This is a genomic window from Halotalea alkalilenta DSM 17697, assembly GCF_000621205.1.
GTDB lineage: Bacteria > Pseudomonadota > Gammaproteobacteria > Pseudomonadales > Halomonadaceae > Halotalea > Halotalea alkalilenta.
Window position 1 is genome coordinate 200,722 of record NZ_KK211226.1, and the last position, 111,647, is coordinate 312,368.

106 protein-coding genes (1 of these 106 running past the window's edge) are annotated in these 111,647 nt (G+C 65.1%); 47 read left to right on the forward strand and 59 right to left on the reverse strand.

Translation table 11 applies throughout. From position 1 onward, the window contains the following. Nucleotides 1–173: 173 nt before the first annotated feature. Nucleotides 174–557: an oxalurate catabolism protein HpxZ gene (gene hpxZ, locus Q376_RS0110165; RefSeq protein WP_027350217.1), complete on the reverse strand. Its 384-nt coding sequence runs from the start codon at nucleotides 555–557 to the stop codon at nucleotides 174–176. A 136-nt stretch (nucleotides 558–693) separates the two neighbouring features. Further along, the gene (gene pdxR, locus Q376_RS0110170; protein ID WP_027350218.1) at nucleotides 694–2,175 is read right to left on the reverse strand and encodes a MocR-like pyridoxine biosynthesis transcription factor PdxR; all 1,482 of its coding nucleotides are present in this window, start codon (nucleotides 2,173–2,175) and stop codon (nucleotides 694–696) included. 120 nt (nucleotides 2,176–2,295) lie between these two features. Here pdxR and gabT point away from each other — a divergent pair, with 120 nt between their 5' ends. The 5 genes from gabT (at nucleotide 2,296) to Q376_RS0110195 (ending at nucleotide 7,232) form a co-directional block, all read left to right on the forward strand. Beyond that, nucleotides 2,296–3,564 carry a 4-aminobutyrate--2-oxoglutarate transaminase gene (gene gabT / locus Q376_RS0110175; protein ID WP_027350219.1) on the forward strand — a complete coding sequence of 423 codons (1,269 nt, stop codon included), beginning with the start codon at nucleotides 2,296–2,298 and terminating at the stop codon, nucleotides 3,562–3,564. Nucleotides 3,565–3,588: 24 nt separating this feature from the next. Beyond that, a complete protein-coding gene (locus Q376_RS0110180) occupies nucleotides 3,589–4,962 on the forward strand; it encodes an NAD-dependent succinate-semialdehyde dehydrogenase (RefSeq protein ID WP_027350220.1) in 1,374 nt (457 codons plus the stop codon). A 93-nt stretch (nucleotides 4,963–5,055) separates the two neighbouring features. Beyond that, nucleotides 5,056–5,610 carry a flavin reductase family protein gene (locus Q376_RS0110185; RefSeq protein WP_027350221.1) on the forward strand — a complete coding sequence of 185 codons (555 nt, stop codon included), beginning with the start codon at nucleotides 5,056–5,058 and terminating at the stop codon, nucleotides 5,608–5,610. Nucleotides 5,611–5,626: 16 nt separating this feature from the next. Next, the gene (trxC, locus tag Q376_RS0110190; protein ID WP_027350222.1) at nucleotides 5,627–6,058 is read left to right on the forward strand and encodes a thioredoxin TrxC; all 432 of its coding nucleotides are present in this window, start codon (nucleotides 5,627–5,629) and stop codon (nucleotides 6,056–6,058) included. 136 nt (nucleotides 6,059–6,194) lie between these two features. After that, a complete protein-coding gene (locus Q376_RS0110195; RefSeq protein ID WP_027350223.1) occupies nucleotides 6,195–7,232 on the forward strand; it encodes a CobW family GTP-binding protein in 1,038 nt (345 codons plus the stop codon). A gap of 39 nt (nucleotides 7,233–7,271) precedes the next feature. Here the strand turns inward: Q376_RS0110195 and Q376_RS0110200 are convergent, their stop codons facing one another. From Q376_RS0110200 to Q376_RS0110220, 5 genes are all read right to left on the reverse strand, one after another. Next, nucleotides 7,272–8,249, reverse strand: coding sequence for an NADPH:quinone reductase (locus Q376_RS0110200; RefSeq protein WP_027350224.1), 978 nt, complete (start codon nucleotides 8,247–8,249; stop codon nucleotides 7,272–7,274). 46 nt (nucleotides 8,250–8,295) lie between these two features. Further along, the gene (locus Q376_RS0110205; RefSeq protein ID WP_211266644.1) at nucleotides 8,296–8,718 is read right to left on the reverse strand and encodes a DoxX family protein; all 423 of its coding nucleotides are present in this window, start codon (nucleotides 8,716–8,718) and stop codon (nucleotides 8,296–8,298) included. Between the two features lie 74 nt (nucleotides 8,719–8,792). Continuing rightward, nucleotides 8,793–9,524, reverse strand: a complete 732-nt coding sequence (locus Q376_RS0110210; protein ID WP_027350226.1) for a pirin family protein — start codon at nucleotides 9,522–9,524, stop codon at nucleotides 8,793–8,795. 68 nt (nucleotides 9,525–9,592) lie between these two features. Next, nucleotides 9,593–10,990 (reverse strand): hypothetical protein, encoded by a 1,398-nt coding sequence (locus tag Q376_RS0110215; protein ID WP_027350227.1) that lies wholly within the window; start codon nucleotides 10,988–10,990, stop codon nucleotides 9,593–9,595. A gap of 241 nt (nucleotides 10,991–11,231) precedes the next feature. After that, nucleotides 11,232–11,858 carry a superoxide dismutase gene (locus tag Q376_RS0110220; RefSeq protein WP_027350228.1) on the reverse strand — a complete coding sequence of 209 codons (627 nt, stop codon included), beginning with the start codon at nucleotides 11,856–11,858 and terminating at the stop codon, nucleotides 11,232–11,234. Between the two features lie 201 nt (nucleotides 11,859–12,059). On the opposite strand from Q376_RS0110220, the gene Q376_RS22210 reads away from it, so the two are divergent. Continuing rightward, complete coding sequence (locus Q376_RS22210) at nucleotides 12,060–12,719, forward strand: helix-turn-helix transcriptional regulator (protein WP_052365119.1); 660 nt, start codon at nucleotides 12,060–12,062, stop codon at nucleotides 12,717–12,719. Here the strand turns inward: Q376_RS22210 and Q376_RS22215 are convergent. The 4 genes from Q376_RS22215 to Q376_RS0110245 are packed head-to-tail and all read right to left on the reverse strand — an operon-like array spanning nucleotide 12,703 to nucleotide 17,522. Beyond that, nucleotides 12,703–13,806 carry an MBL fold metallo-hydrolase gene (locus Q376_RS22215; protein WP_081803501.1) on the reverse strand — a complete coding sequence of 368 codons (1,104 nt, stop codon included), beginning with the start codon at nucleotides 13,804–13,806 and terminating at the stop codon, nucleotides 12,703–12,705. The genes Q376_RS22210 and Q376_RS22215 overlap by 17 nt on opposite strands. Then, a complete protein-coding gene (locus Q376_RS0110235) occupies nucleotides 13,803–14,840 on the reverse strand; it encodes an ABC transporter ATP-binding protein (protein ID WP_027350229.1) in 1,038 nt (345 codons plus the stop codon). Before Q376_RS0110235 ends, Q376_RS22215 begins: the two co-directional genes overlap by 4 nt. After that, on the reverse strand, nucleotides 14,828–16,534 hold the full coding sequence (locus Q376_RS0110240; protein ID WP_052365120.1) for an ABC transporter permease: 1,707 nt from the start codon (nucleotides 16,532–16,534) through the stop codon (nucleotides 14,828–14,830). Before Q376_RS0110240 ends, Q376_RS0110235 begins: the two co-directional genes overlap by 13 nt. Before the next feature lies 1 nt (nucleotide 16,535). Beyond that, complete coding sequence (locus Q376_RS0110245) at nucleotides 16,536–17,522, reverse strand: ABC transporter substrate-binding protein (protein WP_027350231.1); 987 nt, start codon at nucleotides 17,520–17,522, stop codon at nucleotides 16,536–16,538. Between the two features lie 173 nt (nucleotides 17,523–17,695). Between Q376_RS0110245 and Q376_RS22220 the strand changes: the two genes are divergently transcribed. Further along, nucleotides 17,696–18,121 (forward strand): aldo/keto reductase, encoded by a 426-nt coding sequence (locus Q376_RS22220; RefSeq protein WP_027350232.1) that lies wholly within the window; start codon nucleotides 17,696–17,698, stop codon nucleotides 18,119–18,121. Nucleotides 18,122–18,161: 40 nt separating this feature from the next. Here Q376_RS22220 and Q376_RS0110255 read toward each other — a convergent pair whose 3' ends face one another. Continuing rightward, complete coding sequence (locus Q376_RS0110255; RefSeq protein WP_027350233.1) at nucleotides 18,162–18,515, reverse strand: hypothetical protein; 354 nt, start codon at nucleotides 18,513–18,515, stop codon at nucleotides 18,162–18,164. Nucleotides 18,516–18,617: 102 nt separating this feature from the next. On the opposite strand from Q376_RS0110255, the gene Q376_RS0110260 reads away from it, so the two are divergent. Next, a complete protein-coding gene (locus tag Q376_RS0110260; protein ID WP_027350234.1) occupies nucleotides 18,618–19,046 on the forward strand; it encodes a hotdog fold thioesterase in 429 nt (142 codons plus the stop codon). Between the two features lie 16 nt (nucleotides 19,047–19,062). Here the strand turns inward: Q376_RS0110260 and Q376_RS0110265 are convergent, their stop codons facing one another. From Q376_RS0110265 to Q376_RS0110275, 3 genes are all read right to left on the reverse strand, one after another. After that, nucleotides 19,063–20,319 (reverse strand): NAD(P)/FAD-dependent oxidoreductase, encoded by a 1,257-nt coding sequence (locus Q376_RS0110265; protein WP_027350235.1) that lies wholly within the window; start codon nucleotides 20,317–20,319, stop codon nucleotides 19,063–19,065. A 102-nt stretch (nucleotides 20,320–20,421) separates the two neighbouring features. Further along, nucleotides 20,422–21,936, reverse strand: a complete 1,515-nt coding sequence (gene betC / locus Q376_RS0110270) for a choline-sulfatase (RefSeq protein WP_027350236.1) — start codon at nucleotides 21,934–21,936, stop codon at nucleotides 20,422–20,424. A gap of 36 nt (nucleotides 21,937–21,972) precedes the next feature. Then, nucleotides 21,973–23,181 (reverse strand): MFS transporter, encoded by a 1,209-nt coding sequence (locus Q376_RS0110275; RefSeq protein ID WP_043447278.1) that lies wholly within the window; start codon nucleotides 23,179–23,181, stop codon nucleotides 21,973–21,975. Nucleotides 23,182–23,402: 221 nt separating this feature from the next. Here Q376_RS0110275 and Q376_RS0110280 point away from each other — a divergent pair, with 221 nt between their 5' ends. Next, on the forward strand, nucleotides 23,403–24,215 hold the full coding sequence (locus Q376_RS0110280; protein WP_043447461.1) for a mechanosensitive ion channel family protein: 813 nt from the start codon (nucleotides 23,403–23,405) through the stop codon (nucleotides 24,213–24,215). 103 nt (nucleotides 24,216–24,318) lie between these two features. Beyond that, on the forward strand, nucleotides 24,319–24,756 hold the full coding sequence (locus Q376_RS0110285) for a hypothetical protein (protein WP_027350239.1): 438 nt from the start codon (nucleotides 24,319–24,321) through the stop codon (nucleotides 24,754–24,756). On the opposite strand, the gene Q376_RS0110290 is transcribed toward Q376_RS0110285, so the two are convergent. From Q376_RS0110290 to Q376_RS0110300, 3 genes are all read right to left on the reverse strand, one after another. After that, entirely contained in the window at nucleotides 24,750–25,493 is a 744-nt protein-coding gene (locus Q376_RS0110290) for a TSUP family transporter (protein WP_027350240.1), read from the reverse strand. The two genes, Q376_RS0110285 and Q376_RS0110290, sit on opposite strands and share 7 nt — an antisense overlap. 99 nt (nucleotides 25,494–25,592) lie before the next feature. Next, nucleotides 25,593–26,117 (reverse strand): O-acetyl-ADP-ribose deacetylase, encoded by a 525-nt coding sequence (locus tag Q376_RS0110295; protein ID WP_027350241.1) that lies wholly within the window; start codon nucleotides 26,115–26,117, stop codon nucleotides 25,593–25,595. A 96-nt stretch (nucleotides 26,118–26,213) separates the two neighbouring features. Continuing rightward, a complete protein-coding gene (locus Q376_RS0110300; RefSeq protein WP_043447282.1) occupies nucleotides 26,214–26,531 on the reverse strand; it encodes a hypothetical protein in 318 nt (105 codons plus the stop codon). Nucleotides 26,532–26,825: 294 nt separating this feature from the next. Between Q376_RS0110300 and Q376_RS0110305 the strand changes: the two genes are divergently transcribed. Further along, a complete protein-coding gene (locus Q376_RS0110305; RefSeq protein WP_027350243.1) occupies nucleotides 26,826–27,830 on the forward strand; it encodes a nucleoid-associated protein in 1,005 nt (334 codons plus the stop codon). A gap of 165 nt (nucleotides 27,831–27,995) precedes the next feature. Beyond that, nucleotides 27,996–29,273 (forward strand): NAD(P)/FAD-dependent oxidoreductase, encoded by a 1,278-nt coding sequence (locus Q376_RS0110310; protein WP_027350244.1) that lies wholly within the window; start codon nucleotides 27,996–27,998, stop codon nucleotides 29,271–29,273. A 135-nt stretch (nucleotides 29,274–29,408) separates the two neighbouring features. On the opposite strand, the gene Q376_RS22225 is transcribed toward Q376_RS0110310, so the two are convergent. Together Q376_RS22225 and Q376_RS0110320 are read right to left on the reverse strand one after the other, a co-directional pair. After that, nucleotides 29,409–30,125 carry a type 1 glutamine amidotransferase gene (locus Q376_RS22225; protein ID WP_052365121.1) on the reverse strand — a complete coding sequence of 239 codons (717 nt, stop codon included), beginning with the start codon at nucleotides 30,123–30,125 and terminating at the stop codon, nucleotides 29,409–29,411. Further along, the gene (locus tag Q376_RS0110320) at nucleotides 30,122–31,453 is read right to left on the reverse strand and encodes an MFS transporter (protein ID WP_027350245.1); all 1,332 of its coding nucleotides are present in this window, start codon (nucleotides 31,451–31,453) and stop codon (nucleotides 30,122–30,124) included. The genes Q376_RS22225 and Q376_RS0110320 overlap by 4 nt, the downstream gene beginning before the upstream one ends. A 304-nt stretch (nucleotides 31,454–31,757) precedes the next feature. On the opposite strand from Q376_RS0110320, the gene Q376_RS0110325 reads away from it, so the two are divergent. The 4 genes from Q376_RS0110325 (at nucleotide 31,758) to Q376_RS0110340 (ending at nucleotide 36,717) form a co-directional block, all read left to right on the forward strand. Next, entirely contained in the window at nucleotides 31,758–32,522 is a 765-nt protein-coding gene (locus Q376_RS0110325) for a DeoR/GlpR family DNA-binding transcription regulator (RefSeq protein ID WP_027350246.1), read from the forward strand. Nucleotides 32,523–32,622: 100 nt separating this feature from the next. Continuing rightward, nucleotides 32,623–34,062, forward strand: a complete 1,440-nt coding sequence (locus Q376_RS22230) for an NAD(P)/FAD-dependent oxidoreductase (protein WP_052365122.1) — start codon at nucleotides 32,623–32,625, stop codon at nucleotides 34,060–34,062. Further along, complete coding sequence (locus tag Q376_RS0110335) at nucleotides 34,055–35,305, forward strand: NAD(P)/FAD-dependent oxidoreductase (protein WP_027350247.1); 1,251 nt, start codon at nucleotides 34,055–34,057, stop codon at nucleotides 35,303–35,305. Before Q376_RS22230 ends, Q376_RS0110335 begins: the two co-directional genes overlap by 8 nt. Beyond that, nucleotides 35,302–36,717, forward strand: a complete 1,416-nt coding sequence (locus Q376_RS0110340; protein ID WP_027350248.1) for an FGGY family carbohydrate kinase — start codon at nucleotides 35,302–35,304, stop codon at nucleotides 36,715–36,717. Before Q376_RS0110335 ends, Q376_RS0110340 begins: the two co-directional genes overlap by 4 nt. Here Q376_RS0110340 and soxR read toward each other — a convergent pair. After that, nucleotides 36,714–37,172 (reverse strand): redox-sensitive transcriptional activator SoxR, encoded by a 459-nt coding sequence (gene soxR, locus Q376_RS0110345; RefSeq protein ID WP_027350249.1) that lies wholly within the window; start codon nucleotides 37,170–37,172, stop codon nucleotides 36,714–36,716. The two genes, Q376_RS0110340 and soxR, sit on opposite strands and share 4 nt — an antisense overlap. Before the next feature lie 115 nt (nucleotides 37,173–37,287). Continuing rightward, entirely contained in the window at nucleotides 37,288–37,605 is a 318-nt protein-coding gene (locus tag Q376_RS0110350) for a hypothetical protein (RefSeq protein ID WP_027350250.1), read from the reverse strand. Nucleotides 37,606–37,835: 230 nt separating this feature from the next. Here Q376_RS0110350 and Q376_RS0110355 point away from each other — a divergent pair, with 230 nt between their 5' ends. The 4 genes from Q376_RS0110355 (at nucleotide 37,836) to Q376_RS0110370 (ending at nucleotide 41,947) form a co-directional block, all read left to right on the forward strand. Beyond that, nucleotides 37,836–39,332 carry a helix-turn-helix transcriptional regulator gene (locus Q376_RS0110355; protein ID WP_052365123.1) on the forward strand — a complete coding sequence of 499 codons (1,497 nt, stop codon included), beginning with the start codon at nucleotides 37,836–37,838 and terminating at the stop codon, nucleotides 39,330–39,332. 332 nt (nucleotides 39,333–39,664) lie between these two features. Next, on the forward strand, nucleotides 39,665–39,913 hold the full coding sequence (locus Q376_RS0110360; protein WP_027350252.1) for a CsbD family protein: 249 nt from the start codon (nucleotides 39,665–39,667) through the stop codon (nucleotides 39,911–39,913). Nucleotides 39,914–40,110: 197 nt separating this feature from the next. Continuing rightward, complete coding sequence (gene argC, locus Q376_RS0110365; protein WP_027350253.1) at nucleotides 40,111–41,058, forward strand: N-acetyl-gamma-glutamyl-phosphate reductase; 948 nt, start codon at nucleotides 40,111–40,113, stop codon at nucleotides 41,056–41,058. Nucleotides 41,059–41,686: 628 nt separating this feature from the next. Further along, nucleotides 41,687–41,947: a hypothetical protein gene (locus Q376_RS0110370; RefSeq protein ID WP_027350254.1), complete on the forward strand. Its 261-nt coding sequence runs from the start codon at nucleotides 41,687–41,689 to the stop codon at nucleotides 41,945–41,947. 15 nt (nucleotides 41,948–41,962) lie between these two features. Here the strand turns inward: Q376_RS0110370 and Q376_RS0110375 are convergent, their stop codons facing one another. Further along, nucleotides 41,963–42,847 (reverse strand): LysR family transcriptional regulator, encoded by an 885-nt coding sequence (locus tag Q376_RS0110375; protein WP_027350255.1) that lies wholly within the window; start codon nucleotides 42,845–42,847, stop codon nucleotides 41,963–41,965. A gap of 112 nt (nucleotides 42,848–42,959) precedes the next feature. On the opposite strand from Q376_RS0110375, the gene Q376_RS0110380 reads away from it, so the two are divergent. Next, nucleotides 42,960–43,385, forward strand: coding sequence for a VOC family protein (locus Q376_RS0110380; protein WP_027350256.1), 426 nt, complete (start codon nucleotides 42,960–42,962; stop codon nucleotides 43,383–43,385). A gap of 49 nt (nucleotides 43,386–43,434) precedes the next feature. On the opposite strand, the gene Q376_RS0110385 is transcribed toward Q376_RS0110380, so the two are convergent. From Q376_RS0110385 to Q376_RS0110430, 10 genes are all read right to left on the reverse strand, one after another. Beyond that, nucleotides 43,435–44,190: a gamma-glutamyl-gamma-aminobutyrate hydrolase family protein gene (locus tag Q376_RS0110385; RefSeq protein ID WP_043447476.1), complete on the reverse strand. Its 756-nt coding sequence runs from the start codon at nucleotides 44,188–44,190 to the stop codon at nucleotides 43,435–43,437. A gap of 179 nt (nucleotides 44,191–44,369) precedes the next feature. Then, nucleotides 44,370–44,528 (reverse strand): hypothetical protein, encoded by a 159-nt coding sequence (locus Q376_RS24810; protein ID WP_155834279.1) that lies wholly within the window; start codon nucleotides 44,526–44,528, stop codon nucleotides 44,370–44,372. A gap of 128 nt (nucleotides 44,529–44,656) precedes the next feature. Next, the gene (locus Q376_RS0110395; RefSeq protein WP_043447286.1) at nucleotides 44,657–46,924 is read right to left on the reverse strand and encodes an FdhF/YdeP family oxidoreductase; all 2,268 of its coding nucleotides are present in this window, start codon (nucleotides 46,922–46,924) and stop codon (nucleotides 44,657–44,659) included. A 115-nt stretch (nucleotides 46,925–47,039) separates the two neighbouring features. Then, nucleotides 47,040–47,948 (reverse strand): LysR family transcriptional regulator, encoded by a 909-nt coding sequence (locus tag Q376_RS22235; protein ID WP_052365124.1) that lies wholly within the window; start codon nucleotides 47,946–47,948, stop codon nucleotides 47,040–47,042. Between the two features lie 95 nt (nucleotides 47,949–48,043). Continuing rightward, nucleotides 48,044–48,976 carry a cupin domain-containing protein gene (locus tag Q376_RS0110405; RefSeq protein WP_027350259.1) on the reverse strand — a complete coding sequence of 311 codons (933 nt, stop codon included), beginning with the start codon at nucleotides 48,974–48,976 and terminating at the stop codon, nucleotides 48,044–48,046. Then, the gene (locus Q376_RS0110410; RefSeq protein WP_043447290.1) at nucleotides 48,966–50,228 is read right to left on the reverse strand and encodes a hydantoinase/carbamoylase family amidase; all 1,263 of its coding nucleotides are present in this window, start codon (nucleotides 50,226–50,228) and stop codon (nucleotides 48,966–48,968) included. Before Q376_RS0110410 ends, Q376_RS0110405 begins: the two co-directional genes overlap by 11 nt. A 2-nt stretch (nucleotides 50,229–50,230) precedes the next feature. Beyond that, nucleotides 50,231–51,118, reverse strand: coding sequence for an alpha/beta fold hydrolase (locus Q376_RS0110415; RefSeq protein ID WP_027350261.1), 888 nt, complete (start codon nucleotides 51,116–51,118; stop codon nucleotides 50,231–50,233). 14 nt (nucleotides 51,119–51,132) lie between these two features. Then, nucleotides 51,133–52,266, reverse strand: coding sequence for a pyridoxal phosphate-dependent aminotransferase (locus Q376_RS22240; protein ID WP_043447294.1), 1,134 nt, complete (start codon nucleotides 52,264–52,266; stop codon nucleotides 51,133–51,135). A gap of 45 nt (nucleotides 52,267–52,311) precedes the next feature. Continuing rightward, complete coding sequence (locus Q376_RS0110425) at nucleotides 52,312–53,091, reverse strand: SDR family oxidoreductase (protein WP_027350262.1); 780 nt, start codon at nucleotides 53,089–53,091, stop codon at nucleotides 52,312–52,314. Between the two features lie 66 nt (nucleotides 53,092–53,157). Continuing rightward, nucleotides 53,158–53,877: a GntR family transcriptional regulator gene (locus Q376_RS0110430; protein WP_155834281.1), complete on the reverse strand. Its 720-nt coding sequence runs from the start codon at nucleotides 53,875–53,877 to the stop codon at nucleotides 53,158–53,160. A 289-nt stretch (nucleotides 53,878–54,166) separates the two neighbouring features. On the opposite strand from Q376_RS0110430, the gene Q376_RS0110435 reads away from it, so the two are divergent. The 7 genes from Q376_RS0110435 (at nucleotide 54,167) to Q376_RS22250 (ending at nucleotide 60,772) form a co-directional block, all read left to right on the forward strand. After that, on the forward strand, nucleotides 54,167–54,961 hold the full coding sequence (locus tag Q376_RS0110435; RefSeq protein ID WP_027350264.1) for an ABC transporter ATP-binding protein: 795 nt from the start codon (nucleotides 54,167–54,169) through the stop codon (nucleotides 54,959–54,961). A gap of 52 nt (nucleotides 54,962–55,013) precedes the next feature. After that, a complete protein-coding gene (locus Q376_RS0110440; RefSeq protein ID WP_211266645.1) occupies nucleotides 55,014–55,796 on the forward strand; it encodes a class II aldolase/adducin family protein in 783 nt (260 codons plus the stop codon). Between the two features lie 29 nt (nucleotides 55,797–55,825). Beyond that, complete coding sequence (locus tag Q376_RS0110445; RefSeq protein WP_027350266.1) at nucleotides 55,826–56,671, forward strand: TauD/TfdA dioxygenase family protein; 846 nt, start codon at nucleotides 55,826–55,828, stop codon at nucleotides 56,669–56,671. Between the two features lie 89 nt (nucleotides 56,672–56,760). Next, nucleotides 56,761–57,792 (forward strand): ABC transporter substrate-binding protein, encoded by a 1,032-nt coding sequence (locus Q376_RS0110450; protein WP_027350267.1) that lies wholly within the window; start codon nucleotides 56,761–56,763, stop codon nucleotides 57,790–57,792. Continuing rightward, nucleotides 57,789–58,550 (forward strand): ABC transporter permease, encoded by a 762-nt coding sequence (locus Q376_RS22245; protein ID WP_211266646.1) that lies wholly within the window; start codon nucleotides 57,789–57,791, stop codon nucleotides 58,548–58,550. The genes Q376_RS0110450 and Q376_RS22245 overlap by 4 nt, the downstream gene beginning before the upstream one ends. Before the next feature lie 27 nt (nucleotides 58,551–58,577). Next, nucleotides 58,578–59,327, forward strand: coding sequence for an ABC transporter permease (locus tag Q376_RS0110460; RefSeq protein ID WP_052365126.1), 750 nt, complete (start codon nucleotides 58,578–58,580; stop codon nucleotides 59,325–59,327). Between the two features lie 35 nt (nucleotides 59,328–59,362). Beyond that, complete coding sequence (locus Q376_RS22250; RefSeq protein WP_245598939.1) at nucleotides 59,363–60,772, forward strand: amidase family protein; 1,410 nt, start codon at nucleotides 59,363–59,365, stop codon at nucleotides 60,770–60,772. Between the two features lie 230 nt (nucleotides 60,773–61,002). Here Q376_RS22250 and Q376_RS0110470 read toward each other — a convergent pair whose 3' ends face one another. Continuing rightward, entirely contained in the window at nucleotides 61,003–61,908 is a 906-nt protein-coding gene (locus tag Q376_RS0110470; protein WP_027350269.1) for a LysR family transcriptional regulator, read from the reverse strand. Between the two features lie 88 nt (nucleotides 61,909–61,996). Between Q376_RS0110470 and Q376_RS0110475 the strand changes: the two genes are divergently transcribed. Genes Q376_RS0110475 through Q376_RS0110490 form a run of 4 tightly spaced genes read left to right on the forward strand, consistent with a single transcriptional unit; the run spans nucleotide 61,997 to nucleotide 65,561 of the window. After that, entirely contained in the window at nucleotides 61,997–63,121 is a 1,125-nt protein-coding gene (locus tag Q376_RS0110475; protein WP_027350270.1) for a DSD1 family PLP-dependent enzyme, read from the forward strand. Nucleotides 63,122–63,179: 58 nt separating this feature from the next. Further along, a complete protein-coding gene (locus tag Q376_RS22255; protein ID WP_043447305.1) occupies nucleotides 63,180–64,472 on the forward strand; it encodes a dicarboxylate/amino acid:cation symporter in 1,293 nt (430 codons plus the stop codon). A 13-nt stretch (nucleotides 64,473–64,485) separates the two neighbouring features. Then, nucleotides 64,486–64,884 (forward strand): RidA family protein, encoded by a 399-nt coding sequence (locus Q376_RS22260; protein ID WP_043447308.1) that lies wholly within the window; start codon nucleotides 64,486–64,488, stop codon nucleotides 64,882–64,884. Then, entirely contained in the window at nucleotides 64,881–65,561 is a 681-nt protein-coding gene (locus Q376_RS0110490; protein WP_027350271.1) for an HAD family hydrolase, read from the forward strand. Before Q376_RS22260 ends, Q376_RS0110490 begins: the two co-directional genes overlap by 4 nt. Before the next feature lie 68 nt (nucleotides 65,562–65,629). On the opposite strand, the gene Q376_RS0110495 is transcribed toward Q376_RS0110490, so the two are convergent. From Q376_RS0110495 to Q376_RS0110510, 4 genes are read right to left on the reverse strand one after another with little or no spacing between them, the layout of a single operon-like run. Next, on the reverse strand, nucleotides 65,630–66,514 hold the full coding sequence (locus Q376_RS0110495) for an ABC transporter permease (protein WP_043447311.1): 885 nt from the start codon (nucleotides 66,512–66,514) through the stop codon (nucleotides 65,630–65,632). 13 nt (nucleotides 66,515–66,527) lie between these two features. Further along, complete coding sequence (locus Q376_RS0110500; protein WP_027350273.1) at nucleotides 66,528–67,478, reverse strand: ABC transporter permease; 951 nt, start codon at nucleotides 67,476–67,478, stop codon at nucleotides 66,528–66,530. A gap of 49 nt (nucleotides 67,479–67,527) precedes the next feature. Next, on the reverse strand, nucleotides 67,528–69,207 hold the full coding sequence (locus tag Q376_RS0110505; RefSeq protein WP_052365128.1) for a peptide ABC transporter substrate-binding protein: 1,680 nt from the start codon (nucleotides 69,205–69,207) through the stop codon (nucleotides 67,528–67,530). Nucleotides 69,208–69,254: 47 nt separating this feature from the next. Next, entirely contained in the window at nucleotides 69,255–70,589 is a 1,335-nt protein-coding gene (locus Q376_RS0110510; protein ID WP_027350275.1) for an NAD(P)/FAD-dependent oxidoreductase, read from the reverse strand. A 351-nt stretch (nucleotides 70,590–70,940) separates the two neighbouring features. Between Q376_RS0110510 and Q376_RS0110515 the strand changes: the two genes are divergently transcribed. Beyond that, on the forward strand, nucleotides 70,941–71,744 hold the full coding sequence (locus Q376_RS0110515) for an IclR family transcriptional regulator (protein ID WP_027350276.1): 804 nt from the start codon (nucleotides 70,941–70,943) through the stop codon (nucleotides 71,742–71,744). Here Q376_RS0110515 and Q376_RS0110520 read toward each other — a convergent pair. Together Q376_RS0110520 and Q376_RS0110525 are read right to left on the reverse strand one after the other, a co-directional pair. Next, a complete protein-coding gene (locus tag Q376_RS0110520) occupies nucleotides 71,734–73,059 on the reverse strand; it encodes an NAD(P)/FAD-dependent oxidoreductase (protein WP_211266647.1) in 1,326 nt (441 codons plus the stop codon). The two genes, Q376_RS0110515 and Q376_RS0110520, sit on opposite strands and share 11 nt — an antisense overlap. A 103-nt stretch (nucleotides 73,060–73,162) precedes the next feature. Next, the gene (locus tag Q376_RS0110525; protein WP_027350278.1) at nucleotides 73,163–74,242 is read right to left on the reverse strand and encodes a mandelate racemase/muconate lactonizing enzyme family protein; all 1,080 of its coding nucleotides are present in this window, start codon (nucleotides 74,240–74,242) and stop codon (nucleotides 73,163–73,165) included. Nucleotides 74,243–74,611: 369 nt separating this feature from the next. Between Q376_RS0110525 and Q376_RS0110535 the strand changes: the two genes are divergently transcribed. Further along, nucleotides 74,612–75,292, forward strand: coding sequence for a LexA family transcriptional regulator (locus tag Q376_RS0110535; protein ID WP_155834282.1), 681 nt, complete (start codon nucleotides 74,612–74,614; stop codon nucleotides 75,290–75,292). 40 nt (nucleotides 75,293–75,332) lie between these two features. On the opposite strand, the gene Q376_RS0110540 is transcribed toward Q376_RS0110535, so the two are convergent. Both Q376_RS0110540 and Q376_RS0110545 read right to left on the reverse strand, forming a co-directional pair. Next, nucleotides 75,333–76,406 (reverse strand): mandelate racemase/muconate lactonizing enzyme family protein, encoded by a 1,074-nt coding sequence (locus Q376_RS0110540; protein ID WP_027350280.1) that lies wholly within the window; start codon nucleotides 76,404–76,406, stop codon nucleotides 75,333–75,335. An 885-nt stretch (nucleotides 76,407–77,291) separates the two neighbouring features. Beyond that, entirely contained in the window at nucleotides 77,292–78,062 is a 771-nt protein-coding gene (locus Q376_RS0110545) for an IclR family transcriptional regulator (RefSeq protein WP_155834284.1), read from the reverse strand. 137 nt (nucleotides 78,063–78,199) lie between these two features. Here Q376_RS0110545 and Q376_RS22270 point away from each other — a divergent pair, with 137 nt between their 5' ends. From Q376_RS22270 to Q376_RS0110570, 5 genes are all read left to right on the forward strand, one after another. After that, nucleotides 78,200–79,006 (forward strand): ABC transporter substrate-binding protein, encoded by an 807-nt coding sequence (locus Q376_RS22270; RefSeq protein ID WP_211266648.1) that lies wholly within the window; start codon nucleotides 78,200–78,202, stop codon nucleotides 79,004–79,006. A gap of 37 nt (nucleotides 79,007–79,043) precedes the next feature. Next, nucleotides 79,044–79,700 carry an amino acid ABC transporter permease gene (locus Q376_RS0110555; RefSeq protein WP_027350282.1) on the forward strand — a complete coding sequence of 219 codons (657 nt, stop codon included), beginning with the start codon at nucleotides 79,044–79,046 and terminating at the stop codon, nucleotides 79,698–79,700. Beyond that, the gene (locus Q376_RS0110560) at nucleotides 79,697–80,437 is read left to right on the forward strand and encodes an amino acid ABC transporter ATP-binding protein (protein ID WP_027350283.1); all 741 of its coding nucleotides are present in this window, start codon (nucleotides 79,697–79,699) and stop codon (nucleotides 80,435–80,437) included. The genes Q376_RS0110555 and Q376_RS0110560 overlap by 4 nt, the downstream gene beginning before the upstream one ends. Further along, nucleotides 80,434–81,714: an NAD(P)/FAD-dependent oxidoreductase gene (locus Q376_RS0110565; protein ID WP_027350284.1), complete on the forward strand. Its 1,281-nt coding sequence runs from the start codon at nucleotides 80,434–80,436 to the stop codon at nucleotides 81,712–81,714. Before Q376_RS0110560 ends, Q376_RS0110565 begins: the two co-directional genes overlap by 4 nt. Nucleotides 81,715–81,797: 83 nt before the next feature. Further along, on the forward strand, nucleotides 81,798–82,586 hold the full coding sequence (locus Q376_RS0110570; protein WP_027350285.1) for an SDR family oxidoreductase: 789 nt from the start codon (nucleotides 81,798–81,800) through the stop codon (nucleotides 82,584–82,586). A gap of 491 nt (nucleotides 82,587–83,077) precedes the next feature. Here Q376_RS0110570 and Q376_RS0110575 read toward each other — a convergent pair whose 3' ends face one another. Then, nucleotides 83,078–83,674: a hypothetical protein gene (locus Q376_RS0110575; RefSeq protein ID WP_027350286.1), complete on the reverse strand. Its 597-nt coding sequence runs from the start codon at nucleotides 83,672–83,674 to the stop codon at nucleotides 83,078–83,080. A gap of 375 nt (nucleotides 83,675–84,049) precedes the next feature. Between Q376_RS0110575 and Q376_RS0110580 the strand changes: the two genes are divergently transcribed. The 4 genes from Q376_RS0110580 (at nucleotide 84,050) to Q376_RS0110600 (ending at nucleotide 89,231) form a co-directional block, all read left to right on the forward strand. After that, entirely contained in the window at nucleotides 84,050–85,423 is a 1,374-nt protein-coding gene (locus tag Q376_RS0110580; protein ID WP_027350287.1) for a GGDEF domain-containing protein, read from the forward strand. Nucleotides 85,424–85,504: 81 nt separating this feature from the next. Then, the gene (locus tag Q376_RS0110585; protein ID WP_027350288.1) at nucleotides 85,505–86,380 is read left to right on the forward strand and encodes an oxygenase MpaB family protein; all 876 of its coding nucleotides are present in this window, start codon (nucleotides 85,505–85,507) and stop codon (nucleotides 86,378–86,380) included. Nucleotides 86,381–86,994: 614 nt separating this feature from the next. Beyond that, entirely contained in the window at nucleotides 86,995–88,311 is a 1,317-nt protein-coding gene (locus Q376_RS0110595; RefSeq protein WP_052365129.1) for an MFS transporter, read from the forward strand. Continuing rightward, entirely contained in the window at nucleotides 88,308–89,231 is a 924-nt protein-coding gene (locus tag Q376_RS0110600) for an amidohydrolase family protein (RefSeq protein WP_027350291.1), read from the forward strand. The genes Q376_RS0110595 and Q376_RS0110600 overlap by 4 nt, the downstream gene beginning before the upstream one ends. A 29-nt stretch (nucleotides 89,232–89,260) precedes the next feature. On the opposite strand, the gene aldA is transcribed toward Q376_RS0110600, so the two are convergent. From aldA to Q376_RS0110640, 8 genes are read right to left on the reverse strand one after another with little or no spacing between them, the layout of a single operon-like run. Then, on the reverse strand, nucleotides 89,261–90,697 hold the full coding sequence (gene aldA / locus Q376_RS0110605; protein ID WP_027350292.1) for an aldehyde dehydrogenase: 1,437 nt from the start codon (nucleotides 90,695–90,697) through the stop codon (nucleotides 89,261–89,263). Nucleotides 90,698–90,724: 27 nt separating this feature from the next. Then, nucleotides 90,725–91,528, reverse strand: coding sequence for an HpcH/HpaI aldolase family protein (locus Q376_RS0110610; RefSeq protein WP_027350293.1), 804 nt, complete (start codon nucleotides 91,526–91,528; stop codon nucleotides 90,725–90,727). Nucleotides 91,529–91,547: 19 nt separating this feature from the next. Further along, entirely contained in the window at nucleotides 91,548–92,318 is a 771-nt protein-coding gene (gene lra1 / locus Q376_RS0110615) for an L-rhamnose 1-dehydrogenase Lra1 (RefSeq protein WP_027350294.1), read from the reverse strand. 41 nt (nucleotides 92,319–92,359) lie between these two features. Then, entirely contained in the window at nucleotides 92,360–93,418 is a 1,059-nt protein-coding gene (gene rhaT / locus Q376_RS0110620; protein WP_027350295.1) for an L-rhamnose/proton symporter RhaT, read from the reverse strand. A gap of 3 nt (nucleotides 93,419–93,421) precedes the next feature. Then, nucleotides 93,422–94,312, reverse strand: a complete 891-nt coding sequence (locus Q376_RS0110625; RefSeq protein ID WP_027350296.1) for an amidohydrolase family protein — start codon at nucleotides 94,310–94,312, stop codon at nucleotides 93,422–93,424. Next, nucleotides 94,303–94,668, reverse strand: coding sequence for an L-rhamnose mutarotase (gene rhaM, locus Q376_RS0110630; protein ID WP_052365130.1), 366 nt, complete (start codon nucleotides 94,666–94,668; stop codon nucleotides 94,303–94,305). The genes Q376_RS0110625 and rhaM overlap by 10 nt, the downstream gene beginning before the upstream one ends. Then, nucleotides 94,658–95,845, reverse strand: a complete 1,188-nt coding sequence (gene rhmD / locus Q376_RS0110635) for an L-rhamnonate dehydratase (protein ID WP_027350298.1) — start codon at nucleotides 95,843–95,845, stop codon at nucleotides 94,658–94,660. Before rhmD ends, rhaM begins: the two co-directional genes overlap by 11 nt. A 31-nt stretch (nucleotides 95,846–95,876) precedes the next feature. Beyond that, on the reverse strand, nucleotides 95,877–97,121 hold the full coding sequence (locus Q376_RS0110640) for an MFS transporter (RefSeq protein ID WP_211266649.1): 1,245 nt from the start codon (nucleotides 97,119–97,121) through the stop codon (nucleotides 95,877–95,879). Between the two features lie 369 nt (nucleotides 97,122–97,490). Between Q376_RS0110640 and Q376_RS22275 the strand changes: the two genes are divergently transcribed. Further along, complete coding sequence (locus tag Q376_RS22275; RefSeq protein ID WP_052365131.1) at nucleotides 97,491–98,465, forward strand: LysR family transcriptional regulator; 975 nt, start codon at nucleotides 97,491–97,493, stop codon at nucleotides 98,463–98,465. Nucleotides 98,466–98,568: 103 nt separating this feature from the next. Here the strand turns inward: Q376_RS22275 and gyrB are convergent, their stop codons facing one another. The 4 genes from gyrB to dnaA all read right to left on the reverse strand — a co-directional run bounded on the left by gyrB (nucleotide 98,569) and on the right by dnaA (nucleotide 104,907). Next, complete coding sequence (gene gyrB / locus Q376_RS0110650; RefSeq protein WP_027350300.1) at nucleotides 98,569–100,983, reverse strand: DNA topoisomerase (ATP-hydrolyzing) subunit B; 2,415 nt, start codon at nucleotides 100,981–100,983, stop codon at nucleotides 98,569–98,571. 121 nt (nucleotides 100,984–101,104) lie between these two features. After that, a complete protein-coding gene (recF, locus tag Q376_RS0110655; protein WP_342665968.1) occupies nucleotides 101,105–102,205 on the reverse strand; it encodes a DNA replication/repair protein RecF in 1,101 nt (366 codons plus the stop codon). A 37-nt stretch (nucleotides 102,206–102,242) separates the two neighbouring features. Then, nucleotides 102,243–103,370 carry a DNA polymerase III subunit beta gene (gene dnaN / locus Q376_RS0110660; RefSeq protein ID WP_027350302.1) on the reverse strand — a complete coding sequence of 376 codons (1,128 nt, stop codon included), beginning with the start codon at nucleotides 103,368–103,370 and terminating at the stop codon, nucleotides 102,243–102,245. 73 nt (nucleotides 103,371–103,443) lie between these two features. Next, nucleotides 103,444–104,907: a chromosomal replication initiator protein DnaA gene (dnaA, locus tag Q376_RS0110665; RefSeq protein ID WP_027350303.1), complete on the reverse strand. Its 1,464-nt coding sequence runs from the start codon at nucleotides 104,905–104,907 to the stop codon at nucleotides 103,444–103,446. Between the two features lie 428 nt (nucleotides 104,908–105,335). On the opposite strand from dnaA, the gene rpmH reads away from it, so the two are divergent. The 3 genes from rpmH to yidC all read left to right on the forward strand — a co-directional run bounded on the left by rpmH (nucleotide 105,336) and on the right by yidC (nucleotide 107,806). Beyond that, a complete protein-coding gene (gene rpmH / locus Q376_RS0110670) occupies nucleotides 105,336–105,470 on the forward strand; it encodes a 50S ribosomal protein L34 (protein ID WP_027350304.1) in 135 nt (44 codons plus the stop codon). 17 nt (nucleotides 105,471–105,487) lie between these two features. Further along, nucleotides 105,488–105,889 carry a ribonuclease P protein component gene (gene rnpA, locus Q376_RS0110675; protein ID WP_027350305.1) on the forward strand — a complete coding sequence of 134 codons (402 nt, stop codon included), beginning with the start codon at nucleotides 105,488–105,490 and terminating at the stop codon, nucleotides 105,887–105,889. 162 nt (nucleotides 105,890–106,051) lie between these two features. Next, a complete protein-coding gene (yidC, locus tag Q376_RS22280; protein WP_081803505.1) occupies nucleotides 106,052–107,806 on the forward strand; it encodes a membrane protein insertase YidC in 1,755 nt (584 codons plus the stop codon). Between the two features lie 86 nt (nucleotides 107,807–107,892). Here the strand turns inward: yidC and Q376_RS0110685 are convergent, their stop codons facing one another. From Q376_RS0110685 to Q376_RS0110700, 4 genes are all read right to left on the reverse strand, one after another. Continuing rightward, nucleotides 107,893–108,762: an urea carboxylase-associated family protein gene (locus tag Q376_RS0110685; RefSeq protein WP_027350306.1), complete on the reverse strand. Its 870-nt coding sequence runs from the start codon at nucleotides 108,760–108,762 to the stop codon at nucleotides 107,893–107,895. Between the two features lie 60 nt (nucleotides 108,763–108,822). Then, a complete protein-coding gene (locus tag Q376_RS0110690) occupies nucleotides 108,823–109,467 on the reverse strand; it encodes a GntR family transcriptional regulator (protein WP_027350307.1) in 645 nt (214 codons plus the stop codon). 11 nt (nucleotides 109,468–109,478) lie between these two features. Further along, a complete protein-coding gene (locus Q376_RS0110695; RefSeq protein WP_245598936.1) occupies nucleotides 109,479–111,011 on the reverse strand; it encodes an amino acid ABC transporter permease/ATP-binding protein in 1,533 nt (510 codons plus the stop codon). An 80-nt stretch (nucleotides 111,012–111,091) separates the two neighbouring features. Next, nucleotides 111,092–111,647, reverse strand: partial view of an ABC transporter substrate-binding protein gene (locus Q376_RS0110700; RefSeq protein ID WP_281173360.1) — the 3' portion only. Its footprint extends 245 nt past the window's final position; the window shows 556 of its 801 coding nt (coding positions 246–801); its start codon lies off the right edge, out of view; the stop codon is at nucleotides 111,092–111,094.

Consider the following 111,647-nt stretch of genomic DNA (forward strand, 5'->3'; position numbering starts at 1 on the left):
CCCGGTCCCTCGACTGGCGTCCTCCGGCCTTTGCTGACGCTTGCAGCCGGTGCGCATGGACGCCGCTCGGGACGAACGGAGGGGAGGTCGGCGCCGAGGCCCCGTTCCAAGCATGTGGTGAACGTGTCGAACCGCTTTCAAAACGAGCGGCGCTCCAAGGAACCGTCACGCTCTCAATGCGAGCTGCCAATCAGCGAGACATGGGCGGCAACGATTCGCCAGCCTTCGTCGGTACGCAGCCAGGTCTGACTCTGGCGACCGATCTTGTCGCTGCCTTCACGCTGGAACTCCAGGTTGGAGGTGGCGAAATCATCGCCGAAGCTCGACACCACCCGCTTCAGCACCCGGCGGCTCGGCGAACCGCCGGGGCGCGCAAGACGAAAAGCACGAATCTCATCGATCCCATAGAGATTCTCACCGACGCCGTAGCGCAACGTTTGCGGAGCATCGAAGAACAGGGCATCGAGGGTATCCAGATCGTTGCTCATCAGCGCTTCCTCATAACGATCGCAGGCCGCGTTCACTTCGCGCAGCACCTCGGGCTTATCGACTTCCATCGTATCTCCTCGCACCGGCTGGAATATGCGCCAGGATAAGCGCCGCCGCGCTGGATGTCTGCCGCGCGTCCCGCGTAATGCACAAGGACAGTTAGCGAAACGAGAGCGAGGGCCAACAGCCTTTGCACGCCCTCGTTCATTCAGCCATGGCGCGTTCGATGCAGGCGGCGAGTCGCTCGAAGGGAGCGCGCATCTCGCTTTCGTCGACGCTGGCGTAGCCGAGCATCAGCCCGCGTCGCACGGTCTGGCCTGTGTAGTAGCGCGACAGCGGACGGACCAGCACCCCCTGGGCCGCGGCTTCTCCAGCCAGTGCGACGTCGTCGACCGCGTCGGGCAGTTGCAGCACCAGGTGGAGGCCGGCGCGGTCGCGGGCGTCCGCGGGCAGCAGGCTGGCGCCGAAGCGTGCGTCGATCAGGCTGCTCAACTGCTCGCGGCGGCGGCCGTACACGCTGCGCATGCGCCTGACATGACGGGCGTACTCGCCGCTGTCGATGAACTCCGCCAGCGCCCGCTGGGTCAGTCCGTGGCCGCCGCGATGGAGATCCAGGTAAGCGCTGGAGAAGCCTTCGGCGAGCGCCTCGGGCAGCACCAGGTAGGCGATCCTCAGCCCCGGATAGATGGTCTTGCTGAAGGTGCCGGCGTAGATCACCGGCGCCCCGGGCTCGAGTCCTTGCAGCGAGGGAATCGGGCTGCCCGAGTAGCGGAACTCGCTGTCGTAGTCGTCCTCGACGATCAGCGCGTCGAAGCGCCGGGCCAGGTCGAGCAGCTGGCGGCGCCGCTGGATACTCATCACCGCACCGAGCGGATAGTGGTGCGACGGGGTGGTGAAGATCAGCCGGGGAGTGCGTCCGAACGGCTCCTCGGGGCGCATCCCCTCGTCGTCGACCGCCACCGGCTGGGTATCGAGCCCGTTGATCTCGAGCAGCCGTCGAATGCCCCAGTAGCCAGGCTCCTCGAGCCAGGCGAGGTCTCCGGGGTCGGCCAGCAGGCGGCTGATCAGGTCGATGCCCTGGTGCAGGCCCTCGGTAATCAGGATTCGCTCCGGCGCGCAGTGCACCCCACGCACCAGGGTAAGATGGTTGGCTAGCGCACGGCGCAGCTGCGGATCGCCCCCCTGCTCGGGATAGCTCAGCATCCCCGGTGCGGCAGTGGCGGAGAGCGTCGCCAGCCGACGCTGCAGTCGCGCGTGGGGGAAGAGCCGCACGTCGGGCACGCCCGGCATGAACGCTCCCCATTGGCGTACCGAGGCGCTGGCATGCTCGATCAGCGCGGCTCCGCGCCGCGACAGGCCGGTCGGCGCGTCGCTGCTGGCGTCGGGCAGGGCGCCGCCGGGCTGGCGCAGCGGGTAGGCACTATCGAGATCGGCGACGAAAGTACCGCTGCCGACCCGCGCGGTGAGGAAACCCTCGACCAGCAGCTGGTCGAACACCTTGGTCACCGTATTACGCGAAATGCCGAGCCCTTGAGCCAGCTCGCGCGAAGCCGGCAGCCGGCTGCCGGTCGCGAACACCCCATCGAGGATCGCTTGACGGATGCAGCCATAGAGCCGCTCGCCGAGCAGCGCATCAGGGCGCTGCGGCAAGCGCAGCTGGAGATGTTCGAGCCACAGGTCGCGCATGTTTCACCCTCGAAATGGCCCCTTCGGTTCACCATGATTGGATCTTTACCCAAGGACCAATAGACCTAACAATCTTCCCTACTATCGCCTATTCCCGCCAGCCCTTCCGAGGATCGAACAATGAACAACGAACAGCTCGTTCAGCTGCGCCACGACCACGTCTCCCGCGGCGTCGGGGTGATGTGCGACTTCCATGCCGCACGCGCCGAGAACGCTGAGATTTGGGACATCGACGGCAACCGCTACATCGACTTCGCCGCCGGCATCGCGGTGCTCAATACCGGCCACCGCCATCCTAAGCTGCTCGAGGCGATCCGCGCCCAGCTCGAGTGCTTCACCCATACCGCCTACCAGATCGTGCCCTACGCCGGCTACGCCGAGCTCGCGAGCAAGATCACCGCCCGTGCCCACGGCGATTTCGCCAAGAAGGCGGCATTCTTCACCACCGGCGCCGAGGCGGTCGAGAACGCGATCAAGGTCGCGCGCATCGCGACCAAGCGCTCGGCGGTGATCGCCTTCCGCGGCGCCTTCCACGGCCGCACCGCGCTGACCCTGGCACTGACCGGCAAGACCGCGCCCTACAAGATCGGCGCAGGCGCCCTGCCGGGAGACATCTATCGCGCACCGTTCCCCAACGCGCTCCACGGCGTCTCGGTCGACGACTCGATCAGCGCGCTCGAGCAGCTGTTCAAATGCGACGTCGAGCCGAGCCGGGTCGCGGCGATCATCTTCGAGCCAGTCCAGGGCGAAGGCGGCTTCTATGCCGCTCCCCCGGAATTCGTCGCGCGCATTCGTGCAATCTGCGACCAGCATGGCATCGTGATGATCGCCGATGAAGTGCAAAGCGGCTTCGCCCGCACCGGCAAGTTCTTCGCCATGCAGCACTTCGCGCAGGCCGCGGACATCACCACCTTCGCCAAGAGCCTGGCTGGCGGCATGCCGCTTTCCGGCATCGTCGGCCGCGCCGAGCTGATGGATGCGCCGATCCCCGGCGCGCTCGGCGGCACCTACGCCGGCAACCCGTTGGCGATCGCATCGGCCCAGGCGGTGATCGAGGTGATCGAGGAGGAGCAGCTGCTGGCGCGTGCGGACGCGCTCGGTAACGGGCTGCGCGAGCGGCTCACCACCATCCAGCACCGCCATCCCCAGCTCAAGGACGTACGCGGCCTCGGCAGCATGGTCGCGGCCGAGTTCTTCGATCTCGACGGCAAGCCGGATGCGGCGCTGGCAACGCGCATCCAGCAGACCGCGCTGTCCCGCGGCCTTTTGCTGCTGACCTGCGGTGTCCACGCCAATGTGATCCGCTTCCTTTATCCGCTGACCATCCAGGACGAGGTATTCAGCGAGGCGCTCGACCTGCTCGAAGCCTCGATCGACGCCTCGATCTGATCATATGCCTATCCGGAGCCTGAAATGACCGCCGCCGTCTCGATCGATCCCCATACCGGCCAGCCGATCGCCGATCATCCCTATCTCGACGACCGCGCCGCTCTGGCGCGCCTCGCCGCCGCCGACCGCGCCTTCGTCGCATGGCGCGAGACCCCGCTCGAGCGGCGAGTCACGGCGCTGACCAGCATGGCCGCCCAGCTGCGCCAGCGTGCCGACCGGCTAGCCGACACCATGGTCGCCGAGATGGGCAAGACCCTGCGCGAGGCGCACGCCGAGGTCGAAAAATGCGCCAGGCTCTGCGAATGGTATGCCGAGCATGGACCTGCGATGCTCGCTGATGAGCCGGCGCCGGGGCTCGAAGGCAAAGCATGGATCGCCTACCGCCCGCTGGGTACGGTGCTCGCGGTGATGCCGTGGAATTTCCCACTGTGGCAGGCGATGCGCAACGCCGTGCCGATCCTGCTCTCGGGCAACGCCTACCTGCTCAAGCCGGCGCCGAGCGTGGTCGGCTCGGCCACTGAACTGGCCGAAGCCTGGCGCGCGGCGGGGCTGCCCGAGGGGCTGTTCGAGCTGGTCAACGTCGAGCCCGGCCAGGTCGGCATGCTGATCGACGACCCGCGGGTGCGCGCCGTGGCGGTCACCGCCAGCGTACGCGCGGGATCGCAGATCGCCGCCCGCGCGGGCGCGGCGCTGAAGAAGAGCGTGCTCGAGCTCGGCGGATCGGACCCCTTCGTGGTACTCGCCGATGCCGATCTCGACGCCGCGGTCGAGGCCGCCGTCCAGGCACGCTTCGCCAACGCGGGGCAGGTCTGCGTCGCGGCCAAGCGGATCATCGTCGAGGCCGCGCTGATGCCGGCCTTCCGCGAGCGCTTCCTCGCTCGCGCTGGCGCGCTCAAGGTCGGTGACCCGCGCGATCCGGCGACCGACATCGGCCCGATGGCGCGCCGCGACCTGCGCGACGAGCTGCACGGCCAGGTCGAGAAGAGCGTCGCCCAGGGCGCCCGCCTGCTGCTCGGCGGCGAGCCGCTGCCAGGTCCGGGGAACCATTACCCGGTCACCGTGCTCGATGGCGTGACGCCGGCGATGACCGCCTTCGAGGAGGAGACCTTCGGCCCGCTCGCCGCGCTGATCGAGGCCCGCGACGCCGAACACGCGATCGAACTCGCCAATGACAGCCGCTTCGGGCTTTCAGGCGCGCTGTGGAGCGCGGACGTGGAGCGCGCCAAAAGGCTCGCGGCACGGTTCGAAAGCGGTGGCGTGTTCATCAACGGCTCGACCACCTCCGACCCGCGGGTACCGATCGGCGGAGTGAAAATGAGCGGTTATGGTCGCGAGCTCTCCCACTTCGGTATCCGCGAGTTCTGCAATCCACAGACCGTCTGGCTCGACCGCCGCTGAATCGAGCCAGATATCGCTTTGGACGAACACTTCGACTAGCAAGCCAGGCCGGCGCGGCCTAATCTCAAGTGAGGTTTTCCACTGGAGATCGCGATGGGCCGCCCGCGCAAACGCGCTTTTCCCGTCGAGAACGTACGCCGCTACCTCGAGCCCGGGCCGATCCTGCTGCTCACCAGCGCCTACGATGGCGAGCGCGATGTGATGACGCTCGGCTGGCACACGGTGATGGAGTTCTCTCCATCGCTGGTCGGCTGCGTGATCTCACGGGCCAATCACAGCCATCACCTGGTCCGCTCGAGTTCGCAGTGCGTACTCAACCTGCCAGGGGAGGCGCTGCTCGACACCGCGGTGCGAATCGGCAACTGCTCGGGCTCGGAGCGCGACAAGTTCGCCGAGTTCGGCCTCAGTGCGCGTGCCGGCAGCAAGGTTGCCGCACCGCGGCTGCTCGACTGCCACGCCTGCTTCGAGTGCCAATTGTTCGATGATGCGCTGGTCGAGCGCTACGATTTCTTCATCTTCGAAGTGGTGGCGGCCCAGGTGATTCCCGGTCCGCCTCCACGCACCTTTCACTACCGCGGCGAGGGCGAATTCATGCTCTCGGGCGAGAGCGTCGATCGCCGCGCACTGTTCGAACCCTGGATGCTCTGAATACGGAGCCGACCCCATGTCCACTATGATTTCCGTCTGTCCCTCCTGCGATGCGCGCAATCGCATCCATCCCGACCGCGGTACCGAGGCCCGCTGCGGGCGCTGTCACTCGGCGCTGTTCCCACACGAACCGTTCGTACTCACCGAGGCCAACGCAAGCGCCCAGTGCACAGGCGACGTGCCGCTGCTGATCGACGTCTGGGCCGACTGGTGCGGACCCTGCCGCGCCTTCGCGCCGGTCTTCGAGCAGGCCGCTCTTCGCCATGCGGGACGCTGCCGTTTCGCCAAGCTGGACAGCGAAGCACAGCCCAACCTCGCCGGTCGCTGGGGCATCCGCTCGATTCCCACCCTGCTGCTGTTTCGCGACGGCCGGGAGATCGCGCGCCAAAGCGGCGCTCTGCCCGCCCCTCAGCTCGAGGCATGGTTGAGCTCGCATGGCATCCATTGAAGCAGCGCGACGATGCGTTTCATGTGAAACATCAGGGCATGCGCGGCGAGCCGCGCACTGACGCAAAACACGATATATTGTAACGTTACAGCGGCAGCCCAGCTTCCATCCCTGCGTCCCTGGCCGAGGAGCCCGCATGGCCGGCGAACCCGAATCGCCCTCACCGATCCCGATCACCCTGCTGAGTGGCTTTCTCGGCAGCGGCAAGACCACCCTGCTCAACCGGCTGGTGCGCCAGCCGGCGATGGCGCGCGCCCTGGTGATCATCAACGAGTTCGGCGAGATCGGCCTCGATCATCGGCTGTTCACCGCCAGCCAGGAGAACGTCCAGGTCGAGCTGAGCAACGGCTGCCTGTGCTGCGCGGTACGTGGGGACCTGGTCAAGACCTTGAGCGATGCACCCTGGCGGTTCGCCCGCCAAGGCCAGCGCCAGTTCGACCGGGTGGTGATCGAGAGCAGCGGGCTGGCCGACCCGGCACCGGTGCTGCACACCCTGGCCAGGCACCCGCGCCTGATGCGCCGCTACCGCCTCGACGGCGTGGTGACCACGGTCGACGCGGTCAACGGTGCGTCGACCCTGGAACGCTTCGATGAAGCTCGCCGCCAGGTCACGCTGGCGGACCTGCTGCTGGTCACCAAGCGTGAAATGTCCGACCCCGACTCGCGCTCACGGCTCGATGCCCGATTGGACTCACTCAACCCCGCAGCCCCGAGGCTGGCGATCGAGCACGGCGAGCTGGACGCCGAGCGCCTGCTCGGCATCGGCGCACCGCGGGAGGGCGCAAGCCTCGCCGAAGCCTTCGTCTGGATCAACGCCGCGCCGAACGACGCCCTCGCCCCGCTCCAGGGCGCCGCGCCGGTCGCGATGCACGACCCCGAGGTGGAGAGCTTCTCGATCAGCTTCGACCAGCCCATTCCTCCCGCCCGGCTGGAGGCCTGGCTCGAGCTTTCGCAGACGCTGATGGGCGAACGGATGCTGCGCTTCAAGGGGCTGCTCGATCTCGAGGGCCGCACGCGGCCAACCGTGATCCACGGCGTACAGCACCTGATCCATCCGCCGGTGGAGCTCGACGCCTGGCCCGACGATGAACGCGGCTCGCGGCTGGTGTTCATCACCAAAGGCCTGCCGCGCGAAGAGCTGACACGGAGCCTGCGCAATTTCCTGGCCGGCTGACGCCATCGAACCAGCGCCGCCGGCCGGCTCGATCAAGGATCAGGGCACCAGGATCGTCGAGCCCACGGTGCGCCGTGCGAACAGCTCGGTTTGCGCGAGCGCCGCATCCTCGAGCGGATACTTTCGAATCTCATCGACCTTGATCTTGCCGCTGGCGATCATCCCGAACAGCTCGTCGGCCATGCTGCGCAGATGCTCGGCGCTATCGGCGTAGGAGGCCAGGGTCGGGCGAGTGACGTAGATCGATCCCTTCTGCGCCAGCACCCCCAGGTTGACCCCCGCCACCGGCCCGGATGCGTTGCCGAAGCTCACGATCAGCCCGCGCGGCGCCACGCTGTCCAGCGAGGTTTGCCAAGTGTCCCGGCCGACGCTGTCGTAGACCACCGGGCACTTCCTGCCGTCGGTCAGCTCCAGCACGCGCGCGGCTACGTCCTCCTTGGAGTAATCGATGGTTTCCCAAGCGCCGAGCGCCTTGGCGCGCGCGGCCTTCTCGGCCGAGCCGACCGTGCCGATCAGTTTCGCCCCCAGCGCACTGGCCCACTGGCAAGCGATCGAGCCGACCCCGCCGGCCGCGGCGTGAAACAGGATCGTCTCACCGCTTTGCACCACATAGGTCTGGCGCAGCAGGTACTGTACGGTCAGGCCCTTGAGCATCACCGCGGCGGCCTGTTCGAAGCTGATCGCATCCGGCAGCTTCACCAGATTCGCGGCCGGCAGCACATGCACTTCGCTGTAGCTGCCCAGTGGGCCGGTGCCGTAGGCCACCCGGTCACCCACGCGCAGGCCCTCGACCTCGTGCCCGACCGCCTCGACCACACCGGCGCCCTCGCTCCCCAGGCCCGAGGGCAGGGACGAAGGCGCATAGAGGCCGTTGCGGTAGTAGATTTCGACGAAATTGACCCCGATCGCGTGATTGCGAACCCGCACCTGCTGCGGGCCTGGCGCCGCGGGTTCGAAATCCACGTATTCGAGCACTTCAGGGCCGCCGGGGGTGCGGAACTGGATACGCTTCGCCATTCGTTCTCTCCATTGATGACGCTGATCGAGAAGCGCTCGCGGTTGGCTATCCGCGGCGGGCGTCGAGCGAGAAGCGCCCTGGGCCCGCGACATAAAGCGCGAGGAAGCCGCCAGCGATCGCCAGGTTCTTGTAGAAGTGGGTCAGCATATTGAGCCATTGGTCCGCCGGCACCGCCCAATAGGGATGGCCAAGCACTGCGGTCGCCACCGTATAGACCGCGAAGACCAGCGCCAGCGGGCGAGTCGCGAAGCCGAGCATCAAAAGGATCGCCAGCGGCAGCTCGACCAGTATCGCGATGATCGCGGCGAGCATCGGCAACGGTACCCCGCCGGCCGCCATTCCCGCGACGGTGGCGGAAAAACCGCTCACCTTGATCACACCGAAGATCAAAAACAAAAGCCCGGCCAGCAGCCGAGCGAGGAGCAGCGCAGCATCGGTGCCAGCGGGTCGGGTAGGTTCGAGCATCATCCGTTACTCCAGGTAGCCTTCATGAATTCGACAGCGTCTTCCAACGCGCCCTGTGTCGAGCCGGACCGTGGCGATCAGCCCGGCATGGCCGGCAGCTCGTTGGGCCGCAGGTCGAAGATCAGCACTTCGGCCTGCTCGCCGCGCTCGACGGTGATCTCGCCGACGCCGCGAAGCCTGGCACCATCGCCCGCCTCGAGCTGCTGGCCATTGACCACCAGGCGTCCACTGGCGAGGTGGACGTAGGCGAAGCGCTGCTCCGCCAGGGTGAGCGTCTCTCGCTCGTCCCCGTCGTAGAGCCCGGCGTAGACCCGCACGTCCTGGCGGATCGGCAGGGTCGCCTCTTCCCCTTCGCCTTCGGGCGCAAGCAGCATCCTGAGCCTGCCGCGCTTCTGCTCCGTGCTGAAGTGGCTTTGCAGGTAGCGGGGCGTGTAGCCCACGCGGTCCGGCACGATCCATATCTGCAGGAAGTGAACCGGATCCGTTTCCGACGGATTGAACTCGCTGTGCAGTACGCCTTGCCCCGCGCTCATCAGCTGCACGTCACCGGGTACGATCACCGAACCGTTGTCCATGCTGTCCCGGTGCTCGATTCGTCCCTCGAGCACGTAGGAGAATATCTCCATGTCGCGGTGCGGATGGCGGCCGAAGCCTCGGCCCGGGGCGACCCGGTCGTCATTGATTACCCGCAGGTCGGAGAAGCCGATCTGCTCGGGATCGAAGTAATCGGCGAAAGAGAAGGTGTGGTACGAATTCAGCCAGCCGTGATCGGCGTGGCCGCGCTGGGATGCGTGGCGAAGCTCAATCATCTGCGCTCTCCTCCATTATTGGGGCGTCACCCCTGGGCTTACGAAGATCGAAAGCGCTAGGTACGCGATTACTGAATCGACAGACGGTAGGCCCCGCCCTCGCCACCGTACGAGCTCGCCTCGATCAGGTAGTCGCCCGGAGAGAGCTCGACCTCCAGCCGCGCGTCGCTGTTGCCGCCGCTATCGTCGTCGGAGGCATCGACGTCGTTGCCCGAAAGCGCCAGCACCGAGTCGATACTGCTGGAACTCATCATCAGAGTGTAGCTGCCCGCGCGGGTGATGCTGAGGCGATACTCATCGGTCGCGCCAGGAGCGAGCTCGACCTCGACCGCCTCTCCGACGGCGATATCACCACCACCCGGCGGCAGCGCCTCGTCAACGGTGCTGGTGATGGTGAAGAGCCCGGTACCCGTACTGTAGGCGCGCGCCTGGAGCCGATAGTGACCCGGCTCCAGCGAGGCATCGATCCGCGCATCACCCTGCCCGTTACCGGTGTCCCCACTGTCATCGTCGCTGAGCTGTACGCCGTTGCCGCTCAGCTCGAGGAAGCTGTCGATGTCGCTCGAGCGCATATCGATGGTCACCCGCTGGCGCTGCTCGAGCGTGAACTCGTACTCCACGGGCCGGCCTGCGTAGTAGGAGGTCAGCGTGCCGCCCAGGGTGATCGGCCCGCCGCTATTGATCTCGCTGCCTTCAGGCAGCTGCTTCTGCTGGGCAACCAAGGAGTACAAGCCCTGATCGCCATCGATCGCACTCGCCACCAGCGCATACTCTCCGGGCTCGAGCAAAGAGACGATCCGGGCATCGCGCCCGCCGGCGCCGTCGTCGTCCTCGAGCGAGACACCGTTGCCCTCGAGCGCGAGGAAAGCGTCGAAATCGGTCGAACTGAGGGTGAACTCATAGATGCCCCGCTGTTCGATCGCGAAGCTGTAGCGATTCTCCGCCCCGCCCTCGTTCACGTCCTGACCTTTCCCGAGCCAGCCATCGACCGGCTGATCGAGCGTCAGCGCGCCGTCGTTGCGCGTGTCGACCGTCTTCGAGCTCAACCGGAACGGGCCATAGTCGTTCTGATCGACGCCGCTCACCGCCAGCTGATAGTCGCCAGCGCGGGCGCTGCGATAGGCCAACGACACCCCGGCCTCATCATCGCCGCAGCCGCAGCCGGTCTCGCTCGTCGCCAGCAGAGCGCCGTCCGGATCGAACAGCGCAAGCCTGCCCTTCAACGCTCCCGACAGCGCCACCTGCACCGTGGTGTCGGCATCGAGCTTGAGATCAGCGACGGCGTAGCGGCTGCCGTCGTTCAAGTTCTTCGGGCTCTGGGTGGTCATCTCGCCTTGCAGCGAACCACCGAGCTCGAGACGTTTAGCGGTGGTGGTAGAGGACGCACCTTGGTTACAACCCGACAGCAGCGCTACCACCGCGGCTGCCAAAAGCGCCGCGCGGTGGACGTTAGAATCGATCTTCATTCCCTGCTCCAAATTATTTCGCTGCACCCGCGGGGCCGCGAGCTCGTCCGAGTACCCTTTTGGGCGACTATGGATTCAATCCCAAATCAGCAAATAAGGAAAGGCATCAGCAGCGACACCGGCATCCACCAAAAGATGCAGGCGCGGGAGCGAGCGAAGCCAACGAGCGGATACGCAACGCCCGCGACCAGAAGGACGCGGGCGCAACGCGGTCACCGGGCGGATCGCCCAGGGGCGGGGATTACTTGGCGGCTTGGTAGCGTTTTTCTACTTCGGCCCAGTTGACCAGGTTCCAGAACGCCTTGATGTAGTCGGGGCGGCGGTTCTGGTAGTTCAGGTAGTAGGCATGTTCCCACACGTCCAGGCCAAGCACCGGGGTCGCCTCGAGCCCGCCCAGGGACTTCGGCGACAGCGGGCTGTCCTGGTTGGCGGTGGAGCCGATCGCGAGCTTGCCATCCTTGACCGTGAGCCATGCCCAGCCGGAGCCGAAGCGCCCCTTGGCGGCGGTCTCGAACTGCTCCTGGAACTGCTCGAAGCTGCCGAAGGTGCTGTCGATCGCAGCTTTCAGCTCACCCACCGGAGCGCCTTCGGAGTTCGGCGTGAGGATGGTCCAGAACAGCGAGTGGTTGGCGTGACCACCTGCGTTGTTGCGGATCGCAGTGCGGCTGGCTTCAGGCACGTCGTCGAGCTTGGCCACCAGCTCCTCGGCCGAGAGGCTGGCGAACTCGGGCAGCTTCTCGAGCGCGGCATTGGCATTGGTGACGTAGGTCTGATGGTGCTTGGTGTGGTGGATTTCCATCGTCGCCTTGTCGAAGTGCGGCTCTAGCGCATCGTAGGCGTAGGGGAGTTGCGGAAGTTCGTAGGCCATTACTGTGACTCCTCTGGAATCTATTATGTTCTGCCCGGCCGCATCGGCTCGGGTGGCGCGTCGAATAAAACAAGCGCGCGCTTGGATATTAGGAGCCCTGCGGGCGTCACGCAAACGAGAATGCGCTCGGCAACGCGATCGTTGCCTTATTCTCAACACGCCCTAGTATGCAACCATGTGTTGCATTCCGAGCCCGAGTCGATGACCCGCCATGATCCCCCCGCTGGCGTCGGTGCATCCGCCGAGACCCGCATCCTCGAGCTGCTCAAGCGCCGGGGCGCTTCGACGATCGCCGAGATCGCAGGCACCCTCGGGGTCAGCCACGAGGCCGCGCGACAGCGACTCAACAAGCTCGACGAAAATGGGCTGATCGAGAGCAGCGAGACCCGAGGCGCGGTAGGACGCCCGAAACGCCAGTGGCGGCTGACTTCACGCGGGCATGATCGCTTTCCCGATGCCCACGCCCAGCTCAGCGTACAGCTGCTCGACGCGGCGCTGTCGCTGCACGGCGAGAGCGGCGTCGAGCTGCTGCTCGGCCAGCGCGAGCAAGAGATGCGCAGCCGCTACCTTCGCCACTGCGCCGAGGCCTCGAGCACCGCCGAACGACTCGAACTGTTGGTCGAACTGCGCGACGCAGAGGGCTACATGGCGCGCTGCGAGCCGCTTGGCGATGGCGAAGGCTGGCGATTGATCGAGGATCACTGCCCGATCGGCACCGCGGCCGGGCGCTGCCAGGCCTTCTGCGCCAGCGAGCTGCGCCTGTTCCAAGCGGTGCTCGGCGAAGGGGTGGAGATCCAGCGCGAAGAGCACCTGCAGCGCGGCGGCGCACGCTGCGCCTATCGCATCATACCGCGAGGCTGAGTCGCCCCGGCGCCTGGGTCGCCGCCCGTTCACCCAGGACCTGCGCGGGCAGCACCAGGCTGACGCCGAGCGCCGCGCGCCAGGCATCCTCGTCCTCGATCGCAGTGAACAGCGGCACGCAGCGCGCCGCCTCGATGCGTTCGAGCAGCCAGCGCAGGTCCTCGAGCCGTGGATGGACGTTCCAGCGCAGACGCAGGTCCTGCGTTCGCATTCCCGGCGGGCCTCGTGGATCGAGATGGCCGGTGAAGATCGCCCGATGCCGGCGCCGAGGGTCGGCCAACAGCCGCGCCATGGTGCCGCCAAGGCCGTCGGGGTCGGCTGCCAGCAGCAGCCGGGCCCCGGGGTCGAAACCCTGGCGCCGCTCGAGCAGCCGGCCCAGCGCCGCAAGCGCGGACGGTCGAATCAGCTCCGCGGCCTGGGGATCCGCCAGCGCAGCCTCGAGCGCGGCCTGGCAGGCGTCGTCCATCGACCACTCCCCCGGCCAGCCCCGCTGCAACCACAGCGCCATCTCCAGCGCCCGGCCGGAGGGCGGCACCGGAAACAGCGTCGGCCCGGTCATCGCGGCGGCGATCCGCGCCTGGGCCTGGTCGAGGGCGCAATGATAGGCGCCATAGGAGGCATCGAGCAGCGCCACTGACGCGGGGGGAGGCACATCGAACGGCAGCAGCGCGGACTCGAGGCTGAAATCCCCGCTGTAGAGGATTCCGCCGCCGATGCCGAGATGCAGCCAGACGCCGCCCAACGCGTGCCCCGCCTGCCCACAGCGCACCTTCACACCCAAGATGTCCACCGCACCACGCAGCGGCAGCGCCCGCCAATCGCGCCCCGGCGGCAGCGACCGCGCGGTCTGGGCGGTGGCGTAGAGAGGAATTCGCGGGTCCAACCGGGCCACCGCGCCGATGTGATCGACATGATCGTGACCGATCACCACCGCATCGACCTCGAGCCCGCGCCACCAGGATTCAGGTCGCTCGGCGCAGAGCGAAGCGCCGGCGTCGAGCAGCAGCCGCACGCCCGCGGTCTCGACCAGGATCGCCGCCGGATGCTTGCCGCCCACGCCGCTCAGTATCTCGATCCGCGCGCTCATCGCTGGCGCTCCAGCCGCCAGCCCTGCTCGAGGGTGACGGTGATCCGCTCTCCGGGCCGCAGCGCAGTGGCGTGATAGCCCTTCAACGCCTGCCCATCTGGCAGCGCCAGGCTCAACGCATAGCGCTCGCCCTTGAACACGCACTCGCGCACCTCGACCTCCACGCCCGCCTCGCTCGGGCGCACGTGCTCGGGCCGAACCAGCACCGGATGATCACCCCGGCGGCCCAAGGCACGCATCAGCCGCGAGCCTTCGACTTTGCGTCCACCGGCGTCCAGCGCAAGCGACAGCACCTCGCCCTGGCCGATGAAGCCCGCCAGCCAGTCGGTACGCGGCTCGCGATAGAGCGTCTCGGGACTCGCCCACTGGACCAGCCGGCCGCCCTCGAGCACCGCGATCCGGTCGGCCAGCGCCATCGCTTCGGACTGGTCGTGAGTGACGTAGACGAAGGTGGCGCCGGTGCGGCGATGGAAATCGCGAAAGTGCGTTTCCATCTCGGCACGCAGGCTGCGGTCCAGATTCGCCAGCGGCTCGTCGAGCAGTACCACCTGCGGCTCGGCGGCCAGGCAGCGGGCCAGTGCGACCCGCTGGCGCTGGCCGCCGGAGAGCGATTGGACCCGCGCGCGCCCGTATTCGGCCAAGCGTACCGTCCCCAGCGCCTGCTCGACCCGCCGGCGCAGCTCGAGGCCACGCACACCGCGAAGCTTGAGCGCATAGCCAACGTTGTCGGCGACGTCGAGGTGCGGCCACAGCGCGTAGGACTGGAACACCATGCCGACGCTGCGCCGCTCGGGCGGCACCAGCACGCTGGTCCGCCCGTTCTCGGCCGCGGCGAGCAGCCGCTCGCCGAGCAGCAGCCGGCCCTCGTCGGGGGCCTCGAAACCCGCCAGCACCCGCAGGGTCGTGGTCTTGCCGCAGCCGCTGGGGCCCAGCAGGGCGACGAAGGCACCATCGTCGATATCGAGATCGAGGGCATCGACCACGCAACGCCCGGCGAAGCGCTTGGTCAGCGCTTGGAGACTCAGTCCCGCCATGGAATCACTCCTTGCGGCAAGCGCCGGCCCAGCCCACCGAGCACCAGCATCAGCCCGGCGACCAGCGCCATCACGATCACCGACAGCGCACAGGCCAGGGCGTTATCGCCGCTCTGGTCGAGGTTGAAGATCAGCACACCGAGGGTTTCAGAGCCTGGCCCCCAGAGCAGCGCCGAGACGGTGAGCTCGTTGACCGCGGTGAGAAACACCAGCAGGGCGCCGGCGAAGGCCGCCGGCGCGAGCAGCGGCAGCCACAGCTCGACCAAGCGGCGCAGCGGCCCGGCACCCGCAAGCTGCGCGGCCTCTTCCAGGGCGGGATCGCTGGCGGCCAGGCTCGCCCGCACCGGTTTGAGCGCGACGACCATGAAACGCGCGAGGTAGGCGATCAGGATGATCCACAGCGAGCCGTAGAGCCCGAAGCCGAGCAGCGGCAGCGGACGGGCGAAGGCGAGGATGCAGCCGACCGCCAGGACCACACCGGGCAGCGCGTAGGGAATCTCGATCGCGGCCTCGAACAGCGCCAGCGGCCGGCTCGGCCGGCGCACCAGCAGCCACGCCAGCGGCAGGCTCAACGCCATCAATATCGCCGCCGCGATCGATGCGAGCAAAAGGCTGTTGCTCATCGCCCGCCACGTCACCCCCTGGCGGCCAAGCATCTCCGCATAGGCCGAGAGCGTCACCGTATCGGTATCGAACGCCATGCCCTGGGCGGGAAGCAGCGAGGCCATCACCAATGCCAGACCCGGCACCACCAGAACCGAGGCGATCACCGCCGCCAGCAGCAGCGATAACGGCCAACGCCAGCGACCGAGCGGCAGACGAGCGCCGCCGCCCGCGCAGCTAAAATGCGCAAAGCGCCGGTGCAGGCGACGCTGCAGCGCGAGGCTCGCCAGCGCCACCACAGCGACCAGCATCGACAGCTGGGCGACCTCGGGCAGCACCATCGAGCCGAGGGCGCTGAGTTTCTGGTAGATCAGCGTCGGCAGCACGTAGTAGCCCACCGGGATACCGAGCATCGCGGGGATACCGAAGTTGCCCAGCGCCGAGACGAAGGCGATCGCGCCACCCGCGATCAGCCCCGGCGCGGCCAGCGGCAGCACCAGGTCGATCAGCACCCGGTGAGGCGCCGCGCCGGCCAGACGAGCGGCCTCGACAAGCTCACCCGGCAGCGTCACCAGGTTCGCGCGCAGGGCGAGGAACACCAGCGGCGCGTGCTGGACGCCGAGCAGCAGCGCGATGCCGTGGGCACCGTAAAGCGGCTGCGCGGAACCCAGCGCGGGTGCGATACCCAGCGTCACCAGCAGCGGGCTGGCCGGACCCGACAGCTGCAGCCAGGCGAGCGCGGTGACCTGGGGCGGAATCATCATCGGCAGCATGAAGGCGAATGCCCAGAGCCCCTTGCGCGACAGATCGGTAATGGTCAGCGCCACGGCGAACAGCGCCCCCAGCGCCATCGCCAGCATGGTGCCGAGAAGACTGACGTAGAGGCTATTGCCGAGCGCACGCCAAGTGGTTGAAGCGCGCGCCAGGGCAACCAGCGGCGCATCGGCGGACAAGCCGACGCCGTTCAACGCCTCCCAGCCGAGGCGCAGCACCGGCACGCTGCCGAGCAGCACGGCCAGCGCCAGCGGTAGCCAGAGCGGGGCGGTTCCTAGCACCTGGCCAAGGGCATGGGTACGAGCGCGCAGGCTCATCTCAATAGCCCGCGAAGAGGTCGGCGAAGCGTGCCTTATCGGCATCGAGGCGCCCGAGCGCCTCGACCGGATCGAACTCCAGATAGCGGATCGACTCCCGCGGCGGGAAGCCTTCGGGCGTCGGCATACCGCTCATCGCCGGTACGTAGCCTTGTGCGCGGACCAGCTCCTGGCCGGCTTCGGAAAGCAGGAAGTCGACGAACCGCCGCGCCGCCTCGGGGGCTTTCGCATCGCGGGTGATCGCCACCGGTTCGGTAACGTAGCTCACGCCCTCGGCGGGAAAGACGAACTCGATCGGCGCTCCCTTGGCGCGCTCGCGCAGCGCCATGAAGTCGACCAGCATGCCGTAGGGCTTGGCCCCGGAGGCGACCGCAGTGAGCACCCCGCCGTTGCCTCCCTGGGCCTGGGCACCATGCTCACGCAGTTGGGCGTAGTAGTCCCAGCCGAGCCCAGGCGCGGCGAGCAGGCTTTCCAGATGGATCATCGCCGCGCCCGAGTAGAGCGGGCTCGGCATGCTCAAAAGACCGGCAAGCTCCGGCTCGGCGAGATCCCGCCAGCGCTGCGGACGCCGTTCGGCGCGCTGGTGATAGGCGATGCCGGTGGTGATCAGCTTGGTGCCGTAGTAGCGGCCCTCGGGATCGTAGAAGGCCGGATCGAACCGCTCCTTGCCGGGCGCATCGTAGCGTTCGAGCCACCCCTCGGCGGCCAGCCCCTGCATGCTCAGGGCATCACTGATCAGCAGCACGTCGGGGGCGGGCGCGCCCGCCTCGCGCTCGGCGCGAAGCCTGGTCAGCAGCTGGCTGGTACCGTCTCGCACCCATTCGACCCGGATATCAGGATGAGCCCGCTGGAAGGCGTCCACGGTCGCCTGGGCGTCAGCGTTGGGCTGGCTGGTGTACAGACGCAGCAAAGTGTCCGCCTGTGCGGCGCAAAGCGTGGCGAAGCTCAGCGATATGCCGAGCAAAGCGTTCAGCAGCGGTTTGTGCATCGTCGGTCTTCTCGCGGGCCTAGAGGGCATGAACGAACAAGGGCTTGAACAAAGGCCCAGCCTAGGCGCGCGAGTTGACGATAGCGTGACGGTACGAGGCGAGCGGCAACGGGAAAGGGGAAGCGCGGGCGAAAAAAAACGCCTGCGAAAGCAGGCGCCAAGCGGGGGATGTCTTGCACTCTGAGCAAGGAGAAAGAATCCTCCTGCCATATCCGACCGGGCGGGATGGCGATGGTTCACCGCCGGGTGTTTTTTCTTTCAATCGCGCCCGCGCCTGCGACGCATCGCTCGCGCGCCTCGGCATCGACTGCATCGATCTCTACTACTGCCATCGCCGCGATCCGCAGGTGCCGATCGAGGACGTAATCGGCGCAATGGCGCGCCTGGTCGAGGCCGGCAAGGTCCGTGCGCTGGGGCTGTCGGAGGTGAGCGCCGAGACGCTCAAGCGCGCCCATGCGGTCCATCCCATCGCCTCGCTTCAAAGTGAGTACTCGCTATGGAGCCGTGAGGCGGAGCACGAGCTGCTCGCTCTCTGCGCTGAACAAGGGACCGCCTTCGTCGCCTACCCTAGCGCAGGTATGGCGGGGATAGGGGAGTGAGCAAGCGCTCACTGCCGAAGACGGACTCGGCAGCGGGCGCTCAGCCCGCGTAGCCGGGGGTGGGAGCGCGGAAGCCGAGCCGATGGCGACGCTGCAGAGCCCGTCCGGCGCATAGCGCAAAGGAGAAATGGACCAGTACCGGAGCGAGCAGCGCGAAGGGCAGCGACAGCGAGACGGCGGCGAACACGGCCAAGGAGTAAAGATACAGACAGCCGATGGCCGAGAGCTGGCCAAGAGCGACGAACCAGCCGCGTGCATTGGGAATGAAGGTATTCAACGACAGCCGGCCGATGACCCAGGCGGCGGTGAGGGTAGCGAGCGAGAGTGCGAAGGCGAGAAAACCGGAGAGCAGCACCCAACCGAGAAACGGATGCCAAGCCGAGCCAATCTCCATCGATCCATCCTATATGATGAGTACATACCGACTCTACTGCGCTCGCCGGACGAGGCCAACCCCTTGGACGGTCGACACGGCCCAAGGCCTAAGGAGAAGCACATGGGTTTCTGGCGTACTCGCCCCGATCTCGACCGGCTCAACGAGATGCAGCGCGGCAATCTCGGCGAGCAGCTCGATATTCGCTTCGAAGCGTTCGACGACGATTCGATCACCGCCAGCATGGTGGTCGACTCCCGCACCCACCAGCCGTTCGGGCTGCTCCACGGCGGCGCTTCGGTAGTGCTGGCCGAGACTCTCGGTTCATGCGCGAGCTACTACTGCATCGATCCCGACCGCGAAAGCTGCGTCGGCCTCGAGATCAACGCAAGCCACCTGCGCGCGGTACGCAGCGGCCGGGTCACTGCGGTGGCCCGGCCGCTGCGGATCGGGCACAGCATCCACGTCTGGGACATCCGGCTGCACGATGACAAGGGCCGCACCAACTGCGTGGTGCGGCTGAGCGTCGCGGTGATCGGCGCCAGGCGCTGATCCGGCGACTCATCCGTCATCGACGACGCTCGAACCGCGCGGGGGCATAGGGCGAAGGGTCGACCACCGGCGCGTGGGCGGTGATCAGCTCGGCGAGCAACCGACCGCTGACCGGGCCGAGGGTCAGGCCGTGGTGCGCATGGCCGAAGTTGAGCCACAGTCCGGGATAGCGGGTTACCGGACCGATCACCGGGCGCATGTCCGGCAGAGCCGGGCGCCTGCCCAGCCAGGGCTCGGCATCGAGCCGTACGCCGAGCGGCAGCACCCGGCGAGCGAGCGCCTCGGCGCGATCGAGCTGGATGGTGTTGGCCGGGGCATCGAAGGCGGCGAACTCGACCCCGGTGGTCAAGCGCATGCCCCGGGTCATCGGCGAGAGGATGTAGCCCCCAGGCTTGTCGAGCAGCGGGAGCCGCGGCGCCAACCGCTCGTCGATCGCGTAGTGCATATGGTAGCCACGCTTGACCGCGAGCGGGATCGAAAGCCCCAGCCGAGCGGTGAGCTCGGCGCTGTGCGGACCAAGCGCGATCACCGCATTGGCCCCGCGCAGCTCGCCGTGCAGTTCACTCGCCAAACCCCACTGATCGCCTGCCTGGCGCAGCGCCATCGCATCCGCACGCAGCAGGGCGCCACCGCGAGCGACGAACAGCGCCGCATAAGCCTTGGTCAAGGCCCCCGGGTCGCTCACCGAGTGCGGATCCCGCCAGTGCACCGCACCGACCACCGTGGGCTCGATCGCTGGTACCAGCGCGCGCAGCGCCTGGTCCTCGAGCACCTCGAAGTCGAGCGAGAACAGCGCGCCGACCGTCGCGGCCTGGGCCTGGGCGAGATCCAGCTCCCCGGCGTCTCGATAGACCTCGACCCAACCCCCCCGGCGTACCAATGCAGCGCAGCCCGCCTCGCGGGTCAGCTCGGCGTGTTCTTCCAGGCAGCGCTCGAGCAGCGGCAGCATCATCTGCGCCGCCGCCGCCAGCCTGGATGGCGAGGAGTGATACCAATAGCGTGCAAGCCAAGGCGCCAGACGCGGCAGCGCGCCTGGCGCGTAGCGTACGTCGGAGCGGCGGTTGGCGGCATAGCGCAAAAGCCTCCCCAGGCCGTGCGGAAAGGCATGGGGAATCACGCTCGCGCGTTCGATCAGCCCGGCGTTGCCGAAACTGGTGCCCTCACCCGCGCCGTCGCGGTCGATCAACGCGACCGACTGGCCGAGGCGCTGCAGATGCAAAGCGGTGCAGATACCGACGATACCGGCGCCGAGCACCAGCGTGTCGTAGTTCATATTGATGTCCTTGGAGGCAAACATCGTGCGGTGCCCAGTTTGCCCCAGCCGCAGCGCCATGTCCGGTCGCTATCCGTGTTCGAGGCGAACCGGCGCCTGAGCTCATTGCCCCCGCGGGAAGCGCTGGCTCTCTTCGAGCCGGTTGAGGTCCATGTGGTTGCGCATGTAGCGCTCGCTGGCCCGCGCCAGCGGCTGGTGGTCCCAAGGATAGTAGTGGCCGTGGCGCAGGGCATCGTAGACCACCAGGCGACGCGCCTGGCTATCGCGCACCTCGAGATCGAAGCGCTGCATGTCCCAGCGTTCTCGCACCCGCAGCATGAACTCATCGACCAGCGCCGCGTACTCGGCGGCCGACGCGAGGTTATCGAGCTCGTCGGGATCGGCCTCGAGGTCGAAGAGCTGCGGCGGGTCGAGCTCGCAGTGGGTGAACTTGTAGCGCCCATCGCGGATCGTCACCAGCGGCGCCTGGCTTCCCTCGGCGGCGTACTCCATCAGCACCGGGCCATGCTGGTCGCCGCCGCGCAGCAGCGGCAGCAGCGACTCGCCGTCGCTCCATGGCGCGACCTCGCTGAGGTCGATCCCGGCGAGATCGGCGAGCGTGGCGCTGAGGTCCAGGGTCGAGACCGGCGTATCGACCCGGCGCGGCCCGGCACCGGGGATCTCGATCGCCAGCGGCACCCTCGAGGAGCCGTCGAACGGACTCATCTTGAACCACAGCCCGCGCTCGCCAAGCATGTCGCCGTGGTCGGACAAAAACAGTATCACCGTGTCCTCGCGCATCCGGGTGCGCTCGAGCACGTCGAGCAGTCCGCCGATCTTGTCGTCGACGTAGGAAAGATTGGCGAAGTAGCCGCGCCGCGCGCGGGCGACGTCCGCGTCCCGGATCTCGAAGGATTCGAAGTCGCTGGCCTCGAGCAGCCGCCGCGAGTGGGCATCCTGTTCAAGGTAGGGAATCGGCGCGACGCTGGGGACGAGCGCATCGCAATCGGCATACAGATCCCAGAACCGCCGGCGCGCGACATAGGGGTCGTGGGGATGGGTGAAGCTCACCGTCAGACACCAAGGCCGCGGGTCGTGACCACGGGCGAGGTCGTAGAGCTTCTGCTCGGCGAGGAACGCCACCTCGTCGTCGTACTCGAGCTGGTTGGAGGTCTCGGCGATCCCGGCGCCGGTCACCGAGCCGAGGTTGTGGTACCACCAGTCGATCCGCTCGCCGGGCCGGCGGTAGTCGGGCGTCCAGCCGAAGTCGGCGGGGTAGACATCGGTGGTCAGCCGATGCTCGAAGCCGTGGAGCTGATCGGGACCGACGAAGTGCATCTTGCCCGAGAGGCAGGTCTGGTAGCCGACGCGACGCAGGTGATGGGCGAAGGTCGGCAGGTTGGAGGCGAACTCGGCGGCATTGTCGTACACCCCGGTCCCCGACGGCAGCCGACCGGTCATCAGCGAAGCGCGCGCCGGCGAGCACAGCGGGCTTGCGGTATAGCAGTGGGCGAAGTTCACGCCGCGCTGATACAGCCCGCGCAGGTGGGGAAGATGGAGAAAGGGGGCTGGACCATCCTCGAACAGACGACCATTGACCTGATCGGCGATCACGATCAGCAGGTTGGGGCGGGACATCTCATCTCCTCGGACGGTGGAGGGTGTGCGATCACGTTAGCCATGCTGACCTTTCGGTGTATCAGCTTCGACCCGGGTGCGGCAAGCCAGCCACACCGCGAGCCCCAGCGTGGAGAAGCCGATACCCAGCGCGCAGACCCCCAGCCAGCCCCAGTGGACGTAGAGCATCGCGGAGAACAGCGAACCGAGCGCGCCGCCGAGGAAGTAGCAAACCATGTAGGCGGCATTGAGCCGGTTGCGCGCATCCGGATCGATCCGATAGACCATGTTCATGTTGGTGATGTGCACCAGCTGCACGGCGAGGTCGAGGACCAGGATGCCGAGCAGCAGCGCGAGCAGCGACTGCCCGGCGAACAGCAGCGGCACCCAGCCGAGCAGCAGCAGCGCCAAACCCAGCGTGGTGGTCAGCTGCGCGCGGCCACGATCGACCTGGCGCCCGGTGATCGGCGCCACCAAGGCCCCGGCCGCGCCGACCAGGCCGAACAGCCCGATCACGCCATCGCTCAATCGATAGGGGGGTGCCGCGAGCAGGAAGGCGACCGGGGTCCAGAAAGCGGCGAAGGTGGCGAAGGTGAGCAGCCCGAGCAGCGCACGCAGCCGCAGCCGGGCGTGAACCAGCATCAAGCTGCCGACCGAGCGCATCAGCTCCGCGTAGCTCAGCCCCGCCGGCGTATACAGCGGCGGCAGCGCACGCCACAGCGCCAGGGTGGTCAGCGCCATCAGCCCACTCGCCACCCAATAGACCAGGCGCCAGTCGCCGAGCTCGGAGAGGGCGCCGGCGAAGCTGCGCGCCAGCAGGATGCCGAACAGCAGCCCGCTCATCACCGTACCCACCGCTCGTCCCCTGCGATCAGGCTCGGCGAGCGTGGCGGCGAACGGCACCAGCACTTGGGCCACCACCGAAAACAGAGCAGTGATCGCGGTCCCCAGCAGCAGCATCGGCAGCCCGTTGGCCGTGGCGCTAACCAGAAGCCCCAGGGTCGACAGCGACATCATCGTCACCACCAGCCGGCGCCGCTCGAGCATGTCGCCCAGCGGCACCAGGGCGAGCAGGCCGAGGGCGTAACCGAGCTGGGCGACGGTGACCACGATGCCCGCTCGGGAGTAGGAGAGATCGAGCCGCTCGGCGATGGTGTGCAGCAGCGGCTGGGCGTAGTAATTGCTCGCCACCGCTACCCCCGTGGCGACCGCCATCAGCAGCAGCAGCCAGGTGGGCAAAGCACGAGAGGTGGAAACGACGGGCATGAACGATGGCTCCTGGTTGATTTGCCGGGCAAGACTGGGCCAGCGGCCTGCGTGTTTCACATGAAACATGCCTGCCTTTCGCCGCGAGGGTATCGATCGCAGCTGATACGGATACCCACGTTAAGCCTCCATTAAACACTTCTCACCCATGTATCATGTCGATGGCGGCGCGCTTGGCCGTACCGTGAATCGAATGTTCCCAGCCAATGGAAGAGATGAACATGGAAGAAGAAATCAATCAGCTCTGGAGCCAAATGGGCGCCTGGATGCCGCTGCTGCTCAGCTATGCGGGCAACCTTGTGCTCGCACTGATCACCCTGGCGATCGGTTGGTGGGTCATCAGCCTGTTCACCGCTTCGCTGTCGCGCCTGATGAAGGCCCGCCATGTCGAGCCGACGCTGCAAAGCTTCGTGCTCAGCGTACTCGGCCTGCTGCTCAAGGCATTGCTGTTGATCAGTGTGGCTTCGATGGTGGGGATCGCCACCACCTCGTTCGTCGCGATCATCGGTGCCGCCGGCCTGGCGGTCGGCCTGGCGCTGCAAGGCAGCCTCTCGAACTTCGCCGGCGGCGTACTGATCCTGCTGTTCCGCCCGTTCAAGGTCGGCGACTACATCCTCTCCGGTGGCATCGAAGGCACGGTGACCTCGATCGAGATGTTCCGCACCATCCTGCGCACCGTGGACAACAAGGTCATCTACGTGCCCAACTCGAACCTTTCCAACAACGTGGTGACCAACACCTCGCAGGAAAGCACCCGGCGCGGCAGCGTCTCCCTGCTGATCGACTACGAAGACGACCCCGAGGAGGCACGCCGCCTGCTGCTGGCGATGATCGAGGGCGACGAGAAGATCAACACCACCCCGGCACCTGCGGTGAACTACGTGCCCAACGCCGGCAACATCGCGATCACGCTCTACTTCTGGAGCTCGGCCGGGGATAACGGCGGACTGGTGTCGCACTACTCCGAGGAGGCGATCAAAGTGCTCAAGCAGGCGGGCTTCCGCCTCGGCGTCAACTCCCGCGCCGGCAGCTGATCGATCCCGCCGCTCGCGGCCGCGGGCGGCGGCGTCACTCGGTTTCACCTCGCCAATTCGGCTCAGGCATACTGTCGCTCTACCCTCGCCAAGGCCAGAGCCGATGCGCCAAAAGCTGCCGATCTTCCTCGCCTGCGCCCTGATCGCCTTCTTTCTGGTGCTGGCCTGGCGTGTGCACTTCTCCCCTGATCCGGCCCGGGAGGGCTTCGCCCATTCGGTCGCCGCGCTGAATGCCGAACTGCCGGCGCGGATCGATGAGGAAACCCGGATCGATGCGGTCACCCTCGACTGGTCGAGCCGGGAAGTGCGCTATCGCTACACCATGCTCCAGCACACGGCAGGCGAGTTCGACCCGGATACCTTCACCACGCTGACCCTCGAGCAGCTTCGCCGCTCGCTCTGCCGGCAAAACCCTGGCGGACTGGCAAGCGCAGTGGCAAGCGGCCTGCGCATGCGGCACAGCTATGAGGGCGCGGACGGCGCCCCGATCGCATCGATACTGATCGACCCGAAGGATTGTCGACAACCAAGCCGCTACTGAGCCAGCAGCCAGATGCCCTTGGCCAGGTAGAAGCCCCCCACCGCGGTGACCAGCCACCTCGTCCAACGGCGGAAGTTGGCGTCGGTCAAACGTACCAGGATGAAGTTGCCGGCACGGGTGCCGAGCAGCGCGAAGGGTGCCGACACCAGCACCATCATCCATTCAGCGCTGCCGAGATGCAGCGTCGAACGCCAGTAGAACAGCACCTTGACCGCATGGGAGGCGACCTGGATCGCCGCCTTGGTCGCAATCACCGTGCGACGGTCCATCCGGGTACGAATGAAGAAGATATCGGTGGTGGGGCCGCTGACTCCGACCGCGAGATTCAATCCGCCGCTGAGCGCCCCGCTGATCAGCGCATGGGAGGGCCGGCTGGCGTCGAGCGCTAGCCACTGCCTGGGGATCCACACCATGATCGGCATCAGTCCGATCACCAAGGTCATGGTGACCAGGCTCGGGGTGTAGTCGACCAGCGCGAGCGCTCCCGCCGCCAGCCCAAGCCCCAGGCAGGAGATCGCCAGAATCCTCCAGTCGATGAAATCGCGCGAGAACCAGGCGCGCGAGGCATTGGCACAGATCTGCAGCACGCCCTGCACCGCGATCGCGGTGGCCGGCGGCAGGATCACCAGCAGCGCGCCGAGCAGCAGCAAGCCGCCGACCATGCCGAATACGCCGGAGAGCAGCGAGGTGAAGAACACCGCCACGATCAGCATCGATAGCAGCGGCCACCCGGTCATTGCGCGTTGGGTCCGAGCGGGCTTGGAGGAGGAATCGGCATGGCGACATCGTTCCACTGGCGAAATTGTCGACAATACTCCCGCTCGATACGCTCGTCACTACGACTCTCGTCGTTCTCCGGTCGCATCGGCCAGTACCCGCTCGAGCAGCGCACGCATCTGTGCGGAGAACGCGACCAGCACCGCCCGCTCGAGCGTGCCGTTCGGGCGCGGCTCGCACAGCACGCCTAGCGCGATCTTCGCCGCCGCCTCGTGGGGATAGCCGAAGATGCCGCAGCTGATCATCGGAAAGGCGATGCTCTCGAGCCCCTCCCGCTCGGCGAGCTCGAGCGCGCGCCGGTAGCAGCTGGCGAGCTGTCCGGCCTCGCCCCGCCCGCCGCCGTGCCACACGGGACCGACGGCGTGGATCACATAGCGCGCGGGCAGATCGAAGCCAGGAGACAGCTTGGCGTCACCGGTGGCGCAGCCGCCGAGCCCCCGACAGTAGTCGAGCAGCGCAGGCCCCGCGGCGCGATGGATCGCACCATCGACGCCACCGCCGCCGAGCAGGCTCTGGTTGGCCGCATTGACGATCGCATCGACCGCCAGTTGAGTGATGTCACCCTCGATCAGTTCGATCTTCATCGCTTTCACTCGTATCCGACCAGCGGCCGGAGCGTCGGGAGGCGCCGCTCGGTGAGTGACCGAACGCAGCGCCGCGCGCGAGCGACGTCGGCGCGCTCACTCGGCCGGCATGCCGGATTCAGCGTAGCCGCGGAAGCTCACGGCGCCATCGTTTTTGACCATGCAATCGAGATTGAAGAAGGTATTGCCATGTCCTTCCAGCGCGACCTTGAGCTCGAACGGCTGGCCCTCGACGTAGCGCTCGACGTTGTTGGAACGCACCAGATGGGTACCCAGGGAGGAGCCATCACGCGCCTCGGCGAGATCGACGCACTGCTGGACCAGTTCCTGCCCATGCGGCTGCTGCGCCTCGGCGTAGCCACCCAGGGCGGCGAGCAGGAAGCCGGCCGCAACCGCAATCTTGGTACTTTTCATCGAACTCTCCTGATTGGACATCCCATGGCTCCATCCACGGCGGTGCCGGCGTAACGATTGCCCGATATTCTCCCTGCCCAGCGGCAGCGGTGCTCGCGACATTCATTCGACAGGGCCTGGCGATGTCGTTAAGTTTGAATCAAGACTTCATTAGAGCACGGCTATGTATCGCTCGGCGAAGATTTCTCGCTCACCGCAACGATGGATCAAGCCCGCTCGGTCCGTCCGAAACTTTGACCCACGCCCAGCAAAGGTGATATCCAGCGCTCCCCCGATCGTCTCCCGAGGTACCGCATGTCGATTATCCACTGCATTCTCCACCGCTTCGCTCGCGAGCCGGACGGCGTCACCCAGCGCCTCGACCTGAGTGAGCGTTCACTTTCAGAGGATGAGGCGAGCGCTGGGCTGCTCGATACCCTGAGCGCGCGCTTCAACGGCAAGCCGAGGCTATGGGGTGGTTTCGCAGCCGAAGGCGAGGAGCGGGTCTTCTCGGAGCGGCTCGGCGCCTATCTCAGCGGCGAGCTGGACTTCGTCGCCTTCAGCCGCCAGGCCGCCGAACGGCTCGCCTCGCTGATGCGCGCATCCGAGCAGCCGCGCGACGGCCAGCTGGTGATGCTCCACACCAAGCGTGGGGAGATCGAGCAGCTATGGATCGCACTGCTGCCGGAGGGCGAGACGCTCGGCGTCGACGAGCAAGGCGAGCTGGTCGCGCGGCGCACGCTCAACTTCAATGCTTTCGACCTCGCCGCCCGCGTCGAGCTGCACGAGTGGCGCGCAGGCGAGACGCGGCGCTACCTTTCGGTGGTCAAGCGGCGCGGGCTCAAGCGAGAGGCCGACGACTTCAGCCGCTGGCTCGGCCTGGTCGAACCGGTCGATGGCGCGGAGACCACCCGCGCGCTGCTCGAAGCCTTCGAAGGCTTCGCGGTGGACGAAGGCTGGAGCGCGGAGCAGCGGCGCGACAAGCGCGAGCAGCTGACCGACCAGCTCGGCGACCATGCGAGCCGCGGGGAACGTGCGCCGCTCGAGACGCTCGCCGCGGCGCTCGACGACGCCCATCCCGAGGCATTCGTCGACTATCTCTCCCGTGGTGACCATGCGATCGAGCACGACGTGCCCACCGACCGCCGCACGCTCGGCTCTTTTCGCCGCTACACCGGCCGCGCCGGCGGACTATCGATCAGCTTCGATACCACCCTGCTCGGCTCACAGGTGGAGTACGACGCAGGCGGCGAGCGGCTGATCATTCGCGGGTTGCCGAAGAAGCTCAAGGAGCAGCTGGAACGCAGGGACGGCGAGTGAGCTTCATCGCCGGACGGCGCAAAAGGGCGGCGATCCGGGCGCAACGCTTGAGCTTAGAACCAACTTGCCTAATCCAGACCCGGCTGAAAGCTGTATTCGGCCCATCGCTTTGAGGTAAAAACCTTCGCCCTGCCTGTTCGCATCGACCACCAACGAGGACTACCGATGACCGCACCGCACGCCACCGAACCCACTCCCGCCCCCGAGACGCCTCCGAGCGCCGGCAGCTTCGATGTCGTGGTGGTCGGCGGAGGCTCCGCGGGGATCGGTGTCTGCGCAAGCCTGCTGCGCCGCCAGCCTGGGCTCAGGATCGCGATCATCGAGCCGAGCGCCAGGCACTGCTACCAACCGGCTTGGACACTGGTCGGCGGCGGTGTGTTCGATGTCGCCAAGACCGTTCGCCCGACCGCCGGGCTGATCCCCCCGGGCGCCACCTGGCTCCAGCACGCCGCGGAGCGAATCGACACCGACGCGCGCCAGGTGCTGCTGGACGACGGTCGCGCGGCCGGCTATCGCCAGCTGATCGTCTGCCCGGGGCTGCGGCTGGCGTGGGAGAAGATCGACGGGCTGGAGGCGACGCTGGGCGAAAACGGAGTGACCTCCAACTACCGCCTCGACCTCGCGCCCTACACCTGGAAGCTGGTCCAGGGGCTCGACCGCGGTCGCGCGCTGTTCACCCAGCCGGGGATGCCGATCAAGTGCGCCGGCGCCCCGCAAAAGGCGATGTACCTGGCCTGCGACCACTGGCGCCGGGAAGGGGTGCTCGGGCGTATCGAGGTCGAATTCGACCTCGCCGGCGCGGCCCTGTTCGGGGTCGCCGACTTCATCCCGTCGCTCCAGCACTACGTCGACCTCTACGGCGCCAAGCTCGCTTTCGAATCCAACCTGGTCGCGGTCGACGGGCCGAGCAAGCGCGCCTGGTTCGAGGTCAAGGGGCCGGATGGCGAGAAGACCCGGATCGAGAAGTCGTTCGACATGCTCCACGTAGTGCCACCACAGGTGCCGCCGCAGCTGATCGAACGAAGCGGCCTCGCCGACGACGCCGGCTGGTGCGCAGTCGACCCCGAGACCCTGCAGCACCGCCGCCATGCCGAGATATTCTCGCTGGGCGACGTGATCGGCACCACCAATGCCAAGACCGCCGCCGCCGCGCGCAAGCAGATCGTGATCATCGCCGAGAATCTGCTCGCCGCCCGCGAAGGCCGCCCGCTCCCCGCCCGCTACGACGGCTACGGCGCCTGCCCGCTGACGGTCGAGCGCGGCAAGGTGGTGCTCGCCGAGTTCGGCTACGGCGGCAAGCTGCTGCCGACCTTCCCGCTCGACCCCAAGGTCGCCCGGGCCTCCGCCTGGCAGCTCAAGACCCGCCTGCTGCCCTGGCTCTACTGGAACGCCATGCTCAAAGGCCGCGAGTGGTTGACCAAGGCCCAAGTCGAGCGGCGCTGAAAACAGCCGAGGGTGGTCCAAGGGGAAGCGCTATACGGTTTTCGGCCCGGTGACCGCAGTGGCTACGTCGGCTCTCTCTTCCTGAGCCTCGAAGCGCTCGGCGGCGGGTGCCGAGATGCCGATGGCGCCTCCCTCTCAGTCTCCCTCTTGACCTAGCGACTCGGCCCGGTGCAAGCGTTCGATCAGGTTGTCGAGCACGCGCCAGAACATCCGGCGAGCACCTTCGAGGTAGTCGAGTCGCGAGGCGTCGTCATCCTCGAGGGTGTTGAAGGGGCCGGCGGGTAGATCGGTGGCCCGGCGCTTCGCCAGTTCGCGCATGGTTTCGGCGAGCATCTCCGGATGCGCCTGGATACCGATCACTCGATCCCCATAGGTGAAGATCTGATGGGCGCATCCTTCGCTGCTGGCCAGGCACTCCGCGTCCTTTGGCAGCTCAAAGGTGTTGCGGTGGAAGAAGAACAGCGGCAGCAGCGGCGCGACACCGTCCAACAGCGGGTGCCTCTCTCCCAGCGCATTGAGCTTCACCGGCCACCAGCCCGATTCAGCATGGCGAGCCGGGACCAATCTTCCGCCCAACGCCTCGGCGGTCAGCTGGGCGCCGAGGCAGATGCCTACCACCCCCTTGCCCGCAGCGATGGCTTCGCCAATCAGCCGGGTCTCCTCCTCGCGCCAGCCAGCGCATTTGGCCGGCACCCCGCCGAGGATCACCAGCACGTCGAACGCAGCGAGGGATGGCAGCGGTTCCCCTCGATCCAAACGGCTCGCACTGAGCCGATGGCCGCGCTCGCTCGCCCACTGGATCAGATTGCCCGCTCCGGAGTCCGCCGAATTACGCAGGTAGCATACGTTCATGCCTCGGCCTCCCGGTCGGAGCGCTGGGATTCACCGGCGCCAACGCTGCGGCGGCGGATCAGCAGCAACAGCGCAATGGCGAGCAGCAACGAGAAGGTGAGAAAGGCGAACCCCAAGGCCTGTCCATCGACCCGGCCATTCAGGAAACCGACCGCAAAAGGTCCAGCGAAGCCGCCTAGGTTGCCGCTAGCGTTGATGATCGCGATACCGGCAGGGGCGGTTTCACGGTTCAGATGCTGCGAGGGTATCGCCCAGAACGGCCCGTTGAAGGCGAAGATACCCATCACGGCCAGCACCAGCGCGCCCAGCAGCACCAGCGGGGAGTCGATGCCGCTGAAGATCATCAGCAAGTAGACGAAGATGATCAGCACCAACGGCAGCGCGGCATGGAAGTGACGCTCCTGGCGCGCATCGGAGCGCCGCCCCCAGAGGTTCATCGCGAGGGCGCCGGCGACGTAGGGAATGGCGGTCACCAGGCCGATCTGGAAATTGCTCAGCCCATAGACCGCAGTGAAGCGCTGGGCGAGCTGGGGAATGAAATAGATCAACCCCAGCGTGCCGGTGATGTAGGCGAAATAGAGCAGCGACAGCGTCCACACTCGGCGGTCGGCGAAAGCGAGGCGCGCGCCGTGCAGCTCTCCTTTGCCATCGCCATCGCTGGGCTGATCGGACGCCAAGTGCGCCGACAACAGCGCTTTTTCTTGCGGATCCAGCCACTTGGCCTGCTGTGGTCGATCATCCAGGTACCAGAGCGTGATCGGCCCGAGCAAGATCGCGACCGCGCCCTCGATGATGAACATCCAGCGCCATCCGTCGAGCCCGAAGGCGCGGACGTGATCGATCAAAAGCGTCGACAGCGGTCCACCGAGGATGAACGCCACCGGGATCGCGGTCATGAACAGAGCGACGATCCGCGCCATCATCGCGCGCGGGAACCAGTAGGTGAGATAGAGGATCACCCCTGGAAACAGCCCCGCTTCGGCGACCCCCAGCAGGAAGCGGAGCAGGTAGAGCTGGGTGGCGTTCTGCACGAACCCGGTCAGCACCACCACTATCCCCCAGGTCATGCAAATCCGGCAGATCCACTTGCGTGCGCCGAAGCGATGCAACAGCAGATTGCTCGGCACCTCGAAGAGAAAATAGCCAATGAAGAAGATGCCCGCCGCGAACCCATAGATTTCGGCGTTGAAGCCCAGCGAGGCATTCATCTCGAGCGCGGCGTAGCTGATGTTGGCGCGATCGATGTAGGCGACCACGTAGAGCAGCAGCAGATAAGGGATGATGCGTCGCGATACCTTGCCGGTGACCTCAGCAATGCGCGTCTCCATGGCATGTTTCTCCAAGCTAAGCCTTGTCGTTGTGTGATGGACGAGGCCCATGCGGCCCTTTGACTTTGTGCATTTGACATGCCATTTCAGTTAATAATTGTGGCTTTGATTGTTTTGATCGAGAAAATCGGTCAACATCGCAGCCGTTTTTCGTCCCCAATCCGCATCGCCTCCGCTGTGACACCTTTTGTGCGAATGCGCCCGGGCTTGTACCAAGGCGTTTCGGGCCACGCGCCAGAATGGGGCAAGCTGCGGCTGTCTGGCCGTCGACGGTGCGGAAAGGTGCACACACAAGGAGCACGCCATGCGTCCCCAAGAGCGTCGTCAGAGGATTCTCGAACTGCTGCGCCAGCGCGAACGGCTCAGCGTGGAAACCCTCGCCAGCGCCTTCTCGACCTCCCACGAGACGATTCGCCGCGACCTGACGGCGCTTGCCGGTGAGGGGCTGGTGAATAAATTCCACGGCGGCGCTTCGCTGCCGCCGAGCGGCGAGTGGGAGAACGCCTTCGATACCAGGATGCACGAGCACGCCAGCGAGAAACGGGCGGTGGCACGCGCCGCGGCGCGGCTGTTCTCCCCCGGTGACAGCTTGATGATCGATACCGGCACTACCACCCTCGCCTTCGCCCAGGAGCTGGCGCGGCTCGAGCGGCTGACGGTGATCACCAACTCGGTCGCCATCGCATCGACGGTCAGCGAGGCGGGCCACCGCACCTTCATGATCGGTGGTGAATACCATCTCGACGCCGGCGAGAATCTCGGTGCGCTGGCGCTGGAGCAGATCAGGCGCTTCAACGCCGAGCACGCAGTGCTGACGGTAGGCGCCCTCGGAGTCGACGGCGCAATGGACTATTCGATCGAAGAGACCGAGGTGGCCCGCACGATGGCCGACCAAGCGCGCTACCTGACCGTGATAGCCGACGGCTCCAAGCTCGGTCGACGCGCACTGTTCCCGGTGCTGCCGCTGAGCCGCATCGATCGCCTGGTGGTCGATCGCCCCCCGCAGGGCGCGATCGGCGAAGCACTGGAACAGGCCCGGGTCGAAGTGGTGGTAGCAGCACTGGGGTGAACTCGCCGCACGCAATTCGGTCAATTTGGCTTGGAATCGGTCAATTAAATGAGGCATATTTGCGCATTACGAATGACCCATCTTTCATCCGAGCTGACCGATGCCCCTGAAGGACACCTTCCTCCAACGCTACGATGTCGCCGTGATTGGCGCCGGCGTAGTCGGCTGCGCCATGGCGCGGCGCTTCGCGCTCGAAGGGGCACGCGTGGTGCTGCTCGAGCGCGGCAGCGATATTCTCGCCGGCGCGAGCAAGGCCAATAGCGCCATTCTCCACACCGGCTTCGACGCACCGAGCGGTAGTCTGGAGCTCGAGTGCATGCAGGCCGGATATCGCGAATATCTGCAAATCCACACCCGGTTCGACCTGCCGCTGCTGCGCAGCGGCGCCCTGGTGGTGGCCTGGAGTGAAGAAGACGAGCAGCGGCTGCCGGGCATCCTCGCCCAGGCCCACGACAACGGTGTGGACGATGTCTCGCTGATCGATCGGAAGCGATTGCGCCAGCTCGAACCCGCGCTGGCAGCGAATGCCCGGGCGGCGATAAGCGTGCCAGGAGAACATTTGATCGACCCATGGAGCACCCCGCTGGCCTATCTGCAGCAAGCGCTGGCGCACGATGCCAAGGTGCTGCGTGAGGCCGAAGTGGCGTCAGGCGATTTCGATGGCGAGTGGTGGCGACTCTCGACCGCTCGCGGCACGCTGATGGCACGGGAGGTGATCAACTGCGCCGGGCTCCACGGTGACCGACTGGAACACCGCCTGCTCGGCCGATCGAGCTTCACCATCCACCCACGCAAAGGCCAGTTCGTGGTCTTCGACAAGGCCGCCGCCCGGCTGATCGAGCGCATCGTGCTGCCGGTGCCCAGCGAGCGCACCAAGGGCATCGTGCTGACCCGCACGGTCTATGGCAACCTGCTGGTCGGTCCCACCGCAGAAGAACAGCAAGAGCGCGACCACGCCGCACTCGATCAAGCCGTTCTCCAGGGGCTGATCGCCGCCGCGGTCGAGCGCATTCCGGCGCTCGCCGGCGTACCGGTCACCGCCGCTTACGCGGGGCTGCGCCCGGCCACCGAGCGCAAGGAGTACCGGATCGAAAACTACCCCGACCGCCACTGGATCAGCGTCGGCGGCATCCGCTCCACCGGCCTCACCGCGGCGCTGGGAATCGCCCAGCACGTCCACCGGCGCTATGCAGAGCGCCACCGCCACTCGGCGGTCGAAACACCGCTCTGGCCGAAACTGCCCAACCTCGCCGAGCACCGCGAGCGCGACTGGCAGCGCCCAGGCTACGGCGAGATCGTCTGCCACTGCGAGCTGGTCACCCGGCGCGAGATCGACGCTGCATTCGCCTCGCCATTACCACCCGGAGACCTCGGCGGGCTGAAGCGCCGCACCCGCGTCTGCATGGGCCGCTGCCAGGGCTTCTACTGTGGCGCGCGGGTCGCCGAACTGAGCGCCGGCCACTTCACTCGAGCGCTCGCCGAGCCGCTGGTAGCGAACCGCAGGGGCGGCAGCCACGGCAAGGACCACGCCGATGATTGAATCGTTGCTCGATTACGACGTCGCGATCATCGGCGCGGGCCCCGCCGGACTCGCCGCGGCGATCGAGCTCAAACACCAGGGCGTGGCCAGGGTCGCAGTGCTCGAACGTGACGCCGAAGCCGGCGGCATTCCGCGCCATTGCGGCCACCCGCCGTTCGGCATGCGCGAGTATCGGCGAGTGCTCAGCGGCCCCGCTTATGCCCGACGCAACGTCGAGCGCGCGCGCGCGGCGGGAGTAGAGCTGCGCCTGCGCCACTCGGTGGTCGCGCTCGGCGAAGGCGGTGTGATCGACGCAGCCAGTCCCGAGGGCCAAGTTCGCATCGTGGCCAAACGCGTGCTGCTCGCCACCGGCGCGCGCGAGACGCCGCGCTCGACGCGCCTGATCTCCGGAGATCGCCCGTTCGGCGTGATCAATACTGGCGCCCTGCAGTCCTATCTCTATCTCGAGCGGCTCAAGCCGTTCAGCCGACCGCTGATCGTCGGCAGCGAACTGGTCGCGCTCTCCGCACTGCTGAGCTGCCGCCGCACGGGGATCAAACCGGTGCTGATGATCGAACAGGCGGAGAAACCGTTGGCGCGCTGGCCGCTGGCGCTCTTCCCGCGTCTTTGCGGGGTACCGTTCGAATGCTCGACCCGGCTCGAGTCGATCGAAGGCAGGGAGCGGGTCGAGGCGGCCTGGATCCGAGGCAGCGATGAAGAGCTTCGACGGATCGACTGCGACGGCGTGCTGCTCACCGGTCGCTTCGTACCGGAGTCGAGCCTAGTCCGGCTCTCCCACCTGGAGCTCGACGCCGGCAGCGGCGGGCCGATGATCGATCAGTACGGCCGCTGTTCGGATCCCGCCTATTTCGCCGCTGGCAACCTGCTGCGCCCGATCGAGACCGCGGGCTGGTCCTATCGTGAAGGCCGCCGGATCGCCGCGCTGATCGCACGCGACCTCACCGACCCACTGCCGCGATCCCATCCGGGCATTAGGCTGCAGTGCCTGCCACCGATCAGGTTCTGCGTGCCTCAACGACTGGTGACCCCGATTGGCGACGGCCTGGCGCATCTCCAGCTGCGCACCGAGCGCCCTGCCAAGGGAATCCTGAGCGTGCGGGGCAGCGCGGGCGTGGTATGGCAGCGACAGGTGCACTTGCTACCGGAGAGGCGCATCCTGATCCCGCTCGACCGGCTCCGGCTGGCTGCAGGGGAATCGGGGCTCACCATCGAACTGGAAGAGAACCGGGAGCGAAGCCGATGAAGCTGCTCGCCGTCGATCAGGGCACCACCAGCACCCGCTCGGTGCTCAGCGACGAAACCGGCCGGGCACGGGTAGTGCGCTCCCTGCGCCATGCCCAGCATCGCCCCCGGCCGGGCTGGGTCGAGCATGATCCCCTCGAACTCCTGGCCCATCTCGAATGCTGTATCGAAGCGGCGGGCCCGGTCGCCGCGATCGGCATCGCCAACCAGGGCGAAAGCTGCCTCGCCTGGGACTCCCAAAGCGGCGAACCGCTGTCACCGGTGATCGTCTGGCAGGACAGCCGCACCACCGATGAGATCGAACGGCTGCGCGCCAGCGGTGCCGAGGCGCTCACCCGGGCGCGCTGCGGGCTGCCGCTGGACGCCTACTTCTCGGCCAGCAAGCTTGGCTGGCTGGTCGAGCGGCTGCCCGAGGTCGGTCGCGCCCTCAGCGCCGGCCGGCTGCGACTCGGCACTACCGATGCCTGGTTCCTCGAGCGGCTCACCGGCCATTTCGCCACCGATGTCACTACCGCCTCGCGCACCTCGCTGATGGACCTGCGCACTCGGCGCTGGGATCCCGAGCTGTGCCGGCTGTTCGGCGTACCGATCGAGGCGCTGCCGGAGATTCGCTCGAGCGTCGGCGACTTCGGCGACTACCGCGGCACCCCAGTGACCGCCTCGGTAGTCGATCAGCAAGCCTCGCTCTATGGCCACGGCTGCCGACTGCCGGGCGAGGCGAAGATCACCTTCGGCACCGGCGCCTTCGCCCTTGCTCTGAGCGGCGAACGGATCATCCAGGGAGCGGCCTCGGGACTCACCACGACGATCGGCTGGGAACTCGATGGCACGCCCTACTATGCCGTCGAAGGTGGCGTCTACGATGCGAGTTCAGCGGTGGAGTGGGCCTCGCGGCTCGGCCTGTTCGAACGGCTCGACCAGCTCGGTGGCTTCGACGCCGCGCCTGCGATCTCACGCCGGCTCGCCTTCGTGCCCGCCCTGTCGGGGCTCGCCTGCCCGCATTGGGACCGACGCGGCGCAGCGCTATGGATCGGGATGGATGCGGCCAGTGGCCGCGAGGATCTTTGCCAGGCGCTGCTCGAGGGCATCGCACTGCGCAGCGCAGAGGTGATCGGTGCAATGGACAGCCATCTGGCGGTGACCGACCAGCTGTCGATCGACGGCGGTCTGGCTCGAAATCCTTACTTCGTCCAGTTCCTCGCCGACGTGCTGCAGCGAGCGATCATCACCCAGCGCTTCGACGAGCTGACCGCTTTCGGCTGCGCCGCACTCGCCGGCCGCGCGCTCGGCGTCACCCTGCGGGCCGACCACAACATTGCCGGAGTCAGCTACCCGCGGGTCGACGCCGCCACCGCCGCCGGCTGGCGTCGATGCTTCGCTGAAGCAGTGGAGAAATCACGCCACTGGCGCTAAGGCACGTCATCGCTCCCCGGCGCCTGCAACAGCCGGCGGGGGCCGCTGCCGTGGGCGGCGAGCAGGTCGTCGGGGTTGGCGAGGCGGCAGCGCTTGAGCGAGAGACAGCCGCAGCCGATGCAGCCATCGAGTTGGTCGCGCAGTTGGACCAGCGCCTCGATGCGCTGGTCGAGACGCGATCGCCAGGCCGCGGAGAGTGCGATCCAGTCGGCGCGGGTGGGGGTCCTGCCTTCGGGCAGAGTCGCAAGCGCCGAGAGGATCTCATCGAGCGGGATACCGAGCCGCTGGGCGGCGCGGATCACCGCCAGCCTGCGCAGCACGTCGCGGCGATAGCGGCGCTGGTTGCCGGTGGTGCGACGGCTCTGGATCAGTCCACGCGATTCGTAGAAGTGCAGGGCGCTGACCGCGACACCGCTGCGGCGGGAGACTTCACCGACGCCGAGCTCTTTCGTCATAGCGATTGACCTCAAGTCGACTCGAGGTCTCAAGCTGCGCCGGGTTCCTCCCGGCGTCAATGCCATGGCCTCTTCTTCCTCCCCCGCTGCCGCCCCTCGAAATTCGCCCGGCCGATCACTGCGCCAGGCGCCAGCGCCCGTCCCGGTCCTGAATGAAGTTCAGCGCCAGCGGCTGGGCGGGCATCAGGCTCGCGACGCCGCGCGATACCGACAGCCATACCTCGCAGCGATACCGGCTGTCGCTGCCCTCCCGGGTGCAGTCGTCCGGCAGCGAGACATCGATGTCACTGCTCGATACCAGGCCGCCGGTATAGCCTGAGATTTCTCCAAGATTGCCGACCAGCGCCTGGCGCACATCTCCCTCGCTGGGACCTTGGCTGGCACAGCCAGTGAATAGCAACGCAGCGGCGAGCAGCGGGATCACTTTGTACATGCGCGGATGCTCCATCAGAGGGTCAGGCCAGAGTTTGGACCATACCAGGGCGTATGGGCATCCATCCTGAAAAGCCCGCCCTCGACTCGACCCTCCAGACCCGCCCGCCCTGGGCATCGACCTTACCGGCCCCGAGGCTGGTCCGACTGCGCGGGCAGCGTTTTGCGCGGCGCCCGTTTGCCGGGATAATCCAGGTCGACACCGCGCCCGTGACGCGTCGAGGAAATACCATGTCCGAGATCACCATCGACCACCAAGCCCTGCGACGCCAGACCACTCGCCGACAGCTGCAGCAAATCATCGCAGGACTCAGCGATGGGGTGATCCTGCTCGATCCGAGCGGCGAGCTGGCCTGGGCCAACCAGGCGGCACTCGAGATGCACGGTGTCGATGAGCTCGAGTCGCTAGGCGGCGACGTCGGCACCTATCGCGAGCGCTTCCTGCTGCGCTATCGCAACAACCATCCGCTCCAGCCGGGTCAGTACCCGCTCGAACGATTGCTCGCCGGTGAAAGCTTCGAGGACGTAGTGATCGAGGTCGCCCCAGTCGCAGAGGAAGCCCCACCGCTTCGCATCCACCGCGCGCGGGGCCTGGTGCTGACCGATGAGAACGACGAAGCGGACTGCCTGGTGCTGGTGGTCCAGGATGCCACCGACTGGGCGCTCGCCGAGCAGCGATTCGAGCGCACCTTCAATGCCAACCCGGCACCGGCACTGATCTGCCGGCTCAGCGACCAGCGCTACGTCAAGGTCAACCAAGGCTTTCTCGAGATGACCGGGCTTACCCGCGAGGCGGTGATCCAACGCTCGGTCTACCAGCTCGATGTGTTCTCCCAGGCCGAGCGACGCGCCCAGGCGATCGAGCGACTCGAGGCGGGCCAGACCATCGCGCAGATGGAAGCCGCGCTGGCACTGCCCGATGGCAGCAACAAATGGGTGATGGTGGCCGGACAGCCGATCGACTTCAATGACGAGCCCTGCATGCTGTTCACCTTCACCGACCTCGAGCCGCGCCGGCGCATGGAGCTCGCGCTACGGCTCAGCGAGGAGCGCTTCGAGAAAGCGTTCAGGATGTCGCCGGTGCCGAGCACGCTGGTCGGCGAGGACTTCGTGCTGTTCGAGGTCAACGATGCGTTCGTCTCCACCCTGGGCTACGACGGCGAGACGCTGGTCGGACGCAGCGCCGAGTCGCTCGGCCTGTGGGAGGAGGAGAGCCGCCGCCGGTTCGACGAGAGTCTCGCCAAGGAGGGGAGCGTGCGAGGACTCGAGCTGCAAGTCCGCACCCGCCAGGGCGAGGTGCTCGACTGCCAGGTTTCGGCGGAGCGCGTGCTGTTGCAAGGCGAAGAGATCTGCACCCTGGTGACCCTGCTCGACATCACCGAACGGCGGCGCAGCGAAGCGGAGTTGGTGAATGCGATCGAGGCGGTGATGCAGGATGCTTCCTGGTTCAGCCGAACCCTGCTCGAGAAGCTCGCCAACGTGCGCCGCGCCAACGTGGCTGGAAAATCGGAAGGGCCAAGGCTCGACGATCTTTCGGCGCGCGAGCGGGAGGTCCTGTCGCTGCTCTGCCAGGGTCTGGCCGACAAGGAGATCGCACGCAAGCTCGGTCTCGCCCCCAACACCGTGCGCAACCACGTCTCGACCATCTACGCCAAGCTCGGCCTCCACAGCCGCGCGGAAGCCATCGTCTGGGCACGCGAGCGCGGTATCTTCGGCCTCGGCTACTGACCCCCGCAAATGCACTAGCCCAGCTAGTGCTAATGTCTCTATGCGAAGCTCGACGCCACGCGCAGAATCCCTGCCACGTACCGGTAGTGGCACCAGGGATGGTCCCGGTGCAGAAGGATCTGCACCGACCGCAAGCGCAGTGTCTGCCGGTACCACTCACAGCAGCCAGGATGGCCCCCGGACGCAGGGATGCGTCCACCTTCATATCGCGATCTTCCGTGATCTTTTGGCACCGCCTGCTAGAGTTTGAATACTCGGTATCGCAAAAGCCTTGCTTGGCGAGCCGAGACTGACGACGCGGTCGTCCACGAAGTGCACGCACAGGAGCGAACATGTCCAAGGAACGTATCGAAGGCCAGGCACGCGATGTGCTGGGTCAAGCGCAGGAAAGCTACGGCGACTTCATCGACGATGACGAGCAGCGGCTCAAGGGCAAGCTGCGCCAGAAGGCGGGCCAGGCCCAGGCGAGCTACGGCGAAGCGATCGACAACGTACGCGAATTCACCGTCAGCAACCCCTTCGGGGCGCTGGCGACCGCGGCAGCCATCGGCTTCGTGATCGGGCGTATCTGGCGGCTCTGAGCCCCCAGCTCCAACGCATCGTGCCATCATCCCCGGGATGATCCTCCGCGGCCCCGCGACCCACGTCGCGGGGCCGCTTTCGTCTCCGCGCCGCGCATGGCATGCTGTTCGACCCTAGGCCATGTCGAGCACCCGATGCCCGGCACGGCCTGAATCAAACGATCCGATCGGTCGACGCGAGAAGCGAAGAGGACGCCATGGCATTCAAGGTTTTCGTCGATGGGCAGGAGGGTACCACTGGCCTTCGGTTGCTCGATTATCTGAACCTGCGCGACGACATCGAGCTGCTGCGCATCGATGACACCAAGCGCAAGGATCGCAACGAGCGCTCCCGCTTCCTCAACGCCGCCGATGTCGCCTTCCTCTGCCTGCCCGACGATGCTTCGCGCGAAGCGGTCGGCCTGGTCGAGAACCCCGATACCTGCGTGATCGACGCCAGCACCGCCTTTCGTACCGATCCGCACTGGACCTATGGCCTGCCCGAGCTCGCCGCCGGCCAGCGTGAGAAGATTCGCGCCTCGAAACGGATCAGCAATCCCGGCTGCCACGCCAGCGCCTTCGTGCTGCTGGTGCGGCCATTGATCGACGCGGGTCTCCTGCCACCGAGCCACCCACTCAGCGCCTTCTCGCTGACCGGCTACAGCGGCGGCGGCAAGCGCATGATCGCCGAGTACCAAGGCACGAGCGATCCACGGCTCGCCAGCCCGCGCCCCTACGCCCTGGGGCTGATGCACAAGCATCTACCGGAAATGTGTGCCCAGACCGGGCTCGAGCTCGCACCGGTGTTCACCCCGGTGGTCGGCCCCTTCCTCAAGGGGCTCTCGGTGCAGATCCCGCTGCAGCTCGCCACGCTGGCCGGCGTCGACGCAGCCGCGGTGCACGCCGCCTACGCGCGCCACTATGCGGGCGAGCGCTTCATCCGCGTGCTGCCGCTGGATGACGAGCGCAACCTCGACGCCGGTTTTCTCGATGTCCAGGGCTGCAACGATACCAACCGCGTCGACCTGATGATCTGCGGCAACGCCGAAAGGCTGCTGCTCGTCGCCCGCCTCGACAATCTCGGCAAGGGCGCCGCGGGTGCCGCCATCCAGAGCATGAACGTCCATCTCGGCTGCGACGAGGGCCGCGGACTGAATCTCGACTGAAAGGCCGACGAGCGCAGGCGCTTTTCAGACAGCCGTGTCTCCAACCGCCGGTCATCCGACCGGTGGTGCAGGTCAATGACAAACCCCTTTTAACCCAGCGACGTTTTCCATCTAGGCGAGTCGAGAACCGTTTTCGTCCCAACGAGCCTATCGCTCGTTTAGATGCGAGGGGCGGCCCCCTCGCGCTCCCCCTTTAGGGGGACGCGCCGCCACGAGATCGCGAAACCCTGGCCGATCAATCGTTTGTCCTCGGGTCGGCGCGCATGGACATCTGACCGCCATGGATGGCGGGAATGCGGAAAATGCAGGAGCAGTTTTTCCGCCCTGTCCGGGCGCGCCTTTTGCGACATCCATGTCGCAAATCCCGGTGCAATCGATTGCCGGCCAGCGCGCTCTCGGAGGCGGCTGGAAGCCATCGTGGCATCTTCAAATACTTTGTCGGCAGTCTTAACCGCCGGTCATCCGACCGGTGGTGCGATCGCCTCCAAGCCAACCCCCACTTTGATCATCTCCGGCAATGAGTCACATAGCTGCAATCGATTCGTGGCAGCCTGGGTATCGGCGCATAATTAGCTTCAATGCTAATGAATGCGTCCCGGCCACCCGGCACGCTGAAGAGGACATCGATATGAAACGCAGGAGGATTCTCGTCACCGTCTTGGCCTTCGCCATGCTCGCGATCGCCATTCGCCGCCTGTTCGCCGGCCGCGCCGATACCAGGGCCGTCGCCGCCAACGAGGAGCGAGAGAGTGAAAGGCAGGCCACCCGCCTTCCCGCTGGCTGCATCCGCCCAACCACCTTCGACGCCAAATCCCTGCGCGCTCCGCGGCAGGCAGCCAACCAGGCGGACGCGCGTGACGTCTGCAAAGCGCTGTGTGGCGCTTGCTAGCGCGGGTCCGCTCTTCTAGTCCCCAGCGATAGCGCTGCGCAGGCAGTCGGCGAACAGGGTCAGGGCCGCGGCCCGGCGCTGGCTGGCGCGGGAGACCAGCACCAGCTCACGATGAAAGGTCACCTCACCGAGCGACAGCACGCGCAGCCGTTCGCTGCGCTCGAGCCACGGCCCGGCGGCGGGAATCAGCGACACACCAAGACCGCATTCGACCATCCGCGCGATCGCCTCGAGCTCGTCGGCTTCGATCACTTGGCGCGGCGTGATCCGCTGGCGCTTGAGGAAGCGCTCGACCAGCCGGCCACCGAAGGAGCTTCGGTCATAGCGAATGAACGGCTCGGTGGCGAGCAGATGCAGTGGATCGCTCGATGCCTGGCCGTCGTTTTCCCCGCGCGGCGCGATCACCACGTACGGCTCTTCGCCAATACCCTCGGCGTGGAGCTCCTTGGGCAGCGCGAAGGGCGCGCGCAGCAGCAGTGCCAGATCCACACTGCCGGCATCGACCTGATCGAGCAGCCCGAGCGACACCCCCGGCACCAGCCGCACCCGCAGCTTCGGCGCCCGCTCGCGCAGGCGCAGCAGCGCCTGGGGGAGCCTTCCGCTCTGCAGGCTGGCGATCGCGCCGACCCTGAGCTCGCCGCGAAGCTCCTCGGCCTCGTTCAGCGCCAGCATCCTGCGCTCGAGCCCGACCATCTCCTCGGCCAGCGGCAGGATCCGCTTGCCCGCGGCGTTGAGCACCGCGATACGCCCAGTGCGGTCGAACAAACGCTCGCCAAAGCGGGTCTCGAGCTGCTTGATCTGAGCGCTGACCGACGACTGGCTGAGCCCGACCTGCAGGCCCGCAGCGGCGAAGGTGCCGTACTCGACGACGGCAAGGAAGGTCTTGAGCTCTCTGATCATGCTCTGGATCGATCCATTTTTCCGATATCAGATAGCTAAATTACACTCTTTCAATCGATATATCCGCCGAGGGAGAATGACCGCCACAACGAACTCCCGAGGAGCAACACCCATGGCCCTGTCTCCCTTCCATCTTGCCATTCCCGTCTACGACCTTCCCGCCGCCCGCAGCTTCTACGGCGAGCTGTTCGGCCTCGAAGAAGGCCGCTCCAGCGACCATTGGGTCGACTTCGACTTCTTCGGCCATCAGTTGGTGATCCACGAGCACCCCAAGACCACCTCGCAGGAAGCCGCCCATACCAATGCGGTCGACGGCCACGACGTGCCGGTGCCGCATTTCGGCGTGGTGCTCGGCTGGGAGGAGTGGGAAGCGCTGGCCGAGCGGCTCAAGGCGCACGGCACCGAATTCGTGATCGAACCCTACGTGCGCTTCAAAGGCCAGGTCGGCGAGCAGGCCACCATGTTCCTGTACGATCCCTGCGGCAACGCGCTCGAGTTCAAAGCGTTCAAGGACATGAGCCAGCTTTTCGCCAAGTGAGGCCCCAGCGCCATCGTGCTGGCGGCCGGCCGCGGTGCGAACCGAAGGTTCAGGATGCCGGGGCTTGGCGCCTTTCGCCGTATCGGCGCGCAGCCTCCACCAGGGCCAGGAAGATGCCGCGGTCCGCGGCGGTTTCGAGATACTCGGGATGCCACTGCACGCCCAGGCAAAAAGTGAGCCCCGGACACTCGATGCCCTCGATCACGCCGTCGGGCGCCCGCGCGGTGACTACGCAGCCGGGGCCTACCGACCGCACCGCCTGGTGGTGGGAGGTATTGACGCTCAGTTCGCGGGCCCCGGTCACCGCATGCAGCAGGCTGCCCGGCGCTATCGTCACCGGATGATGGACCAGTTCGCCGGCGGCCCTGCGGTTGTGCCCCAGCTGATCACCGATCTCGTCGGGGATGTGCTGGATCAGGCTGCCGCCGGTGAGCGCAGCGATCAGCTGCTGCCCGCCGCAGATGCCGAGGACCGGCAGGTCGCGCGCCATCGCCGCTTCGAGCAGTACGCGTTCGAAGCGGGTGCGTTCGGGCTTCAAGCGGATGGTCGGCGTACTGATCCGTTCGCCGAACAAGGCGGGGTCGATATCGAAGGCACCACCGGTGATCACCAGGGCGTCACACAGCGCGATCAGCTCGGGGACGAGCTCTGGATGGTGGGGCAAGGCGATCGCCACGCCACCGCAGGCATTGACGCTCGAAATGTAGTTCTGGCGCAGCGCGTACCAGGGCGAGGCAGCGTAGCCACCGGCGGGCTCGGCATCCAGGGTGATGCCGATGACAGGCTTGGTCGATGCAGCCACCATGAGCGCAATCTTCCGGTAGAGGGCCTCGGGCCAAACTAGCACCACTCGGTGGCTTCGCTCCACACGAGCCGCTCATCCGACGATTATCCAACCATTCAAGCCAACGCCCCCGGGCGCGTTCAATCGCGGCCGGGGGCGTCGGGCTTGGTCAGTGTGTCATCGGTGCATAGAGCGCTGGGTCAGCGTGGCCGCCGCACGCGAGGCTGCCGGGCGGCGTCGGGCGCATCCAGTACCCGCCGGGCATCGCCACAGGAGAGCAGCAGGCTGGTGGAGGAAAGCACGCTGAGCCCGAAGACGAAGTAGCGGGCGAGCATCCTGAGTAAATGTCCAAGCATCATCAATACCTCCCGTCGGATTCAGGATTCGCCGTCGGCGAATCCTTCGACCTTCGCAGTATCCCCTTGGAGCGCATTGCAGTGGAGCGCGTTCGCGTGTCGAAGCGTAACCACCGCTCCGACCAGCGCTCTCAGGCCAACCGCGCACTCGGCGCCAGCCGTACCGCCACCGACTTGGAGTTGGGGGTATTGCTCTTGATCCCGACCGAGTCGAGCGGAATCAACGGGTTGGTTTCAGGATAATATGCCGCCGCACAGCCCTCGGGGGTGTCGTAGGAGACTACCCGGAACGCCTCGGCGCGGCGCGGTACGCCGTCCTCCTCGCGTCCGACCAGATCGACCCACTGTCCATCCTCGAGCCCGAGCCGCTCGATGTCGTTCGGGTTGAGGAAGATCACCCGGCGCATCCCCTTCACACCACGATAGCGGTCGTCGTAGCCATAGACCGTGGTGTTGTACTGATCGTGGCTGCGCAAGGTCTGGAGCGTCAACCAGCCCGCCTCGCGGGCGAGCCGCTGGTGCAGCACCGCTTCCGGCAGCGGGTCGCTCGAGAATTCGGCCAATCCGCTGGCGGTGGGGAACTCGCGCCGCGCGCCAGGGTTGCCGAGCCAGAAGCCCCGCGGCTCGCGCACCCGCCGGTTGAAATCGCTGAAGCCTGGAATCACCTCGGCGATCTGGTCGCGAATCCGGTCGTAGTCCTCGGCGAGCGCCATCCAGTCGACCACCTGGCTGCCGAGCAGCCGCTCGCCGATGCCGCAGATCACCGCGACCTCGGAGCGCAGCATCGGGGAGGCCGGGCGCTGGATGCCCGCCGAGCCGTGCACCATGCTCATCGAATCCTCGACGGTGATCAGCTGCGGCGTGCCGTCCGCCTTGGCGTCGGTCTCGACCCGACCGATCACCGGCAGGATCAGCGCGTCGCGTCCGGTGACCAGGTGGCTGCGGTTGAGCTTGGTGCTCATGTGCACGGTGAGGTTGCAGCTCGAGAGCGCCGCCTCGCAGACGTTCGAATCCGAAGTGGCGCGGGCGAAGTTGCCGGCGAGACCGATGAACACCTTGCATGCACCCTCGCGCATCGCGCGGATCGCCGAGACGGTGTCATGGCCATGGCCGCGTTTGAGGCTCACTCCGTAGTAGCGCTCCAAGGCTTGGAAGAACCACTCCGGCGCCTTCTCGTTGACGCCCATGGTGCGATCGCCCTGGACGTTGGAGTGGCCGCGCACCGGGCAGGTGCCCGCTCCCGGCTTGCCGATGTTGCCACGCAGCAGCAGCAGGTTGACGATCTCGCGTACGCTTGCCACCGAGTGCTCGTGCTGGGTGATGCCCATCGCCCAGCAGATGATCGTCGCGTTGGAGCGGATGTAGATCTCGGCGGCGCGGGTGATCTCTGCCCTGGAGAGACCCGACTGCGCCTCGATCGTCTCCCAAGCGGTGGCCTCGACCACCGTCCTGTAGGCATCGACGCCGTGGGTGTAGCGCGCGATGAAGTCGTGATCCAGCGCGTCGCGCTCGAACACCACCTTGGCCATCCCTCGCACGATCGCCATGTCGCCGCCGAGCTTGGGACAAAGATACATCGAGCTGACCGCCTCGCTGCCGCCGCGCAGCATCTCGAGCTTGCGCTGCGGATCGGCGAAGCGCTCGAGACCGCGCTCCTTGAGCGTATTGATCGCCACCACCTCGCAGCCGCGCTCGTGCGCCTCGCGCAGGGTGCCAAGCATGCGCGGATGGTTGGTGCCAGGGTTCTGACCGAAGCTGAAGATCGCCTCGGCGCGCTCGAAATCATCCAGCAGCACGCTGCCCTTGCCGACCCCGAGCGCCTCCCCGAGGCCGACCCCGCTCGCCTCATGGCACATGTTCGAGCAGTCCGGCAGGTTGTTGGTGCCATAGAGCCGGGCCAGCAGTTGGAACATGTAGGCGGACTCGTTGCACGCCTTGCCCGAGGTGTAGAACAGCGCCTGGTCGGGATCATTGAGCGCGCGCAGATGATCGGCGATCAGATCCAGCGCATCACTCCACTCGATCGGCACGTAGCGATCGCTCGCGCGGTCGAAGCGCATCGGCCGGGTCAGCCGGCCCTGGTCCTCGAGCCGGTAGTCGTCCCAAAGCTTCATTTCACTGACCGTGTAGCGCTCGAAGAAGGCGTCATCGACCCGCTTCGAGGTGGTCTCCCAGCTCACCGCCTTGACCCCGTTCTCGCAGAACTCGAACGACGAGCCGTGCTCCGGATCGCCCCAGGCGCAGCCCGGGCAGTCGAAGCCATCGGGCTGGTTGAGCTTGAGCAGCGCGCGTACGTTGGCGAGCGGCGCACCGCTGTGGGATAGGTGCGCGCCGACCGCCTTGAGCGCCCCCCAGCCCGCGGCCGGCCCTTTATAGGACTCTATACGGGGTTTGGACATACGACCTCCTCGGCAGCGCACCAGGTGCCAGATAGTGGAAAATTGATCCAGCTATCCTAGCGCCGCGCTAGGGAATATCGCCAATCGATGACAACGATCTATTGATCGACGCCGTCTATCGAAGGTTCAGTTCCAGCTCTGGTATCGAAAGCGCCGAGATCGTCTCCAACAGCTGGCCAAGACGCGCTGGAATCGGCTCGTCCAGGCGCCAGATCGCCCCGATCCTGGGTACCTCGAGATCGCTCTCGGGCAGCACCCGGACCTCAAGCCCAAGCGGCTCGAGCAGCGCGGAAAAGCCGAGCGGCAGCACCGCGACGCCGAAGCCTTGTGCCACCATCAGCGCCAGCGCCGCCATCGAATCGGCCTCGAAGCGGGTCTCGACCGTGAGCCCCGCGCGCTCGAACAAGCGCGCCAGCCGGCGACGATGCTGCATCTCAGGGGTCAGCGCACAGTGGGGATAAGCGCCGAGCGCCGACCAGTCGAGCGTCTCGGGCAGCTCGAAGCGCCCAGGCGCGGCGAACAGCGCCAGCCGCTCGCGATAGAGCGGGCGCACCGCGAACACATCGGACATCGCCGCAGCGGGGTCGAGATAGCCGAGCGCCAGCTCGACTTCATGATCGGCCAGCGCCTGCAGCAGCGCCGGCATCGCATACTCACGCAGCCTCAGCGGCAGCACCGGGAGACGCAGGTCGAGCAGCCCCAGCCAGCGCCCCACCTCGGCGAGCGCCGAAGGTACCGCACCGAGCATCAAAGGCTTGCTCATCGCGCGCTCGCCGACCAGCTCCCCGCGCAGCGCCTCGAACTCAGCGAGGATGCGCCGCGCATGGGCGAGCACCCGCTCCCCTTCGGCAGTGAAACGCTCGAAGCGCCGCCCACGCTCGATCAGCGGCGCACCGAGCTCCTCCTCGAGCTGCTTCAATCGCGCCGAGAGCGTCGGCTGGGTGACGTGGCAGGCCCGCGCCGCACGGCCGAAATGGCGCTCACGGGCGAGCGCGACGAGAAACCTGAGCTGGCGATGATCCATATGGCACGCCCCTGGATGACCGAAGCACGAAGGCTAACAGAGCCTCTCGAGATGCGCAGGAGTTTCACGTGAAACGCCGTGTCGAGGCGCGGGGCTCAACCCTCGCCGAATCGAAAGCCCATGCTTCTGGCGTGATAGTGGAGCCCACCATCCTGCACGATCAGGAAGAGCGCCTTGCGACCACCATCGTTGTGATGGCTGTGCAGCGCACCGGGCGGTGTCACCATCGTCGTTCCGAGCCGCCAATCATGGCGTATTCCGTCGATCAGGCTATGGCAGTTTTCTCCCTGCAGGATCAGCGTGATCGCGGCGGAGTTGTGCCGATGAGCGCGTTGGCGGCCACCGGGCGAGAGCGTGTTGAGCGAGAGCGTCAGTGACGGCAGTAGATTGCGTCGCTCGGCGTGTGCCTCGGAGGCGAAGATCAGTGCCGCACCGGAGGTCTGCTCGTCGGCTGGGATGCCGTCGATCAGCGCCAGTTGGGTTTCGATCTCAGCAGCGGGGTAATGAACGGCGGCGATGGGCGGGCCGGCGGGGCGGGCGTGCTCGAAGGCGAACTGTGGCTCGTTGGACACCGCCCACAGAACCGCGCCACCGGCGCTCGCGCACAGGGAAGCCTTGGCGTCACCGGGTAGCAACATGATATCGCCAGGCCCCCATCCCCAGTCCTCCCCGCCGCAGTCGCACGCGCCCTCACCCTCGATCACGTAGAGCACCACGCCTGTCGCCAGGCAAGCCAACCGCCACGGCTCGCCTTCGGCTAGGTAGAGATAGCGGGCCAGCATCAGCGGGGTAGTCGCTGGCCCGGGCATCTCCATCGCGTCCGCCTGGTCACAGTGGATCTCCCGGCTCACCCCATCCTGCGCCGCTTTGCCTGGCCCGAAGACCTGCGCCGGCACCTCGGGCAACTTGAGGTTGAAGGCGTTGCCTGAATTGAAGAAGCGCGCGCGGCGCTGAGTCTCTCCCACGGCCAGTTGTGGCCGTTGCATCGGCAAATCACCCAGTGTGGTCACCGGCGTGTCAGTCTCCATCGGCGACGTCCTCCTCTCGCTGGACCAGCAATGCGCTCACCGTGTCGAGCAGCACATTGGCGCCGGCGGCCACGTGCTCGGGCTCGGCCCATTCATGCTCGACGTGGCTCGCACCGTCGCGGCAGGGAATGAAGATCATCGCGGCAGGGCAGATGCTCGCGAGATGGCGGGCATCGTGCCCTGCCGCCGAAAGCATCGAGCGCGCGGGATATCCACGCTGCTCAGCGCAGCTGGCGATCACTCGCTGCAGATGGCGGTCGAACTCGTTGCCCGGTGCAACGACCAAGGGCTCATTGATCACACGGCAAGGTGTGGAAAACGAAGCGCAGATCGCCTCCAACCGGGCACCGAGCATATCCAGCGTCTGCTGGCGCGGATGTCGCAAATCGATGCTGAACACCACACGTTCAGCGACCACGGATGGCGCATTGGGCCAAGCCTCGATGCGACCGATGGTGAACTTCACCACGTCATCATGGTGACCGATTTCATCATCGAGCAGCCGGGCCAACCCCGAGAAGGCAATCAGTGCATCCTGGCGCTCGGCCATCGGCTGGGTCCCAGCATGCCCCGCCGCGCCTTCGATGGCCACACGATAGGTTCGCTTGCCCTGGATGCCGGAGACCACACCGATCATGCGCGCTTCGCGCTCGAGTATCGGCCCCTGCTCGATATGAGCCTCGATATAGGCGAGAGGAACGAATCCGGGCTCGACCACGGCCAGTTCGGGGAAGCGCGCCAGCTGGGCATCGAGGGCCTGCGCGACACTTGCGCCCTCGATGTCCCTGACCGCGCGGACCTGCTCGAGCGAACGAACGCCGCAGAACACCTCCGACCCCATCATTCCCGGGGCGAAACGCGAGCCTTCCTCGTTCATCCAGGCGACCACGATGAGATCACGCCCGAACCTTTCTTCGCTTTGGGCCAGGGTGGTCAGCACTTCGAGCGCCGCGATCACCCCGTAGGCGCCATCGAAGCGGCCACCTTGCGGCTGGGTGTCGATATGGCTGCCGATCAACACAGCGGGCGCCCCGCTCGATTCACCGCTCAACCGCAAGAACAGGTTGCCGGCCCGATCGGCGAACGCCTCGGCCCCCGCACCCTGCGCCCAATCGATCAACAGCTGCCACGCGGCTGTCTCCGCCAGGCACAAAGCCTGGCGGTCGACGCCTCCCCCGGGCGTCGCGCCAATTTCAGCCAAAGCCATCAGCCGCTGCCAGAGGCGCTCTGCATCGATACTCGTCGGCACCATGCTCAGTCCTCCTCGCCGGTACGCATGACCTGATCCGCGCGCGCCCTGGGATCCCGCGTCAGCCAGCGGCCTTGGGCGACCCGCGCGATGAACTCGTCGACCAGCCGGTTGAACAGTTCCGGCTCTTCGAGATTGAGGGTATGTCCACTCTTCGGCAGCACTGCGAGACCGCAGGCTGGCAGCGTGCGCTTGAGCAGCAGCCCCGGCTGCAGGCAGTGGTCGTCCTCGTCGCCGACCATGACCAGTGTCGGCACCGACATGCGCGCCAGCGGCTCGATCAAATCGACGAAAGAGGGGCGCCGTGCCTGGACGCCGCGCATGGTCAGGGCCGCGCCGAGGTCGGAGTGGGTCGCCAGCCGCGCGGCGAATTCGCACCAGCCGCGCGGATCCTTTTCCTGGAACTGGACGCGACTGGCGCCCTCGGCATAGATCGGTGCGAAGTCGCGCGCGCCTCGGCGCTCGAAGTTGGCCGCCACCTTCATCGAGACCTCGCGGAAGTAGGCCTCATGCTCCGGCTCGCAGCCATACCCTGCGCCGGCCACGGTCAGCGAAAGCAATCGCTCGGGCGCGCGCAGCCCGAGATGCAAAGCGGTGAAGCCGCCCATCGAAAGCCCTACCACATGGGCGCGCTCGATGCCCAAGCCATCTAGCACCGCCAATGCGTCACTGACGGCGATCGACTGCGAGTAGGCTTCAGGGTCGCTCGGTACGCTCGAAGGCGGATAGCCACGCGCAGCGTAGCTTACGCAGCGATGACGTCGACTGAACCAGCGCATCTGCGGCTCCCAGCTCAGGTGGTTGCCACCGAACTCATGGATGAACAGGACCGGCGTACCGCTGCCGGCTTCCTCGACGTGCAGCCGCACGTCGTCATCGGTCACGATCTGCATGGGCCATTCCTCCATCAGTAAAGCGGCGCGGTCGGCGGTGTGCCCCGGGCACGTTCGAGCATCGCGGGGAGCAGCGCGCAGAAGCGCGCCACCCAGGCGCTCGGCACCGAAGTGCTGACCTTGATGAAACGCTCACCGAAGCGTTCGGTGTGGTAGGTACCTTGGCGAATCATGATGTTCTGCTCGAGATAACGAGCGACCAGCGCCTGCGGCGTCAGTTCGGGGTCCTCGAGATTGATCACCACGAAGTTGCCGTGGGACGGCCAGACAGGCAGGGACAGACCGGGCAGCGACTCGATGCACGCTCGAATCATCTCCTTGTTCGCGGCGTCCACCTCACGTACGCGGGCCATCCACTCCCGCTTGACCTCGAGGCCTGCGAGTGCCGCGCGCTGTGCCACCACGCTGGCACCGAGCACGCTAGTCGCGCCGGCTGCGAACTCCGCGACCAGTGCGGGCGATGCGACCAGCGCGCCGATGCGCAGCCCCGCCAGTCCTAGCCACTTGGAGAAGCTCAGCGTCACCACGCTATGTTCGGCATCGAGCGTTACCGCGGGCGTATGGCCGTCGGCGAAATCGCGATAGGTGCAGTCGTGGATCAGCAGCGCGCCACGGTCACGGGCGATGGCAACGAAACACTCGAGTACGTGACGCTCATAGCGCACTCCCAGCGGATTGTTGGGGTCGACCAGATAGATCACTCGGGTACGCTCATCGACCGCCGCCTCCAGCGCTGCAACGCTGAGCCGCCAGTCCGAACGGGCGTCGAAGATCGGCAGCTTGACCACCTCCGCACCATGACGTTCGGCGAACTGGCATGGCCACTTCCAGGTCGGGTCGGTGGTGACGAAGGTGCTGCCCGGGGTGCAGCGAGCGGCGCAGATCAGCGCCAGGGCGGCGACTCCACCTTCGGTGACCAGGGCTTCGGTGCCGGGTGCGCCGATATCCGCGACGATCCTCTCACGCAGTGCTTCGAACCCCAGCGGCGGCGCGTAGGCGTTGTACTCACCGCGCTGGATCGATTCGATCATCGCTGCCTCGACGGCAGGGTGGGCGGGTAGATGGTTGGTATTCTGGCCCATCCACTGGAGCTCGGGATTGGCGCAAAGATCGTCGAAATATCGATTGCGTGTGTTCGCATCGCTCATCGTGTTCTCTCCTCGGCAGGGGGTAGCGAACGATCGCAACCGCGATCAGATCACCGATCCACGCGCGGCGATGCCACCGTCGATGGTAACGATGGTGCCGGTGATGTAGCCGGCTCGAGGAGAGGCAAGAAAAGCGACCAGGTCGGCGACTTCTTCCGATTCGGCTGGGCGGCCACCGGGATACTTGGCGAACAGCTCTTCCCAACGCGCTTCGTCTCCCAGCATGTCGGCCGCCTTGCGGCGCATGATTTTGAGCATCCGGTCGGTCGCCACCGGGCCAGGATTGACGCCTACCACCCTGACGCCGTGATTGAGGCTGGCGCCACCGAGCGCTTTGGTGAACGCCATCAGCGCGGCATTGCCGGTACTACCGGCGATGTAGCTGGCATCCCAGTTCTCCCCGGAGTTGCCAATCACGTTGATGATCACGCCCTTGCGCTCGCGCAGCAGTGGATAGTAAGAACGAGCCAGACTGATGTAGCCGAACACCTTGAGATCGAAACCAAGTCGCCAGGCGGCGTCGTCGACGAACTCGAGCGATCCGGCGGGAATGTCACCAGCGTTGTTGACCAGGATGTCTATCGTACCGACTCGCTCCACCAGCGCCTGCATCGCCTCGGTAGAGGAGAGATCCAGCGCATGGACTTGCACATCGACATCGCAGCTCTGGTCGATCTCGGCTTGGAGCGCCAGCATTGCTTCTTCGTTACGTGCGGCAAGATGCAAGTGGCACCCTTCGGCTGCGAACAACCGAGCGATGGCAGCGCCAATTCCCTTGGATGCTCCGGTGACGAGCGCCGTCTTGCCGTTGAGTTCGAGCTTCATCGTGGTATTCCCGTTTCGCCGTCATTGTTGGGTATACACGACAAAGCAATTTGCATACCAAAAATCTCACTCCTTGCCGAACTGCGCGATGAAATCGATCAGATCATCGCCTAGCAAAGTGAGGTGAGCCCGCATCGCGGCGTGCGCTCGCTCGGCATCGTGGGCGAATATCGCCTCCATCACTTCCGCGTGCTCTTTGAGGGTATGTCGAACCCTCTCCGGCAGGTAGGTCACCCGCAGCCGATAGGCACCGACCCGATTGCGCAGGCTACGCGTCTGTTCGGCGAGAAAATCGTTGCGAGATGCCTCGTAGATGACTTCATGAAATTCCAGATTGATCTGATAGAAGCGTGCCGGGTCGTTCTCCTCGCCCATCGCTTCCAGACGCGCATGGATGTCGCTCATCATCGCGCGCTGCGCAGGGGTGATACGCCGCGCGGCAAGGCGCGCGCACAGCCCTTCCAGCTCGGCCATGACCTGGAACATTTCAAGCAATTGGTTGACCCCGATCTCCCGCACGATCGCACCTTGGCGCCCGCGGAGCTCGACCAGACCGTTCGCGGCCAACAGCCGAAACGCTTCTCTCACCGGCGTGCGCGAGACCCCGAATCGTTCGGCGATCTCCTTTTCGTCGAGCCTCGCACCAGGCGCCAAATCACCTCGAGCGATGTCCTGCTCCAAAGACCTGCGCATTCTTTCACCCAAGGTCTCTCCTGCCGCAGACGCCTCGCCAAAACGCTCCTCGCTGGTGCAGCCAGGGGCGGAATAGAGTCTTTCTTGCATCATAATGTTCTCCAAATGCCTACCATGAAAACCAATGAACGATTTCTTGTATCCAAATTATTGGTATAAAAATACCTAAAAAGGCCATTGACACTCAAAACCCAGACTTAATGAACGTATGGCGCGGATGAGATAGCGAAGAATGCCGCCCATTGGCATGCATAGTGCATCACACGAGATACCTAGTGGAATGCGCAACAGCCTTCTGTAGCGCCTACGACGACAACACGAGGAACATGCCATGCCTCAGCTGAGCATCGCTCCCACATCCCCAGCCCGCGACAGCACGAACGTGAAAGACAGTACAAGCGGTGAGCCGATCCTGCGACTGGCCGGCGTGAGCAAGCGCTTCGCGCAGGTTACCGCGCTGGACGACGTGAACATCGATATCCACCGAGGCGAGTTCATCACCGTGATCGGCCCCAGCGGCTGCGGCAAGAGCACGCTATTCAATATCGTCGCCGGACTGGAAGCACCCGATCAGGGTTCGGTGATGCACAAAGGCGCCACGGTGGGCGCCAAAGGTCTGCTCGGCCAAGTCTCCTTCATGCCCCAGCAGGATCTGCTGATGCCGTGGCGCAACGTCCTCGACAACGCCATCGTCGCCATCGAGCTCGAAGGGACGCCGCGGGGCCAGGCGCGGCAGCGAGCATTGACGATGCTGCCAGAATTCGGCCTGAAGGGCTTCGAGCGCCACTACCCACATCAGCTCTCCGGCGGCATGCGCCAGCGAGTGGCACTGATGCGCACCTTCCTGTTCGAGCGCGAACTGATGCTGCTCGACGAACCATTCGGAGCGCTCGACTCGCTTACCCGCACGATGATGCAGCGCTGGCTGCTGGAGATTTGGCGCCGGCACCGGCGCACCGTGCTGTTCATCACCCATGACATCGACGAGGCGATCTTCCTCGCTGATCGGGTGCTGGTGATGTCGGCCCGGCCCGGCAAGGTGAAACTCGAGCAGCGCATCGAGCTGCCCCGCCCGCGAGGCACGGAACTCGTCACCAGCGCCGATTTCGTCCACTACAAGCGGGTCCTGCTCGAGGCGCTCGAGGAAGAGAGCATGAAGTCGTTCGCTCCTCACTAAGCCTGCAGGCCCGGCTCATTCACAAGCGTCAATCACAAGGACAATGCCAAGCATGACTTCCCCTGCCCAAGCATCGGCGCAGCGCGATATCCCCGCCGCGGAGTGGCGGATGCGTGTCGACCTGGCCGCCTGCTATCGCCTCGTCGCCCGCCTCGGCCTCGACGACATGATCTACAACCATATCTCCGCGCGCGTGCCCGGCACCCGGGATCAATTCCTGATCAACCCCTATGGCCTACTGTTCGAGGAGATCACTGCCTCGAGCCTGGTGCGGATCGATCTCGAAGGCAGAAAACTCGATGACTCGCCCTTCGACGTCAACGTCGCCGCTTTCGTCATCCATGGCGCGATCCATTCCGCGCGCCATGACGCCCAATGCGTACTGCACACACACTCCAATGCCTCCGTCGCGATTTCGGCGCAGCGCGACGGCCTGCTGCCGCTCAGCCAGTTCGCCATGCGCTTCTATCGCCGCCAGGCATTCCACGCCTACGAGGGTGTCGCCATCGACATCGCCGAGCAGCAGCGCCTGATCGATGATCTCGGTGAACATCCGGTGATGCTGATGCGCAACCACGGCGTCCTGACCCTCGGCCGCACGCCGGCGGAGGCCTTCATGCTGCTCTATTACTTCGAGCGCGCTGCGCGCATACAGCTCGACATCCAGGCCGCCATCGCCACGGCCGGGGAGCCGGTCGTCCCCGACCCGGCCACCAGTGAATACGCTGCACGCCAGTTCTGGGAGCAGCACGGAGACATTCTGATCGCTGGCGAGCGCGAATGGCCTGCGCTGCTGCGCAAACTCGACCGTGACACCCCTGACTATCGCGATTGATCCATCACCTCTCGAACTGGAGCCTACCCATGAGCCTCGACCTCGTTCCGCTGATGCCTGCCTTCGGCGCTGAAGTGCGCGACCTGGATCTTGCCGCCGACCAACCCGAATCAGTGATCGACGAACTCAAACGAGCGTTGAATCAGTACTCGGTACTCATCTTGCGAGACCAGCGCTTGAGCGAAGCACGCCACGTCGAGCTGAGCCGCGCCTTCGGTCCATTGATGGTCCACGTGCTCAAGCAGTTCCTCACCACGCCATATCCAGAAATCTACGTGCTTTCCAATGTCGCCGAGGACGGTAAGCCGATCGGCAATCACAAGGAGGGCTGGAACTGGCATTCCGATCTATCGTACGTCGCCGAACCCAGCATGGGCTCGCTGCTGCATGCGCTCGAAGTACCACCCGAAGGGGCCGATACGCTGTTCGCCAGCATGCATGCCGCCTACGAGGCACTGCCCGAGGAGACCAAGGAGCGAATAAGGCCGTTGAGCGCGGTGCACTCCTACGCCACCTACTATGCAAAGGCGTTTCCCGACCGGGAGCCGCTGGATGAAACCCAGCGCGCCAAGACCCCGGACATCGTCCATCCCATCGTACGCACCCATCCGGAAACCGGGCGGCCTTCTCTCTACGTCGGCCAGGACATCGTCAAGGAGATCGTTGGACTGCCCTTCGATGAAAGCGAACGGCTCCTCGCCGAACTCAATCGGCATGCGATCCGCAGTGATTTCGTCTATCGCCATAAGTGGCAGGCCAATGACCTGGTGATCTGGGACAACCGCTGCACCATGCATTGCGCCACGCCCTATGACGACAACCGCTATCGCCGAGTGATGCACCGCACCACTGTAAGCGGTGATCGACCGTTCTGACCCAACCGATCCCAGCCGTACCGCTCATCACAATGATAACGATGCGGTGACGCGACGACGCGCGCACCGCCCACAGCGGAGTGACCAGCATGACTCGATTTTCCTGGCAACGACTACGCGTCGGTACCTGCTTCGCGCTAGCGCTGGCCTTGTCCCTCGTAGCGACGCTGCAGACGGCACAGGCACAGTCTTCGACCCAGGCCAGCCTGAGGCTCAAATGGCTGCCGCAGGCCCAGTTCGCCGGCTTCTACGTCGCCAAGGCCAAAGGCTACTACGAGGACGAAGGCATCGATCTGACGATCAATCCTGGCGGTCCCAACGTCCTCACCGAGAACCTGGTCGCGTCGGGAAGCGACACCTTCGGCCTCGCCGGCGGTGCCGAGAGCGTACTGGCAGCGCGCGACAAGGGCCTGCCGGTGGTAGCGATCGGCCTCGGCACCCAGCGTACCGACTTCGTCTTCGTCACCAAGCGCGATGGACCGATCGAGACCATCCAGGATTTCGCTGGCCACCGCGTATCGACTTGGTTCACCGGTGCCAACTACGCGCTCTTCGCGATCCTGGCAGACCAGGGCGTCGACCGCGACCAGGTCTCGATCCAACCGCAGCAGGTCAGCATGACGCCCTTCATCAATGGGGCCACCGATGTCGCCACCGCCACTTGGTACAACGAGCTCAACACCCTACGCGACCAGTTGGGCGAAGACGCTCTGCGGCTATTCAGCCCCGACGACTATGGCATCACCTTTCCCCGCGACGCACTGGTAGTGTCGGAAACCACCCTCGCCGAACGACCCGAGCTGGTCGCAGGTTTTCTGCGCGCCACACTGCGCGGCTGGAAGGAGGCTTTCGCCGACCCCGAACAGGCCGTCGACATCGTGATGCAGGTCGCACCAACGCTCGACCGCCACCATCAGCAGCGAATGCTCGCTGAGATGCAGCGTCTGATGACCACCGGTCCAGCCGCCGAGCATGGCCTCTACTGGCTCGATCACGACACCTTGGTCAAGGAGCAAGACCTACTGGCACGCTACGAGGTGATTTCTCAATCGGTCGATGTCGGCCAAGCCTTCGTCACCACGCCGCTGGAGTCGATCCCCCTGGAGGCCCGGCTACCGTGAAATCGCTCACCGGCATGCTGCCGTATGGACGGCTGATACTGCTCCTGATCGCGCTCGGCCTCATCTGGCAGGTGAGTAGCTCGATGCTGGGCGTGCCCGACTACTATCTGCCCGGGTTGGACAGCATCTTCTCGATGCTCCATCGCCACCCATCTCCATTCATCGCAGGCTTCGTCCGCACTGCCAGCGAAATGCTGCTCGGTCTGGGAGCGGGAACGGCGTTCGGCCTGTGCTGCGGCGTCGCACTGCACCGCTTCGTGATGCTGCGCCAGATGCTGCTGCCACTGCTTGTGGTATCGCAGACCGTGCCGGTGATCGCCTTCGGCGCCCTGGTGGTGATGTGGTTCGGTAACTCGCTGTGGGCCAAGGCGGTCATCGCTTTCTATCTGACCTTCTTCACCATCACGGTCAACACCTTGGCCGGCCTTGCCGCCATCGATCCTCGACGCATCAGCCTGCTGAGAAGCTTCGGCGCGAGTCCGGGTCAGATCCTACTGCGGCTGCAACTGCCGATGGCGGGACCTGCGATCTTCACAGGCCTCAAGCTCGCCGTCGCGCTGAGCCTTTCCGGCGCAGTGGTGGGCGAGTGGTTCGGCGACACCACCGGACTCGGCGTGCTGCTGTTGCAGTCGATGTACAACGAAGACACCGTCACGCTATGGGCCACTATCCTGCTCATCGCCCTGCTTGGAAGCCTCGCCTTCGCGCTGGTCGGCGTCCTGGAGCGCTGGCTGCTGTTCTGGCAACCGCGTAGCTGAAGCCTCATATCCCCCGAGGAAAGCCCAATGTTCGCAACGCGATATATCGGCGGTATCAGGGCGACATTCAGTCTGATCGGATTTCTGCTGATCTGGGAAATGGTCGTGCGCGCCCTCGCGCTGCCCGGCTATGTACTGCCAACGGTGAGTGCGATACTCGAGCAGCTCTGGCGACAGCAGCAGCCCCTGATCGCCGCGGCCATGACCACTTCGCAGCAGGCGCTGCTCGGCTTTGGCATCGGCGCCGCGCTAGGCGTTGCATTGGCAGTCGCGCTCACTTTCGTGGGACGGCTGCGCGATGCCCTGATGTCGATAGTAGTGGCGATCAATATCGTGCCGATGATCGCCTATGCTCCCCTGGTGGTGCTGTGGTTCGGCGTCGGCATGGAATCCAAGGTGATCATCGTTGCCTGCGAAGTCGGCTTCACCGTGCTGCTCGGCACGCTCGATGGCCTCAACCGCGTCGACAAGAGATCCGTCGACCTGCTCAGGAGTTTCGGCGCGGGCCCCTTCGAGCTGATCCGCAAGCTGCGGTTGCCAAGCGCCCTGCCATCCATTCTCACCGCGCTCAAGCTCTCTACCGTGCGCAGTATCATCGCCACCATCGTGGTCGAGATGCTCGGCGCCTACCAGGGACTCGGCTGGACCATCTTCCAGTCGGTGGTGATGAGCGACTTCCTCACCGTATGGGCGGCGATCCTCGTGGCTTCGCTGCTGAGCCTAGCGTTCTTCGGCCTGCTCGCCTGGCTGGAGCGGCGCCTGGTGTTCTGGCAATGAGCATGGGCCGGACAGTGGGATCAGATGCGGTGGCCATGGTCCAATCGTTCTCCCGCGGAGAGCTCAGCGCCGAGGCGCTGGTCGAGGCCTCGCTACGGCGAGCGAGCTCACGAGCCTCTCTCAACGCGGTGATCGAACTCGCCGCGCCAAAGGCTCTGGCGACCGCCCGTGCGCTCGATCTGCGCCGACGTCGTGGCGAGTCCCTGCCGCCCCTGGCGGGCCTGCCGCTCCTGGTCAAGGACAACATCGACTGGGTGGAGCTGCCCACCACCGGAGCGACGCCGGCGCTGCGCGACTTCATCCCGAGCGCTACCGCACCGCCATTGACCAGGCTGATCGAGGCCGGAGCGATCGTGATCGGCAAGGCCAACCTGCACGAGCTGGCCTCAGGGGTCACCTGCGCCCACCAGGGAGACTGGCCCTCGCCGGTGCGCAACCCCCACGCCCCCGAGCGAATCGCCGGAGGCTCCTCCGGCGGCAACGCCGCGGCGATAGCCGCAGGCATAGTCACCTGTGGCCTCGGCACCGATACCGGAGGATCGCTGCGAATTCCCGCCGCGCTCTGCGGGATAGTGGGTTTTCGACCCTCGCGCTTCTCCCTGGGTCACCAGCGCTATCCACAAGGCGGTGTCCTACCGATCAGCCCGCGCCACGATACGGTCGGCCCAATGGGCCGCTCGGTAAGAGACATCCAAATGCTCGATGCCGTCATGACGGGCAATCGGCGTAGGGTCGAGGAGGTTCGCCCGGCGAAGCTGCGGCTCGGCGTCGCCCCTTGGTTCTGGTCACCCTTGGACCCTCGCTTGCGCGATGCGCTGGAGCAGGCCCTGCAGCGTTTCGCCGAGGTGGGCGTGACGCTCGTCGAGGTCGATCTCGACGAGCTGGACACCTTGAACGCGCGCGTTTCCCCAGTGATCAATCTGCACGAGCCCAGCTTTGCGATTCCAGCCTATCTCGCCAAGCATCGCGCGCCGCTCACCCTGGAGGAGATCATCGCAGGAGTCGTCGACGATGACGTGCGGCGCGCGTTCGAGCGCACCCTGGCTGGCGAGACTGCGCCACTCTACCAGCAGGCGTGCGAGCAGCATGCGCCCGCGCTCAGCGCTCGCTTCGATCGGCTCTTCACCGCGCATCGCCTCGATGCGCTCTGCCTGCCGACCACCCTGCTTCCCGCCCTGCCGATCACCTCGGTCGCTAAGGCGAGAATTCCAATCGCCGGGCGGCTCCACAGCTGCTTCGATGCCTACATCCGCAACACCACACCGTTGAGTAGCGCAGGGCTTCCGAGTATCTCACTGCCCGCCGGCACCACCCGCGATGGTCTGCCAGTAGGGCTGGAACTCGCCGGTTCGCGAGGCGACGATGACCGCCTGCTGGCGATAGCGGCGGCGCTCGAGGCGCTGCTCGATCCTTCTCCTTTGGCCAACCTCGAACATGCAGGCTGAGACGACGACCGCTCGCTTGGTCTGCGGCTGAGAGCTAGGCGCCGCCGGACACGACCGCATTGGGCAGCAGTTCGCGGCCGATGATGCGCAGGAGTTTCACGTGAAACGCCGTGTCGAGGCACCGGGCTCAACCCTCGGCGAATCGAAAGCCCATGCTCCTGGAAGCAAGGATCCAGCTCTGTTTTGCGACCCACTCCGGGCCGATAGCGGTCGGTCGCAAAGAAGGCAGTTCAAGCGCGCCAGGGCGGCACGGGTAGGAAAGAGTCCTGCAGGAAACGCATGAAATTGCGGGTCCGCTCCGGCAGTCCCTCGCGCTGATGGGTAAGCGCCACGACATTGGCATCCGGCAGTTTCCAGGCCGGTAGCAGTCGCACAAGGCTACCGTCCGCCAAGGCGTCGGCCACATCCCACTCTGAGCGCAGGATGATCCCTTGTCCGTCGCATCCCCACTGCTTGATCACGTTGCCGTCATTGCTGATGAGCGACGGGCGAATACGTATGCTTTGGGTTTTCCGGCCTCGGCTGAGATGCCATAGGGTCACGTCTTCATTGTTCTCGTGCAGCGCGATGCAGGGCTGATGGGCGAGCTGTTCGGGGCTGTCGATTAAACCATGTCGGGCAATGAACGCAGGCGAGGCGCAGATGAACCGGCGGTTTGGCGCAAGGGTGCGACAGACCAGGTTGGATACGCCAAGCTGGCCAATATGGATCACCACGTCGAAGCGGTCGCTCGCCTCGACCATCGGCTGGTCGGACAGGGTCAAAGAGATCTCGACTTCTGGGTGCAGGCTTTTGAACGCTGCAACCGCAGGTGCTACGTATCGCCTGCCAAAGCCAAAGGGCGCGTTGATTTTCAACTTGCCGACAAAACCCCTGCGCCGTTCGTGCAGGTCTTCCAGCAGCGCGTCGAACTGCTGAAGCAGCTCGGCCCCTCGGACACACAGAAGTTCGCCTTCGTCGGTAAAGCGTAGCTGTCGCGCGGATCGGTCCAATAGGCGGAGATCGAGTCTCTTCTCCATCTGCTGAAGCCGCTGAGTGACTGCCGAAGGCGTCAGTCCCAGTTTGCGTGACGCCTCCAGCAGACTTTTGCTTTCCCGGATGACCAGTAAGAAGCGAATGTCGAATATATCTGTCATTAAGAATTACTGAATCATAGAGTTATGGGAGGTTAACACTCTCGACGGTTTTGACGGCTTAGAATAGCGCCATTACCGGAGAGAACAAATGGCAGACCTAATCGAAACCCCCGTGCTTTTATTGGATCGCGACCGCTTGGACGGCAATATCCTGCGCATGCGAAACAAGCTGATGCCGTTCGACGTGACGCTGCGTCCACATGTCAAAACCAACAAATGCCTAGAAGTCACCGAGCGCCTGTTTGCTGGCGAACGAGGCCCCATCACAGTTTCTACACTGCGTGAGGCGGACTTTTTCTTGGCTGAGGGCTTCACCGACATCTTGTACGGCGTTGGTATCTCTCCCAATAAGTTCGCTCATGCCGCCCGCTTGATAGAGCAAGGGGCGGAGTTGAAGCTGGTGCTGGACAATCTCGAAAGCGCTCGCCTATTGGCTGAGTTTGCCTGTAATAGCGGGCAGGTCTTCGAAGTACTTCTCGAGATCGACTGCGACGGACATCGCTCAGGCATCGCCCCGCAGTCGACGCTACTGGTCGAGATCGCCCACTTGCTCAGTAACGCAGGAGTCCGGGTCAGCGGTGTCATGACCCACGCCGGAAACTCCTATGACAGCCGATCGATCGCCGAAATCGAGGCTTATGCACGTCAAGAGCGTGCAGCAGTGATCGAGGCCGCACGGCTGCTCAATGAGGCTGGGTTCGAGCCATCGATCGTCAGCATAGGTTCCACTCCCACCGCGCTGTTCACTCAGGATTTGTCCGGCATCACCGAGGTTCGGGCCGGCGTGTTCGCGTTCTTCGACCTGGTCATGGCTGGGCTTGGGGTGTGCGATGTGCAGGACATCGCTGTCTCGGTACTAACGACGGTCATTGGTCACCAGCCCGAGAAAGGCTGGACCATCGTCGATGCCGGCTGGATGGCGCTGTCTCGCGACCGCGGTACCGCCAAACAGCGCGTGGACCAAGGATACGGCATCGTCTGCGACCTATCGGGCCAGCCCTTGGGCGACCTGATCGTTACCGCGGCCAACCAGGAGCATGGAATCATTTCCTCGCGCTCGGGAAATCCCGAAATCATCCCAGAGCTGCCCGTTGGCACCCAGCTACGCATCCTGCCCAATCATGCCTGCGCTACCACCGCGCAGCACGCCGGCTATCACGTCCTGACCGAGGGGCGTCGCCTCGGCTACTGGCCCCGAATTTCGGGTTGGTAAATATCGGTTCATTTCAACTACCGCCTACTAAATCCACAACATCAAAGGCGCATCTTTCATGATGAAGAATCTCTCCGTCTGGATCCTGATCGGGATGATCCTGGGGGCCGTCACTGGCGCGGTCCTGAATGCCAACTTGAATGAGGCCACGGCCCATATAGTGGTGTCACAATATTTGTCGATACTGACGGACCTGTTCCTGCGAGCGATCAAGATGATCATTGCGCCGCTGGTGTTTTGCGGCCTGGTATCGGGCGTCGCCAACATGCAGGACCCCCAGGCCATCGGCCGCATGGGGATGCGTTCCTTGGCCTGGTTTTTCTGCGCCTCGGTGGTTTCGCTACTGATTGGCATCCTGGCTTGCAACCTCTTGAATCTGGGCGGGCAGATGGCGGCGCACCTGCCTGCGGCCACTGAAAGTTCAGGCATCGACGTCGCGCCGTTCAATCTGAAGGGCTTCATTACCAATATCGTTCCGCAAAGTGTGGTCGATGCCATGGCCAGCAACGAAATCTTGCAGATAGTGCTGTTCGCACTCCTGTTCGGCGTTGCCACCGCAGCGGCAGGCGGGTCGGTGAAGAGGCGGATACTGGAACTGACCGATGCGATCTTCGACATCATGTTGAAGCTGACCAGCTACGTCATGTGGCTGGCGCCGCTGGGCGTAGGGGCGGCATTGTGCTCGGTCATCACGACCCAAGGCCTGGGCGTCCTGGGTGTGTATGGCAAGCTGCTGGGCGGTTACTACCTGGCACTGGCCGTGCTCGCGCTGCTGTTGATCGCGGTGGGTTGGCTGATTCTCGGGCCGCGGATCCTTCACTTGCTAAGGCTGATTCGCGACCCGCTGCTGATCGGTTTCTCGACCTCGAGCAGTGAAGCGACCTTCCCCAGGACTATCGAGCAATTGCAGCGCTTCGGCGTGCCGCGCCGGGTATCCGGGTTCGTACTGCCGCTGGGTTACTCGTTCAACCTCGACGGCGCCATGCTCTATCAGGCGTTTGCGGTCATCTTCATCGCCCAGGCTTTTCATATAGAAATGACGCTTGCCCAACAGGTCGGGGTGCTGCTGGTGATGTTACTGACCAGCAAGGGAATGGCAGGTGTACCGCGCGCATCTCTGGTAGTGGTCGCCGCTTCATTGCCTTCGCTGGGGCTTCCGGTATCGGGCATGTTACTGCTGCTGGGTATAGATCCGTTTTTCGATATGGGGCGCACGGCGATCAACGTGCTGGGAAACAGCATTGCCACTGCCTCGGTGTCCAAATGGGAAGGCGAGGCCGAGGCCATCCAACCAGCGGTAACCGCAAGTGGATCATCAAGCGCCAGCGGCGCCCCCTTGTCCAACTCTTGATCGGAGCACGTCAATGCAAACCGTCACATCACCACATCTGCCTACGCCGGGCGGTCATTACTCGCAGGGCGTAGTAGCGGGCAACTTGCTGTTCGTGTCCGGACAGCTGCCGTTCGATCCGCAGTCGAACACTTTTCCCGACGGCATCGAGGCCCAGTTCGTCCAGGCCATGGCCAATGTCGAGGCGGTGCTAAGCGCTGGCGATGCAACCCTGGCGAATCTGGTGAACGTGCAGGTATTCATCTCCGATGTGGCGCACTGGCCAACCGTGAATACCCATTACGCGAAGCTCTTGGGCGCTCACCGACCGGCGCGCGCGATCATTCCATGTGGCGAGCTTCATTACGGAGCGTTGGTGGAAATCACCGCCGTTGCTGAACTCGTCAATCCTGGACAGGAATCCCTGAGATGACCTCGAACTCCACGGCAAACCTGCGGCCTACCCGACCCAGCGCTCCGATCGAGCTGGTGCTGTTCGATCTGCTGACCGCCTTGCTGGACTCATGGACACTGTGGAATTCAGTGGCCGGTTCAGAGCACATGGGTCGTACATGGCGCATGGCGTACCTGAAGGCGACCTACGGCTGCGGAAGCTATCGGCCTTATGAACAATTGGTCGCAGAGGCGGCGATCGAAGTCGGGCTCGGTCGCCAAGCCGCTGCCGAGCTCGAAGCACGCTGGAGCGAGTTACAGCCCTGGGCCGAAGCCAAGGCGGTGCTGGCTGCACTCAAGCCGCACTACAAGCTGGGTGTCGTGACCAACTGCTCGGAAAGGCTGGGCCATATCGCCGCGGACCTATTGGATGTGCCACTCGATGTGGTCGTCACCTCGGAAAAAGCGGGCTTCTACAAACCCGATCCCGCGCCTTATCGCCTGGCGCTGGAAATGCTCGGCGTCGCACCGGCCAATGCAGTGTTCGTAGCCGGTTCCGCCTATGACCTCTTCGGCACCGAGAAGGTCGGGCTACCCACCATATGGCACAATCGCATCGGTTTGACCGCACCTCCGGGAGCTCCCGCGCCCCTGCTCACAAGGCCCACGCTGGAGAGCTTGCCGGCGGACTTGTCGAGCATCCCAGTGGTGGCATGAAGGAGGCTCGTGCCCGAAGGCGATCCGCGGCTCACACCGACGCCGCGGCGCTCGAGGCACTGCCTGCTTCAGCGCTCTTCGCTGCGGGCGTCGAGCGCGTCGCGCAGGCCATCGCCGACGAAGTTGAAACTGGTCACCGCCAAGGCGATCGCGATGCCGGGTACGATCGCAAGCCAGGGTGCCGAACCAAGGTACTGCTGGGCACTGTTGAGCATGTTGCCCCAGCTCGGCAGCGGCGGCTGGATGCCGTAGCCGAGGAAGCTGATGTAGGCCTCGAGCAGGATCGCCTGGGCGACGGTGAGGGTGGCGGCGACGATGATCGGGCCGATCGCGTTGGGCAGCAGTTCGCGGCCGATGATGCGCAGATGAGAGCTACCGAGCAGCCGGGCGGCGAGCACGAAGTCGCGCTCACGCAGCGAGCGGGTCTCGGCCTCGACGATCCGCGCGATCTCCATCCAACTGGTGGCGGCGATGATCAGCGTGATCGCCAGCGGGCTGGGTTCAGTGAAAGCGGCCAGCACCAGCACCAGGAACACGCTGGGAAAGGCCAGGAAGGCATCGACGATACGCATAAGCGTTGCGCCCACCCAGCCACGCAGGTATCCGGCGACCAGCCCTACCGTGGCTCCGAGCGCGACGCTGACCAGCATCGCCGAGAAGCCGACCATCAGCGATACCCGCCCGGCCATCAGCAGCCTGGCGGCAAGGTCTCGCCCGAGCGGGTCGGTGCCGAAGAAGTGCAGCCCGGTGAAGGGCGGGGCGAAGCGTTTACGAATGTCGATCGAAAGCTGATCGTATGGCAAAAGCCAAGGCCCCACCACGCAGGCCAGCACCAGTAGCAGCAGGGTCACGACACCGAACAGCGCGAGGCGATGGCGCAGGAAACGGCGCACGACACGATTGCGCGGCGGTGAGGGATCGGCGACGAGTACCACCGAGTGGGACGTAGTCATGGGTCGCTCTCCTTCAACTGATCCGGATCCGGGGGTCGACCACCGCTACCAGCAGGTCGGCGAGCAGGTTGCCGAGCAGCACCAGCACGGCGCTGAACATCAGGATGCCCATGATCACCGGATAGTCGTTGTAGCCGAGGCTATCGAGGAACAGCCTGCCCATGCCGGGCCAGGTGAACACGGTCTCGGTGACCAGTGCGCCGCCCAGCAGGGTGGGCAGCTGCAGGCCGGCGAGGGTGATCATCGGCAGCAGTGCGTTGCGAATCACATGATCGCGCAGCACCCGCCAGTCGGAGAGCCCTTTGGCCTGCGCGGTGCGGACGAAATCCTCGCCGATCACATCCAGGGTCGATGAGCGCATGTAGCGGCTCCAGATCGCGACGTTGACCAGTGCCAGCACCAGGGTCGGCAGCACCAGATGGCTGGCGTAGTCGCTAAGCGATTGATCGCCGATGGTGTACATGTTGCCGGCGGGCAGCCAGCCTAGCTCGAGGGAGAACACGTAGATCGCCACCAGGCCGAACCAGAAGGTCGGGATCGACAGCGCGATCATCGCCCCGATCGTGGCCAGGTAGTCGAACACCGAGTAGCGCCTGATCGCCCCGAGCACCCCGACCCAGCCACCGATCACCACCGACACCAGGGTCGAGCTGCCCATCAGCAGAAGCGTCGCCGGCAGATGCCCGCCGATCACCTCGAGCACCGGCCGGCCATCGCGGAACGAGTTGCCCCAATCGCCGCCGAGCAGACGGCCGAACCAGTCCAGGTACTGCACCGGCAGCGGCCGGTCGAGCCCCATCTGGGCGGCGATGCGATCGAGCTCCGCCTGGCTCATCCCCGGGCTCAGCGAGAACTGCGAAAGCGGCCCGCCCGGGGCGAGGTTGAGGACGAAGAAGCCGATCACCGATACCAGCACCAGGATGATCAGGCTCTGCACGAATCGTTGGATCAAAAATCGCGTCATGGCGGTCGCTCCGTACGAATGTGAGAAGGCCCTGGTTCAGAACCAGCGCTCAGCTCCAGCGCCATGCCTTGACGTTCCACGACTCGATGCGCAGGTTGACGTTGTTTTCGAATCCCTCGAGCCCTTCGCGATGACCGCGCAGGTTGGTGTACTGGAACAGCGGCAGCATCGGCAGCTCGTCGCGGATCAGCTCCTGGAGGCGCAGGTAGATCGGCAGGCGCTGCTCGGGGTCCTGGTTGGCGCCGCCATCGGCCAGCAGCTGGTCGGCCTCTTCATTGGCGAACTGGAAGCAGTTCTGCCCCGCTCCCCCCTGGGCGGCTATCGCCCTGGAGCCGAAATAGTCGCTGACGTCAGGATCGGCACCGGTGAGGAAGTTGATCCCGACCACCACGCTGTCGAACTGCGACGTCGTCCAGTATTCGCCCCACATCACCGCCGGCGGCAGGTTGGAGATGCTCATCTCGACGCCGATCTCACGCCAGGTCTGCTGGATGAACTGCTGCACCTGCTCGCGCACCTGGTTGCCGGCGGTGGTCGAGTTGGTGAAAGAGAGGCGCACCCCATCCTTGGCGCGAATGCCATCGCCGCCGCGCTCCCAACCGGCCTCGTCGAGCAGCTGGTTGGCGGCATCGAGGTCGAAGCGCTGCTCCGGCAGCTCGGCGTTGTAGTAGCGCGACTGCTGCGGCATGTAGCTCTCGGTGGCGGTCGGCAGCCCGTAATAGAGCGCATCGATGATCGATGCCTTGTCGATCGCCAGGTACAGCGCCTGGCGCACTTTGGGGTCCTGGAACTGCGGCCGGCCGAGGTTCAGCGCCACCGACTCGATGGTCGCGGCAGGCAGCTCGAGCAGCGTACGCCCGCTGATATTCTTGGCTTCCTCGTAATGATCCGGGGTGATGCCCTGAAGCCCGGTGAAGTCGATGTCGCCGGTCTTGTACTGGGTGTAGAGCACGTTGAGGTCGGGCACGTACTTGAACACCGCCTGCTCGATCACCGCGGGCGTATCGAAGTAGTCCGGGTTGCGCCTGAGGCTGATATGGTCGCCGGCCACGCGCGCATCCCACTGGTAGGCGCCGGTGCCCACCGGGGCATTGTTGAACGGGGCACTGTTGGGATCCTCCACCTCGCCGAGCAGATGCTTCGGCACGATGAAAGTCGAGCTCAACAGCGCCGCATAGGAGGCATAGGCACGCTCCATCCTCCAACCGATCTCGGTGGGCGAGATCACCTCGATGTCGCGCACCAGCTCGTGGCCCTGGCGGCGGGAGGCGCGAAAGCTTGGGTTGTTGATCAGATCGATGGTGAACTTGACGTCGTCCGCGGTGAACGGGGTGCCGTCATGCCAGGTCACGCCCTCGCGCAGCTTGATCCGCCAGTGCAGGCCATCGCTCGAGATGCCGCCGTTGGCGACGCTCGGCACCTCGGCCGCCAGCGCCGGGATGAAGTTGCCATCCGGCGCGATCCTGAACAGCGGATCGAACAGGTTCCAGTGGATACCCTCGTCAACCTCGATATGGGGCATCAGTGGGTTCATCACCGTCGGCTCCTGGGAGAAGGCGATGATCACCCGCTGCTGGTTGCTTTGCGCCATCACCTGGCCGCCACGGCTCCAGGGCAGCATCATTCCGGCCGCGCCGGCGAGCGCAAGACCGAGCGCCTGGCGCCGGGTCGGATGGGTGAAAATGTCGAACGAACCGCGATGCTGGTTGTGCTTGTTATGGTCGGTCATTCTCTACTCCTGGGCCGGGCCTTGGCCCGGCGGGATCGTGGGGGGGATCAAAAGCCGCCGATGGGCTCCGGGCGGGAGCCGTCACTGAAGCGGGAGAAGCGAAACGGACTCGGGTCGACCAGAGGCGTCGCACCGACGACCAGGTCGGCGACCAAGCGCCCGGCACCGGGCCCGATGCCGAAGCCATGGCCGGAGAAGCCGGTGGCGATGTGCAGCCCGGGGACGTCATCCACCGGCGAGATCACCGGCACGGCATCAGGGGTGACATCGATACAGCCAGCCCAGCGCTGCGCCACCTGGGCACGACCGAACAGCGGGAAAGCCTCTACCAGCCGCGAGAAGGCGCGATCGAGCTGGCGCTTGGAGGGGTGTGGGTCGAGCGTGCGGCAGTATTCGAACGGACTGGCCTCGTCGAGCGCCCAGCGCCGGGGCAGGCGTAGCTCGTCGAGAAACCGCCAGCCCAGGCGCAGGCTGAGCGAGCGCCACTCCTGGCGCAGCGCGGCGCTGAAATCGCGGGCATAGCGAAATGAATCGGGCACGATGTCGGCGATGTTGGCATGGCCAGAAGCAACGCTATAGCCGCCATCGGCGCGCCGGCGCAGGGCGAAGTCCTCGCTCCAAAGCGCAGCCTCTGGGCCGCCTTCGAGCGGCGCGGTTCGCAGCACCGAATTGATCACCTTGAGCTGGGGCAAGCGCAGCCCGAGCGACGCGCAGAACAAGCCGGACCAGGCGCCTCCGGCGAGCACCACTGCATCGCAGCCGATTCGCCCGCGCTCGGTGACCACCGCGCCGATCCGTCCAGCGGTTCGCTCGATGCCGCGTACCGCGCACTCCGTGAGCACCGCCGCACCGCGCTCGCGCGCACCCTCGGCGATCGCCGGTGCCGCCCACTGCGGTTCGGCGCGGCCATCGCCTGGGGTATAGAGCGCGCCTTCGAGCGCCATGCGATGGCCGCTCGGCAGCAGCCGATCGAGCTCACCGCCCGAGACCATCTTCGCGCCGACATCGAACGGCGCCAGCTGCGCGCAGGCGCGCTGGTGCTCGGCGTAGCGTTCGGCGTTCTCGCAGGCGAACAGGATACCGGCCCGGGTATAGCCGGTAGCGCGTCCGAGCCGCGCATCGAGCCCGCGCCAGATCTCGATCGAGGAGGCCATCAGCGCCAGTTCGCGAGGATCGCGCCGCGAAATCCGCACCCAGCCCCAGTTGCGGCTCGACTGCTCCTGCCCGATACCGCCTTTTTCGCACAGCGCCACCGAATGGCCCCGCTCGGCAAGCTCGAGCGCCGCACTCGCCCCGATGATGCCGCCCCCGATCACCACCACCTCGACATGCGAAGGGAGGGTCTCGTCACCATGAACCGTCGTCACCCTGGGACCAGGCATCTACTCCTCCCCCGCCGCGGTATGGCCGTTCGATACGGCAATTGCCCCCGCTCGCGGGCGGCAGCGAGTGATGCGCCGCGGCGAGCGGGCACAGCAACCAAGAGTGGATTCGATCATCGTCGTCATTGTCTGCGTCGCTGTTTCCGTTGTCGTTGTCGTTGGAAATCAGTTGGAAATCCGACCCGACCATGCGGGCCGGCTTGCATCCGATGCGTGACCCGATGCATCTTGCAAAATGCGCTCGAAACTCGGCCACCGCGCCGAGCATCCCCATGGCAAGGCCCGATCCGGCGATGCCTTGCGCGCTCCTCCTAGCGTCGAACCGCGACATCCACCGGGAGAACCCTCACCTTGCCCCTCGACGAATCCCGTACGCCACAGGTCCAGGGCACCCAGACCCTCGATCGCAGCGTCCTGATCCTCAATGCGATCGCCGAGCGAGGCGAGCAGGGCGCGGACATCGAGGCCTTGATCCAGGTCACCGGACTCAGCCGGGCGACGCTCTATCGGCTACTGAAGTCGCTCAAGTGCCACGGCTTCGTGCGCACACCGCAGCGAGGCGGCTACCGGCTCGGCTATGCGCTGCTTTCGCTCGGTGCGCAAGCGGGCAACGACGGCGGCATTCGCGAACTCAGCAGACCAGCGCTGCTGCGCTTGGCCGAGCGTTTCGGCGAACGTTTCTTCCTGTTCGTCGAAGACGGCTATCACGTCCTCTGCCTCGAACTGCAGGAGGGCTGCCATCGCACTTCCAGTTTCACCCGAGGAGTCGGCGGGCGCGTGCTGTTCGGCGTCGGCCAGGCCTCGGTGGCACTGCTCGCCCATCTGCCCGCCGGGCAGCGCGAGCGCATCCTCGATCACAATGCACCTAGGCTTGCGCGCGAATACTGCATCGAGCTCGGCCCGCTGAACGATGCGATCAAGGCGGTACGGCGCGACGGCTACACCGCTGGAGTCCTAGATCAATGTCTCAGCGCCTACACCGGCGTCGCCGTCGCGCTGCTGGATCCACACGGCCATCCGCTCGGGGCGCTGAGCTGTGCACTGCCCAACGTGCGTATGACCAACCGCTACCGGGTGACGCTGGCCGAGGCGATGCATGCGGAGGCCACGATGATCGTCCAGCGAGCGCTCGACCCGCAGCGCTTCATCCGTTGAACCGGGCCAGCCGATAGGGCGTCGGGTCGACCAGCGGCGGCGCTTCGCAGACGATGTCCGCCATCAGCCGTCCCGCACCGGGTCCAATGCCGAAGCCGTGGCCGGAGAAGCCGGTCGCGAGGTGAAAACCCGGGATCGCCGCGACCCGGTCGATCACCGGCACCGCATCCGGGGTGACGTCGATCATGCCACCCCAGTACTGGGCGATGCGTGCCTTGGCGAAGGCCGGGAACTGCGCGCGGATCATCTCCAACGCACGTTCAGGATAGGCATCGACCGGCCTCGGATCGAGCAGCCGCTCGCGCTCGAAAGGACTCGGCGCGTCCACCGCCCAGCGGTTGGGCGTACGCAGTGCGGCCAGGCTGTGGGCGTTGACCCGCAGCCGGTATTCATGGTGGTGCGCACGCACCAGCGGTATGAAATCGTTGAAGTAGCGAAAGCTGTCCGGACAGAGCGGGGCCACGTTGGCATTGCGCAAGGCGATGGTATAGCCGCCGTCGGCGCGTTTGCGAAAGGCGTAGCGGCTGGTACCGATAGCGAACTCTGGAGCGCCCTCGAGAGGCTCGGTGCGTAGCACCGAGCCAAGCACCCGAAGCTGCGGCAAACGTACGCCGAGCGTGCGGCAGAACAGGCTCGACCAGGCGCCGCCGGCGAGCACCACGGTGTCGCAGTCGATCCGGCCAAGCTCGGTGAACACACCCTGTACCCGGCCAGCCTCGAGCGCGAGCCCACGGGCCGCGCAGGGCACGAGGATCTTCACCCCGAGCTTGCGCGCGCCCTGGGCGATCGCCGCGGTGGCGACGTCGGGCTCGGCACGACCGTCGCTCTCGGTCCAGAGCCCTGCCTGCCAACCGGACGGCACACCGCCGGGCAGCAGCGTCGCCAGGGCATCGCGATCGAGCAGCCTCGCTTCACTGCCGAACGAGCTGGACTGGGCGAGCCAGGCCTTCTGCGTCTCGGTTTCGGCATCGCTCTCGCAAGCGTAGAGGATCCCGCTGCGGACGAAGCCGGTGTCGTGCTCGAGGGTCTCGCGCCAGCCTTCCCACAGCTTGAGGCTCTCGATCGCGAGCGGGATCTCGGCAACGTCGCGCCCCATGGTCCGACACCACCCCCAGTTGCGGCTCGACTGCTCATGGGCGATGCCGCTCTTGTCGAGCAGTACCACCGCGAGGCCACGCTCAGCGAGGAAATACGCGGTGCTGACACCCACGATGCCACCGCCGATCACCACCGCATCGGCGCGCTTGGGCAGGGCTGGGTCACTGGCGACCTGAGCGATTCGAGGGTACATGGGCATCCCATGGGAGGTGAGCATCTTGTCTCCCGGGTTCTAGCACCCGCCGTTCGCCGCACTCAAGCAGCCTCGCGAACCTGGCCCTCATCGTCTCACAAAGTGGGATTCGGCCTAGTCGCCAGGCTCAGTGCATCATGCTCAGCACGCCGTCGTGCAGCGCATCCTGGTCGATCCGCACACCCAGCCCTGGCCCCCGGGGAACCTCGAGCTGACCATTGGCATCGAGGCGCCAGTGGGGGACGACCATCGATTCGAGGCCGGTACTGCCGAGCGGGAGATCGATGAGATCGCTATCGGTGAAGGCGCTGGCAAGATGCAGGTCGGCGGCGAGGCTGAAGGGGTCGTGGCCGCCGCGCAGGCTGGGAATGATACCGAACGATTCGGCGCAGCGACCCAGCCGCAGCGCAGTGCCCAGCCCGCCGCAGCGGCTGCTGTCGAGGGTGAGCAGGTCGACCGCTTGGGCACCGATCAGCGCCTGCCCCTCGGCACGCTCGCGAGGGCCGACGGCCGCCGCGATCGGTAGCCGCGCATGGTCGCGCAACTGGCGGTAGGAGGAGGTGTCGCAGCTGGGGAAATGGACCTCGAAGGCCTGGACGCCATGATCGTCGAGCATGTCCGCGGTACGTTTGGCCCACTTGAGATCGGTAGGGCGACCGGAGCAGTCGGCGACCAGCAGGGTCAGCTCCTCGCCGATGGCGCGCATCGCGCGGCCGATGAGACGTTCGTCATGGCGGGGGTCGAGCCGGCCGAAGTCGCCACCGTGGAGACGAAAGGCCTTGCAGTTGGCCGCCTTGAGCGCTTCGATCTGGGCTTCGAGCCGGCCGTTCTCGGAAAACTCGAGAATGGCGCAGCCGGTCACCCGCTGACGCTGATGACCGCCGAGCAGCGTCCCCACCGACAGCTCGACGACGTGGCCGAAGATGTCCCACAGCGCGAGCTCGATCGTCGCGATCACCCGGGCGAAGGTCAGGCATTCGCCCCAGTGGGCGCGCATCCGCTCGCAGCTGAGATGCACCTCCAGCGCGCAGGCGTCGCGATAGAACGGCTGCAGCTCCTCGAGCACCGCGCTGGTGAGCGTTGGGCCGTACCCCACGCAGCCATGGCCGATCAGACCCTCGTCGGTGACGATCTCGAGCAGTGTGCGGGTGCCGCCATTTCCACCCGGAGGACGCAGGCCAATGACATTGATGTCGGTGATCTTCAATGCAGCCTCCCTATGACGAGTCAGCCCTTGATCAGTCGGCACTAAAGCTATGGGCGCAAACGGCCTGACCCGGTAATATGCCGAGTCAAGAGCGTTCGCCTCTTCATTGCTCGCAGGGGCGATCCACGCGCAATGAAAAAGGCGAACATTAATGTGGCGACGACGACACTATCGATGCCCCCTCATCCACCAAGCCAACGTGGATGATGGAACCCGAGAGCTTACGCCACCACCAAGACAGCATCCAATCAACCTCACCATAGACACTATCAATACCGCCAAGGGATTTCAACATGGTTACGCAAACATTCAATCTGTATGCATAACTCAGACCCAATGACTACACCAAGGCAGAGGGAAGATGCCCTGATGTCAGAATCAGAACAGCCCGAGCAACATCAGCCTGATGACGAGATCGCAGCAGGATTCCCGGAACGCATTGCGATAGTGATCGATCACTTCAAGACCAAATCGGCGGCAGCGAAGATCGCTGGTGTCGATGCCAACACCATCGGTCGCTGGACCGAGCGCGCGGCGACGCCCAATCCCAAGCTGCGCAACCTGGTACCGCTACTCAAGCGCACGGGCATCTCGATGGATTGGCTGATCAGCGGAGAGGGCGCGCGCTACCTCCGGCCACCCCAGGAAACCCGTGAGCCCAGCGCCGACTATGTGTTGGTGCCACTGCACCCTGCCAGCTCCGACCACCAGTCCCCCGCCCACCTGCCGGTCACCAGCGAGGAGCTGACGCTACGCCATCTCGAGCTCAAGCGGCTGGCCGCATTCGTGATCGAGGAAGATGCCATGCAACCGCTGCTGGAACGTGGCGATATGGTGCTCGTCGACCTGACCCGCACCACGCCCAGCAGCGCCGGCATCCACATGGTGAAATTCAAAGGCGAGCTGCTCGCCCGACGCCTCCAGCGCACGATGAATGGACTCACTCTGGTGTGTGAAGACCCGAGTCTCGAGAATGTGGCTGTGCCTGAGGACTCGCTCGATGCTCTGACGGTGCTCGGCAAGATCGTCTGGACCGGTCGCTGGGTCTGAATGCGCCAGGGCGTGTCACCGCGCCCTGAAACGCCAGGACTCAGACCGCAAGCGCGAGCCGGTGCCAGACACGGCTCGTCTCTCCGTTGCCATCTGGGTCGCGGCCCAGCCCGGCCCCGGATGGCAGGCCGACTCGCCCACTGGCATCCAACTTCGGCAGCGTTGCGCGCCAATCGAGGCCTCGTCGCTCCACCCCTACCGCTGCTGCGCACTCGATCGCCCTCACCGTTCCGAGCGCTGCGGAGAAGTGTAGCTGGGTAGCCAGACCCAGCCAGCTCGGCAGAGCGATGGGGACCAGCCGATTCCCGCCCGCCACTGCCCCGGCCCCGATGCCGAGCAGCGCACTCGGCCCACAGCCACCGAGCAGGTTGGGCCGATAGAGCCCCGGTACCGCTCGCTCGCTCAAGGCGAGGTAGTTGATCCAGCCCTCCATCCCCGAGGGAGCGGCGATCGCCACGGACGAGCGGCGGGATAATTCGACGTGCCTGGCAAGGTCATTCGCCACCAGCGGAGGCTCGAGCCAATCCACGCCCAGCTCGGCGAGTGCCGCGCAGCCGGACGCCAGGTCTTGCTCCGCACAGCCGCGCGCATCGATCGCCAGCCGCGTCTCGCCACCGAGGCGGGCACGCAATCGCGCGATTTCATCGATATCGAGCCGCGTATCGCATTCGAGCAGGAAAGCGCGAAAGCCATGCGACCATAGCCGTTCCAGCCTGCTCTCCCGCAGTGCTGCCCGACTCAAGGGCAAACGCGCGAGAGCCGGCCAACTGGCATCGGCACTGCCGCCGAGCAGCACCCCCAACGCAGCCCCGCGCTGGCGCGCATGAAGATCGCAGAGCGCAAGGTCGAGCCCCGGCAGCATCACCGCAAGCTCCGAGCGGCGCCCCACCGCAGCGCTGAGTGGACTGAGCCAGCTGCCCAGGCGAGACACATCGAGCGTCTCGATCACCACGGACAAGCCGCGCAGCATCTCCTTGACCCGCAGCGGAGTCGCCGCGATACATCCCATACCGCAGTTTCCCGAACGGTCGTGCAGCGCGATCAAGGCCAAAGGGCCATCGTTCGACTCCTCCGACAGCCGCAGCTCCGAGATGCCGATCTCCTCTAAGTTCATAACTTCACTCTCCACCCTATGACCGATCGCACATTCACCATAAGCGCCGCCTGGGTATCGAATGACCCTCAGCGACGCACAAGACAGCGAATTATCTATCGGCCTGTTGGCGCGAATCTGTCAGAATTTTCTCTAAAATCCAGTCATCGTGTAGATCGCGACCGCACAGATTAAGCCTCGACAGGGAGGGAAAGGGCGCATCCTACCCAATCGCATGCAAGTTCAGCCCGGGATACCCATGCGTCCCGTGCGAAGTGAAGCACGCTGGGGTGGCAGCACCTCTGCGGCAGGGCCCGGCGACCAGTCGGGTATCGGGGCGCTGCGACTTCATCCGTTCGACGAGAGCCGCACCCCGGCGATCTTCACCAGATTCGTAGCGAAGCCCTTGTCATTTCACCCACACCCATCATCTTTATATGCGCGAATGAAATTATATTTATTACTTCCATTAATTAACTCTGCTCCAAGTTGTTAATTACTAAAAATCAATGAGACCAACATTCAAGATGAGAGATGAAAAACACCGACAGCCGGGCTCAGCCTAGTGACATGCTCTGTCGCTCTTTCGACCTTTCCAATCGGGTTAACGAGAAAGACGCTAGTGTCCCTACGCAGCCTTTTACCATCTATTTCGCCCATCTAGAAATTTAAATCTGCTGAAAGGCATGGCATCACCTTCAAGTATCCAGTCGTCAGCTTGCCCACCACCAGGTGCGCCCCGAGTGAAGGGATTCGGCTAAAAACACATCTCCCATCACCTCCCCCTTCAAGCGGTTCCACGCACCAAGGCTCGTCTGGCCGCGTGTTCTTCGGCTCATCGTGTGCGCCAGGAGCGAAAATACCGGCCCTCGCGCCCATCATGAACGGCTGCGGCGGTCGCGTTCATCAGCGCCCGCGAAACGATCCGCTGATGTTGCGCGCGCAGTCGATCAGCAGCGGTGCCAGCCGTGCTTCGGCCTCTTCGAGCCGCCAGCGGCTGGTGGGTGCGGCGATGTGCACGGCGGCCAGCGGCTGGCCGTGACTGTTGACCACCGCCGCGGCAAGGCTCATGTCGCCGAGGAAGATCTCCTCCGCTTGGCTCGAGAAACCTCGCCTGCGGGCAAGTTCGATACGCTCGAGGATCTCTCGGCTCTCGACCAGGGTGTGCTCGGTATGGCGCGGACGCGGGCTCCGTTCGACCAGCGCGCGGGCGGTGTCGTGGTCGAGCGCGCTGAGGTAGGCGCGCCCCGCCCCTGAGCAGTACATCGGGATGCGGCTGCCGATCGGCATGTGGATCGGAATGAAACGATGGGCGACGAAGCGCGCGACGTAGACCATCGAGTCGCCGTCGGGCTCGGTCAGGTTGACGGTCTCCTCGCTGAGCCGCGAGAGCTCGGCGAGATAGGGGTTGGCGACATCGAGCAGCGCGTCGCCGGCGAGATAGTTGTAGCCGAGTTCCATCACCTTGGGTGTCAAGCGCATCCGCCGGGAGCCGGGCTCCTTGGCGAGGTAACCGAGCAGCTCCAGGGTATGCACCATGCGCTGCGCGGAGCTTTTGGTGATCTCCGCGCGCTCGGCGATCTCGGCCAGGCTCAGTGTCGATCGCCCGGTGCCGAATGCCTTGAGAACCGCAAGGCCCTTTTCCAGCGATTGGTTGAACAGCGGATCCTGCGGCATGCGCCACTCCATTGTATCGAATATCGATACGATCATATCTATTTACGATTCAAGTGCAATGAATTATGTTCTTAACGCTGCGCTTATCGATTCTTCCTGCCTCAACAACCATAACGATTCTCTTCAGGAGAAAAGCGATGCCACTCCGGCTGATTCGCCAGGCCAGGCGCCTGGTCACCTTGCTTGCCGTTCCACTTGCGCTCGCCGCACCGCTCGCCGCACAGGCCGAGGAGACCTTCAAGGTTGGCTCGACCCCGACCGGGATCCCATTCACCTTCCTCGATATCTCGACCCAGCAGATCCAGGGCCTGATGGTCGACATCGCGGCCGCCCTCGGCGAGGAGCAGGGCTTCTCCATCGAGGTCCAGCAGACGCCTTTCGCCTCGCTGATCCCCTCGCTGACCACCGGGCGCATCGACATCATCTCGGCGGCGATGCTCAAGACCGAGGAGCGCGAGCGCACGGTGTCGTTCACCGATCCGGTCTACGCCTATGGCGAAGGTCTGGTGGTCAGCGCCGATGACGATACTCCCTACGCCTCGATGCAGGATCTCGCCGGGGAAGTGGTCGGCGCCCAGGTCGGTACCACCTTCTACGACGCGCTGGTGCGCTCAGGGGTATTCAAGGAGGTGCGCAGCTACGACTCGGTCAATGACATGTTCCGCGACGTCGCCCTCGGCCGGATCAAGGCGGTATTCGCCGACGCGCCGATCATCGACTACCAGCTCGCCCATGGCGCAGGTGACCGGCTCAAGCGGGTGCAGAGCTATGAACCGGTGGTCAGCGGCGACGTCTGCCTGGTGGTGCGCAAGGACGATGAGGCGCTGCGCGAGCGGCTCAACCAAGGGATCGCGACGCTCAAGGCCAATGGCCGGCTGGCCGAGATCATCGCCCAGTGGGGCCTCGACCAGAGCAATCTCGACACCCAGCCGAGCGATGGCTGAACGACGGCTGAGCCCGTTCCACTTCCCGGGGTGAACCATGTCCTTCGATACCATCGCAAGCTACATGCCGCTGCTGCTCCAAGGAGCGCTGGTCACGGTACAGGTCACCGCGCTCTCGTTCGTGATCAGCACTCTGCTCGGCTTGCTGCTGGCATTGATGACGGTCTCCAAGGTGGCGCCGGTGGCGCTCGCCGGCCGCTCGATCGTCAACGTGATCCGCGGCCTGCCGATCATCGTCCAGCTGTTCTACATCTACTTCGTACTGCCTGAGTTCGGCATCGATCTCACCGCCTTCCAGGCCGGGGTGATCGGCCTCGGCGTCGCCTACAGCGCCTATCAGGCGGAGAACTTCCGTGCCGGCATCGAGGCGATCGATCCCGGTCAAGTCGAGGCCGCCGAATCGCTGGGCATGAAGAGCGCCAAGGTGATGCGCCGGGTGGTGCTGCCCCAGGCGCTGCGCATCGCGCTGCCGCCCTACGGCAACACCCTGGTGATGATGCTCAAGGACTCCTCGCTGGTGTCGACCATCACCGTCGCCGAGATGACCCGCCAGGGCCAGCTGATCGCCGCCTCGACCTTCGACAATCTCACCGTCTACACCCTGGTGGCACTGCTCTACCTGGCCTTGAGCCTGCCGCTGACCTTCATGCTGCGGCGGGTAGAGAAGCGCTTCGCGATCGGAGGCAAGCGATGATCACCATCGAGGCACTGCACAAGAAGTTCGGCGAGACACCGGTGCTCAAGGGGGTCGACCTGCGCGTCGAGCGCGGCGAGGTGATTTGCCTGATCGGCCCGTCCGGCTCGGGGAAATCGACCCTGCTGCGCTGCATCAACGGCCTCGAGCGCTATGACGACGGTATCGTCGAAGTGCTCGGTACGCCGGTCGATCGGGACAAGAAGAGCATCCATGAGATTCGCACCCAGGTCTCGATGGTGTTCCAGCGCTTCAACCTCTTTCCCCATCGCAGCGTGCTCGAGAATGTGATGGAAGGGCCGCTCCATGTGCAAAAGCGTCCCCTCGCGCAGGTGCGCGAGGAAGCGCAGGCCCTGCTCGACAAGGTAGGCCTCGGCCACCGTGGCGATGCCTATCCCCAGCAGCTCTCCGGCGGCCAGCAGCAGCGGGTGGCGATCGCCCGCGCCTTGGCGATGAAGCCGAAGGCGATCCTGTTCGACGAGCCGACCTCGGCGCTCGACCCCGAGCTGGTCGGCGAGGTGCTCAAGGTGATGCGCAACCTTGCCGCGGAGGGCATGACCATGGTGGTAGTGACCCATGAGATGGGCTTCGCCCGCGAGGTCGCCGATAAGGTCTGCTTCCTCCACGATGGCCGGCTGGTCGAATCCGGCCCTCCGGAACAAGTGCTCGGCGCCCCCGAGCACCCGCGTACGCGGGAGTTCCTGCGCCGAATTCTCGATTCAGGAGATGCGCCATGAGCGCTCTACCGATGCCCGACTCGCTGTGGGCCGCCACCGCCATCGCCGCCCCCGAGTGCGCGCCGCTCGATGTCGATCGGGAGGTCGACGTGGCGATCGTCGGCGCCGGGTTCACCGGGCTCACCACCGCCCTGCACCTCGCCGAGCGCGGCGTCTCCACCGCGGTGATCGACGCAGGCCAGCCCGGCTGGGGCGCCTCTGGGCGCAACGGCGGCCAGGTGATTCCCGGGCTCAAGGACGATCCCGATGCGCTGGTGGAGAAATTCGGCGAGCGCGGCGAGGCGCTGATCGAGGTGATAGGCCGCGCCGCCGACGAGGTCTTCGCCCTGATCGAGCGCCACGGCATCGACTGCCAGGCGGTCCGCGGTGGCTGGATCCAACCGGCGCTCTCGAATACGGCCCTGCGCACCATCGAATCGCGCGCCGAGCAGTGGCGTCGCCGCGGCGTGGCGGTGGAGTGGCTCGACGCGCAGGGGGTCGCCGCGCGTACCGGCGTGAGCGGCTACCTGGGCGGATGGGTCGATCCTCGCGCCGGTGCGGTGCAGCCGCTGAGCCTGGCGCGCGGCATCGCTCGCGCGGCGCAGCGCCAGGGGGCGGAGATCCACGGCGGCACCCGGGCCCAACGCCTGCATCGCGAAGGCAAGCACTGGGTACTGACCACCGCCCAGGGCGCGCGGCTGCGCGCCGAGCGGGTGGTGCTGGCGACCAACGGCTACAGCGATGGGCTGTGGCCGGGGCTCAGCCGCACTTTGATCGCCGCGCAGAGCTTCATCGTCGCCACCGCACCGCTGGCACAGCACCACGCCGCCGGAATCCTCCCCGGCGGCGCGGTCTGCTCGGATGGCCGCCACCTGCTGCTCTATTATCGCCTCGACGCAGCCAACCGGCTGCTGCTCGGCGGGCGCGGCCCGTTCCGCGACGCCCGCGGCGCAGCCGACTGGGCCCATATCGAGCGCAACCTGACCGAGCTGTTCCCGGCGCTCGCCGGGCATCTCAGGATCGAGCACCGCTGGTGCGGACGCCTGGCGCTGACCCGTGATCATCTGCCCCACTATCACGAGCCGGCGCCCGGGATCTCGATACTGCTCGGCTACAACGGACGCGGCGTGGCGATGTCGAACACCCTCGCTCGCCATCTCGCCGCACGGCTGGCCGGTGAATCGGCCCCCTTCCCGCTGCCGATCACCCCGATCAGGCCGATCCCCTTGCATGGGCTGCAGCGGCTCTACTTCGGCACGGCGGTGAACTACTACCGGCTGCTCGACAAGCTGGCCTAGCCCATGGGCGACATTGCCCAGCGGCGAGCACCGCGCTAGCGTGGAAGATCGAACCGATCGAAGCGCCGTCGAGGAGGACACGCATGGACTTGGGAATCGCGGGACGCTGGGCACTGGTGTGCGCAGCGAGCAAGGGACTGGGACGCGCGAGCGCCGCCGCGCTGGCGCGCGAGGGGGTGAACCTAGTGGTCAATGCGCGCGACCCCGACACGCTGGTCGACACCGCCGCCTGGCTGCGCACCCTCGACCCCACTATCGAGGTGATCGCGGTGCCGGGCGACATCACCACGGCGAGCGTACGCGAGACCGCGCTCGCCGCCGCGCCGCAGCTCGACATCCTGGTCAACAACGCAGGCGGGCCGCCGCCAGGGGACTTCCGCAACTGGACGGCGCAGGACTGGCAGCGGGCGGTGAATGCCAACATGATCACCCCGATCGAACTGATCAAGGCATGCGTCGACGACATGGCAGCGCGCGGCTTCGGCCGGGTGGTCAACATCACCTCGTCGTCGGTCAAGGCACCGATCGAGGCCCTCGGTCTCTCCAACGGCGCCCGCGCGGGGCTCACCGGTTTCGTCGCCGGCATCGCCCGCCAAGCACGGCTCGCCAGCAACAATGTGACGATCAACAACCTGCTGCCCGGCAGCTTCGATACGGGGCGGCTGCGCAGCAATCTCGCCAGCGAGGCCAAGGGCAGCGGCAAATCCGTCGAGCAGACCGCCGAAGAACGGCAAGCGAAGATCCCCGCCGGACGATTCGGCGATCCGGATGAGTTCGGCGCCCTCTGCGCCTTCCTCTGTAGCGCCCTTGCCGGCTACCTCACCGGCCAGAACGTGCTGCTCGATGGCGGCGCCTATCCGGGTACCTTCTAGCGAGTCTGGTCATCGGCTGGGCCGGGCCCGTTAGCCCGGGGCCGAGGGATGGGAGGTTGGCGACGAGTCATGGCTCGACTGCGCTCGCTGCGCCTCGAGTGGGTAGCCGCTCTCCTACCCGTTCGTCCCGAGCGGCGCCAATACGCGCCAAGGCTGAATGCCGGCTAGGAAATGGGGGGCGCCAGTCGAGGGATCGAGCGGCGGCGGTAAGTCCGTGGTTCGACTGCCCTCGCTGCGCCTCGAGTGGGTAGCCGCTCTCCTAAACCGTTCGTCCCGAGCGGCGCCATACGCGCCAAGGCTGAATGCCAGCTCTGCAATGGGGGGCGCCAGTCGAGGGATCGAGCGGCGGCGGTAAGGTCATGGTTCGACTGCCCTCACTGCGCCTCGAGTGGGTAGCCGCTCTCCTAAACCGTTCGTCCCGAGCGGCGCCATACGCGCCAAGGTTGAATGCCAGCTCTGCAATGGGGGGCGCCAGTCGAGGGATCGAGCGGCTAGTCCACGTCCTGCGATGCCAGCGTCTCGCGACGGTAGCGGTCACCGGCCGACGCCTCCACCGCGGAGGACACCGCCACGGCGAAATCGATCAAAGCCCGCTGGGCTGCGCTGCGATTGAAACTGGTCTCCTCGCCGTAGGTCACCCCGGGCTGCAGGATCAGGTTGCGGCCGTCGAAGCGCGTCGCGCAGACCAGGTAGAGGTTCTGGTGCTGGCGATCGTCGGCGAGCACGCAGGGCAGCGAGCGACCATGTTCGCCGTAGCCGAGACGGATGCGTTCGGCGCGATAGCCACCGCGATCGCTGTGGAAAGCGTAGGCCATGTCGAGATAGTGCTCGGTAGCGCGAGGATCGCTGCCCGCCTCGACCCAAGCGGTGCCTGCGATGTCGGCACCGCGATAGACCGCTCGCTCGAGCGCACGGCTAGGCTGGCGCTCGAGTTCGGTGAGCTGCAGCCCATCGAGACGTTCGGGAAAGGCACCCACTGGTTCGAACACCTGCTGCGGCGATGGCACATCGGCCGGACTCGCCACCGCATACGCCAGCGGCGAAGAGAGCAGCGACATGAGCAGTAGAGAGAAAACGAAGAGCGGCATCGAACACCTCGAACGACGGTAGCCTCTCGATTATCACCGACCACGCCCGCCGTCTCGGTAGCATTTGCCCTCCCTTTGGTTGTAGCTGCGATTCACACACACTGTTCGATGTATCCGCCTGCTAGCATATTGCCGATTCAAGTTACTCCACGTTCGATCTACCGCAGCCCGGGTTCGACCTACTTGCACTTGTCTTCTTCCTGCTCTCTGCTATGTCGTCGCTCCAGCGGCCTACACCGCCGGGTCAGAGGGTGAGGTAGCAGCGCGAGGATCGACCGATCGCTCCCCTCCCGGACCTTCGAGCGTACGCCGGGCACCCCCACCTTCAGCCGTGCCATCGATACGTATCTGAACACCACAGGACAAGCTTGCAACATGTCACACGACGATGCGTCACAGACCTCGAGGATTGCCTCTGAATGGCAAGCGCTGGCCGCGGCAACCCCCCTTCCCGTGCAGCGAGCGCTCGATGGCATCGCAGCTCAGTCCAGCGAGCTGGCAGCCGATTTCTACGCCCATATGCTCGCTGACGCCCAGGCATCCCAGTTCCTCACCAACGAGCAGGTGCACAGCAAGCTGTTCAGCGCCTTGCAGGCATGGCTGAAGAAGGTCCTGACGCCTCCCGGGGCAGGTGAGATGGAGGAGTACATCGGGATGCAGAAGCGGATCGGCGACGTACATGCGCGGATCAACATCCCGATCAACCTGGTGGCCAGCGGTGCGAGGCGGCTCAAGTCGCGTATCTTCGAGATGCTCTGCGCCGCCCCGCTGGATCCCGACACCCGGGTCCAATCCATCGTCTATGCCTCGCACGTGCTGGACCTGGCCCTGGAAGTGATGTCCGCCTCCTATGCCCAATCCCGCGAACTCTCGGCCAAGAGCGATGAAGCCTACCGGCTCCACTCGCTGATCCACGACATCGGCACCGAACGGGAGCGCCAGCGGGCCGCACTGCTCGACTGGGAAAACGAGTTCGTCTATCGCATCGCCACCGGCGCGGGCCTGGCGGGGATCCAGAGCCTGACCGGCTCGGAGTTCGATCGCTGGTTCAATCACAGGGGAAGACCGAGCTTCGGCGGGTGCGAGGACATCAATACCACCACCGCACTGATCAACCATGTCGACCAGCTGCTCAGCGCAGGCGGGCAGCAGGCCAGCAACGCGTACTTGTCCGAAATCCTGCCCTTGGTCCGTGACGACGTCGCGCAAATCAAATTTCTCCTCGCCAACCTGTTCGAACAACTCTGCGAACTGGAGGCCGGTCGCGACAGCCTGACCCAGCTGCTCAATCGGCGCTTCGTCGGCACCATACTGAGCCATGAAGTCACACTGGCGAGACAGCGGAAGAACCCTTTCGTCATCGTGATGATGGATATCGACCATTTCAAATCGATCAATGATCTACATGGCCATGGCGCCGGGGACGACGTGCTGCGCAAGGTCGCCTCGGTGCTGCTGGAGAGCCTGCGGCCGATCGATTTCATCTTTCGCTACGGTGGGGAGGAGTTTCTCCTGGTGCTGGTGGAGACCGATATCCGTCTGGCGCTGAGCGTAGCCGAACGCCTGCGCGCCAGGATCGAGCAAGAGACCATCGTCTTCAGTGCCGATCAGGCGATTTCGCTGACTGCGAGCTTCGGCCTCGCCCTGTACGACGGCCATCCGGACTACCAGCGCACCATCGTGGCCGCGGACACCGCGCTCTATCGCGCGAAGGCGAACGGGCGAAACCGAATCGAAATAGCCGACTGACCAGCGAGCGCGCCAGGCCTCCGGTAGAGTGGAAAGATCGGGCCCCCACTGACGGCGGCCACGATCAGGAGAGGATGCAGGATGAAAAGGATCCGCAAAGCGATCGACGCACGCGTGGCGGATCTCACTGGCCGCCGGCAAAGCGTCATCGACTACGCACGCCCCGCCAACGACCCAGGCCTGTTCGGCCCGGGTAGCGCGGTATGGCGCGTGCATGGTGATTTCACCGCGATGCTCTGCGGCGGCATCGGCGCGCTGCTTTTGCAGATGCTGCATCCGCTGGCGCTTGCCGGGGTGTGGGACCACTCCAATTTTCGCGCCGACATGCTCGGGCGGCTGCGCCGCACCAGCCAGTTCATCGCGGTGACCACCTACGCCAGCAGCACCGACGCCCTGGCCGCGATCGAACGGGTCAAGCGCATCCACCTCGGGGTCGAGGGCACCGCACCGGACGGGCGCCACTATTCGGCCTCCGACCCCGAGCTCCTGACCTGGGTGCACGTAGCCGAGACCAGCTGCTTTCTCGCCGCTCATCTGCGCTACCGCGACCCGGCCTTGCCCCCACAAGTACAGGATCGCTACTACGCCGAGAGCGCGCGCATCGCACTCGCGCTCGGCGCCCGGCAGGTGCCGGCGTCGCGCGTCGAAGTGGAGGAATACCTGCGCCGGATGCGCGCCGAGCTGGTCTGCGACGATCGCACCCGTGAAGTCGCCCGGCTGCTGCTCGCTGCAGGCGCGGACGATTTGCTCACCAAGCACTTCGGCCGCCTGTTCAAGCGCGCAGGCCTGGACCTGCTGCCCGACTGGGCCACCGCGCAACTCGGCCTTCGCCTCGGCTTCGTCCAGCGCCAGGCGGTACGCACCAGCGTACGGACGCTGGCCCCCTTGATCCGCTATTCGGTCAGGGGCACTGCGAGCGAACGCGCAAGGCAAAGGATGAAAGACGCCTCTCACTGAAACTCCACGCCAAACGCCCCTTCCCCGCGATAAAGGGAATCTTGGCACTCACCTCGCTCGTTCTCACTGATACCGATCCCTTCCACGTCCGCCTTCGCTACTCGCGTCCTGCTCACGAAGCGCTTGCGCTGACGCAGGTTCGACTTCGTCCTCAGTCCCCAAACTTCGGCACCTATAACCCTGAGACCAAAGTCTCCCCGGCTACCATCGTATAATGTATACATTAAGTTCAAGAGTGCAGTATTCCCTCCATATCGACATCAATATTTTCTCCAATAGACGATAACCCGCCGACCCAATGACTCAATTTGTTTATCGATGATGACTTAAAAATCGGTGATTCAATCCGGTAGATCGAGAAAAAAACCGAGGATTTCCGGCCATTGTCCATCTCCCATGGAGAGTCGATCCGGATAGACCAGCGCGCATAACGACGATTGAAGATGCGTTTGTCCAGCTCGTCCAGCGACGCTGAGAAATCCCGTACACGCATTGAACGCCCAGTATCCACCCAGGCATGGGCAACCTGAGACCGCCGACGCTAGGAGCCATTGCATGCCAGGGCCGATGCTTCGCGCGCAACCATCAAATCCGTTGGCAAAGGAGTCATCCCGATGACGTCGGCGGCAATTTCGTGCAAGAAGAGCAACGTAAGGCTGAAGATATTCGCGGTGCTCTGGATCCTCGTTTTGCTCAACTTCATCGACAGGGCTGCCCTGTCGATCTCCATGCCTTTCATCAGCGAGGAGTTCCAACTCAGCCCTGAGGCGCAAGGATGGCTGCTCGGTTCGTTCTTCTGGACCTACCTGCTGTTCCAGATCCCCGGTGGCTGGCTGCTCGATAAATTCGGCGCGCGAAAGATCGTCGGCGGCGCCGGTGCGCTGTGGGGCGGCTTCCAGCTTCTCGGTGGTTTCGCGATGAGCGGCGCCTTTTTGACATTCACCCGTCTCGGGCTCGGCGCGACCGAAGCGCCGGTTTTTCCGGCGGCCGCCAAGCTCAACTCCCGCTGGCTCCCCTCGAAGGAGCGGGCGCGTGGCGCCACCTTCATCGATGCGGCAGGGCCATTCGGCTCCGCGGTCGGCGGGATCATCGTCACCGGGCTGATCGGAATCACCGGCGGGTGGCGCTGGGCGTTCATCATCACCGGCGGCCTGACGATCGTCGTCGCCGTGCTGTACTACCTGTACCTGCGCGACACGCCAGAGGAACATCCTCAGGTGAACGACGCCGAGCGCACCTACATCCAGCACGACGCCGACGTTGCCGATACCAGCGACGGCGGTGCGCTGCCCCGTGCCAACGACTACCTGCGCTCGGGTTCGTTCTGGGCGCTATGGCTCGGCCGGCTCGGCTGGGCGACCGTATGGTGGGGCATCATCTCGTGGACGCCTTCGTATCTCTCCACGGCGATGAACTTCAACCTCTCGAGCCTCGGCTGGGGAACCTTCGCGGTCTACGCCATGGGCGTGCTGGGGCAGCTGGTGGCCGGCTGGGCCACGGACCGCTTCCGCGCCAACGCGACCAACTACAACATCGTGATGAAAACCATCCTGGCCATCTCAGGCGTCGGCACCGTAGCGGCGATCCTCACCCTGCCGGTGATCGAAAACGGCTATGTCGCCCTCGCAGCGCTAGGCGTCGCGGTCTTCTTCAACCAGTTCGGCGGCATCTATTGGGCCTTCCCGGCGTGGCTTGCACCCAAGCGGCAGGTCGGCACGGTGGGCGGGGTGATGAACGTCGCCTCGAGCCTGGGCGGCGGCTTCGCCCCCGTGGTCATGGGCTACACGATCGCTGCGACCGGCGGTTACGCCGGCGCGTTCATCTTCCTCGCCGCCGCCGGCGGCCTCTATCTGGCCGGTTCGCTCGCGATCGACTTCAACCGGCCTCTGGCGACAGCGCGCCACAAGGGCATCGACGGAGTCCAATCATGAGCGCATACACAGGCCCGATCGTCGACGCCCACCACCACTTCTGGGAGCCCGGGCTCGGGCGCCAGCCCTGGCTGCTGAAAGAGGCGCGGATAGCGTTTCGCTACGGAAACTACGACAGCATCAAACGTTCGTTCCTTCCGCCCGACCTGCTGGCCGCCGCCCAGGGGTTCGACATCGTGGGCACGGTGACCATGGAGACCGAATGGGATCTCGACGATCCGATCGGGGAGATGGCGTACACCCAATCCATCGCCGATGAATATGGGCTACCGACCGCCGCCGTCGCCCACGCGATACTCAAAGACCCGAACGTCGAATCGGTGATCGAACGGCTGGCCGAGCGCCCCTTGGTACGGGCGGTGCGGAACAAACCAGGCCAAGCCGCCTCACCGGCCGAGGCCAGCGCCCACCCGAGCCTCTTGACCGACGCCCAATGGCAGAAGGGCTTCGCCTTGCTCAGGCGCTATGGTCTCGACTTCGAGCTCCAGGTGGCATGGTGGCACTTGAGCGAGGCAGCCGCGCTGGCGGCCCGTCATCCAGACACCCAGATCACGATCAATCACACCGGATTGCCCTCGGACCGATCGCGAGAAGGGATAGAAGGATGGGCGAAGGCGCTTTCGCTGGTTGCAAGGCATGAGAACGTCGCGATCAAGATCTCCGGGATCGGCCTGCCCGGCGTGCCGTGGACGGCTGAAAACAATCGCGAGATCGTCCTGCGCACCGCCGACATCTTCGGGCCTGAGCGGATCATGTTCGCAAGCAACTTTCCGGTCGACGAGCTGACCGGCAGCTACCAGGAGATCTACGGCGGCTTCGTCGAGATCACCAGCGACTGGTCGGCCGCGGAACAGACCGCCGCCTTCATCGGCAACGCGGTACGCTACTACCGGCTGCCTCCAAGCCTGCTCGAGACATGACGCCCGGCCCGGCAGCGACCGGGCCGCCCTCAGGCTTGCAGGTAGACCACATGGGTATGGGTGTACTCATAGAGCCCGTGTTTACCGTCGGCCCCGCCGACGCCTGATTTGCGCACCCCGGCATGGAACCCCTGCATCGCCTCGAAGTTCTCGCGGTTGATGTAGGTCTCGCCGAAGTCCAGTTCGCGGCAGGCCTTCATCGCACTGGATAGGTCACGGGTGTAGATCGAGGAGGTCAAGCCGTACTCGCAGTCATTGGCCAGCGCGATGCCTTCGTCGAGGTCGTCGATCACCTGAATGGGCAGCACGGGACCGAAGACCTCCTTGCGCATGATCTCCATCGACTGTCGGCAGCCGGAGAGGACCGTCGGCAGATAGTGGAATCCTCGTCCTCGCTCGGCGGACGCGCCACCCGTCACCAGTTCGGCTCCTTCGCCACGCGCGGTCTCGACCATCAGCGCGACCTTGTCGAGCGCTGCCTGATTGATCAATGGCCCCATTTCGACGCTCGAGTCGGCCAATGGATCGCCAAAGCGAGTGGCTTGCATCGCGCTTGCCATCCTAGCCGTGAACTCATCGGCTACCCTGCGCTCGACATAGACGCGCTCGGCGCAATTGCACACCTGACCGGTATTGATGATTCGCGAGCTACGAATCGCCTTGACCGCGAGATCGAGATCAGCGTCGGCGCAAACGATCGCCGGCGCCTTGCCGCCCAGCTCCAGGTTGAGCTTGGTCAGATTGGGCGACGCTGCGGCCATGATCCGACTGCCGGTTTCGACGCTGCCGGTAAAGCTGATCATATCGACTCTCGGACTCGCCGAGAGCGCCCCGCCCACTGCGCCATCGCCGCCGACCAGATTGAACACCCCGGGCGGCAATCCAACCTCGTCGACCAATCTGGCGAATTCGTAGCAGTTGTTGGGGGTTTCCTCACTCGGCTTGACCACGATGGTGTTGCCGGTCACCAGGGCCGGCGCCATCTTGCGCGCGATGAGGAAGAACGGGAAGTTCCATGGCAGGATCCCGGCGACTACCCCAAGCGGCTTGCGGAACAGGAATATGTTCTCGCCCGGGCGATCGCTCTCGATGATCTCCCCCTCGATCCGCCGGGCCCAACCAGCCATGTAGTCGAGATAGTCGGCGGTAAAGAGCACCTCCACTTCGGCGAGCGAGGAGATCTTGCCCTGCTCTTCGGTAATCACTCTAGCGAGCCGAGGCGCCTGATCGCGCAGCTTGGCGGCCAGCCGGACCAGGAAGTCCGCGCGCGCCACCGCGGTGAGCCGCGACCAGGCGGGCTGGGCGCGGCGAGCGGCTTCGAGCGCCTGCTCGACCTCCGCCGCAGTCGAGGCGGGAATCCTCGAGAGCAGCGCGCCGGTGGCTGGATTGAAGACCTCGAGCAAGGCTTTCGCGCGAATGAACGTGCCATCGACGTAGTTTTCATACTCGGTGATCGATTGGGACATGCTGCACTCCTGACGATGGTCGGTGAGTCAGTAGGTGGAGGAAGGCGCCGCGGCGGGAGCGCCACCCTTGAACGGCGCGAGCGCGGCGAGCGCGGCCTGGCGCAGCAGGCTGATGTCGATACCGATGGCAACGAACGTGCAGCCCCACTCGAGGTAGCGCTTGGCGTCCTCCTCGCGGGGCGCGAGGATGCCGCTGGGTTTACCCGCCGCATGGATCGCTTGGATCGCTTGGCGAATCTTGCGCTGCACCTGCGGATGGTTGGGCTCGAGCGGATGGCCGAGGCTGACCGACAGATCGGCGGGGCCGACGAACACCGCATCGACGCCATCCGCTGCCGCGATCGCCTCGACGTTGTCGACTCCGGTGGCGGACTCGATCTGCACGATCAGGCACAGCTCGCGCTCTGCCTGGGCGAAATAGTCTTCTACCCCGTCCCAGCGAGTCGCCCGCGCCAATCCGCCACCGACGCCGCGAATGCCCCGGGGTGGATAACGCATCGCCCGTACCAGCGCCTGGGCCTGTTCGAAGGTATCGACCATCGGGACCATCAGCGTTTGCGCACCGATGTCGAGCAATTGCTTGATCAAGGCAGGATCGTGATTGACGGTGCGTACCACCGGCGCGCAGTCCGGATAGGCCGCTAGCGCCTGGAGCTGGGCCAGCATGCTCGGGACCGTGTTGGGCGCGTGCTCACCATCGAGCAGCAGCCACTCGAAGCCAGCGGTGGCCATGATTTCGCAAGGATAGGCTTGGGCCATTCCGGCCCAGCAACCGAGCATCGGCTCGCCCTGGGCCAAGGCGGTTTTGAAGGCGTTGATCGGCAGTCGCATGGCATGTTCCTCGACAAAGTCACTGTAGGTTGACGAATAGCCCGCCATCGACCAGCAGCGCCGCTCCTGTGACATAGCCGGCCATGTCCGAGGCGAGGAACACCGCTGGACCGGCGAGATCCTCAGGACGCCCCAGCCGGCCCAATGGCGTGCGCCCGATCATCCGTGCGCGCTTCTCTTCATCGGCCAGGTCCTCCTGGTTGATGTCGGTGGCGATGGTTCCCGGCAGCAGTGCGTTGCAGCGGATCCCATAAGGGCCGAGCGCGATCGCGCAGGACTGCATCAGCGACAGCAGGCCCGCCTTGGTTGGGGTGTAATGCGTCTGCATCCCTCCACCCACCAAGGCGCTGATCGAACTGACCGCAATGATCGAACCGCCGCTGCCTTGCTCCTTCATCCGCCGGGCCGCAGCCTGCACCGCGAAGTAAGCACCGTTGAGATTGGTGTCGACGGTGCGGTAATAGATCTCGCGGGGCATGTCGAGGAATGAATGGAATGGACAGATACCAGCGTTGTTGACGAATACGTCCACCCCGCCGATGCGCTCCACCGCGGCCTCGACCAGTTTGTCTCCGGTATCGGGATCGGCGGCGTCGGCGCCGACCTCCACCGCGCGGCGGCCGAGCGATTCGATCTCGTCGACCAGCGCCTGGACCTGTGCGCGGCTGGATTCGCTACCGCTATGGCCAATCACTACGTCGGCGCCCTGGCGCGCGCACTCGAGCGCGATTGCGCGGCCGATGCCACGCGACGCCCCAGTGACGATCACTCGTTTGTCCTTGAGCAGCATTCGCTCGTCTCCTTTGATTAGCTGGCGGCCAAACGCGAGCTTCAGCCGAGATAGTTACCGTAGCCGACCAGGCAGATCGACGACAGGATGACCACGATTCCCACTAACAGCACCTGGCGATTGCCTCGGCTGGTACCCTGCCACTCACGGAAATAGAGTCCCCAGAGGTTCGAGACCACGATGATGAAGGACATATGCAGCACCCATGAGCTGGCATCATTGCCGAGCCGGCTCTCGCCCATCCCATAGAAGAAGAACTGCAGGAACCAGATCGTGCCTGCCAGTGCGCAGAGCAGGTAATTACGGGCGAGGGGCGTGCGCCGGTCGGCGTAGTCGGTATAGCTGCGGTTCTTGAAGCCGAGCGACAGGCACCAGATCGCGTTGGTGGTCAACCCACCCCACATGATCACCATGAAGGTGACGTTGTTCTGGAACAAATCGTTGGCGCCCGAGGCCACCGCTGCTTCCGCCAGCGGCCGGCCGGCGGCGATGCCGTAGCTGAAGCAGGCGCTCAACACCCCGGAAATCAGCGCGACGGTCCCCCCCTTGCGCAGCGAAAACTCGCTGACGCTGGCGAGCTTGGTCGCTTCGTCGACCTCGCGCTCCTTGAGCACTCCCGCCCAGCCACAGATCGCGATACCGACCAGCGAAACCGCCACCCCCACCAGCACCAGCGCTCCGCCCAGGCTTTGCGCCATCGCGCTCAGCGAATACGCCCCACAGTCGCCGAACAGGTCGCGATAGAGCGGCGGCATCAGCGCCCCGAACGCCGAGGTCAAGCCCATGATCACCGACATGCCGAGCGATAGGCCGAGGTAGCGCATGGTCAGCCCGAAGGTCAGCCCGCCGATGCCCCACAGCACACCGAACAGATAGGTCCACCCGAGTGTCGAAACCTGCGCTTCGGCGAGAATCCTGGCGAAGTCGGGCACGGTGATGATCGCCGCGATCAGCGGCACCACCAGCCAGGAAAACAGCCCACCGACCAGCCAGTAGCTCTCCCATGCCCAATGCCGCACTCCCTTGAACGGTATGTAGAAACTACCGGACGCCAGACCGCCGACGAAGTGCAGGAAAATACCCAGCAGGATGATCTCCACGCGTCATGCCTCCTGGAGCCGGTAGTAACGCCGGGAGTTGCCGACGAACATGGCATGTCGCTCACCAGGGGCGGTGTCCTGGAGCAGCCGGTCGTAGCCGTGCCAGATCTGCGCGTAGCTGGCGTAGAGGCCGTCTACGGGGAAGTTCGATGCGAACAGGCAGCGCTCGACACCGAAGGCATCGATCGCCTCGAACACCAGCGGGCGCAAGCTATCGAGCGTCCAGCCATGGTCGAGCATGCCGAAACCGCTGAGCTTGATCGCGACGTTGGGACACGCGGCCAGCAGCCGCAGACCGTCACGCCATTCACGCCATCCGCGCGGCCCGTCACGATCGACGTACATGCCGGCGTGGTTGACCATCATCACCAGTCCCGGGTGACGTGCCGCCAGCGTCGCGGCCTCCGCCATCTGGCTGGGATAGAGCTGAAGCTCGAACAGCAGCCGACGCTGCCATGCAGGCTCGCGCAGGTAGTGGCGGCCAACGTAGTCGTAGCGGGGGTCGGCATGCACATTGAGAATCTGGCGCACGCCGCGGATCATGGGGCTGAGCGCGAGTTGGGCATCCAGCGCGGCCTCGGCGTCCTCGGCGCAAAGATCCAGGTATACCGACAGCCCGCTCGGCAGCGGCGAAATCCCCTGCTCCCTCTGTTCCTCGATCACTTTCGCCAGCCAGCGGGTCTCGGCCAGCGAGTCCCGCGCATCGGCCTCGACATGCACTGCCCCGAGCAGTTCGACCCCGGCCTCGGCGGCGACCCGGCGCAGGTCGTCGACCAGGAAGTCCCGCGCCAGCGGCGAATAGTCACCGAGCAGATTGGGGCGGGGCCGCTCGAGCCAAGGGTAGTTGCCTTCGCCAAGCGACCACAGGTGGCAATGAGCATCGATCACCTGCATGCCGGCGCGCTCCCGCTCAGAGCGAACACCTCGTCCAGCGGCGAGCTGCTCGGCGACTCGTCGGCTTCCGTGTACATGATGTCGGCCATGTGATGCCACCAGCGCCGCATCACCGAAAGGGTCGGCAGCTCATCGAGTCCGTGCGGCCGGCGGTGGCGCATCACTGCGAACAGCGAGCCGTCGCGGTCGTCCAGGAAAATCCGATAGTCGATGACCCCGGCTTCGCGCAGCGCCTCGACCAGCTCGGGCCAGATCTCCTCGTGACGCCGCTGGTACTCGGCCTTCATCCCGGGGTAGAGGGTCATGCGGAAGGCGCGCACGCCGCTGCCGGTGCCTGCCGATGGGTCAGCGTGCATAGGGCCGTACCAGTTCGCAGTCAGGGTTGAGCCGGACACCGAAACCGGGTGCGTCGAGCGCCGAGACCTTCATCCGGCCATTCTCCGGTACCGGCTCATCGAGCAGCAGAGGATTGAACATCGGCACCACCTCGTCCGCCTGGGGCGCCATCATCAGGAACTCGGCGAACGGGCTGTTATGGCGGGTGATCACGAAGTGGTAGCTGTAGACCGAGGAGCCATGGGGCACCACCAGCTTGCCGTGGGCATCGGCCAGGGCCGATATCTTGATCAGTTCGGTGACCCCGCCGCACCAGCCGACGTCCGGCTGGATCACGTCGCAGCAGGCCATCTCCAGCAGCAGGCGGAAGCCCCAGCGGGTCGCCTCGTGCTCGCCGGTATTGACCAGCATCCCCTTCGGCACGCTGCGCTTGAGCTCGGCATAGCCCCAGTAGTCGTCCGGCGGCAGCGCCTCCTCGATCCATTTGAGTCCAAGCTCATGGCCATGCCAGGCAAGCTTGGTGGCATAGTTGATATCGAGGCTCATCCAGCAATCGAACATCAGCCAGAAGTCGTCGCCGACTCGAGCGCGCATCTCGGCGAGCTGAGCGATGTTGGCGGCGAATCCCTCGTCGCCGCTCGCCGGACCGTACTTGAGCGGCAGCTTGCCGCCAATGAAACCCAGCTGCTTGGCCAGATCGGGGCGGGCACCGGTGGCATAGAAGACCAGCTCGTCGCGCACCGCGCCACCGAGCAGCGCGTGCACCGGCTCGTCGCGAAGCTTGCCGGCCAGATCCCAAAGCGCCAGATCGACCGCGGAGATGGTGTTGAGCACGATTCCCTTGCGGCCATAGAACAATGTGGCGTTGTACATCTGGTCCCAGATCATCTCGATCTCGGTGACCTTGCGGCCTTCGATGAATCGGGCCAGGTGGTGTTCGACGATCCAGGCGCCCAGCTCACCACCGGTGCTGACCCCAAGCCCCACCGTGCCATCGCTGGCTTCGATTTCGACGATCAGGGTACCGAGCACGTTGAGCCCGAAGCTCTTGCGCTGCATCCGGTACTGCGGATATTTGCTCATCGGCGTCGATATCTGCCCATCGATCCAATGATCGTCGCCCTGGTCGTGATAGTCCGCGCCGCCTCCGGCGACGGTGGTAAAGGCTCGGATCTGCTTGATGGTGGCAACCGCCATGGGTGGATCTCCTCGATTGATGTCGGAACAGTCATCCATCTGCGCGAACCAGTTCTCCCCGCCTTGGCGGACGCGGCCGCTGCGGCAGTGCGAACAGGCAAGCGGCGCTGATCAGCGTGGTGAAACTCAGCAGGTAGAGCCCGGCGCCAGACAGGGCGAAGCTCTCTTCTGCCCAAACCCGCGCGTTGGGTGCGATGAAGCCGCCGAGGTTACCCAACGAATTGATCAATGCGATGCCACCGGCGGCAGCGGTACCGCCGAGATAAGCAGTGGGAAAATGCCAAAAAAGCGGTTGGACACCGATGAATCCGGCGGCAGCTAAGCAGAGCGCGATCAGGGCGACGACCGGAGAGGCGACGGCGCTGGAGCAGGCAATGCCGAGTCCGGCGGCGACCAGCGCGAGCACCGCGACTTCGCGGTAGCGACCGCTACGGCCAGCGGCTCTCGGCAACCACCAGGCGGCGAACATCGCACATAGCCACGGGATGGCGGCGACCAGCCCCACCGTCAGGCCGACCTGGGTGCCCAACAGCGCCCCGACCTGTGAAGGCAGATAGAAAACCACCCCATAGACGCTCATCTGGATCAGCAAATAGATCAAACAGAGGTGGAGCACGCGAGGATTACCCAACGCCATGAGCGCCCCCCGCGGCCCATGGCTGGACTTGCTCCGGTCCTCGCTCTCCACGGCTGTCGACAGCGCCTCGCGCTCGGCCTCGGTCAGCCAGCTCGCCAAGCGGGGGCTGTCGCAGAGATAGCGCAGTACCACGATGCCAAGCAGCATGGTCAAAAGCCCCGTGACAATGAACATCCACTGCCAGCCATGCACGCCGGAGAACCCATCCAAGTCGAGGAGCAGGCCTGAAAATGGGGAACCCAAAATGAAAGCGAGGGGAGCGCCAAAGTAGAACAGCCCGAGCACTCGGGCACGGCTGGCGCCTGGAAACCATTGGGTGAGGTAATAGATCACCCCGGGGAAGAAGCCCGCCTCGGCAATACCCAGCAGCAGGCGCAAGGTATAGAAGATCCATTCGGTGTAGGCGAAGGCCATCGCGGTGGAGATCGCTCCCCAGGTCACCATGATCCGGCACATCCAGAAACGGGCGCCGACCCGGGTCATGATCAAATTGCTCGGCACTTCCAAAAACGCATAGCCCACGAAGAAAAGACCCGCGCCAAGTGCAAAGGCGGCGTCTGAAATACCTGTATCCAGCTGATAGGCTTCTCGAGCAAAGCCGATATTGGCGCGATCGAGAAACGCGAAAACGTACATCATCAACAGCAGAGGCACTAGCCTTTTGGTGGCCTTTCCAATGGCACTATCGAGTGATGAATCAGTACGATTCGACATACAATTCGGCCTCGAAGATAGGGATGCGTAACCTGTATTTCCACTGTCGACCGGGGGGGCACGACCGAGGTGATGAACGATCTCGTTGTAACGCCGCCCTTCATGCAGCGACCAATGAATTCGGCGTGGGCATCGATACCTTCAGGTTATTTCCCCCACAACCCTTTGTTGATAAATGAAAAAATTGTTCCTTGCCTAGGAATTCAAACTAAGATTTACGACTAATGGCTGATTATCAGAGACATCGAAACGCCCGTACCCAGTCAGCTTCTGGATATCCGACGAGGTCTTTCAATGAACGAATATTTCCATCTTTTCTTACGACTTAAGTATAAGCATTTATATTTACTCAAGACGCTCAATGAACAGGGGAATCTTCACCTGACTGCGCTAAAGATGAACATGTCGCAGCCCGCGGCAACGAGAATGCTCGGGGAAATCGAGCGACTGTTCGACTGCCGGCTTTTCGACCGCGGCCCACGTGGACTGGCCGCCAACGATGCCGGCCATCTGCTGGTGGATTTCGCCTACAACGCGCTTTCCCGGCTGGATCGCTGTACCGATGAACTGCACCGCCTGCAGAGCGGTGGCAAAGGGCAACTGAAGATAGGTGCGATCATGGGCGCCGCACCGGATCTGGTCGCTCACTGCATCATCGAGATGAAACGCCGCTATCCGCTGCTCAAGATCAGCCTGTCGGGAGAGACCAGTGACCAGCTCATCGAGCTGCTCGGACAGGGGCGCATAGACCTCGCCGTGTCGCGCCACCTGCCTTCCCACCAGCAGACCGAATTCGAATTCGAACCTCTCGGTTCAGAAACCATTCTTGCGGTGGTCCGCCAGGGACACCCCTTGCTCGGGTCTCCTTTCCCGCCGCTGTCCAAGCTGTTGGAAGCCTGGCCATGGATCCTGCAACCGCCCTCTACGCCGGCGCGCCAGATGCTCGAGCAGGCCTTCGAACGCGCAGGCCTGCTGTCGCCGCGTGACGTCATCGAGAGTGGCTCCATCTTCGCTTCGCTGCAGCTGGTCCAACGCTGCGAAGCTATCCTGGTGCTGTCCGAGTCGATCCTGCGTGAGCCATTGGACTCAGGCAGAGTGGTCGAACTGCCGCTGCCGTTCGCAGACGCGCTGGGGCCCTTCGGTCTGCTCCAGCGGCGTGGAGAAACATTGGGGCCTCCCGCCAAACGCTTCGCGGAGCTACTCCGGATACGAGCGCGGGCGCTGGATGACCCTGCTGGAGGGGAAGCGATGAATGGGGACGGGCGGTGACGTTAGGAAAGGGTATCGGCGCTCTCGTGAGTGGATGCCGTACATGAAGATGCCCCGCCGGAGAAGAGGCGGGGCATCGTCGTCACTCTATGACCAGCCGACCTCAGACGTCGAGGTTGGCGACCAGCGCGTTCTGCTCGATGAAATCGCGCCGCGGTTCGACCTCATCACCCATCAGGGTGTTGAACATCTGATCCGCCGCCACGGCGTCCTCGATCGAAACGCGCAGCATGCGGCGCACTTCGGGATCCATGGTGGTTTCCCACAGCTGGTCCGGGTTCATCTCGCCGAGCCCTTTGTAGCGCTGGATGCTGAATCCGCGCTGGGCCTCGCCCATCAGCCAGGCGAGCAGCTCCTCGAAGTCGGCGACGTTCCTGCGCCGCTCGCCGCGGGCGACGTAGGCGCCTTCTTCGAGCAGCCCTTCGAGGGTTTCGCCGAGCGCGATCATCGCCGCGTAGTCGGGCGAGCGGAAGAAGCTCAGGCCGAGCGCGTAGTCGGTGGTCACGCCGTGGGCCTTGAGCGCGACGCTCGGGAAGTAGAGCTGGCGCTCGGCGTCAAAGTTGGCACTGAACACATAGGTCGCCGCACCCTCGTAGGCGAGCAGCGCCGCCATCCGTGCCGAGAGCGTCGCCATCCACTGCTCGACCTTGTCGCGGTCGGCGAGGTCGGCCTCGCTCAGGCCGCGGACGTGGATCATCTGCTTGAGCACTTGGATCGGGTACACCCGGGCGAGGCGATCGAGGCGTTTCATCACGTCGCGATACTGATCGATCAGCTTCTCGAGCCCGGCGCCGGTGATCCCTGGGGCGGTCTCGTTGACGTGCAGGCTCGCACCGTCGAGCGCGGTGCTGGTCAGGTACTGCTCCAGCGCGGCCTCGTCCTTCAGGTACATCTCCTGCTTGCCGCGCTTGATCTTGTAGAGCGGCGGCTGGGCGATGAAGATGTGGCCGCGCTCGATCAGCTCCGGCATCTGGCGGAAGAAGAAGGTCAGCAGCAGGGTACGGATGTGCGAACCATCGACGTCGGCGTCGGTCATGATGATGATCGAGTGATAGCGCAGCTTGTCGGCGTTGAACTCCTCGCGGCCGATACCGCAGCCGAGCGCGGTGATCAGGGTGCCGACCTCGGCCGAGGAGAGCATCTTGTCGAAGCGCGCCTTCTCGACGTTGAGGATCTTGCCCTTGAGCGGCAGGATCGCCTGGGTGCGGCGATCGCGCCCCTGCTTGGCCGAACCGCCGGCCGAGTCACCCTCGACCAGGTAGAGCTCCGACTTGGCCGGGTCCTTCTCCTGGCAGTCGGCGAGCTTGCCGGGCAACCCTGCGATGTCGAGCGCACCCTTGCGCCGGGTCATCTCGCGCGCCTTGCGCGCGGCGTCGCGCGCGCGGGCGGCATCGATCATCTTGTTGACGATGGTCTTGGCTTCCTGCGGGTGCTCGAGCAGGTAGTCGGCGAAGTTGCGCCCCATCTCCTGCTCGACCGCGGTCTTGACCTCGGAAGAGACCAGCTTGTCCTTGGTCTGCGAGGAGAACTTGGGATCCGGCACCTTGACCGAGATGATCGCGGTCAGCCCTTCGCGGGCATCGTCGCCGGTCGTCGCGACCTTGGCCTTCTTCTGCAGCTCCTCGGCCTCGATGTAGCTGTTCAGCGTGCGCGTGAGCGCCGCGCGGAAACCGGCGAGGTGGGTACCGCCGTCACGCTGGGGAATGTTGTTGGTGTAGCAGAGCAGGTTCTCGTTGTAGCTATCGTTCCACTGCATCGCCACCTCGACCCCGATGCCGTCTTCGCGCTCGACATTGAAGTGGAACACCGGACAGACCGTGGCGCGGTTCTTGTTCAGGTGATCGACGAACGCACGCAGGCCGCCTTCGTAGTGGAACAGCTCCTCGCGGCCGTCACGCTCGTCGGCCAGCCGGATCGCCACGCCCGAGTTGAGAAACGAGAGCTCACGCAGGCGCTTGGCGAGGATTTCGTAGTGGAACTCGATGTTGGCGAAGGTCTCAGGCGAAGGCACGAAGTGGATCTGGGTGCCCGAGCGCTCGGTATCGCCGACCACCGCCAGCGGTGCCTGGGGCACGCCGTGGACGTAGGTCTGCTCGTGGACCTTGCCCGCCCGCCAGATGGTCAGCTTGAGCTTGGAGGAGAGCGCATTGACCACCGAGACGCCGACCCCGTGCAGACCGCCGGAGACCTTGTAGGAGTTGTCGTCGAACTTACCGCCAGCATGCAGCACGGTCATGATGACCTCGGCCGCGGAGACGCCTTCGGAGTGCAGGTCGGTGGGGATGCCGCGGCCGTTGTCGGACACGCTGACCGATTCATCGGCGTGGATGGTGACCAGGATCTCGCTGCAGTGCCCGGCCAGCGCCTCGTCGATCGAGTTGTCGACGATCTCGAACACCATATGGTGCAGGCCGCTACCGTCATCGGTGTCGCCGATGTACATGCCTGGCCGCTTGCGAACGGCGTCCAATCCCTTGAGGACCTTGATACTCGACGAGTCGTAAGCCTTTTCGCTCATGTCCACTCCTAGGGGTGCTGATGGTCGGCGGATCGGATCCGCCGCGTCTTGATCGTGCCTGGCTCGACTGCAATGCTGTCGAACCCGGCCCGGCGCCGCCCGATACGCCAGCGTCCGCCGTTCATGCCTCGCTCACCTGGCCCGAGCGCACTTCGAACGCCTTGACCTCGGTGGTGAAGCGGTAGCCGAGCGTGTCGCGCTCGATCACGGTGATGAAGCTCTGGCCGCGCTGCTCTTCGAGCAGCTCGCAGAAGCGCCGCCGGTGCTCGAGATCGAGTTCTGCAGCGAGATCGTCGATCAGATAGAGGCAGTGGTGCTCGGTGAGCGCTTCGAGCAGCTGCCCTTGGGCCAGCTTCAACGCACTCACCACCACCTTCTGCTGCCCGCGCGAGAGCACTTCCGCCGCCGGCCGCCGGCCCACCTTGAGCCGCAGGTCGGCGCGCTGCGGGCCCTGCTGGGTGAAACCCATCTGGCGGTCGGTCTCGACACTCGCCTCGAGGATCTCGCCAAGCGGCCGGCTGCGGTCCCAACCGCGGTAGTAACCGAGCGATAGCTCCGGCAGTTCGGCAAGCCGCGCCAGGGTCGCCATGAACAGCGGTTCCAGCCGGGCGACATAGGCCTCGCGCATGCCATCCAGCCGCTGCGCTTCACGGGCCAGCTCCTGGTTCCAGGCAGCGATCGACAATCGATCGATTCTACCATGTCTGAGCAGTGCATTGCGGTGTTTCAGCGCCCGCCGCATCCGTTTCCAGCAGTCGAGGAAGGCCTGTTCCACGTGAAACACACCCCAGTCCAGATACTCGCGGCGCGCCTTCGGCGAACCCTCGACCAGCTCGAAGGTTCGGCTGTCGATCAGCTGCAGCGGCAGCCGCTCAGCCAGCTGGCTGACCCGCTCGATCCGTTCGCCGGCGAGCTTCATCACCGGCGTATCGGCATCGCGTCGGCGCTCAAGCCCGAGGGGGATCGGAGGATCGCCCTGCAGCCGGCCGAACACGGTCAGCGCATCGCAGTCGAAGTGGATCAGGGTCTTGAGCTGGCGAGCGCGGAACGAGCGCGCCAGGCCGAGCAGGTGCAGGCCTTCGAGCAGGCTGGTCTTGCCGCTGCCGTTGGCGCCGGAGATCAGGTTGATACCGGGCGAAGGACGCAGTTCGACGCGCATGAGGTTGCGCAGGCCGGTGAAGTGGAGTCGATCTAGCGGCATGGTGTCGGCGACGATGCGCACGTGCCCGCCGCCGGACGAGGCCCGGCGGCGGATACGCTCACAGGCGCATCGGCATGACCACGTACTTGGAGCCCAGCGTCGCCGGGGTCTCCTGGTCGCCTTCGAACACCGCCTCGAGCAGCGCGCTCGAATTGGCGTCGGACAGCGTGATCAGCACCCGGTCGGTACCGATGACGTTGAGCACGTCGACCAGGTAGCCGACGTTGAAGCCGATCTCGAGGCTCGCCCCCTGGTAGTCGACGGTGACGTTCTCCTCGGCCTCCTCCTGCTCCGGGTTGTTGGCCTGGACGCGCAGGTTGCCCTCTTCGAGATAAAGCCGCACGCCGCGGTACTTCTCGTTGGAGAGGATCGCGGTGCGCGAGAGCATCTGGCGCAGCTCGCTACGCTCGGCGATGATCTTCTTGTCGCCGCCCTTGGGCACCACCCGCTCGTAGTCGGGGAACTTGCCGTCGATCAGCTTGGAGGTGAAGACGTAGCCACCGGTGCGCGCGCGCAAGTGGTTGGGGCCGAGCACCAGGGTGATCGGCGCGTCGCTGTCGTCGAGCAAGCGGCCGAGCTCTAGCACCCCTTTGCGCGGCAGGATCAGCTTCTGGCTGCCATCGAACTCGACGCCGGCGGAGCTCTCACTGACCGCCAGGCGGTGGCCGTCGGTGGCGACCACGCGCACCACGCCGGAAACCAGCTCGAACAGCATGCCATTGAGGTAATAGCGCACGTCCTGCTGGGCCATGGCGAAGCCGGTGGCATCGATCAGGCGCTTCAATACTCCGCGCGGCAGGGTCAGTTCGGCATCGTGCTTGCTCTGCTCGATGTTGGGGAACTCGGCCGCCGGCAGGGTCGAGAGGGTGAAGCGAGAGCGCCCGGAGCGCAGCACCGCGCGGCCCTCCTCGAGCGCCAGGCTGATCATCGCGCCCTCGGGCAGCGAGCGACAGATGTCCATCAGCTTGCGCGCCGGCACGGTGGTGGAGCCGGCGGCCTCGAGCGAATCGAGCTCGGCATGGCCGATCAGCTCGACCTCGAGGTCGGTACCGGTCAGCGCCAGGCCGTCGCCGCCGGCGATCAGCAGTACGTTGGAAAGCACCGGCAGGGTCTGGCGCCGCTCGACCACGCCTGCGACGAGCGACAGGGGACGTAGCAGGGCTTCACGCGAGATGGAGAATTTCATGAGGGGTCCACTCTCTTCTTGGATCGTCTTGGGTCTCTAATCGGCTCGGGCGCCGCCGGGGGCGGCCTTGCGTTCAACTGGTCAGCAAGCGCAGCAAATTCTTGTAGTCCTCGCGGATATCGGCGCTCTCCTCCTTCAGCGAGGCGACCTTGCGACAGGCGTGCAGCACCGTCGTATGGTCGCGCCCGCCAAAGGCGTCGCCGATCTCCGGCAGGCTGTGACTGGTCAGCTCCTTGGCCAGCGCCATCGCCACCTGGCGCGGACGCGCCACCGAGCGCGAGCGGCGCTTCGAGTGCAGGTCGGAGACCTTGATCTTGTAGTACTCGGCGACGGTGCGCTGGATGTTGTCGACCCCGACCTGCTTGTCCTGCAGCGCCAGCAGGTCCTTGAGCGACTCGCGAATGAAATCCTGGTTGATCGGCCGGCCCATGAAATGCGAGTCGGCGATCACCTTCTTCAGCGCCCCCTCCAGCTCACGGACGTTGGAACGGATCTTCTGGGCGATGAAGAAGGCAGCGTCGTGCGGCAGGTCGACCTTGGCCTGCTCTGCCTTCTTCATCAGGATAGCGACGCGCGTCTCCAGCTCCGGCGGCTCGATCGCCACGGTCAGCCCCCAGCCGAAGCGGGACTTGAGACGCTCCTCGACGCCGGAGATCTCCTTGGGATAGCGATCCGAGGTGAGGATCATCTGCTGGCCACCTTCGAGCAGCGCATTGAAGGTGTGGAAGAACTCCTCCTGGGAGCGCTCCTTGCCGGCGAAGAACTGGATGTCGTCGATCAGCAGCGCATCGACGCTGCGATAGAAGCGCTTGAAATCGTTGATCGCGTTGAGCTGCAGCGCCTTGACCATGTCGGCGACGAAGCGTTCGGAATGCAGATAGACCACCTTCGCATTCTCGCGCAGCCCGGCGAGATGATTGCCCACGGCATGCATCAAGTGGGTCTTGCCGAGGCCGACACCGCCGTAGAGGAACAGCGGATTGTAGGCTCCGCCCGGATTCTCGGCGACCTGGCGGGAGGCGGCGCGAGCGAGCTGGTTCGACTTGCCCTCGACGAAGGTCTCGAAGGTGAAGTTCGGATTGAGCCCGCTTTGGTGCTTGAGACTGCCCTCGACCTGCACCTGCCGGTTGGGGCGCCGCGCACTGCCTTCTTCTTCTACCGCCGTCTCGCCCGCCGCTTCGACCGCATCCTCCGCCTCGCCGGAGAACGACGCCCGCGACGGCGCGCTGCGCGGCATCATCGGCGCGGCCGGGCGCACCGGCTCGGTCGGCCGGGGGTTGGAGACGCTGCGCCGACTGCCGATCCCGAGCGACACCTTGGGCGGCTTGCCGGGCGCGAGTTCGCGCAGCAGCTCGTTGATCCGTTTCAGGTACTTGTCGCTGACCCAGTCGCGCACGAAACGGTTCGGCGCGAGCAGCGCGAGGCCATTGGCCTCGCCCTCCTCAGCCTGCAGCGGACGTATCCAGGTGTTGAACTGCTGGGAGTTCAGCTCGTCCTGGAGGTATTCGAGACATTTCTGCCAGAGTGCTATCGACACGCGAACTCGTCATCCTTGCGAAGTGGAGGGCCATGCACGCGGACTTCCGGCGCCGGAAGGGCGGAAGGCGATTCGGACTCAATGGCTATATTACGGACCCGCTAGTGTATCGGGGGCCGCAGGAGTTATCCACACCATCTCTGCGATTGAAGAGGTTGTGCATAACTCAGGTAAAAAGCGCCCTGAAACTGCTTCCAAGCCCTATGACACAGCCACTCCCCAGCTTGCCCATAGCTTTCCCCCCGACTATCCACAGCTTTTTGCACACAGCCGAAGGCTCCCTTAGCAAAAAAAATCCTACTTGGTAAGAGAAAAATTGCGCCGCCTGCGCGTATTCACTAGAATTCCCGCTCTTGACGGGACCGCAGGTGTTTGCACCGGCGTTTTTCCATCTCTCCACCACTCCCTCCGTCTCGAGGAAAGCAGTCATGAAACGCACTTTTCAGCCCAGCGTCCTGAAGCGCAAGCGCAACCACGGTTTCCGTGCTCGCATGGCCACCAAACGCGGCCGTCAGGTCCTGGCTCGTCGTCGCGCCAAAGGCCGTAAACGCCTGAGCGCCTGATTTCAAGAGAGGCCACCATGGCCGGTCAGGACGCGATCCACGGCTTTCCCCGCAGTCTGCGAATCCTGACCAGCGGGGAGTACGGCCACGTCTTCGAGCATGCGTGCTTCAAGGTTCACGGCAAGGGGCTATTGGCGCTCGCTTGCCCGAACCAGCATGGTCACGTTCGAGTGGGCCTGGTGTTCAGCCGCAAGAACGTGCGCCGCGCCGTCGATCGCAACCTGCTCAAGCGCCTGACCCGCGAGTCGATACGCCTGCGCCAGCACCGGCTGCCAGCCGTCGACATCGTGGTACTGTCGCGCCGAGGAGTTCTCGAACTCGACCGGGAGACCCTCAGTCGGCAGCTTGCCGGCATGTGGCGCCGCCTGGAGCAGGACGTGAAGCGACGAGCCCCCGCGCCTGATCGCGAACCCGCCTGATCCCGTCCCTGCCCGTTCCCGGCGCGAGGGATGGAGTGCAAAGGGAGACATCTCCCCGCGCACGCCGCCGGTGAAAGGCCTCCCGCTCGAGACGACGCGCCGAGCCGTCTTCAGCATTCATCAAAGATACGCCACGACACCCTTTCACCGGGCTCATCCCTCATGGATCTGAAACGCATCATCATCCTGATTCCGCTGGCGATCCTCGCCTATCTGCTGGTCGTACAGTGGAATCAGGACTATCACCAGCCGACCCCTGAGCCGCAGGCACCGACGCTCGCCGCCAACTCGAGCGACGCGACGCAGCCCAGCGATGTGCTCGACGCGCCCGAATCGACCAGCGAGCGCGCGACCTCTCCGCTGGAGAACGGGCAAAGCGCCAACCCAGCGCAGGAGAACGCCTCCAGCTCGCTGATCAGCGTCGACACCGACGTGCTCGACCTGCGCATCGACCCGCGCGGCGGCGACATCATCTATGCCGCACTGCCGGAACAGCAGCAGGCGCTCAACTCCGAGACGCCGTTCGTATTGCTCTCCGACAGCAGCTCGCGCAGCTACATCGCCCGCTCCGGCCTGCAGCTCGAGAACCACCCCGGCCGCATCATCTTCTCGCCCGAGCGGACCGACTACCGGCTCGCCGACGGCGAGCGCCAGCTGGTGGTCGAACTGAACGCCAACGTCGACGGCATCGCGGTGACCAAGCGCTACACCTTCGAGCGCGGCTCTTACGCGGTGAAGATCGACTACCTGGTCGACAACCAGAGCGCCGAGCCCGCGACCGCCCGCTTCATCGGCCAGCTCGCCCGCGACCAGTCCGCCGACCCGACCACCACCGGCGGGATGGGGATGAAGTCGTACCTCGGCGCCGCTTTCTCCTCGCCGGACAGCCGCTACGAGAAAGTCAGCTTCGACGACATCCGCAACGGCCGCTTCGCCAATCGCGACGTCCAGGGCGGCTGGGTCGCGGTGATCCAGCACTACTTCGTCTCCGCCTGGGTGCCGAACCCGAACCAGAGCAACCTGTTCTATGGCGACGTCGATGCCGCCAGCCGCACCGTGGCCGCCTTCGCCGGCCCGAGCATGCAGGTCGCCGCCGGCAGCCAAGGCGACTTCGGCGCGACCCTCTACATCGGACCGAAGATCCAGAGCCAGCTCGCCGCCGCCGCACCCAACCTCGAGCTGACCGTCGACTACGGCTGGCTGTGGTTCCTCGCAGCACCGCTGTTCTGGCTGCTGTCGAAGATCCACGGACTGGTCGGCAACTGGGGCTGGTCGATCGTGCTTTTGACCTGCGTGGTCAAAGCGATCCTACTGCCGCTCTCCGCCAAGGCCTACAAGTCGATGGCGAAGATGCGCAAGATGGGCCCCGAGATGCAGCGGATCAAGGAGCTGCACGGGGACGATCGGCAGAAGATGTCCCAGGAGATGATGAAGTTCTACCAGAAGGAGAAGATCAATCCTCTGGGCGGCTGTCTGCCGATGGTGGTGCAGATGCCGGTCTTCATCGCCCTCTACTGGATGCTGATGGAGTCGGTCGAACTGCGCCACGCGCCGTTCATGCTGTGGATCCAGGATCTCTCGGCGATGGACCCCTACTTCATCCTGCCGATCCTGATGGGCCTGTCGATGTTCGTGCAGCAGCAGCTCAACCCGACCCCGCCGGACCCGACCCAGGCGAAGATCATGAAGATGCTGCCGATCATCTTCACCTTCTTCTTCCTCTGGTTCCCGGCCGGCCTGGTGCTGTACTGGATCACCAACAACGTGCTCTCGATCGCCCAGCAGTACATGATCACCAAGCAGATCGAAAAGGCCGACGAGAAGCGCGAAGCGCAGAAGAAAGCCGAACAGGCCGCCGAGCACCAGAAGAAGCTCGAGCGCCAGAAGCAGAAAGAGCAGAACGTGGAAGGCAAGTAAACGCCCGCCCACCGCAGCAAGCGAAAGGCCCGCCTCGAATCGAAGCGGGCCTTTCGCGTTTCAGGATGTTCAGGGGCAGAGCAATCTCAGCAGCAGCGCTGGCGCTTGATTTCGGTCCAGTCGAGCTCCGGGCGGCGCATGCCGTGGGCGCCACGGTAGTCGGGGCGGGTGGGCGTCTTCCAGCCATCGAGCAAAGCGGGATCGATGCGATGGATCTCGATGCCGATCGGGTGGCAGGTTTCGAGTGGGTCGCGGGCATCAGGCCCCCACAGATCGATCGACAGATCACCACCGGGACAGCAGGAGAGCGCACAAAGCAGATCGATCTCGGCGAATAGCTCGAGATAGTCCCCGGGGCGCGCCGGGCAGGCCTTCATGAAATACTGATCACGCCCATTGAGGCCGGTGCACTGGAACACGTTGAGCACGTCATGGATATCGAACTCAGTCAGCCCGAAGGGTGCCACCGCCCGGGTCAGATTTGAGTGGCAGTGGTAGTCGAAATCGACCCCGCTGAGCAGCTTGTTGACATAGGGATCGCAGCGGGTGCCGAGCAGGTCGTGGACTCGACCGCCATCCTCGTCGATACCGTAGTCGGCCAGGGTGTCATGGGTGATCGTCGCCATCGGGCGCAGGAACGGCAGGGTCGACCACAACCGGTCGTAGGTGCTGACGTGGGCCCGTTGCAACTGACGGGTACGAGAGGCCCACATCCGCTCGCGCGGGTCGGCAGCTGACCAGAGGTTGAAATCGCCCACCTGAGGACCATCGACGCTCTTGATCCTGAACACATGCCCGGCCGGCACCTTCCAGGCACGCGCGTCACGGATCGGTATGGTCAGCTCCTCGACCAGGGTATCTTCACCGACCGCAGCCGAGATCCGATCGTAGAAGGCGCGATCAACCTCGAGCGGCGAGCCTTGGGTGGCTTGATAAGCGGCGGCAACGTCGGCCATCGAATGAATCCTCTGTGAATGGGATGACAACATGGGCGATCGACACCCGATAGTTTCGAATCAAAGCGAGGCGAGCAGTCGGCGCTCGGAATCGCCAAGATAGGCCTCCAGCTGGTCCATCGCTTCCGCGCAGCGCTGCTCTTCGAGCAGTCGATATATCAGTACATCGCGCGCCACCCAAGGTTGCTGGAAGGCCGGCTCGTCGGCGCCGGAAGCGAATAGCAGCCGCAGCTGCGCGGCGATCGAGACGAACAACGCATCGAACCGAGAGCTACCGAGCAGTGAGACGATCGCTTGGTGGAAACGCAGGCTCTGAGTGCCGACCTCGCGCCAGTTTTCGTTCTCGCACGCTTGCTGGGCACCTTCGATGGACTGGAGCATCCGCGCCAGCTGGCCATCGCCGATCGAGCGACGGCTGCGCAATGCACCAAGCTCCAGGGTGCGCCTGACGATGAAGATGTCGCGCAAATCCTCGGCATCCAAGCGTCGCACCTTGACCCCCTTGTTGGGCTCGTGGGTGATTAGCCCCTGCTCACGCAGCAGCCTGAGCGCCTCGCGTACGGTATTGCGCGAAGCCTGGTGTCGCTCGACCAGCTCCGCTTCGACCAGCGGCATACCGCTGACCAGGCCACCGGTCAGGATCGTTTCACGAATCTGTGCGGCGACTCTTGCAAAGGCGGGTTCAGCGGTGGAATTGACGCTCATGCTCGGTGCTCTCAGTGAAAGGCCACGTTGCGCAGGAACCGTTCGACCCGCGGCTCGACCCGCTCGCGAAGCTCCGCCGGCGGCGCATCGCAGACTATGCGTCCCTGCTCCATGAATAGGATGCGGTCGGAGACGTCGAAGGCGAAACCCATTTCATGGGTGACGATCAGCATCGTGATCCCCTCTCCGGCCAGGGTCTCGATCACCGCCAGCACCTCGCTGACCTTTTCCGGGTCGAGCGCCGAGGTCGGCTCGTCGAAAAGCATCACCTTCGGCCGCATCATCAGCGCCCTGGCGATCGCTACCCGCTGCTGCTGGCCACCGGAAAGCTGATGGGGGAACTTCATTGCATGCTCGGCCATGCCAACCTTATCGAGCAGAACGAAAGCCTCATGTCGGCGTTGGCCGGACGTACTGCGGCGATGATAGCGAGGTGCAAGCTGCAGATTGTCGAGCACGCTAAGGTGCGGGAAGAGGTTGAAGCCCTGGAACACCATGCCGATGTCGAGAATCCGCTCACCGTGCTCAGTGAAGTTCGATGGCGCATTGACCCGACGACGTGCCTCGATGAATGGCTCGCCGTGGAGCTCGATCCGACCCTCGTCGATCCGTTCGAGCCCATTGAGGCTTCGAATCAGCGTGGTCTTGCCGGAGCCGGAGGGTCCGATGATCGATATCACCTCCCCCGACATGACGCGCAGATCGATGTCATGGAGTACCTCGACATCGCCGAACGCCTTGTAGAGCCCGCGGGCCTCGAGCGCTGGGGCATCGCCCTTGAATGCCGCAACAGCGCCGGCCGATGGCGCGCTCCCGGCGAGCTCACACTCGATCTCATCGAGGGAGAGATTGCCACGCTTGCGACCACGCGCCTGGACGTCGAGACTGCGCTCCAGCAGCCCCAGGCCGCGATCGAACAAAGTAATGATCAGCACGTAATAAAACGCCACCGCTGCCATCGTCTCGAGCACCAAGAAATTCTGGGTGTAGAGCCGCTGGCCGACCATCAATATCTCGGTCAGAGAGATTACCGAGACCAACGAAGTGAGCTTGACGATGGTGACGTACTCGTTGGCAAGCGTCGGCAGCGCGATACGCAGCGCCTGGGGAATCACCACCAGCCGTTGGGTGCCACCGAAACCAATGCCGAGCGCACGCGCAGCCTCATGCTGGCCGCGAGGCACCGCGAGCAGTCCGCCACGGTGAATCTCGGCGATGTAGGCGCACTCGCTCATCACCAGCGCTATCAGCCCGGCATAGAACGGATTGGACAGCACTCGACTGCTCGCCGGCCAGACCTGCGGCAGGTTGTAGACGAAGATCAGCAGCACCAGCAGCGGCAGGCTGCGGAAGAACCAGATGTAGAGCCTGGCTGCGCCGCTCAGCAGTCGAGACTCAGCCTGCTTGCACAGCGCCAGGCCGAAACCCAAGACGATGCCGATCAGCCAGCAGGCCATGCTGAGCTGGATCACCGTCCAGGTCGCCGCCCAAAAATCGGCATTACCGAGCAGCCCCAGGGCGTAATTCCAGTCAAAAATCATCATCGCACCCGCCGTACTCGCCATGAACGCACTTGGAGATACTTCAAACCCCGCTCGAGCCCGACGGGGGTCGAAACGCTTTCCTATTCGCCCGCCAGAGCCGCGTTCAGGTCATCCTGGCTCGGCGCTTCAAGGTTGTAGCGCTCGAGCAGCGCCTGGTACTCGCCACTGTCACGCAGCGCTGCCAAGGCGGCATCGAGGGCATCGAGCAGCGCCTGATCACCCTTGTTGACGCCAAGCCCGATCAGTACCGGGTAGATCAGCGAAGTCGAGCTGATCTCGACCCGGCCATTGAGCCGTTCGACCACCTGCTTGGCCACCGCCGCATCGGACATCTGCACGTCGATCGCCCGCGACAGCAACGCCTGGGTAGTCTGCGGGTCGGTGTCGTACTCCTGCACCCGGATCGGTGCCTTGCCCTGCTCGACGCAGTAAGAGGCGGAAAGCGCCTCGAGCTTGGGTGTCCATGAGGCTCCCTGGATAGAGCCTACCCGTAGCCCGCACAGCTGCTCTGGAACTTCAGGCGCCTGCGCCGCACCCGTGAGTACCAGCAATGACTCACCCGCACGTAGATAGGGAACGAAGTCGAGCACCTTGCCCCGTTCAGGGGTCACAAACAGCGCGGAAGCGATCAAATCG

What these genes read in the sequence shown, in the direction of transcription:
- Q376_RS0110510 (WP_027350275.1), bottom strand. Translation starts at nt 70,589, where the DNA reads ATGCCTGGTCCCAGGGTGACGACGGTTCATGGTGACGAGACCCTCCCT.
- soxR (WP_027350249.1), bottom strand. Translation starts at nt 37,172, where the DNA reads ATGACGAAAGAGCTCGGCGTCGGTGAAGTCTCCCGCCGCAGCGGTGTC.
- Q376_RS0110690 (WP_027350307.1), bottom strand. Translation starts at nt 109,467, where the DNA reads ATGAGCGTCAATTCCACCGCTGAACCCGCCTTTGCAAGAGTCGCCGCA.
- Q376_RS0110460 (WP_052365126.1), top strand. Translation starts at nt 58,578, where the DNA reads ATGTTCGCAACGCGATATATCGGCGGTATCAGGGCGACATTCAGTCTG.
- Q376_RS0110580 (WP_027350287.1), top strand. Translation starts at nt 84,050, where the DNA reads ATGTCACACGACGATGCGTCACAGACCTCGAGGATTGCCTCTGAATGG.
- Q376_RS0110350 (WP_027350250.1), bottom strand. Translation starts at nt 37,605, where the DNA reads ATGTACAAAGTGATCCCGCTGCTCGCCGCTGCGTTGCTATTCACTGGC.
- Q376_RS0110445 (WP_027350266.1), top strand. Translation starts at nt 55,826, where the DNA reads ATGAGCCTCGACCTCGTTCCGCTGATGCCTGCCTTCGGCGCTGAAGTG.
- Q376_RS0110185 (WP_027350221.1), top strand. Translation starts at nt 5,056, where the DNA reads ATGGGCCGCCCGCGCAAACGCGCTTTTCCCGTCGAGAACGTACGCCGC.
- Q376_RS22250 (WP_245598939.1), top strand. Translation starts at nt 59,363, where the DNA reads ATGGTCCAATCGTTCTCCCGCGGAGAGCTCAGCGCCGAGGCGCTGGTC.
- Q376_RS0110425 (WP_027350262.1), bottom strand. Translation starts at nt 53,091, where the DNA reads ATGAAGCTCGAACTCAACGGCAAGACGGCGCTCGTCACCGGAGCATCC.
- Q376_RS0110300 (WP_043447282.1), bottom strand. Translation starts at nt 26,531, where the DNA reads ATGAAAAGTACCAAGATTGCGGTTGCGGCCGGCTTCCTGCTCGCCGCC.
- Q376_RS0110385 (WP_043447476.1), bottom strand. Translation starts at nt 44,190, where the DNA reads ATGGTGGCTGCATCGACCAAGCCTGTCATCGGCATCACCCTGGATGCC.
- Q376_RS0110430 (WP_155834281.1), bottom strand. Translation starts at nt 53,877, where the DNA reads ATGATGCAAGAAAGACTCTATTCCGCCCCTGGCTGCACCAGCGAGGAG.
- Q376_RS0110415 (WP_027350261.1), bottom strand. Translation starts at nt 51,118, where the DNA reads ATGCAGATCGTGACCGATGACGACGTGCGGCTGCACGTCGAGGAAGCC.
- hpxZ (WP_027350217.1), bottom strand. Translation starts at nt 557, where the DNA reads ATGGAAGTCGATAAGCCCGAGGTGCTGCGCGAAGTGAACGCGGCCTGC.
- Q376_RS22240 (WP_043447294.1), bottom strand. Translation starts at nt 52,266, where the DNA reads ATGAGCGATGCGAACACACGCAATCGATATTTCGACGATCTTTGCGCC.
- Q376_RS0110450 (WP_027350267.1), top strand. Translation starts at nt 56,761, where the DNA reads ATGACTCGATTTTCCTGGCAACGACTACGCGTCGGTACCTGCTTCGCG.
- yidC (WP_081803505.1), top strand. Translation starts at nt 106,052, where the DNA reads ATGGATCTGAAACGCATCATCATCCTGATTCCGCTGGCGATCCTCGCC.
- lra1 (WP_027350294.1), bottom strand. Translation starts at nt 92,318, where the DNA reads ATGCTGCTCAAGGACAAACGAGTGATCGTCACTGGGGCGTCGCGTGGC.
- Q376_RS0110380 (WP_027350256.1), top strand. Translation starts at nt 42,960, where the DNA reads ATGGCCCTGTCTCCCTTCCATCTTGCCATTCCCGTCTACGACCTTCCC.
- Q376_RS22210 (WP_052365119.1), top strand. Translation starts at nt 12,060, where the DNA reads ATGACCCGCCATGATCCCCCCGCTGGCGTCGGTGCATCCGCCGAGACC.
- Q376_RS0110440 (WP_211266645.1), top strand. Translation starts at nt 55,014, where the DNA reads ATGACTTCCCCTGCCCAAGCATCGGCGCAGCGCGATATCCCCGCCGCG.
- betC (WP_027350236.1), bottom strand. Translation starts at nt 21,936, where the DNA reads ATGTCCCGCCCCAACCTGCTGATCGTGATCGCCGATCAGGTCAATGGT.
- Q376_RS0110205 (WP_211266644.1), bottom strand. Translation starts at nt 8,718, where the DNA reads ATGATGCTCGAACCTACCCGACCCGCTGGCACCGATGCTGCGCTGCTC.
- Q376_RS0110575 (WP_027350286.1), bottom strand. Translation starts at nt 83,674, where the DNA reads ATGCCGCTCTTCGTTTTCTCTCTACTGCTCATGTCGCTGCTCTCTTCG.
- Q376_RS0110470 (WP_027350269.1), bottom strand. Translation starts at nt 61,908, where the DNA reads ATGACAGATATATTCGACATTCGCTTCTTACTGGTCATCCGGGAAAGC.
- Q376_RS24810 (WP_155834279.1), bottom strand. Translation starts at nt 44,528, where the DNA reads ATGATGCTTGGACATTTACTCAGGATGCTCGCCCGCTACTTCGTCTTC.
- Q376_RS0110325 (WP_027350246.1), top strand. Translation starts at nt 31,758, where the DNA reads ATGCGTCCCCAAGAGCGTCGTCAGAGGATTCTCGAACTGCTGCGCCAG.
- Q376_RS0110695 (WP_245598936.1), bottom strand. Translation starts at nt 111,011, where the DNA reads ATGATGATTTTTGACTGGAATTACGCCCTGGGGCTGCTCGGTAATGCC.
- Q376_RS0110395 (WP_043447286.1), bottom strand. Translation starts at nt 46,924, where the DNA reads ATGTCCAAACCCCGTATAGAGTCCTATAAAGGGCCGGCCGCGGGCTGG.
- Q376_RS0110280 (WP_043447461.1), top strand. Translation starts at nt 23,403, where the DNA reads ATGGAAGAAGAAATCAATCAGCTCTGGAGCCAAATGGGCGCCTGGATG.
- Q376_RS0110520 (WP_211266647.1), bottom strand. Translation starts at nt 73,059, where the DNA reads ATGCTCACCTCCCATGGGATGCCCATGTACCCTCGAATCGCTCAGGTC.
- Q376_RS0110405 (WP_027350259.1), bottom strand. Translation starts at nt 48,976, where the DNA reads ATGGAGACTGACACGCCGGTGACCACACTGGGTGATTTGCCGATGCAA.
- Q376_RS0110310 (WP_027350244.1), top strand. Translation starts at nt 27,996, where the DNA reads ATGACCGCACCGCACGCCACCGAACCCACTCCCGCCCCCGAGACGCCT.
- Q376_RS0110475 (WP_027350270.1), top strand. Translation starts at nt 61,997, where the DNA reads ATGGCAGACCTAATCGAAACCCCCGTGCTTTTATTGGATCGCGACCGC.
- Q376_RS0110585 (WP_027350288.1), top strand. Translation starts at nt 85,505, where the DNA reads ATGAAAAGGATCCGCAAAGCGATCGACGCACGCGTGGCGGATCTCACT.
- Q376_RS0110410 (WP_043447290.1), bottom strand. Translation starts at nt 50,228, where the DNA reads ATGGTGCCGACGAGTATCGATGCAGAGCGCCTCTGGCAGCGGCTGATG.
- rpmH (WP_027350304.1), top strand. Translation starts at nt 105,336, where the DNA reads ATGAAACGCACTTTTCAGCCCAGCGTCCTGAAGCGCAAGCGCAACCAC.
- Q376_RS0110320 (WP_027350245.1), bottom strand. Translation starts at nt 31,453, where the DNA reads ATGGAGACGCGCATTGCTGAGGTCACCGGCAAGGTATCGCGACGCATC.
- Q376_RS0110375 (WP_027350255.1), bottom strand. Translation starts at nt 42,847, where the DNA reads ATGATCAGAGAGCTCAAGACCTTCCTTGCCGTCGTCGAGTACGGCACC.
- Q376_RS0110535 (WP_155834282.1), top strand. Translation starts at nt 74,612, where the DNA reads ATGTCAGAATCAGAACAGCCCGAGCAACATCAGCCTGATGACGAGATC.
- Q376_RS0110245 (WP_027350231.1), bottom strand. Translation starts at nt 17,522, where the DNA reads ATGCACAAACCGCTGCTGAACGCTTTGCTCGGCATATCGCTGAGCTTC.
- Q376_RS0110235 (WP_027350229.1), bottom strand. Translation starts at nt 14,840, where the DNA reads ATGGCGGGACTGAGTCTCCAAGCGCTGACCAAGCGCTTCGCCGGGCGT.
- Q376_RS22235 (WP_052365124.1), bottom strand. Translation starts at nt 47,948, where the DNA reads ATGGATCATCGCCAGCTCAGGTTTCTCGTCGCGCTCGCCCGTGAGCGC.
- Q376_RS0110505 (WP_052365128.1), bottom strand. Translation starts at nt 69,207, where the DNA reads ATGACCGACCATAACAAGCACAACCAGCATCGCGGTTCGTTCGACATT.
- Q376_RS22270 (WP_211266648.1), top strand. Translation starts at nt 78,200, where the DNA reads ATGCCACTCCGGCTGATTCGCCAGGCCAGGCGCCTGGTCACCTTGCTT.
- Q376_RS0110610 (WP_027350293.1), bottom strand. Translation starts at nt 91,528, where the DNA reads ATGCGACTGCCGATCAACGCCTTCAAAACCGCCTTGGCCCAGGGCGAG.
- Q376_RS0110260 (WP_027350234.1), top strand. Translation starts at nt 18,618, where the DNA reads ATGGGTTTCTGGCGTACTCGCCCCGATCTCGACCGGCTCAACGAGATG.
- Q376_RS0110490 (WP_027350271.1), top strand. Translation starts at nt 64,881, where the DNA reads ATGACCTCGAACTCCACGGCAAACCTGCGGCCTACCCGACCCAGCGCT.
- Q376_RS22215 (WP_081803501.1), bottom strand. Translation starts at nt 13,806, where the DNA reads ATGAGCGCGCGGATCGAGATACTGAGCGGCGTGGGCGGCAAGCATCCG.
- Q376_RS0110640 (WP_211266649.1), bottom strand. Translation starts at nt 97,121, where the DNA reads ATGATGTACGTTTTCGCGTTTCTCGATCGCGCCAATATCGGCTTTGCT.
- Q376_RS0110570 (WP_027350285.1), top strand. Translation starts at nt 81,798, where the DNA reads ATGGACTTGGGAATCGCGGGACGCTGGGCACTGGTGTGCGCAGCGAGC.
- pdxR (WP_027350218.1), bottom strand. Translation starts at nt 2,175, where the DNA reads ATGCGCGACCTGTGGCTCGAACATCTCCAGCTGCGCTTGCCGCAGCGC.
- Q376_RS0110600 (WP_027350291.1), top strand. Translation starts at nt 88,308, where the DNA reads ATGAGCGCATACACAGGCCCGATCGTCGACGCCCACCACCACTTCTGG.
- Q376_RS22230 (WP_052365122.1), top strand. Translation starts at nt 32,623, where the DNA reads ATGCCCCTGAAGGACACCTTCCTCCAACGCTACGATGTCGCCGTGATT.
- gabT (WP_027350219.1), top strand. Translation starts at nt 2,296, where the DNA reads ATGAACAACGAACAGCTCGTTCAGCTGCGCCACGACCACGTCTCCCGC.
- Q376_RS0110555 (WP_027350282.1), top strand. Translation starts at nt 79,044, where the DNA reads ATGTCCTTCGATACCATCGCAAGCTACATGCCGCTGCTGCTCCAAGGA.
- Q376_RS0110215 (WP_027350227.1), bottom strand. Translation starts at nt 10,990, where the DNA reads ATGAAGATCGATTCTAACGTCCACCGCGCGGCGCTTTTGGCAGCCGCG.
- Q376_RS0110560 (WP_027350283.1), top strand. Translation starts at nt 79,697, where the DNA reads ATGATCACCATCGAGGCACTGCACAAGAAGTTCGGCGAGACACCGGTG.
- Q376_RS0110290 (WP_027350240.1), bottom strand. Translation starts at nt 25,493, where the DNA reads ATGACCGGGTGGCCGCTGCTATCGATGCTGATCGTGGCGGTGTTCTTC.
- Q376_RS0110565 (WP_027350284.1), top strand. Translation starts at nt 80,434, where the DNA reads ATGAGCGCTCTACCGATGCCCGACTCGCTGTGGGCCGCCACCGCCATC.
- Q376_RS0110360 (WP_027350252.1), top strand. Translation starts at nt 39,665, where the DNA reads ATGTCCAAGGAACGTATCGAAGGCCAGGCACGCGATGTGCTGGGTCAA.
- Q376_RS0110255 (WP_027350233.1), bottom strand. Translation starts at nt 18,515, where the DNA reads ATGGAGATTGGCTCGGCTTGGCATCCGTTTCTCGGTTGGGTGCTGCTC.
- Q376_RS0110335 (WP_027350247.1), top strand. Translation starts at nt 34,055, where the DNA reads ATGATTGAATCGTTGCTCGATTACGACGTCGCGATCATCGGCGCGGGC.
- Q376_RS0110685 (WP_027350306.1), bottom strand. Translation starts at nt 108,762, where the DNA reads ATGGCCGACGTTGCCGCCGCTTATCAAGCCACCCAAGGCTCGCCGCTC.
- Q376_RS22225 (WP_052365121.1), bottom strand. Translation starts at nt 30,125, where the DNA reads ATGAACGTATGCTACCTGCGTAATTCGGCGGACTCCGGAGCGGGCAAT.
- Q376_RS0110370 (WP_027350254.1), top strand. Translation starts at nt 41,687, where the DNA reads ATGAAACGCAGGAGGATTCTCGTCACCGTCTTGGCCTTCGCCATGCTC.
- Q376_RS0110180 (WP_027350220.1), top strand. Translation starts at nt 3,589, where the DNA reads ATGACCGCCGCCGTCTCGATCGATCCCCATACCGGCCAGCCGATCGCC.
- aldA (WP_027350292.1), bottom strand. Translation starts at nt 90,697, where the DNA reads ATGTCCCAATCGATCACCGAGTATGAAAACTACGTCGATGGCACGTTC.
- Q376_RS0110545 (WP_155834284.1), bottom strand. Translation starts at nt 78,062, where the DNA reads ATGCCGCAGGATCCGCTGTTCAACCAATCGCTGGAAAAGGGCCTTGCG.
- Q376_RS0110625 (WP_027350296.1), bottom strand. Translation starts at nt 94,312, where the DNA reads ATGCAGGTGATCGATGCTCATTGCCACCTGTGGTCGCTTGGCGAAGGC.
- rnpA (WP_027350305.1), top strand. Translation starts at nt 105,488, where the DNA reads ATGGCCGGTCAGGACGCGATCCACGGCTTTCCCCGCAGTCTGCGAATC.
- Q376_RS0110540 (WP_027350280.1), bottom strand. Translation starts at nt 76,406, where the DNA reads ATGAACTTAGAGGAGATCGGCATCTCGGAGCTGCGGCTGTCGGAGGAG.
- Q376_RS0110275 (WP_043447278.1), bottom strand. Translation starts at nt 23,181, where the DNA reads ATGCCCGTCGTTTCCACCTCTCGTGCTTTGCCCACCTGGCTGCTGCTG.
- Q376_RS0110295 (WP_027350241.1), bottom strand. Translation starts at nt 26,117, where the DNA reads ATGAAGATCGAACTGATCGAGGGTGACATCACTCAACTGGCGGTCGAT.
- Q376_RS0110265 (WP_027350235.1), bottom strand. Translation starts at nt 20,319, where the DNA reads ATGAACTACGACACGCTGGTGCTCGGCGCCGGTATCGTCGGTATCTGC.
- Q376_RS0110495 (WP_043447311.1), bottom strand. Translation starts at nt 66,514, where the DNA reads ATGACTACGTCCCACTCGGTGGTACTCGTCGCCGATCCCTCACCGCCG.
- Q376_RS0110210 (WP_027350226.1), bottom strand. Translation starts at nt 9,524, where the DNA reads ATGATTGAGCTTCGCCACGCATCCCAGCGCGGCCACGCCGATCACGGC.
- Q376_RS0110285 (WP_027350239.1), top strand. Translation starts at nt 24,319, where the DNA reads ATGCGCCAAAAGCTGCCGATCTTCCTCGCCTGCGCCCTGATCGCCTTC.
- Q376_RS22260 (WP_043447308.1), top strand. Translation starts at nt 64,486, where the DNA reads ATGCAAACCGTCACATCACCACATCTGCCTACGCCGGGCGGTCATTAC.
- Q376_RS22275 (WP_052365131.1), top strand. Translation starts at nt 97,491, where the DNA reads ATGAACGAATATTTCCATCTTTTCTTACGACTTAAGTATAAGCATTTA.
- Q376_RS0110195 (WP_027350223.1), top strand. Translation starts at nt 6,195, where the DNA reads ATGGCCGGCGAACCCGAATCGCCCTCACCGATCCCGATCACCCTGCTG.
- trxC (WP_027350222.1), top strand. Translation starts at nt 5,627, where the DNA reads ATGTCCACTATGATTTCCGTCTGTCCCTCCTGCGATGCGCGCAATCGC.
- Q376_RS0110240 (WP_052365120.1), bottom strand. Translation starts at nt 16,534, where the DNA reads ATGAGCCTGCGCGCTCGTACCCATGCCCTTGGCCAGGTGCTAGGAACC.
- Q376_RS0110500 (WP_027350273.1), bottom strand. Translation starts at nt 67,478, where the DNA reads ATGACGCGATTTTTGATCCAACGATTCGTGCAGAGCCTGATCATCCTG.
- argC (WP_027350253.1), top strand. Translation starts at nt 40,111, where the DNA reads ATGGCATTCAAGGTTTTCGTCGATGGGCAGGAGGGTACCACTGGCCTT.
- Q376_RS0110305 (WP_027350243.1), top strand. Translation starts at nt 26,826, where the DNA reads ATGTCGATTATCCACTGCATTCTCCACCGCTTCGCTCGCGAGCCGGAC.
- Q376_RS0110200 (WP_027350224.1), bottom strand. Translation starts at nt 8,249, where the DNA reads ATGGCGAAGCGTATCCAGTTCCGCACCCCCGGCGGCCCTGAAGTGCTC.
- rhaM (WP_052365130.1), bottom strand. Translation starts at nt 94,668, where the DNA reads ATGCACGCTGACCCATCGGCAGGCACCGGCAGCGGCGTGCGCGCCTTC.
- Q376_RS0110340 (WP_027350248.1), top strand. Translation starts at nt 35,302, where the DNA reads ATGAAGCTGCTCGCCGTCGATCAGGGCACCACCAGCACCCGCTCGGTG.
- Q376_RS0110355 (WP_052365123.1), top strand. Translation starts at nt 37,836, where the DNA reads ATGTCCGAGATCACCATCGACCACCAAGCCCTGCGACGCCAGACCACT.
- Q376_RS0110220 (WP_027350228.1), bottom strand. Translation starts at nt 11,858, where the DNA reads ATGGCCTACGAACTTCCGCAACTCCCCTACGCCTACGATGCGCTAGAG.
- rhmD (WP_027350298.1), bottom strand. Translation starts at nt 95,845, where the DNA reads ATGGCGGTTGCCACCATCAAGCAGATCCGAGCCTTTACCACCGTCGCC.
- Q376_RS0110595 (WP_052365129.1), top strand. Translation starts at nt 86,995, where the DNA reads ATGACGTCGGCGGCAATTTCGTGCAAGAAGAGCAACGTAAGGCTGAAG.
- Q376_RS22255 (WP_043447305.1), top strand. Translation starts at nt 63,180, where the DNA reads ATGATGAAGAATCTCTCCGTCTGGATCCTGATCGGGATGATCCTGGGG.
- gyrB (WP_027350300.1), bottom strand. Translation starts at nt 100,983, where the DNA reads ATGAGCGAAAAGGCTTACGACTCGTCGAGTATCAAGGTCCTCAAGGGA.
- dnaN (WP_027350302.1), bottom strand. Translation starts at nt 103,370, where the DNA reads ATGAAATTCTCCATCTCGCGTGAAGCCCTGCTACGTCCCCTGTCGCTC.